The sequence below is a fragment of the Pseudomonas sp. 20-5 genome (assembly GCF_056782835.1).
In genome coordinates this window covers 2,870,345-2,985,687 of the sequence record NZ_CM165584.1, presented here as the reverse complement: position 1 = coordinate 2,985,687, position 115,343 = coordinate 2,870,345, and the positions used below count along the sequence as shown (strand labels likewise).

The 115,343-nt window shown below is 68.1% G+C and carries 76 protein-coding genes (1 of these 76 cut by a window edge); 41 read left to right on the top strand and 35 right to left on the bottom strand.

Annotated features, from left to right (window positions below):
• Positions 1 to 254: 254 nt before the first annotated feature.
• The 5 genes from AC1RB9_RS13745 to AC1RB9_RS13725 are packed head-to-tail and all read right to left on the bottom strand — an operon-like array spanning position 255 to position 4,691.
• On the bottom strand, positions 255 to 1,019 hold the full coding sequence (locus tag AC1RB9_RS13745; RefSeq protein WP_003107734.1) for an ABC transporter permease: 765 nt from the start codon (positions 1,017 to 1,019) through the stop codon (positions 255 to 257).
• The gene (locus AC1RB9_RS13740; protein WP_003107732.1) at positions 1,016 to 2,215 is read right to left on the bottom strand and encodes an ABC transporter substrate-binding protein; all 1,200 of its coding nucleotides are present in this window, start codon (positions 2,213 to 2,215) and stop codon (positions 1,016 to 1,018) included. The genes AC1RB9_RS13745 and AC1RB9_RS13740 overlap by 4 nt, the downstream gene beginning before the upstream one ends.
• The gene (locus tag AC1RB9_RS13735; protein WP_003450907.1) at positions 2,181 to 3,017 is read right to left on the bottom strand and encodes an ABC transporter ATP-binding protein; all 837 of its coding nucleotides are present in this window, start codon (positions 3,015 to 3,017) and stop codon (positions 2,181 to 2,183) included. The genes AC1RB9_RS13740 and AC1RB9_RS13735 overlap by 35 nt, the downstream gene beginning before the upstream one ends.
• On the bottom strand, positions 3,014 to 4,081 hold the full coding sequence (locus AC1RB9_RS13730) for an acyl-CoA dehydrogenase family protein (RefSeq protein WP_003117847.1): 1,068 nt from the start codon (positions 4,079 to 4,081) through the stop codon (positions 3,014 to 3,016). The genes AC1RB9_RS13735 and AC1RB9_RS13730 overlap by 4 nt, the downstream gene beginning before the upstream one ends.
• Before the next feature lie 49 nt (positions 4,082 to 4,130).
• Complete coding sequence (locus AC1RB9_RS13725) at positions 4,131 to 4,691, bottom strand: carboxymuconolactone decarboxylase family protein (protein ID WP_003089433.1); 561 nt, start codon at positions 4,689 to 4,691, stop codon at positions 4,131 to 4,133.
• Between the two features lie 104 nt (positions 4,692 to 4,795).
• On the opposite strand from AC1RB9_RS13725, the gene AC1RB9_RS13720 reads away from it, so the two are divergent.
• The gene (locus AC1RB9_RS13720) at positions 4,796 to 5,701 is read left to right on the top strand and encodes an AraC family transcriptional regulator (protein ID WP_003089436.1); all 906 of its coding nucleotides are present in this window, start codon (positions 4,796 to 4,798) and stop codon (positions 5,699 to 5,701) included.
• Here AC1RB9_RS13720 and AC1RB9_RS13715 read toward each other — a convergent pair whose 3' ends face one another.
• Together AC1RB9_RS13715 and AC1RB9_RS13710 are read right to left on the bottom strand one after the other, a co-directional pair.
• Complete coding sequence (locus AC1RB9_RS13715; RefSeq protein ID WP_003105354.1) at positions 5,702 to 7,318, bottom strand: alkaline phosphatase family protein; 1,617 nt, start codon at positions 7,316 to 7,318, stop codon at positions 5,702 to 5,704.
• A gap of 96 nt (positions 7,319 to 7,414) precedes the next feature.
• Complete coding sequence (locus AC1RB9_RS13710; protein WP_003105356.1) at positions 7,415 to 8,326, bottom strand: LysR family transcriptional regulator; 912 nt, start codon at positions 8,324 to 8,326, stop codon at positions 7,415 to 7,417.
• Positions 8,327 to 8,475: 149 nt separating this feature from the next.
• Between AC1RB9_RS13710 and AC1RB9_RS13705 the strand changes: the two genes are divergently transcribed.
• The 10 genes from AC1RB9_RS13705 to AC1RB9_RS13660 all read left to right on the top strand — a co-directional run bounded on the left by AC1RB9_RS13705 (position 8,476) and on the right by AC1RB9_RS13660 (position 21,713).
• The gene (locus AC1RB9_RS13705) at positions 8,476 to 10,845 is read left to right on the top strand and encodes a TonB-dependent receptor (protein ID WP_003117849.1); all 2,370 of its coding nucleotides are present in this window, start codon (positions 8,476 to 8,478) and stop codon (positions 10,843 to 10,845) included.
• 22 nt (positions 10,846 to 10,867) lie between these two features.
• Positions 10,868 to 12,208 (top strand): aryl-sulfate sulfotransferase, encoded by a 1,341-nt coding sequence (locus tag AC1RB9_RS13700; protein WP_003124602.1) that lies wholly within the window; start codon positions 10,868 to 10,870, stop codon positions 12,206 to 12,208.
• Between the two features lie 151 nt (positions 12,209 to 12,359).
• Positions 12,360 to 13,265, top strand: coding sequence for an AraC family transcriptional regulator (locus AC1RB9_RS13695; protein WP_003089438.1), 906 nt, complete (start codon positions 12,360 to 12,362; stop codon positions 13,263 to 13,265).
• 157 nt (positions 13,266 to 13,422) lie between these two features.
• Positions 13,423 to 14,733, top strand: a complete 1,311-nt coding sequence (locus tag AC1RB9_RS13690) for an ABC transporter substrate-binding protein (RefSeq protein ID WP_003450914.1) — start codon at positions 13,423 to 13,425, stop codon at positions 14,731 to 14,733.
• 75 nt (positions 14,734 to 14,808) lie between these two features.
• A complete protein-coding gene (locus AC1RB9_RS13685) occupies positions 14,809 to 15,741 on the top strand; it encodes a carbohydrate ABC transporter permease (RefSeq protein WP_003105364.1) in 933 nt (310 codons plus the stop codon).
• 10 nt (positions 15,742 to 15,751) lie between these two features.
• Positions 15,752 to 16,585 (top strand): carbohydrate ABC transporter permease, encoded by an 834-nt coding sequence (locus AC1RB9_RS13680; RefSeq protein ID WP_003105365.1) that lies wholly within the window; start codon positions 15,752 to 15,754, stop codon positions 16,583 to 16,585.
• A gap of 39 nt (positions 16,586 to 16,624) precedes the next feature.
• The gene (locus AC1RB9_RS13675) at positions 16,625 to 17,737 is read left to right on the top strand and encodes an ABC transporter ATP-binding protein (protein ID WP_003450918.1); all 1,113 of its coding nucleotides are present in this window, start codon (positions 16,625 to 16,627) and stop codon (positions 17,735 to 17,737) included.
• Between the two features lie 22 nt (positions 17,738 to 17,759).
• Positions 17,760 to 19,235: a mannitol dehydrogenase family protein gene (locus AC1RB9_RS13670; protein ID WP_003105368.1), complete on the top strand. Its 1,476-nt coding sequence runs from the start codon at positions 17,760 to 17,762 to the stop codon at positions 19,233 to 19,235.
• Positions 19,232 to 20,740, top strand: coding sequence for a xylulokinase (xylB, locus tag AC1RB9_RS13665; protein ID WP_073651883.1), 1,509 nt, complete (start codon positions 19,232 to 19,234; stop codon positions 20,738 to 20,740). Before AC1RB9_RS13670 ends, xylB begins: the two co-directional genes overlap by 4 nt.
• A gap of 40 nt (positions 20,741 to 20,780) precedes the next feature.
• Positions 20,781 to 21,713: a carbohydrate kinase family protein gene (locus AC1RB9_RS13660; RefSeq protein WP_003106865.1), complete on the top strand. Its 933-nt coding sequence runs from the start codon at positions 20,781 to 20,783 to the stop codon at positions 21,711 to 21,713.
• Positions 21,714 to 21,755: 42 nt separating this feature from the next.
• On the opposite strand, the gene AC1RB9_RS13655 is transcribed toward AC1RB9_RS13660, so the two are convergent.
• A complete protein-coding gene (locus tag AC1RB9_RS13655) occupies positions 21,756 to 22,991 on the bottom strand; it encodes an NAD(P)/FAD-dependent oxidoreductase (RefSeq protein WP_003106867.1) in 1,236 nt (411 codons plus the stop codon).
• 418 nt (positions 22,992 to 23,409) lie between these two features.
• Between AC1RB9_RS13655 and AC1RB9_RS13650 the strand changes: the two genes are divergently transcribed.
• The 7 genes from AC1RB9_RS13650 to AC1RB9_RS13620 all read left to right on the top strand — a co-directional run bounded on the left by AC1RB9_RS13650 (position 23,410) and on the right by AC1RB9_RS13620 (position 31,153).
• Entirely contained in the window at positions 23,410 to 24,645 is a 1,236-nt protein-coding gene (locus AC1RB9_RS13650) for an SfnB family sulfur acquisition oxidoreductase (RefSeq protein WP_003106870.1), read from the top strand.
• Between the two features lie 10 nt (positions 24,646 to 24,655).
• Positions 24,656 to 25,873, top strand: coding sequence for an SfnB family sulfur acquisition oxidoreductase (locus AC1RB9_RS13645; RefSeq protein ID WP_003117854.1), 1,218 nt, complete (start codon positions 24,656 to 24,658; stop codon positions 25,871 to 25,873).
• 17 nt (positions 25,874 to 25,890) lie between these two features.
• On the top strand, positions 25,891 to 27,279 hold the full coding sequence (locus AC1RB9_RS13640) for an LLM class flavin-dependent oxidoreductase (protein ID WP_003450926.1): 1,389 nt from the start codon (positions 25,891 to 25,893) through the stop codon (positions 27,277 to 27,279).
• A gap of 31 nt (positions 27,280 to 27,310) precedes the next feature.
• Positions 27,311 to 28,105 carry a MetQ/NlpA family ABC transporter substrate-binding protein gene (locus tag AC1RB9_RS13635; RefSeq protein WP_003450929.1) on the top strand — a complete coding sequence of 265 codons (795 nt, stop codon included), beginning with the start codon at positions 27,311 to 27,313 and terminating at the stop codon, positions 28,103 to 28,105.
• Complete coding sequence (locus AC1RB9_RS13630) at positions 28,102 to 29,211, top strand: methionine ABC transporter ATP-binding protein (RefSeq protein ID WP_010895607.1); 1,110 nt, start codon at positions 28,102 to 28,104, stop codon at positions 29,209 to 29,211. Before AC1RB9_RS13635 ends, AC1RB9_RS13630 begins: the two co-directional genes overlap by 4 nt.
• Positions 29,195 to 29,848, top strand: a complete 654-nt coding sequence (locus AC1RB9_RS13625; RefSeq protein ID WP_003111646.1) for a methionine ABC transporter permease — start codon at positions 29,195 to 29,197, stop codon at positions 29,846 to 29,848. The genes AC1RB9_RS13630 and AC1RB9_RS13625 overlap by 17 nt, the downstream gene beginning before the upstream one ends.
• Positions 29,849 to 30,025: 177 nt before the next feature.
• Positions 30,026 to 31,153: a glycerophosphodiester phosphodiesterase gene (locus tag AC1RB9_RS13620; protein WP_003122702.1), complete on the top strand. Its 1,128-nt coding sequence runs from the start codon at positions 30,026 to 30,028 to the stop codon at positions 31,151 to 31,153.
• A 65-nt stretch (positions 31,154 to 31,218) separates the two neighbouring features.
• Here the strand turns inward: AC1RB9_RS13620 and zapE are convergent, their stop codons facing one another.
• The 12 genes from zapE to AC1RB9_RS13560 form a co-directional block, all read right to left on the bottom strand.
• Entirely contained in the window at positions 31,219 to 32,373 is a 1,155-nt protein-coding gene (zapE, locus tag AC1RB9_RS13615; protein WP_003450933.1) for a cell division protein ZapE, read from the bottom strand.
• 171 nt (positions 32,374 to 32,544) lie between these two features.
• Positions 32,545 to 33,675 (bottom strand): sigma-54 interaction domain-containing protein, encoded by a 1,131-nt coding sequence (locus tag AC1RB9_RS13610; protein WP_003111445.1) that lies wholly within the window; start codon positions 33,673 to 33,675, stop codon positions 32,545 to 32,547.
• Entirely contained in the window at positions 33,672 to 34,856 is a 1,185-nt protein-coding gene (locus tag AC1RB9_RS13605) for an acyl-CoA dehydrogenase family protein (RefSeq protein ID WP_003104714.1), read from the bottom strand. The genes AC1RB9_RS13610 and AC1RB9_RS13605 overlap by 4 nt, the downstream gene beginning before the upstream one ends.
• Positions 34,857 to 34,885: 29 nt before the next feature.
• Complete coding sequence (ssuD, locus tag AC1RB9_RS13600; protein ID WP_003450936.1) at positions 34,886 to 36,031, bottom strand: FMNH2-dependent alkanesulfonate monooxygenase; 1,146 nt, start codon at positions 36,029 to 36,031, stop codon at positions 34,886 to 34,888.
• Positions 36,032 to 36,040: 9 nt separating this feature from the next.
• Positions 36,041 to 36,601, bottom strand: a complete 561-nt coding sequence (gene msuE, locus AC1RB9_RS13595; protein WP_003089470.1) for an FMN reductase — start codon at positions 36,599 to 36,601, stop codon at positions 36,041 to 36,043.
• 159 nt (positions 36,602 to 36,760) lie between these two features.
• Positions 36,761 to 37,027 carry a hypothetical protein gene (locus AC1RB9_RS13590; protein ID WP_003104712.1) on the bottom strand — a complete coding sequence of 89 codons (267 nt, stop codon included), beginning with the start codon at positions 37,025 to 37,027 and terminating at the stop codon, positions 36,761 to 36,763.
• A gap of 235 nt (positions 37,028 to 37,262) precedes the next feature.
• Positions 37,263 to 38,348, bottom strand: a complete 1,086-nt coding sequence (locus tag AC1RB9_RS13585; protein WP_003115339.1) for a sigma-54 interaction domain-containing protein — start codon at positions 38,346 to 38,348, stop codon at positions 37,263 to 37,265.
• Positions 38,349 to 38,457: 109 nt separating this feature from the next.
• Positions 38,458 to 39,558 carry a type VI secretion system protein TssA gene (gene tssA, locus AC1RB9_RS13580; protein WP_003117861.1) on the bottom strand — a complete coding sequence of 367 codons (1,101 nt, stop codon included), beginning with the start codon at positions 39,556 to 39,558 and terminating at the stop codon, positions 38,458 to 38,460.
• On the bottom strand, positions 39,555 to 43,370 hold the full coding sequence (locus AC1RB9_RS13575; protein WP_003450941.1) for a type VI secretion protein IcmF/TssM N-terminal domain-containing protein: 3,816 nt from the start codon (positions 43,368 to 43,370) through the stop codon (positions 39,555 to 39,557). Before AC1RB9_RS13575 ends, tssA begins: the two co-directional genes overlap by 4 nt.
• A complete protein-coding gene (locus tag AC1RB9_RS13570) occupies positions 43,367 to 44,125 on the bottom strand; it encodes a DotU family type IV/VI secretion system protein (protein WP_003104706.1) in 759 nt (252 codons plus the stop codon). The genes AC1RB9_RS13575 and AC1RB9_RS13570 overlap by 4 nt, the downstream gene beginning before the upstream one ends.
• A gap of 17 nt (positions 44,126 to 44,142) precedes the next feature.
• Complete coding sequence (tssK, locus tag AC1RB9_RS13565; RefSeq protein ID WP_020750612.1) at positions 44,143 to 45,474, bottom strand: type VI secretion system baseplate subunit TssK; 1,332 nt, start codon at positions 45,472 to 45,474, stop codon at positions 44,143 to 44,145.
• A 59-nt stretch (positions 45,475 to 45,533) separates the two neighbouring features.
• The gene (locus AC1RB9_RS13560; RefSeq protein ID WP_003450945.1) at positions 45,534 to 46,010 is read right to left on the bottom strand and encodes a hypothetical protein; all 477 of its coding nucleotides are present in this window, start codon (positions 46,008 to 46,010) and stop codon (positions 45,534 to 45,536) included.
• A 207-nt stretch (positions 46,011 to 46,217) separates the two neighbouring features.
• Here AC1RB9_RS13560 and tssB point away from each other — a divergent pair, with 207 nt between their 5' ends.
• The 11 genes from tssB to AC1RB9_RS13505 all read left to right on the top strand — a co-directional run bounded on the left by tssB (position 46,218) and on the right by AC1RB9_RS13505 (position 58,890).
• The gene (gene tssB / locus AC1RB9_RS13555; protein WP_003089493.1) at positions 46,218 to 46,763 is read left to right on the top strand and encodes a type VI secretion system contractile sheath small subunit; all 546 of its coding nucleotides are present in this window, start codon (positions 46,218 to 46,220) and stop codon (positions 46,761 to 46,763) included.
• A 22-nt stretch (positions 46,764 to 46,785) separates the two neighbouring features.
• Positions 46,786 to 48,270 (top strand): type VI secretion system contractile sheath large subunit, encoded by a 1,485-nt coding sequence (tssC, locus tag AC1RB9_RS13550; RefSeq protein WP_003089494.1) that lies wholly within the window; start codon positions 46,786 to 46,788, stop codon positions 48,268 to 48,270.
• Positions 48,271 to 48,343: 73 nt separating this feature from the next.
• Positions 48,344 to 48,841 (top strand): Hcp family type VI secretion system effector, encoded by a 498-nt coding sequence (locus AC1RB9_RS13545; RefSeq protein WP_003089495.1) that lies wholly within the window; start codon positions 48,344 to 48,346, stop codon positions 48,839 to 48,841.
• A 12-nt stretch (positions 48,842 to 48,853) separates the two neighbouring features.
• Positions 48,854 to 49,279: a type VI secretion system baseplate subunit TssE gene (gene tssE / locus AC1RB9_RS13540; RefSeq protein ID WP_003450950.1), complete on the top strand. Its 426-nt coding sequence runs from the start codon at positions 48,854 to 48,856 to the stop codon at positions 49,277 to 49,279.
• Complete coding sequence (gene tssF, locus AC1RB9_RS13535; protein WP_003160312.1) at positions 49,263 to 51,056, top strand: type VI secretion system baseplate subunit TssF; 1,794 nt, start codon at positions 49,263 to 49,265, stop codon at positions 51,054 to 51,056. The genes tssE and tssF overlap by 17 nt, the downstream gene beginning before the upstream one ends.
• Positions 51,020 to 52,036, top strand: coding sequence for a type VI secretion system baseplate subunit TssG (tssG, locus tag AC1RB9_RS13530; RefSeq protein WP_003104928.1), 1,017 nt, complete (start codon positions 51,020 to 51,022; stop codon positions 52,034 to 52,036). The genes tssF and tssG overlap by 37 nt, the downstream gene beginning before the upstream one ends.
• Position 52,037: 1 nt before the next feature.
• Positions 52,038 to 54,587: a type VI secretion system ATPase TssH gene (tssH, locus tag AC1RB9_RS13525; RefSeq protein WP_003114516.1), complete on the top strand. Its 2,550-nt coding sequence runs from the start codon at positions 52,038 to 52,040 to the stop codon at positions 54,585 to 54,587.
• A gap of 73 nt (positions 54,588 to 54,660) precedes the next feature.
• Entirely contained in the window at positions 54,661 to 55,194 is a 534-nt protein-coding gene (locus AC1RB9_RS13520) for a hypothetical protein (protein WP_003124578.1), read from the top strand.
• A 38-nt stretch (positions 55,195 to 55,232) separates the two neighbouring features.
• Positions 55,233 to 56,300 (top strand): type III secretion system effector protein, encoded by a 1,068-nt coding sequence (locus tag AC1RB9_RS13515; protein WP_003124577.1) that lies wholly within the window; start codon positions 55,233 to 55,235, stop codon positions 56,298 to 56,300.
• A gap of 36 nt (positions 56,301 to 56,336) precedes the next feature.
• Positions 56,337 to 58,343 (top strand): type VI secretion system Vgr family protein, encoded by a 2,007-nt coding sequence (locus tag AC1RB9_RS13510; RefSeq protein ID WP_003450956.1) that lies wholly within the window; start codon positions 56,337 to 56,339, stop codon positions 58,341 to 58,343.
• A gap of 10 nt (positions 58,344 to 58,353) precedes the next feature.
• Entirely contained in the window at positions 58,354 to 58,890 is a 537-nt protein-coding gene (locus tag AC1RB9_RS13505; protein WP_003122691.1) for a toxin-antitoxin system YwqK family antitoxin, read from the top strand.
• A 22-nt stretch (positions 58,891 to 58,912) separates the two neighbouring features.
• On the opposite strand, the gene AC1RB9_RS13500 is transcribed toward AC1RB9_RS13505, so the two are convergent.
• Positions 58,913 to 59,308: a DUF4280 domain-containing protein gene (locus AC1RB9_RS13500; protein ID WP_003089513.1), complete on the bottom strand. Its 396-nt coding sequence runs from the start codon at positions 59,306 to 59,308 to the stop codon at positions 58,913 to 58,915.
• A gap of 276 nt (positions 59,309 to 59,584) precedes the next feature.
• On the opposite strand from AC1RB9_RS13500, the gene AC1RB9_RS13495 reads away from it, so the two are divergent.
• Entirely contained in the window at positions 59,585 to 60,226 is a 642-nt protein-coding gene (locus AC1RB9_RS13495) for a LuxR C-terminal-related transcriptional regulator (RefSeq protein WP_003450958.1), read from the top strand.
• 200 nt (positions 60,227 to 60,426) lie between these two features.
• Positions 60,427 to 61,632: an ABC transporter substrate-binding protein gene (locus AC1RB9_RS13490; RefSeq protein ID WP_003115787.1), complete on the top strand. Its 1,206-nt coding sequence runs from the start codon at positions 60,427 to 60,429 to the stop codon at positions 61,630 to 61,632.
• A gap of 416 nt (positions 61,633 to 62,048) precedes the next feature.
• On the opposite strand, the gene AC1RB9_RS13485 is transcribed toward AC1RB9_RS13490, so the two are convergent.
• From AC1RB9_RS13485 to AC1RB9_RS13475, 3 genes are all read right to left on the bottom strand, one after another.
• On the bottom strand, positions 62,049 to 64,364 hold the full coding sequence (locus AC1RB9_RS13485; RefSeq protein ID WP_003114512.1) for a xanthine dehydrogenase family protein molybdopterin-binding subunit: 2,316 nt from the start codon (positions 64,362 to 64,364) through the stop codon (positions 62,049 to 62,051).
• Positions 64,361 to 64,831 carry a (2Fe-2S)-binding protein gene (locus tag AC1RB9_RS13480; protein WP_003089521.1) on the bottom strand — a complete coding sequence of 157 codons (471 nt, stop codon included), beginning with the start codon at positions 64,829 to 64,831 and terminating at the stop codon, positions 64,361 to 64,363. Before AC1RB9_RS13480 ends, AC1RB9_RS13485 begins: the two co-directional genes overlap by 4 nt.
• A gap of 264 nt (positions 64,832 to 65,095) precedes the next feature.
• Positions 65,096 to 65,332, bottom strand: coding sequence for a hypothetical protein (locus AC1RB9_RS13475; RefSeq protein ID WP_003104944.1), 237 nt, complete (start codon positions 65,330 to 65,332; stop codon positions 65,096 to 65,098).
• Positions 65,333 to 65,626: 294 nt separating this feature from the next.
• Between AC1RB9_RS13475 and AC1RB9_RS13470 the strand changes: the two genes are divergently transcribed.
• A complete protein-coding gene (locus AC1RB9_RS13470; RefSeq protein ID WP_003089526.1) occupies positions 65,627 to 65,869 on the top strand; it encodes a DUF1654 domain-containing protein in 243 nt (80 codons plus the stop codon).
• A gap of 66 nt (positions 65,870 to 65,935) precedes the next feature.
• Here AC1RB9_RS13470 and lldA read toward each other — a convergent pair whose 3' ends face one another.
• The 6 genes from lldA to AC1RB9_RS13440 form a co-directional block, all read right to left on the bottom strand.
• The gene (gene lldA, locus AC1RB9_RS13465) at positions 65,936 to 67,087 is read right to left on the bottom strand and encodes an L-lactate dehydrogenase LldA (protein WP_003104946.1); all 1,152 of its coding nucleotides are present in this window, start codon (positions 67,085 to 67,087) and stop codon (positions 65,936 to 65,938) included.
• Between the two features lie 96 nt (positions 67,088 to 67,183).
• Positions 67,184 to 68,104, bottom strand: a complete 921-nt coding sequence (locus AC1RB9_RS13460) for a LysR substrate-binding domain-containing protein (RefSeq protein WP_003114511.1) — start codon at positions 68,102 to 68,104, stop codon at positions 67,184 to 67,186.
• Positions 68,105 to 68,145: 41 nt separating this feature from the next.
• Positions 68,146 to 68,469 (bottom strand): transcriptional repressor, encoded by a 324-nt coding sequence (locus AC1RB9_RS13455; RefSeq protein ID WP_003089535.1) that lies wholly within the window; start codon positions 68,467 to 68,469, stop codon positions 68,146 to 68,148.
• Between the two features lie 180 nt (positions 68,470 to 68,649).
• On the bottom strand, positions 68,650 to 70,938 hold the full coding sequence (pvdQ, locus tag AC1RB9_RS13450; protein WP_003139299.1) for a bifunctional acylase PvdQ: 2,289 nt from the start codon (positions 70,936 to 70,938) through the stop codon (positions 68,650 to 68,652).
• Positions 70,939 to 71,060: 122 nt separating this feature from the next.
• Complete coding sequence (locus AC1RB9_RS13445; RefSeq protein ID WP_003144017.1) at positions 71,061 to 72,392, bottom strand: lysine N(6)-hydroxylase/L-ornithine N(5)-oxygenase family protein; 1,332 nt, start codon at positions 72,390 to 72,392, stop codon at positions 71,061 to 71,063.
• Positions 72,393 to 72,508: 116 nt separating this feature from the next.
• The gene (locus AC1RB9_RS13440; protein ID WP_003122684.1) at positions 72,509 to 72,988 is read right to left on the bottom strand and encodes a sigma-70 family RNA polymerase sigma factor; all 480 of its coding nucleotides are present in this window, start codon (positions 72,986 to 72,988) and stop codon (positions 72,509 to 72,511) included.
• A 160-nt stretch (positions 72,989 to 73,148) separates the two neighbouring features.
• Here AC1RB9_RS13440 and AC1RB9_RS13435 point away from each other — a divergent pair, with 160 nt between their 5' ends.
• From AC1RB9_RS13435 to ompQ, 4 genes are all read left to right on the top strand, one after another.
• Entirely contained in the window at positions 73,149 to 74,144 is a 996-nt protein-coding gene (locus AC1RB9_RS13435) for a FecR family protein (protein ID WP_003144014.1), read from the top strand.
• 100 nt (positions 74,145 to 74,244) lie between these two features.
• Positions 74,245 to 75,420, top strand: a complete 1,176-nt coding sequence (pvdR, locus tag AC1RB9_RS13430) for a pyoverdine export/recycling transporter periplasmic adaptor subunit PvdR (RefSeq protein WP_003089547.1) — start codon at positions 74,245 to 74,247, stop codon at positions 75,418 to 75,420.
• Entirely contained in the window at positions 75,420 to 77,411 is a 1,992-nt protein-coding gene (gene pvdT, locus AC1RB9_RS13425; RefSeq protein WP_003089549.1) for a pyoverdine export/recycling transporter ATP-binding/permease subunit PvdT, read from the top strand. The genes pvdR and pvdT overlap by 1 nt, the downstream gene beginning before the upstream one ends.
• Before the next feature lie 5 nt (positions 77,412 to 77,416).
• A complete protein-coding gene (ompQ, locus tag AC1RB9_RS13420; RefSeq protein WP_020989355.1) occupies positions 77,417 to 78,841 on the top strand; it encodes a pyoverdine export/recycling transporter outer membrane subunit OmpQ in 1,425 nt (474 codons plus the stop codon).
• Positions 78,842 to 78,889: 48 nt separating this feature from the next.
• Here ompQ and pvdP read toward each other — a convergent pair whose 3' ends face one another.
• Positions 78,890 to 80,536 carry a pyoverdine maturation tyrosinase PvdP gene (gene pvdP / locus AC1RB9_RS13415; RefSeq protein ID WP_003163333.1) on the bottom strand — a complete coding sequence of 549 codons (1,647 nt, stop codon included), beginning with the start codon at positions 80,534 to 80,536 and terminating at the stop codon, positions 78,890 to 78,892.
• A 213-nt stretch (positions 80,537 to 80,749) separates the two neighbouring features.
• On the opposite strand from pvdP, the gene pvdM reads away from it, so the two are divergent.
• Genes pvdM through pvdO form a run of 3 tightly spaced genes read left to right on the top strand, consistent with a single transcriptional unit; the run spans position 80,750 to position 84,285 of the window.
• Entirely contained in the window at positions 80,750 to 82,096 is a 1,347-nt protein-coding gene (gene pvdM, locus AC1RB9_RS13410; RefSeq protein WP_003450962.1) for a pyoverdine-tailoring dipeptidase-like protein PvdM, read from the top strand.
• 22 nt (positions 82,097 to 82,118) lie between these two features.
• Positions 82,119 to 83,402 carry a pyoverdine-tailoring periplasmic protein PvdN gene (gene pvdN / locus AC1RB9_RS13405; protein ID WP_003450963.1) on the top strand — a complete coding sequence of 428 codons (1,284 nt, stop codon included), beginning with the start codon at positions 82,119 to 82,121 and terminating at the stop codon, positions 83,400 to 83,402.
• 28 nt (positions 83,403 to 83,430) lie between these two features.
• A complete protein-coding gene (gene pvdO / locus AC1RB9_RS13400) occupies positions 83,431 to 84,285 on the top strand; it encodes a dihydropyoverdine dehydrogenase (RefSeq protein ID WP_003110606.1) in 855 nt (284 codons plus the stop codon).
• 67 nt (positions 84,286 to 84,352) lie between these two features.
• On the opposite strand, the gene AC1RB9_RS13395 is transcribed toward pvdO, so the two are convergent.
• Entirely contained in the window at positions 84,353 to 85,180 is an 828-nt protein-coding gene (locus tag AC1RB9_RS13395) for a formyl transferase (protein ID WP_003144003.1), read from the bottom strand.
• A 290-nt stretch (positions 85,181 to 85,470) separates the two neighbouring features.
• Here AC1RB9_RS13395 and AC1RB9_RS13390 point away from each other — a divergent pair, with 290 nt between their 5' ends.
• Together AC1RB9_RS13390 and AC1RB9_RS13385 are read left to right on the top strand one after the other, a co-directional pair.
• Positions 85,471 to 87,123 (top strand): cyclic peptide export ABC transporter, encoded by a 1,653-nt coding sequence (locus tag AC1RB9_RS13390; RefSeq protein ID WP_003116932.1) that lies wholly within the window; start codon positions 85,471 to 85,473, stop codon positions 87,121 to 87,123.
• 171 nt (positions 87,124 to 87,294) lie between these two features.
• A complete protein-coding gene (locus tag AC1RB9_RS13385) occupies positions 87,295 to 89,721 on the top strand; it encodes a TonB-dependent siderophore receptor (protein WP_003144001.1) in 2,427 nt (808 codons plus the stop codon).
• 99 nt (positions 89,722 to 89,820) lie between these two features.
• On the opposite strand, the gene AC1RB9_RS13380 is transcribed toward AC1RB9_RS13385, so the two are convergent.
• The 3 genes in view from AC1RB9_RS13380 to AC1RB9_RS13370 are tightly spaced (at most 48 nt apart) and all read right to left on the bottom strand, a layout consistent with a single transcriptional unit that may run on beyond the window.
• Positions 89,821 to 90,786, bottom strand: a complete 966-nt coding sequence (locus tag AC1RB9_RS13380; protein ID WP_003122673.1) for an alpha/beta hydrolase — start codon at positions 90,784 to 90,786, stop codon at positions 89,821 to 89,823.
• Positions 90,787 to 90,834: 48 nt separating this feature from the next.
• Entirely contained in the window at positions 90,835 to 105,810 is a 14,976-nt protein-coding gene (locus tag AC1RB9_RS13375; protein ID WP_128666675.1) for a non-ribosomal peptide synthase/polyketide synthase, read from the bottom strand.
• Positions 105,811 to 115,343 carry the 3' portion of a non-ribosomal peptide synthase/polyketide synthase gene (locus tag AC1RB9_RS13370; protein ID WP_270922101.1) on the bottom strand. 2,878 nt of this gene lie beyond the right edge of the window, so the window shows 9,533 of its 12,411 coding nt (coding positions 2,879-12,411); the start codon falls outside the window, past its right edge; the stop codon is at positions 105,811 to 105,813. It abuts the gene before it with no gap.

The following is a 115,343-nucleotide window of genomic DNA, read 5'->3' as shown; positions in this document are numbered from 1 at the left end:
CGCACCGGTACCCCGTCCGGCGGATAGCCGCAAGCGGCTATTCGCCCTACCCGAGCATCCCCATTGACCCGTAGGGCGAATAGCGCCCCAGCGCTATCCGCCAGCGCACCGGTACCCCGTCCGGCGGATAGCCGCGAGCGGCTATTCGCCCTACCCGAGCATCCCCATTGACCCGTAGGGCGAATAGCGCCCCAGCGCTATCCGCCAGCGCACCGGTACCCCGTCCGGCGGATAGCCGCGAGCGGCTATTCGCCCTACCCGAGCGCCCCGTGCGCCCAGCGCCGGTAGAGTCCGCGCGCCGCCGCGTCGAGCAGGTAGCCGAGCAGGCCGATCAGCAGCACCATCGCCATCAGCTCGGAGTACGCCAGGCGGTCGCGGGTGTCGAGGATGTAGTAGCCGAGCCCGGCGCTGACGCCAAGCATCTCGCAGGGCACCAGGACGATCCAGAGGATGCCGATGGCCAGGCGCACGCCGGTCAGCACATGGCCGAGGATGCCCGGCAGGATCACCCGGCGCAGGGTTTCCCAGGGCGTGGCGGCGAGGCTGCGGCTCAGTTGCAGCCAGCGCGGGTCGAGCTGGCGCACGCCGGCGGCGGTATTCAGCAGGATCGGCCAGAGCGCGGCGAAGGCCAGCAGGAAATAGATCGGCTGGTCGCCCACGCCCATCAGCATCACCGCGATGGGCATCCACGACAGCGGCGAGATCATCCGCAGGAACTGGAACGCCGGAGTGGTCGCCGCTTCCAGGTTGCGCGAGGCGCCCACCAGCAGCCCCAGCGGCACTCCCACCAGCAGCGCCAGGAACAAGCCCAGCAGGACCCGTTTCAGGCTCACCAGCACGTGCTCGTAGAGTTCGCGGCGTTCCAGCAGTTCACCCAGGCTGAGCAACGTCGCCTGCGGCGAGAAGCGTGCCGAAAGGCCGTCGGCGGCGCCGAACAGGGCCACGCCGAGCCACCACAGGGCGAACAGCGTCAACAGCCCGGCGACGCCTAGCGCGCCCTGGCGCAGCGTCTGCCTCACGGGCTGATCTCCTCGCTGCGCTGGAAGCCCTCGGCGAGGCCGAACGCCTGCAACCCGCCGACCTCTGCCAGGGCCTGGCGGACGAAGCGGTCGTCCACCAGGTCACTGGCCACCTGGCGCGGATCGAGGCTGGCGAGGAAGGCATTATTGCCTTCGATCAGGGTGTCCTTCAGCCGCCGCACCAGTTCCTCGGTATAGCTCGGATAGGGATAGGGCTGGAAGTCGATGCGCCGCTCCTGCCAGTCGGCGTGGCGGATCGCGCCGCTGGCGAGATAGGCCTGCTGCTCCTCGGCGCCCGGCGCCAGCACCCGGCCGAGGACCTCCGGTGCGTGCGGCGTGTAGCGGTTGGCTCCGGCCTTGGACAGCAACTGTGCGGCCTCGGCGCGGTGCTCGCGAGTCCATAGCTGGGCCTTGACGATGGCGTTGACCACCTTTTGCGACCACTGCGGCCGCCGCTCCAGGTCGTGTTCGTGCATGAACACCACGCAGCAGGCGTGGTTGCGCCAGACATCGCCGGTGAAGCGCTGTACCCGGCCGACCTTGAGGTTCTCCGCCAGGGCGTTGAACGGCTCGGCGACGATGTAGCCGTGGATGCGCTTGCTGGCCAGCGCCGGTGGCATGTCCGAAGGCGGCAGCACCACCAGGTTGACCTCGTCGGCGGCCAGCGCCGCGCCCACCGCACGGCTCACCGCGCGCAGGCCGTTGTCGCGCAGCAGTTGCTGCAACACCACGTTGTGGATCGAGTACCAGAACGGGATCGCCACGCTCTTGCCGCCGAGCTGGCGCACGTCGGCGATCTCCGGAGCCACCGTGAGCCCCGAGCCGCCGACGTGGTTCCAGGCCACCACCTTGGCCGGCACCTTGCTGCCGTAGCGGGCCCAGACGGTCATCGGCGACAGCAAGTGGATGACGTTGACCTGGCCGGAGATGAACGCCTCGATCACCTGCGCCCAGCTACGCAACAGCACCGGCCGTTCGGCCTGGATGCCCTCGGCCTCGAACAGGCCGTTGGCATGGGCCACCAGCAAGGGCGTGGCGTCGGTGATCGGCAGGTAGCCGATGCGCACCGGCGCGTCGGGTTCGGCGGCGGCACGCGCCTGCAGGCTGCTCAGCAGCGGCAACGCGCCGGCAGCGCTGAGCAGCGCGGCGAGCTTGAGGATGTCACGTCGGGAATGGGTCGGGTCGTCCAGGCACATGGGAGGTCTCCGGCTGAGCGATGGGATGGGCATGGGTGCGGCTCGCCCGCCGTAGGGTTTTCAGGATCTCGATGCGCAACGCGCCCAGTTCCTCGACCAGCTCCGCGCGTGGCTGCGGCAGGTCGATGCGCCACTCGCCGAGGGTCCGCGCCGGGCTGTCACCCAGTAGCAGGATGCGTTCGGAGAGCAGCAGGGCCTCGTCGATATCGTGGGTGATCAGGACCACGGCGGTGCCGCGCTCGTGGATCGCCCGCAGCAGCAGCTGCTGCATGTCGGCGCGGGTCACTTCGTCCAGCGCGCCGAAAGGTTCGTCGAGCAGCAGCACTTTCGGCTGCCGCGCCAGGCAGCGGGCCAGCGCGGTGCGCTGGGCCATGCCGCCGGAGAGTTGCGCCGGGTAGCGGGCACGGGCGTGCTCCAGGCCGACCGCGGCGATCGCCTGGTCGACGCGGGCCTGGCGGGTGGCCGCGTCGAGGTGCGGCTGGCGGGCGAAATCGAGGCCGAAGGCGACGTTCTTCTCCAGGTTCAGCCAGGGCAGCAGGCTGGGGTCCTGGAACGCCACCGCGACGCCCGGATGCGGTCCGCGCAGGGGCTCGCCGAGTACCCGCACGCTGCCGGCGGCCGGCTCCTGCAGGCCGGCCAGCACGCGCAGCAGGCTGGACTTGCCGACGCCGCTGGGACCGAGGATCGAGACCACCTCGCCGGCGCCCAGGCGCAATTCGAAATCGCCGAGCACCGCCTGCCAGCCGGCACCGCGCGGATAGCCGAGGGCGATCCCGCGAGCGTCGAGGAGCGCCTCGCTCATGCCTTGGCCTCGGCCTGGCGTTGCAGTTCGGCGCGCAGTTGCACCAGGCTCGGCGTAACGATCGGGACGAACGCCGACTCGCGCCAGCGGCGGGCGAAACCGGCGCCGTGCTCGCTCAGGTAGGCCTTGCCGCCGCTGGCCTGCAACTCCAGTTGCACGGCATTGGCGGCGGCTTCGGCGAGCCCGATGCGGATGCGGAACAGGCGTGCCGGCTGGCTGGCGAACTCGCCGCTGGCCAGTCCGGCGTGCAGCGCCGCCACGTGTCCGTCGAGGGTTTCGCGCTGTGCCGCCAGCTCGCCATCCAGCAGCGAACGACTGCCGCCCAGGTGCCGCTGCACTTCGTCCAGTGCGCGGCGCGCCAGGCCGATGGCCATGCCGCATTGCAGGCCGAGGAAGGCCGGGCGCACCCGTGGCAGGAACTGCCGGGCGTCGTCGTGCAACAGCCAGTCGCGCCCGACCGCCACCGCGCGCAGATCGAGGGCGGCGGTGTTGCTGCATTGCAGGCCGAGCAGGCGCAGGTCCGCCGAGCGCTGTAAGCCGGCGAGTCCTTCGGGAATCGCCAGGACGAAGGGCTTGCCGCCCTCCCCGTGTTCGATCGCCGCCGCCACCACGAAATCGCCGCTGCGCAGGTTGGTCACCCACGGCAGGCGACCGTCCAGGCGCCAGCCGGCCTCCTCCGCGTGCGCCACCACCTGCAGCGCCTCGATCCCGGAAAGGAACTTCATCGCGTTGGACAGCCCGGTGGCGCCGGCCAGGCGGCCGGCCAGCAGGTCGCCGAGCAGGCGTTGGCGCAGTTCCTGGTTGGGACTCTGCAACAGGTACTCGATGAAGGCGCGCTGGCCCCAGAAGACGAACGCCGCGGTCAGCGAGCGCGCCGCCACCGCGGCCACCCGCTCCACCGCGTCGGCGAGCGTGCCGCCGGCGCCGCCGAGGCGTTCCTCCACCGCCACGCCGAGCACGCCGGCTGCGGCCAGGCGCGGCAGCAGCGCGGCGGGATCGGCGTCGCCGCGGTCGAGGGCGTCGGCCTGGCGGTCGAGCCAGTCGCTCAGGGTCGGGTCAAGCATGGTCGTCACTCCTTGCGCCGGCGCGGCATGCCGCCCGGCAAGCGCAGGCTCAGGCCTGCGGGTTGGTCCAGCGATATTGCTCCAGCTCGGCATTGAGCGGCGTGCGGGCGAACACGTTGGCGAAGTTGCAGAGCGTCGCCAGGCTCACCCCGAGGATCACTTCCAGGGCCTGGGCCTGGTCGAAACCGGCGGCGCGGAAGGCTTCGAACTGCTCGTCGGTGACCGCACCGCGGCTGGCGATCACCGCGCGGGTGAAGTCGGCCAGGGCTTCGTAGCGGGCATCGGGCAGTTCGCCGCGGGCGCGCAGGGCCTCGATCACCGGCTCCGGCAGGCGCGCCTTGTTGCGCGCCACCGCGGTGTGCCCGGCAACGCAGAAGTCGCAGCCATGGGTGGTGGCCGCCACCAGTTGCACCACTTCCCGCTCGGGCAGGCCGAGGCTGGCCTTGGCGTTCAGCCCGGACACGGTGAGGTAGGTTTCCAGGGCGGCCGGCGCATTGGCCAGCACGCCGAGCAGATTCGGGATATAACCCGAGTTGTTCAGCGCGGTCTGGAGGAACGGACGCGCCGCCTCGGGGGCGTTTTCCAGGGTGAGCACGGGAACGCGTGACATGCTTTCGACTCCGGTGGTTGAGGTGTCGAAGAAGTCTCTTGGTAATAAGAAATCCATTCAATATTCTAAAGTCGCTATCACTTGCTCTTGAGTCTTTCCCTTAGATGAATTCGTCCAACCCCCTTGTCGATTGGTTATTAGACAGCCTCGAAGTCGACACCAGCCTGTTCCATGTCGGTCGCTACTGCGGCGGCTGGCATGCCTCCACCCACGGTCTGGCGCGTGCCAGCTTCCACCTGGTGGTGCAGGGACACTGCTGGGCGCACGTCGCCGGAAGCGCCCGGGGCTGGCGACTGGACAGCGGCGACGCGCTGTTCTTCCTGCGCGACGTCGAGTTCCGCCTGTCCAGCGAGGCCACCGCCGAGGCAGCGCGCTGCCAGCCGCGTGGCGAAATGCAGGCGCTGGAGTGGAACGCGGCGGACGGTGCCGGCCTGGTCTGCGGGTTCTTCCACTTCCATTCGGGATTGTCCGGGCTGATCGTCGACGCCCTGCCCGACTGGCTGATCCTGCGCGCCGGCGATCCGGCGCTGGACGCGGCGCGACGCCTGTTCGCCCTGATCGTCGACGAGTGCCGCCGCCAGCCGGCGCCGTCGCCGGTTCTGCTGGAGCGCCTCAGCCACCTGCTGTTCCTCTACGTGTTGCGCCAGCAGGTGCTCGACAACCCGACCCTCGGCGGCCTGGTGGCACTGGCACGCCAGCCGCAGTTCGCCGGCCTGCTGGAAGCGCTGATCGAGGCACCCGAACAGCCCTGGAGCCTGGAACAGATGGCCGAACGCACCGGACTCTCGCGCTCGGCCTTCTTCAAGCGCTTCAACGAACTCAGCGGTCAGTCGCCGGGGCAGGTCCTGCTGGCCCTGCGCATGCACCGCGCCTGCGCCCTGCTGCGCGCCGACGCCAGCGTCGCCGAGGTCGCGGCGGCGGTCGGCTACCAGTCCACCGCCGCCTTCACCCGTGCCTTCCACAAGGCCACCGGACAGCAGCCGGGGGCCTATCGCAAGGCCAGCCGCTGATCACCAGAGACCGATCGGTACCAGGCGCCCGCCTTCCGGCTCGCCGTAGCGGAACGCCTGGCCGCGCAGGTCGATCTCCGCGTTGCTGATGGTAGTCCGCCGCTTCAGCCCGCGCAGCCAGTCGAACAGCATCCCGGCATGGGCCTCGCGCACCGCCGCATGCGCCGGGTCGGCGCCGAGGTCGCGCAATTCGCCGGGGTCGCTGGCAAGGTCGAACAGTTGGGCGCGGAAGCCGTCGTAGGCGATGTACTTCCAGCGCTCGCTGCGCACCATGTACATGCGGCAGGCATCGATGGGTCGGCCCAGGCGCTCCCGCGCCGGCGCCTGGAAGGCGTAGTCGTACTCGGCGATGGCGTAGCGGCGCCAGTCCGCCGGCGGCGCGCCATGGACGAAGGGCAGCAGCGAACGGCCCTCGATGCGATGGCTGGCGGGCTCGACGGCGAAGGCTTCGAGGATGCTCGGCAGTACGTCGATGGACTGCACCAGCGCCTCCTCCACCCGGCCGCGGGTGGCGTCCGCCTCGGGGCGCGGATCGCGGATCAGCAACGGCACGCCCACCGCCGACTCGAGGAGGAACTCCTTCTCGCCCAGGCCGTGGTCGCCGAGGAAATCGCCATGGTCACTGGTGAAGACGATCAGGGTATCGTCCCAGCGCCCGCTGGCGCGCATGTGCTGGAAGAGCCGGCCGAGCTGGTCGTCGACCTGGCGGATCAGCCCCATGTAGGTAGGTATCACCTGCCGGCGCACGTCTTCGCGGGAGAAATTGAGGCTCTCGCGATGTTCGCGGAAGGCGCGGTACACCGGGTGGTCGCTTTCTTCGCCGGGCGCCGCGCGTAGCGCCGGGAGCACCTGGTCGGCGCGGTACAGCGCGTGGTACGGCGCCGGCGCGATGTAGGGCCAGTGCGGCTTGATGTAGGACAGGTGCAGGCACCAGGGACGCTCGCCCTGCTCGTCGATGAAATCCATGGCGCGACGGGTGGTATAGGCGGTCTCGCTGTGCGCCTCCGGCAAGCGTGTCGGCAATCCGGCATGGCGCATCCGCCAGCCGCTGAGGATTTCCCCGTCGGCGCCGGCGGCGGAGTTGGCCCAGTCGTGCCAGGGGTTGTCGCCGGTGAAGCCGAGGCGCCGCAGGTAGTGGGTGTAGGGCGCGCTTTCGCGCTTGTCGGCGAAGGCCGGGTCATCCGGGTAGACCCCGTCATTGCGGTCGTAGGGCTCGAAGCCGGCTTCGGCGAGGGCCGCGCCGCGCGCGCTAGCCGGATCGATGCCGAGCCGCCGCATGCCTTCCAGGTTGGCCGTGGCGTGGGTCTTGCCGACCAGCGCGGTGCGGACTCCCGCGGCGCGCAGGTAGTCGCCCAGGGTCAGCTCCTCCAGCGGCAGCGGCACCGCGTTCCAGGCCACCTGGTGGCTGCTGACGTAGCGCCCGGTGTACGAGGACATCCGCGACGGCCCGCAGATGGTGCCCTGGGTATAGGCACGGGCGAAGCGCACGCCCTCCGCGGCCAGGCGGTCGATGTTCGGCGTGTGCAGATAGGGATGGCCGTAGCAGGACAGGTAATCGCGACGCAGTTGGTCGCACATGATGTAGAGGACGTTGCGGATCGGCTTGGGCTGGCTCATGACGGCTCGCGAAAAGGAAACGACGCTTCATTTCGCGGTCCGCCGCGTCCGGCGGCAAGCGCATTCGGAACATAGTTGGCATGCGTGCGACGCAATTCAGGTGGCGTCGTCGACCCGCTTCAGCTCGTCGATCATCGCCTCCGCCAGCGGCGACAGGCTGTAGCCGGCGCGGCTGACGATGCCGTAGCGGGTATGCAGTTCGTCGAGGTCGTCGGGCAGCTCGCGCACCCGCAGCGGACGCAGGCCTCCCTGTCCCGGCGGCGCCAGGTCGCCGAGGCCGCTGCTGATGCCGATGGCATCCGAGGCGAGAACCACGCCGAGCAGGCTATGGCCGTTCTCGCACTCGATGGCCGGGCGGAAGTCGGGACGCCCGCTGAGGTCCACCAGCACCTTGCGGATGTTCGGCGGGCTGATGTTGGTCGCCAGCGGGAAGCTCAGCAACTCCTCGGCGGAAACGCTCTCGCGCGCGGCCAGTGGATGCCCCTCGCGGCAGCAGAAATGCCAGCGCCGGGGACGCAGGCGCGAGGTCCGGTATTGCGGGTCGGCCTCGAAATGCCGGGTGTCGGCGACGAAGAACTCGAACTCCTCGGCCTGCAGGCGGCGGTTCAGCGCCTGCCAGTGTTCGACCTGGAAACTCACCCGCGCCTTCGGATAACGCACGTTGAAGCGCCCCACCGCACGCGGCACCAGCCAGGTGGCGGGAGCCGGCCCGGCGCCGAAGCGCAGTTCGCCGGCCTCCAGGCCGTTGAACAGGGCGATCTCGTTGGCCAGGTTGTGCGCGCCGCTGACCAGCCGGCGCGCATGTTCGAGGACGATCAGGCCCTGCTTGGTCGGACGCAGGTCCTTGGCCGCGCGGTCCACCAGGCGGCAGCCAGCGCTGTGTTCGAGCGCCTGGATGCTGCGGCTGAAGGCCGATTGCGAAAGGTTAACCGCCAGCGCCGCGGCGACGAAGCTGCGGTGCTCGTGAAGGGCGATGAAGTGGCGGAGCTGGCGGAGATCGATATGCATTTTCTACATGGAAAATATCGGGCGAATGCAATTGCCGGGGACGGCGTGGGCTTTTTATAAAGGCAATCTCTTATTCCGTAAAAGCAATATAAAACATAAATAAATAACCATACGGAATTAGCAGTCACCCCTTCATCCAGGACCCACACATGAATCGCCGACCCGCGTACCGCTCCATCCCGTCGTCCCGCAGCGCACCGTTCCGCCGTCGCCTGCTGCCCCTGTCGATCTGCCTGGCCTGCGCCGGAGGGGCGCAACTGGCCGGCGCCGACGACACCCCCGCGGGCACCGAAGAGGCGCGCCAGGCGCAGCCGGCCACCACCCTGCAGACCGTCACGGTGACCTCGCGGCGACGGGTGGAAAACTCCCAGGATGTGCCCACCGCGATGAGCGTGCTCGGCGGCGAAACCCTGGAGAGCCAGCGCATCTACCGGGTGCAGGACCTGCAGCAACTGGTGCCGAGCACCAACGTCGCCTACGTCCACGCGCGCCAGTCCAGCGTGTCGATCCGCGGCCTCGGCAACAACCCGGCCAGCGACGGCCTGGAAGGCAGCGTCGGGCTGTACCTCGACAACGTCTACCTCGGCCGCCCCGGCATGGCCTCGTTCGACCTTCTCGACATCGAGCAGCTGGAGGTCTTGCGCGGCCCGCAGGGCACCCTGTTCGGCAAGAACACCACGGCCGGGGTGATCAACATCGGCACCCGTGCGCCGAGCTTCACTCCGGAGCGCAGCGTTGAGATATCCGGCGGCGAGGACGGCTACTTCCAGGCCAGGGGCACGATTTCCGGACCGCTCGGCGAGACCCTCGCCGGGCGCCTGTCGGCCTACCGCACCCGCGACGACGGCTACGTGAAGAACCTCCACGACGGCAACACCCTCAACGGCGGCGCACGCCAGGGCTTCCGCGGGCAGTTGCTGTTCAAGCCGAACGACGACTTCAGCCTGCGCTGGATCGGCGACTACAACGAGGAAGACTCCGACAATGGTGTCCTTACCCTGTTCAGCAGCGGCCCCACGGTGAACGGCGTGAACCGCTACGAACAGCGCGCCGCCGCGGCCGGCGCGACGCTGGTGGATGGCCATCGGCGCAAGGTCAACTTCGACTCGGACCAGCAGGTCACGGTGTTCCAGGGCGGAACCTCGGTGGAAGCCAACTGGAAGCTGGCCAACGACTTCACCCTCACTTCCATCAGCGCCTACCGCTGGTGGGATTTCACGCCGCGCAACGACGACGGCCTGGACGTACCGGCGGCCTATAACGCCGGAGTCTCGGTGCGCGACAAGCAGTGGTCGCAGGAAATCCGCCTGGCTTCGCCCAGCGGCGGCTTCTTCGACTACGTGCTCGGCGCCTACTATTTCGGCCAGGACCTCGACAACAAGTCCTTCACCGACTACGGGCCCAGGGCAGACATCTGGAACGGAACCCCCGCCGGCGCCCTGAGCGACGTCAGCACCCGCGGTCGCGGGCACATCGACACCGACAGCTACGCGCTGTTCGCCCAGGGCACCTGGCACCTAACCGAGCGCCTGGACCTCACCGCCGGCGTGCGCGGCACCTACGAGGAAAAGTCCGCCTGGGTCGAACGCTACGCCCCGCTCGGCGGCGCCGCGGTGAGCGGCGCGGCGGCGGCCGCGCGCAACGGCAGGGTCGGCGCCTACGACAGCGGCGACATCGGCCTGCACAGCGTCAGTCCGTCCGCTCTGCTCAGCCTCAGCTACCGCTTCAGCGACCAGGTTCTGGGCTACGCCTCGCTGTCCCACGGCGAGAAATCCGGCGGCGTCAACCTGACCGTGGCCAGCGCTCCCAGCGCCGGTGCCGACTCGCTGCTGATTGGCACCGAGCGCGCCAACGATGCCGAGCTGGGGTTGAAGACCACCCTCCTCGACAACCGCCTGATCCTCAACGGCAACCTGTTCTGGACCGTGGTCCACGGCTACCAGGCCAATGCCTACGACGAGGCCAACCGCACCCAGTACCTGACCAATGCCGGCGATGTGCGCTCGCGCGGCCTGGAGTTCGAAGCGACGGCCCTGCCGATCCGCGGCCTGACCCTGAATTTCAATGCGTCCTACAACGACGTTCGCTACCTGTCCTACAAGAACGCCCCGTGCGCCCCCGAGGTGGCCTTCCAGACCGGCGCCCCGGCGTCCTGCGACCTCAGCGGGCACCAGGTGGTCGGTGCCTCGAAGTACATCGCCAACCTCAATGGCGAGTATCGCTGGAAGCTCGACGATGGCCTGGAGCCCTACCTCACCGCCAGCTACGCGTTCCGCTCCAGGGCGGTGGGCACCATCGACGACTCCGCATACGGACAGATCCCCAGCTACGCCCTGGTCAACGCCTCCGCCGGCCTGCGCGGCGACTACGGGGACGGCCAGTGGGACCTGTCCCTGTGGCTGAAGAACGCTTTCGACAAGACCTACTTCACCAGCCTCTGGAATTCCGCCAACGGCGGCTACGCCGGCGTGCTCGGCACGCCGCGCACCCTGGGCGTGACCGCCCGCTACGACTTCTGAACCGATCGCCGAGGAACCCGCCATGCCCAGATTCCCGATGCTCCTGCTCAGCGCCGCGCTGCTCGCCGCCGGCGCCCATGCCGCGCCCAGCGTCTACCCCACCGGAGTGACCCGCTACGACCCGCAGAAGGCCTTCAACCAGTACGTGATCTTCAGCGGCGCAGACCGTAAGACCCACCTGATCGACATGAACGGCAACGAGGTGAAGCGCTGGGACTACCCCGGCTTCCCCGCCGCCGTGATCGACCCGGCCCTGAACGGCGGCAAGCGCGGCCATGTGCTGCTGCAACTGGCCGACCTGGCCGCTCCGGACAAGCTGGCCTCGCCCGGCAACGGCCTGGCCAACCAGGCCCTCGGCGAGCTGGACTGGGATGGCAAGGAGGTCTGGCGCTGGGGTGACCAGGCGCCGGGCGGCGCCGCCCATCAGCACCACGACCAGCGCCGGCTGGCCAACGGCAACACCCTGCTGCTGGCGAACAAGGTCCACGCGGTGAAGGGCTTCGCCGTGCCCCGGGTAATCGATGACGTGATCTACGAGGTCACGCCGCAGGGCAAGCTGGCCTGGAGCTGGACCGCTTCGGAGCATCTCGACGAATTCGGATTCACCGCCGACCAGTTGAAGCGGGTACGGGCCAGCGAGAACCCCGACTACCTGCACATCAACAACCTCGCCCCGCTCGGCGAGAACCGCTGGCACGCTGCCGGCGACCGGCGCTTCGCCCCGGACAACCTGCTGCTCGACTCACGCAACGCCAACTTCATAGCGATCGTCGACAAGGCCAGCGGCAAGGTGGTCTGGCGCCTCGGCCCGAACCTTCCGCCGATCGACCCGAAGAGCGCCCGTAAGCTGCCGCGCCCGGTGGACCAGATCAGTGGCCAGCACGACGCCCACCTCATTCCCGAGGGCCTGCCGGGCGCCGGCAACCTGCTGGTGTTCGACAACCAGGGTGACGCCGGTTACCCCTCGGTACAGCGCGGGCTGGTCTCCGGCTCGCGGGTACTGGAAATCGACCCGCTGAAGAAGCAGATCGTCTGGCAATACACTGCCGAGGACTCGCAGCAGCCCGGCTGGGCCTTCTACAGCGCCTTCATCAGCAGCGCGCGGCGCCTGCCCAACGGCAATACGCTGATCGACGAAGGGCAGAACGGACGCTTCTTCCAGGTAACGCCCGGCGGCGAGATCGTCTGGGAGTACGTCAGCCCCTACTTCGGCAAGGCGCCGCGCGGCGACGCCCGGAGCAACTGGGTCTACCGCGCGCTGCCGGTGGCCTACGACTGGGTGCCCGAAGGTACGCCGCGCGAGGAGAAGGCGGTGAACCTGGCGGTTCCCGGCGCCACGCCGCAGGTCACGGCGCGGCGTTGAAGCGGATGGCGGCGGATAGAGCCACGGCCCGCTACCCGCCCCTGCGGCCACCCGGCGCCACGCATGGGAGCGAGGCTCGCGGGTGGTCCCCTGCACAGCCCCGCCGCTTCGGGCTAGGATGTGCCTTCGTTCCCCCGGTCGGCCCGCGCCCATGCCCAGAGCCAGCAAAGTCACCGATCCGTCCTACGAGCTGATGGACGATCACGAAGGCCATTCGCTGATCTACCGCCAGCACGGCTTCCCCAGCCCGCTGGTGCGCTGGCACTTCCACAAGGAATACGAGCTGCACCTGATCGTCGCCAGCTCCGGCAAGGTATTCATCGGCGACTACATCGGCAACTTCGCCCCCGACACCCTGTTCCTCACCGGTCCCAACCTGCCGCACAACTGGATCAGCCAGGTTGAGCCCGACGAGGTGGTGGCCCGGCGCGACATGCTGGTGAACTTCACCGACGAGGTGCTGGAGGACGGCAGCGGCGTATTCTCCGAGCTGAACCGCCTGGCCCCGCTGCTGGCGCGGGCGCGCTACGGCATCGAGTTCCGCGACCCGGCGCTGATCGGCGAAAGCCGGCGACTGTTGCAACGCATCGCCGACAGCGGCGGCATGACCCGCCTGGGATACTTTTTTATCCTCATGGAACAGCTCGCCGAATGCGAGGACTACCAGTTGCTCTCTACCGTCACTTCCTCGCAACTGGCCGACGAGCACAACGTCGAACGGATCAACCGGGCGGTGGACTACATCTTCCAGCACTACGCCCAGGACCTCACCCAGGAGCAGGTCGCCGCCCACCTGGGCATGACCCCCACCTACTTCTCGCGCTTCTTCAAGCAGGCCGCCGGGCGCGGCTTCGTCGAGTTCGTCAACCGCCTGCGCATCAGCAAGTCCTGCGAGCTGCTGGCCCGCAGCGAGCTGCCGGTGACCGAGGTGTGCTTCGAGTCGGGCTTCAGCAACCTGTCCAATTTCAACCGGCGCTTCCAGCAGCTCAAGGGCATGACGCCCACCGGCTACCGGCGCCTGGTGACCCAGCGGCTGACCGAGCAGAACCTGCTCTGAGCCTCCAGCGCCCCACCCCGGCGGTGCAAAAAAGTATCGGTCGAAGTGCAGTCGAGGCTTTGTCGGTTGCGTGACGCGCCTGTGTAATCGGCAGCGAGCGACACAAAAACAATAATGTCTTCCGCGCCGCCCGCCGGCCCGGAAGAGGAGTTCACCGATGAACGACTCGATCAAGGCCTGCCTGGCCGCCGCCTGCCTCGCCCTGCCCCTGCTGGCCCAGGGCGCCGAGACCCTGACCATCGCCACGGTCAACAACAACGACATGATCCGCATGCAACGCCTGTCCAAGGTGTTCGAGGAAAGCCACCCGGACATCGCGCTGAAATGGGTGGTGCTCGAAGAGAACGTCCTGCGCCAGCGCCTGACCACCGACATCGCCACCCAGGGCGGACAGTTCGACCTGCTCACCATCGGCATGTACGAAGCCGCGCTGTGGGGCGCCAAGGGCTGGCTGGAGCCGATGAGCGGGCTGCCCGCCGACTACGCCCTGGACGACCTGTTGCCCTCGGTGCGCGACGGTCTCTCCGTCAAGGGCACGCTGTACGCCCTGCCGTTCTACGCCGAAGCCTCGATCACCTACTACCGCAAGGACCTGTTCCAGCAGGCCGGGCTGCGGATGCCCGAGCAACCGACCTGGACCCAGCTCGGCGAATTCGCCGCCAGGCTCAACCGCCCGGACCAGGGCCAGTACGGCATCTGCCTGCGCGGCAAGGCCGGCTGGGGCGAGAACATGGCGTTGATCGGCACCCTGGCCAACGCCTTCGGCGCACGCTGGTTCGACGAGCGATGGCAGCCCGAATTCAGCGGCGGCGAATGGAAGAAGGCTCTCGACTTCTATGTCTCCACCCTCAAGCGGTACGGCCCGCCCGGCGCCTCCAGCAACGGATTCAACGAGAACCTGGCGCTGTTCAACAGCGGCAAGTGCGCGATCTGGGTGGACGCCAGCGTCGCCGGTTCGTTCGTCACCGACAAGAGCCAGAGCAAGGTCGCCGACGCCACCGGCTTCGCCTTCGCCCCCCGGGAAGTCACCGACAAGGGCGCCTCCTGGCTGTATTCCTGGGCCCTGGCGATTCCCGCCAGCTCGCGCGCCAAGGACGTGGCGAAGGCCTTCGCCACCTGGGCCACCTCGCAGGCGTACGGCAAGCTGGTGGCGGACAGGGAAGGCGTGGCCAACGTGCCGCCCGGCACCCGCGCCTCGACCTACAGCGAGGCCTACCTGGCCGCCGCGCCGTTCGCGCGGGTCACCCTGGAATCGCTGAAGCGCGTCGATCCCAACCATCCGACGCTGAAGCCGGTGCCCTATGTCGGCATCCAGTTGGTCACCATCCCCGAGTTCCAGGCCATCGGCACCCAGGTCGGCAAGCTGTTCTCCGCCGCCCTCACCGGGCAGATGAGCAGCGACCAGGCGCTCGCCGCCGCGCAGCAGAGCACCGCCCGCGAGATGAAGCGCGCCGGCTATCCGAAGTAGTCCGCCGCCGGGCGCAGCCGCGCCCGGCGCGGCGCTGCTCGAGCGCTTGTCCTTGAAGATCCAGACGGAGTCGCCATGAACACCTCGGCCCTCGATACCCCGCTCCCGGCCCGTCCCGCCCGCCGCCGTCTCCAGCGCCGCCGGCGCGGCCCTGGCTGGCTCCTGGTCAGCCCCTCGGTGGCGCTGCTGCTGTTGTGGATGATCGTGCCCCTGGGCATGACCCTGTATTTCTCGCTGATCCGCTACAACCTGCTGTATCCCGGCGAGAATGCCTTCGTCGGCCTGGAGAACTTCACCTTCTTCGTCACCGACGCCGGCTTCCTGCCCGGCGCGCTGAACACCCTGCTGCTGGTGGGCAGCGTGCTGGCGATCAGCGTGGCGTTCGGCGTGCTCATCGCCGCGCTGCTGGAGGCCGGCGAATTCTTCGGCCGCGGCGCGGTGCGGGTGTTGCTGATCTCGCCGTTCTTCATCATGCCGACGGTGAGCGCGCTGCTCTGGAAGAACCTGATCTTCCACCCGGTCTCGGGCATCCTCGCCGCCGTCTGGCGCCTGTTCGGCGCCGAGCCGGTGGATTGGCTGGCGCACTATCCGCTGCTGTCGATCATCCTCATCGTCTCCTGGCAATGGCTGCCCTTCGCCATCCTGATCCTGATGACCGCCATGCAGTCCCTCGACCAGGAGCAGAAGGAGGCTGCCCGCCTCGACGGCGCCGGTCCGCTGGCGATCTTCTGGCACCTGACCCTGCCGCACCTGGCGCGGCCCATCGCGGTGGTGCTGATGATCGAGACGATCTTCCTGCTCTCGGTGTTCGCCGAGATCTTCACCACCACCAGCGGCGGCCCCGGCTACGAATCGACCAACCTCGCCTACCTGATCTACAACCAGGCGCTGCTGCAGTTCGATGTCGGCATGGCCTCGGCCGGGGGCCTGATCGCGGTGCTGATCGCCAATATCGCCGCCATCGTGCTGGTGCGGATGATCGGCAAGAACCTTACCGAGCGCAGCTGAGGAACCCGCCATGCTGACACTCAAGCAATCCCGCCGCCTGCGCAATGCCCTGCTCGGCCTGCTCTGCTGGGGCATCGCCCTGCTGCTGTTCTTCCCGATCTTCTGGATGCTGCTGACCAGCTTCAAGAGCGAGATCGACGCCTTCGCCACGCCGCCGCAGTTCATCTTCCAGCCGACCCTGGAGAACTACCTGCACATCAACGAGCGCAGCGACTACTTCGCCTACGCCTGGAACTCGTTGCTGATCTCCTCCTCGGCGACTCTCCTGTGCATGCTCGTCGCGGTGCCGGCGGCCTACTCCATGGCCTTCTTCGAGACCCGCCACACCAAGCGCACGCTGCTCTGGATGCTGTCGACCAAGATGCTTCCGCCGGTCGGCGTACTGATGCCGATCTACCTGCTGGCCAAGCAGTTCGGCCTGCTCGATTCGCGGCTGGCGCTGATCATCGTCTACACCCTGATCAACCTGCCGATCGTGGTCTGGATGGTGTACACCTACTTCAAGGACATCCCCGTGGACATCCTCGAAGCAGCGCGCCTGGACGGCGCCGGCACCTGGCAGGAGATCGTCCGCGTACTGCTGCCGATCGCCCGCGGCGGGCTCGCCTCGACCCTGCTGCTGTCGCTGATCCTGTGTTGGAACGAGGCCTTCTGGTCGCTCAACCTGACCTCCTCGGCCGCCGCCCCGCTGACCGCCCTGGTCGCCTCCTATTCCAGCCCCGAAGGACTGTTCTGGGCCAAGCTCTCGGCCGTCTCCACCCTCGCCTGCGCGCCGATCCTGGTCTTCGGCTGGATCAGCCAGAAGCAGCTGGTACGCGGCCTTTCCTTCGGCGCCGTGAAATGAAGCGCATCCCCATCCTTTCGTCCACGGAGGTATTCCGCCATGGCTGATCTCAAGATCCGCAACCTGCAGAAAGGCTTCGACGGCCAGGCCATCATCAAGGGCATCGACCTCGACGTCCGCGACCGCGAGTTCGTAGTCTTCGTCGGCCCCTCCGGCTGCGGCAAGTCGACCCTGCTGCGCCTGATCGCCGGCCTCGAAGAGGCCAGCGGCGGCAGCATCACCCTCGACGGCACGGACATCACCGACACCCCGCCGGCGAAACGCGACCTGGCGATGGTCTTCCAGACCTACGCGCTGTACCCGCACATGACGGTGCGCAGGAACCTCTCCTTCGCCCTCGACCTGGCCGGCGTCGACAAGCGCGAGGTCGCCGCCAAGGTCGACGCCGCCGCACGCATCCTCGAACTGCAAGCGCTGCTGGAGCGCAAGCCGCGCCAGCTCTCCGGCGGCCAACGGCAGCGGGTGGCGATCGGCCGGGCGATCGTGCGCAACCCGAAGATATTCCTCTTCGACGAACCGCTGTCCAACCTCGACGCCGCCCTGCGCGTGCAGATGCGCCTGGAACTGGCGCGGCTGCACCAGGAACTGGCGGCGACCATGATCTACGTGACCCATGACCAGGTCGAGGCGATGACCCTGGCGGACAAGGTCGTGGTGCTCAACGGCGGGCGCGTCGAGCAGGTCGGCTCGCCGCTGGAGCTTTACCACCATCCGGCCAACCTGTTCGTCGCCGGCTTCCTCGGCACGCCGAAGATGGGCTTCCTGCGCGGCCATCTCAGCCGCAACCAGGGCGAGCGCTGCGAGGTCGCCCTCGAATGCGGCGCGCGCGTCGGCCTGCCGCTATGCGCCGGCGAGCTGGCCACCGGCAGCCCGGTGACCCTCGGCATCCGCCCGGAACACCTGAACATCGCCCGCCCGGGCCATGCCTTCCAGGGCCTGCTGCGGGTCGCCGCCGACGTCAGCGAGCGCCTGGGCAGCGACAGCTTCTGCCATGTCCGCGCCGACTCGGGGGAAATGCTCACCCTGCGCGTGCGCGGCGATTTCGCACCGGACTACGGCGCCCCCCTGGAGCTGGGCTTCGATCCGGAGCACTGCCACCTGTTCGACAGCAACGGCCAGGCCCTCGACAAACGACTGCAACAGGCGGCCTGAAGCCGCCAGCGGGAACCCACCGATGAAACTCAACCGGCAGCACCTCCCCCTGCTGGCGACCGCTGTCGCCCGCCCGTCCTACGACCCCGCGCAACTGCGCCAGGGCATCGTCCACATCGGCGTCGGCGGCTTCCACCGCGCGCACCAGGCGGCCTACACCGACGCCCTGATGAACCGCGGCGAAGCCCTCGACTGGGCGATCTGCGGCGCCGGCCTGCGCAGCGACGACCGCGCCATGCACGACGCCCTGGCCGCCCAGGACTACCTCTACACCCTCTACGAGCTGGGCGACCAACCGGACACCGAGGTCCGCGTGATCGGCGCCATCAGCGGCATGCTGCTCGCCGAGGACGGCGCCGAGGCGTTGCTGGAAAAACTTGCCGAGCCGGCCATCCGCATCGTCTCGCTGACCATCACCGAAGGCGGCTACTGCATCGACGATGGCAGCGGCGAGTTCCTCGCCGAGTTGCCGCTGGTGCGCCACGACCTGGCCAACCCGCGGACCCCGCGCGGGGTCTTCGGCTTTCTCTGCGAGGCTCTGCGGCGGCGCCGCGACACAGGCGTGCCGGCGTTCACCGTGATGTCCTGCGACAACCTCCCGCATAACGGCGAGGTGGCGCGCAAGGCGCTGCTGGCCTTCGCCGAACGGCTCGACCCGGGGCTGGCGCGCTGGATCGCGACGCACGTCAGCTTTCCCAACGCCATGGTCGACCGCATCACCCCGATGACCAGCCCCGCCCACCGCCGCCAACTGGCCCAACGGCACGACGTGGAAGACGCCTGGCCGGTGGTCTGCGAACCCTTCGTGCAATGGGTGCTGGAAGATCGTTTCAGCGCTGGGCGCCCGGCCTGGGAAAAGGTCGGCGTGCAGTTCACCGACGACGTCACGCCCTACGAGGAGATGAAGATCGGCCTGCTCAACGGCAGCCACCTGGCGCTCACCTACCTAGGCTTCCTGCGCGGCTACCGCTTCGTCCACGAGACCCTCGGCGACCCGCTGCTGCGCCGCTACGTGCGGGCCTTCATGGACCGCGACGTGGCCCCGCTGCTGGCACCGGTACCGGGGATCGACCTGGAACGCTACAAGGACAGCCTGGTCGAGCGCTTCGCCAACCGCGCCATCGCCGACCAACTGGAACGGGTCTGCTCGGACGGCTCGTCGAAGTTTCCCAAGTTCATCGTCCCCACCGCCAATCGGCTGATCGCCGCCGGCCGGCCGCTGGAACGGGTGGCCCTGGTGGTGGCGGCCTGGGCGCTGTACCTGGGCGGGGTCGACGAGCATGGCGAACGCTACCCGATTCCCGATCCGCGCGCCGCCGAATGCCAGGCGCTGGTTGCCGAACGCCACGGCCTGGGCCGGCGCCTGCTCGGCGTGGAGACCGTGTTCGGCCCGGCGATCCCGGCCTCGGCGGCCTTCGTCGAGGCCTTCGAGCGGCTCTACGACAGCCTGCGCCGACACGGCGTCAGCGAAACCCTGCGCCAGGTACTCGGCGAATGACTCCGGAGGGCCGCATGCACGGATTGTTCCTCGGCATCGATTGCGGCACCCAGGGTAGCAAGGCGCTGCTGCTCGACGCCGGCAGCGGCCGCACGCTGGGCCTGGGCAGCGCCGCGCAGCGCCCGCCGGAAGGCCGCGACGGACGCCGCGAGCAGGACCCGGCGGACTGGCTGGAAGCCATGGCCAGCGCGGTACGCATGGCCCTGGAAGAAGCCGCGGTGGACGGCCGCGAGGTCCGCGCCCTGGCGGTTTCCGCCCAGCAGCATGGGCTGCTCCTGCTCGACGCCGAGGGCCGGGCGCTGCGCCCGGCCAAGCTCTGGTGCGACACCGAGAGCGCGGCGGAGAACCGCGAGCTGCTGGAAGCCCTCGGCGGCCCGGCCGGCTCGCTGGAACGCCTGGGACTGGTGCTCGCGCCGGGCTACACGCTGTCCAAGCTGCTCTGGAGCAGGCGCCGCTTTCCCGAGCTGTTCGCCCGCGTCGCGCACATCCTCCTGCCCCACGACTACCTCAACCACTGGCTCACCGGCCGCGTCTGCAGCGAAGCGGGCGACGCCTCCGGCAGCGGCTACTTCGACGTGCGCCGGCGCACCTGGGCCAGCGACGTGCTGGAGCTGGTCGAGCCGGGCGGACGCCTGGCGGCGGCGCTGCCGGAGCTGATCGAGCCCGGCGCCTGCATCGGCAACCTGCGCCCCGAAGCGGCCGCCGCCCTCGGCCTGGCTCCCCACACGCGGGTCGCCTGCGGCGGCGGCGACAACATGCTCGCCGCCATCGGCACCGGCAACATCCGCCACGGCCTGCTCACCGCCAGCCTGGGCACCTCCGGCACCCTGAGCGCCTATGCCGAGCGGCCGCTGGTCAGTCCGCACGGCGAGCTGGCGACCTTCTGCGCCTCGTCCGGCGGCTGGCTGCCGCTGGCCTGCACGATGAACCTCACCGGCGCCTGCGGCCTGGTACAGGACCTGCTGCACCTCGACCTCGACGAATTCTCCCGGCTGGCCGCCCAGGCGCCGGTCGGCGCCGAGGGTCTGCTGATGCTGCCGTTCTTCGACGGCGAGCGGGTTCCGGCGCTACCGCATGCCAGCGCCAGCCTGCATGGCATGACCGCGGCCAACCTGAGCCGCGCCAATCTTTGCCGGGCGGTGCTCGAAGGCACCGCCTTCGGCCTGCGCTACGGCCTCGACCTGCTGCGCGCCAGCGGCCTGCCGGGCGAGGAAATCCGCCTGGTCGGCGGCGCGGCGAAGAACCCGCTGTGGCGGCGGACGCTCGCCGACCTGCTCGGCCTGCCGCTGGTCTGTCCGCGGCAGACCGAGGCCGCCGCCCTTGGCGCGGCGCTCCAGGCGGCCTGGAGCCTGGGCCGCGAAAGCGGCGCCGGTGAAAGCCTGGAAGCCCTGTGCCGGCGCTGCGTGGCGCTCGACGAGTCGACCCGCACCCAGCCCCAGGCGCGACAACAGGCGGCCTACGAACAGGCCTACCGGCGTTACCTGGAGCACCTGCCTCCGCGATAATGGTCGCTTTCCTTCCTCTTCTGGCGTTTTGGAGATCTGCATGTACCTGGTGTGTGGCGAGGCCCTTTTCGATGTCTTCAGCCTGGAAAGCGCTGCGCGCAGCAACGAGCTGGGCTTCACCGCGATCGCCGGCGGCTCGCCGTTCAACGTCGCCGTCGGCCTGCGCCGGCTGGGCGTGGAGGCGGCGCTGTTCGGCGGGCTGTCCAGCGACTACCTGGGCACGCGGCTGCGCCGGGTGCTCGAAGAAGAAGGCGTGGACTGCGGCTTCCTGGTGCCCAGCGACGCCCCGACCACCCTGGCGATGGTCGGCCTCGACGCCAGCGGCTCGGCGCAATACCAGTTCCGCGGCGACGGCTGCGCCGACCGCCAGGTGCGCCTGGAACACCTGCCGACGCTGGATGGGCGGATACGCGGTTTGCACGTCGGCTCCTATACCCTGGTGGTGACACCGGTGGCCGACACCCTGCTGGCGCTGGTCCGGCGCGAGAGCGGCCGGCGCCTGGTCAGCCTGGATCCCAACGTGCGCCTCGACCCGCAGCCGGACATCGACCTCTGGCGGCGCCGGGTCGAGGCCTTCGCCAGTCATGCGCACCTGATCAAGGCCAGCGAGGAAGACCTGGCCCTGCTCTACCCCGGGCGCGACCCCGGCGAGGTGGCCCGCGGCTGGCTGAACCCGCGCTGCCGGCTGGTCTTCGTCACCCACGGCGGGGCCGGCGCCAGCGTGCACTGCACCCACGGCAGCTGGAGTCGCCCGGCGGATACCGCCCTGCCACTGCGCGATACGGTCGGCGCCGGCGATACCTTCCAGGCGGCGACCCTCGCCTACCTCCGCCGCCTCGACGCCGACAGCCCGGCCGGGCTAGCCGCGCTGTCGCGGGAAGCGATCGACGCGATGCTCGCCTTCGCCATCCGCGCGGCGGCGGTCACCTGCTCGCGGGTGGGGCCGGACCTGCCGTTCGCCCACGAGCTTTGAGGCCGGCCGTGCGGAGGGTCAGGCCGAGGGCTGCCGCCCGGTCTAGCGCCCCGGCCGCGCCAGCCACTCCCGGCCCTTGAGCATGGCGTTCCAGTACACCCAGGGCAGTACGTGGCGCTTGAGCAGCCAGGCGAAGCGGCTGGCCGCGGTGGGCTCCAGCGGGAAGGTCGGCAGCAGCTTGCCGGCATAGCCGAACTCCGCCAGCACCACCCGGCCGCGCTCGACGGTCAGCGGACAACCGCCGTAGCCGTCGTAGCGCAGCGGCAGGCCACGGCCGCTGCGCAGGCCGAGAAGGTTCTCGGCCACCACCACGATCTGCTTGCGCGCCGCCGCCGCGGTCTTCGCGTTGGCGGTGCCGCAGACATCGCCGAGGGCGAAAATCTCGCCATGACGGACATGTTGCAGGGTCGCCGGGTCGACTTCGCACCAGCCGGCCGCGTCGCCCAGGCCGCTGGCGGCGACGAAGGTCGGCGGCAGCTGCGGCGGCACCACGTGCAGCAGGTCGAAGTCCTTTTCCGCCAGATTGGTGTTGCCGTCGGCGTCCTTCACCTCGAACCAGGCCTTGCGCGCCGCGCCGTCGACCTTCACCAGGTTGGAATTGAACGCCAGCTCGGCCGAATACTTGCGCACGTACTCCATCAGCGGCGGAACGAAATCGGCGACACCGAACAACGCCGCGCCGGCCAGGTCGAACTCGACCTCGATGTCCTGCAGCACGCCCTCCCGCAGCCAGTGGTCGCAGGACAGGTACATGGCCTTCTGCGGCGCCCCGGCGCACTTGATCGGCATCGCCGGCTGGGTGAACAGCGCCTTGCCGCCGCGCAGGCCGCGCACCAGCTCCCAGGTGTAGGGCGCCAGGTCGTAGCGGTAGTTGGAGGTGACGCCGTTGCGCCCCAGGGTCTCCTCCAGGCCCTCGATGCGCTCCCAGGCCAGGCGCAGGCCGGGGCAGACGATCAGGTTGCGGTATTCCAGGCTGTCGCCGCCCTCCAGCAACAGTCGGCGCGCCTCGGGGTCGACCCGCTCGACGCGGGTGCGCAACCACTCCACGCCGGGCGGGACCAGCCCGGCCATCGGCCGCGCGGTGTCGCCCTGTGCGTAGGCGCCGCCACCGACCAGGGTCCAGCCCGGTTGGTAGTAGTGGGTGTCCGCCGGCTCGATCAGGCTGATACGCAACCCCGGCGAACGTTTCAGCAGGCTGGCGATCACGCCGATGCCGGCCGCGCCGCCGCCGATCACGGCGATGTCGGTGGTGAGTTCTGAAGCGTTAGCGCTCTGCATGGGAGTTCCTTCGACGATCCGAGTGGGTGGACGCGCGCCAGGCCGCCGCGCGCGAAACCCTATCACCCTAGCAGCACGGCGCTGGCGCGCGGCATCCGGCTGTAATCCGCCGGTAACTGTTGCCCTGGCAACAGCGGAGCAACAGGCAGCGCCCGCGGACCAGCAGAAACTGTTGGAGAAAACCTCCAACTCTTTGATTTTTCTATGGATTAGCAAACGGCACGGCTTGTGCAAACAGACCCGGCAGAGGCTTGGCGATCGCGCCAGCCACCTATCCGAACTGCCAGAGGTGCCCAGCGAGCATGTCGTTACCGCCTGTTTCCCCTCCCTCCTCCAGGCGTTCCACCCGCACCACCGAACCCGCGAGCCGCGCCACACCGATGCCGCTGGCGGAACCACCACGCTGCAAGGCTGAACCATGACCGACGAAACCGCACCCAAGGATCTTCGTGACCAGGCGCCCCGGCTACTCCCGGCACGCCTCATCGAGAACGACGCCCAGGCGTTGCAGGCCGCCCACGAGGTAGCCGGACTGGCCCGTCGCGAAGCGGCGCTACGCGACCGCGAACGACGCCTGCCCTGGCAGGAACTGGAACTCTTCACCCGCCTCGGCCTGGGCGGCATCGGCATTCCCCGCGCCCATGGCGGCGCGCAGGTTTCCCACGTGACCCTGGCCGAGGTGTTCCGCGTCATCTGTGCCGCCGACCCGGCCCTCGGACAGATTCCGCAGAACCAGTTCGGCCTGCTCAGCGTGATCGACAACGTCGCCAGCCCGGCGCAGAAACGCAAGCTGTTCCGTGGCATCCTCGACGGCCGCCGGCTGGCCAACGCCGGCCCGGAGCGCAATACCCGCCACACCCTGGAGCTGAAGGCGCGGGTCCGTCGCGACGGCGACGGCTACCGGGTCAGCGGCGAGAAGTTCTACTCCACCGGCGCCTTGTTCGCCCACTGGGTGGCGGTCAAGGCCATCGACGAGGAAGAACGCGCGGTGATGCTCTTCGTCGAGCGCGGCGCTCCCGGCCTGCGCATCGTCGACGACTGGTCCGGCTTCGGCCAGCGCACCACCGCCAGCGGCACGGTACTGCTGGACGAGGTTCCGGTAGCCGGCGACATGCTGATCCACAACGGCCTGCTGGCCGAGATCCCGAGCCTCCAGGGCGCCGTCTCGCAACTGATCCAGGCCGCCATCGACGCCGGCATCGCCCAGGCGGCGCTGGACGACGCCCAGGCTTTCGTCCGCGAACGCAGCCGGCCCTGGATCGACGCCCAGGTCGAACGCGCCAGCGATGAGCTCTACAGCATCGCCGAGGTCGGCCGCCTGCAAATCGAGCTGCACGCCGCCAACGCCCTGCTGGAGAAGGCCGGCCAGGTCCTCGACGAAGTGGCCGCGCGGCCGGTGGACGCCGAGTCGGCGGCACGCGCCTCGATCGCCGTGGCCGAGGCCAAGGTGCTGAGCACCGAGATCAGCCTGGCCGCCAGCGAGAAGCTCTTCGAGCTGGCCGGCAGCCGTGCCACGCTCGCCGAGTTCAACCTCGACCGGCACTGGCGCAACGCCCGCACCCATACCCTGCACGACCCGGTGCGCTGGAAAGTCCACGCGGTCGGCGACTACTACCTGAACGGCGCCCGTCCGGCGCGTCACTCATGGATCTGAGGAGCGCCCGATGAGCCTCGCACACGCTACGCGCGACAATCCCACGGCCGCTGCCCATCGCATCGGCAGCGACGACGAAGCCCTGGAAACGGCCCGCGAGCTGGCCGCCCTGTTCGCCCGCGAAAGCATCCAGCGCGACCGCGAGCGGCGCCTGCCGCTGGAAGAACTGGAACTGTTCTCCCGCTCCGGCCTGTGGGGCATCGCGGTGCCCCGCGAATACGGCGGGGCCGGCGTCTCGCGGGTGACCCTGGCGAAGGTGGTGGCGATCGTCAGCGCCGCCGACAGTTCCCTGGGGCAGATTCCGCAGAACCATTTCTACGCCCTCGAAGTGCTGCGGGTGAACGGCTCGCCGGCGCAGAAAGGTCGCCTGTTCGGCGCCGCCCTGGCCGGCGAGCGTTTCGGCAACGCCCTGGCCGAGATCGGCACGCGTACCGCCAGCGAGCGCCGTACCCGCCTGCGCGCCGACGGCGACGGCTACCGCCTGGACGGGCGCAAGTTCTACTGCACCGGCGCACTCTACGCGCAGCGGGTGCCGACCCTGGCGGTGGACGACGAGGGCCGCCAGCAACTGGCCTTCGTCCCGCGCGACAGCGCCGGGCTGGAAATCGTCGACGACTGGTCCGGCTTCGGTCAACGCACCACCGGCAGCGGTTCGGCGCTGTTCGACCGGGTAGCGGTGGCCGCCGAGGACGTGGTCTCGTTCCAGGACGCCTTCGAGCGCCCGACCACCGTCGGCCCGCTGGCACAGATCCTCCACGCGGCGATCGACGCCGGGATCGCCCGCGGCGCCTTCGAGGACACCCTGCGTTTCGTCCGCGAGCGCGCCCGGCCCTGGGTCGACTCCGGCGTCGACAAGGCCAGCGACGACCCACTGACCATCCATGAGATCGGCCGCCTGGCGATCCGCCTGCACGCCGCCGAAGCGCTGCTGGAGCGTGCCGGGCGGGTGCTCGACCGGGCCACCGCCGAGCCGGACGCGGAAAGCGTGGCGGCCGCCTCGATCGCCGTCGCCGAAGCCCGCGTGCTGACCACCGAGGTCGCCCTGCTGGCCGGCAGCAAGCTGATCGAGCTTGGCGGCAGCCGCGCCTGTCTCGCCGAACTCGGTCTCGACCGCCACTGGCGCAACGCCCGCGTACACACCCTGCACGACCCGGTGCGCTGGAAGTACCACGCGGTCGGCGACTACTACCTCAACGGCCGCCTGCCGCCACGCCGCGGCACGCTCTGAACGCCGAAGGAACCGCCATGAGCAAGAAGCAGATTCTCCTAAACGCCTTCAGCATGAATTGCGTCGGCCATATCAACCACGGCCTCTGGACCCACCCGCGCGACCGCTCCAGCGACTACCGCAAACTGCGCCACTGGACCGAGCTGGCCCGGCTGCTGGAGCGCGGCCTGTTCGACGGCCTGTTCATCGCCGATATCCTCGGCGTCTACGACGTCTACCAGGGCGGCATCGAGGTGACCGCCCGCGAAGCCGTCCAGTTGCCGGTGAACGACCCGCTGATGCTGGTCTCGGCCATGGCCGGGGTCACCGAGCACCTGGGTTTCGGCGTCACCGCCAACCTCACCTACGAGGCGCCCTACCCGTTCGCCCGGCGGCTCTCGACCCTCGACCATTTGAGCGACGGGCGGATCGGCTGGAACATCGTCACCGGCTACCTGGAAAGCGCGGCCCAGGCCATGGGCCAGTCCGCGCAGATCGAGCACGACCGCCGCTACGACCGCGCCGACGAGTACCTGGAGGTCCTCTACAAGCTCTGGGAGGGCAGCTGGGAAGACGACGCGGTGCTCGCCGACCGCCAGCGACGGGTCTACGCGCGGCCGGAGAAGATCCACAAGATCCGCCACCATGGCGAGTTCTACCAGGTCGAGGGCTACCACCTCGCCGAGCCCTCGCCACAGCGCACCCCGGTGCTGTTCCAGGCCGGCTCCTCGGAGCGTGGCCTGGCCTTCGCCGCGCGCCACGCCGAATGCGTGTTCGTCTCCGGACAGACCCGCGAGGCCACCCGCCAACTGGTGCAGCGCATCCGCGCGGCGGTGGTCGGCGCCGGCCGTCGCGCCGAGGACATCAGGATCTTCATGGGCATCAACGTGATCGTCGCAGCCACCGCGGCCGAGGCCCGCGACAAGCATGCCGAGTACCGCCGCTACGCCAGCCCCGAGGCCGGCCTGGCGCACTTCGCCAGCTCCAGCGGCATCGACCTGTCGCGCTACGGACTCGACGAGCCGATCCGCTACGAGAAGAACAACGCCATCGAGTCGGTGGTGAAGAACCTCACCGTGGCGCGCACCGACTCCACCGTGCGCAAGCTCCTCGACCAGTTGGCCCTGGGCGGCCGCTACGTGACCCTGGTAGGCGACCCGCGCCAGGTCGCCGACGACCTCGAAGGCTGGATCGCCGATACCGGCCTGGACGGCTTCAACCTGACCCGCACCGTGGAGCCGGAGAGCTACGCCGACTTCATCGACCTGGTGGTGCCCGAGTTGCAGGCACGCGGTAGCTACAAGACCGCCTACGCACCCGGCACCCTGCGGGAGAAGCTCTTCGGCGGCGGCCGCGCGCGCCTGCAGGCGGAACACGCCGGCGCCGCCTTCCGCCAGCCCCCGGCCGCGCGCCAGCGCCAGGCCTGACCCCACTTTCCCTTTCGTTCAGGAGCCCACCATGCTGAACACCCTGAAAACCCTGAGCCTGGCCGTCCTCCTCGGCAGCGGCCCGGCCCAGGCCGCCGACGCCCCGCTGAAGATCGGCACCACCGCCGCCTTCGCCCCGCCGCTGGAAGTCGCCGTGAGCGAAGCCGGCAAGCAGGGACTGAAGGTCGAACTGGTCGAGTTCAGCGACTGGAACGCCCCCAACATCACCCTCGCCCAGGGCGACATCGACGCCAACTACTTCCAGCACGTGCCCTTCCTGGAAAACGCCAACCGCGAAGGCGGCTTCCAGTTGAAGCCGTTCGCGCCGGGGATCATCAACAACGTCGGGCTCTATTCGAAGCGCTACGCCAGCCTCGCAGAGTTGCCGGAAGGCGCCAGCGTGGCCATCGCCAACGACCCGATCAATGGCGGCCGCGGCCTGCAACTGCTACAGAAGGCCGGCCTGCTGAAGCTCAGGGACGGCGTCGGCTACAAGGCGACCCTCGACGATATCGTCGACAACCCGAAGGACATCCGCATCACCGAGCTGGAGGCGGTGCAACTGGCGCGCGCCCTCGACGATTTCGACCTGGCCCAGGGTTACCCGCACTACCTGCGCCTGGCCGGGACCATCGACCCGACCCGGGCACTGCTGTTCGACGGGATCGACAACCGGGAATACGTGATCCAGTTCGTCACCCGCGGCGACTACCAGGACCGCGATGGCCGCCTGGCGCACTTCGTCGACATCTACCAGCATTCACCGGTGGTCCGCGCCGCGCTGGACAAGGCCCATGGCACGCTGTACCAGCCGGGCTGGGAGTGACGGCCATGACCGTTCCCCCGAGCCTGCTGCCCCTCGAACCGTTCCCGACGGCGCCCGACACGCGCGCCTCCACGCCGCACATCCGTCTCCACGGCCTGGGCAAGCGCTACCCCGGTGGAGTCCAGGCCCTGCGGGAGATCGACCTGGAAATCCGCCGCGGCGAAGTGTTCGGCATCATCGGCCGCAGCGGCGCCGGAAAGTCCTCGCTGATCCGCACCCTCAATCGCCTGGAGCGTCCCAGCGAGGGGCAGGTGCTGATCGACGACGAAGACATCGGCGGCTACGACGGCCAGCGCCTGGTCGCCCTGCGCCGACGCATCGGCATGATCTTCCAGCACTTCAACCTGATGTCGGCCAAGACCGTGCGGCAGAACATCGCCCTGCCGCTGCGGGTGGCCGGGGTGCCCCGGGCACGGATCGAGGAGCGGGTCGCCGGGCTGCTGCAACTGGTCGGCCTGGAGGAAAAACGCGACGCCTATCCGGCACAGCTCTCCGGCGGGCAGAAACAGCGCGTCGGCATCGCCCGCGCGCTGGTGCACCAGCCGCAGATACTGCTCTGCGACGAAGCCACCTCGGCGCTGGACCCGGAGAGCACCCAGGCGATCCTCGCGCTGCTGCGCGACATCAACCGCCGGCTGGGCCTGACCATCGTCCTGATCACCCACGAGATGGCGGTCATCCGCGAGATCTGCGACCGCGTGGTGGTCCTCGAATGCGGCCGCATCGTCGAACAGGGCGAAGTCTGGGAAGTCTTCGGCGATCCGCGCCATGCCGTCACCCGAAGCCTGCTCGGCAGCCTGCGCGCCGCCCTCCCGGCCGACCTCCAGGCGCGCCTGCGCCAGGCTCCCGGCGCCGGCGACCCGGTGCTGCTCGATCTCCAGTACACCGGCGCCAGCCGACGGGTGCCGGACCTGCTGGCCATCGCCAGGGCCATCGGCCAGCGCGTCGACCTGCTCCACGGCGGCATAGAGCGTATCCAGGGCCGCGCCCTGGGGCGCCTGCTGCTACAGGTCGGCGCGCCGCCCGGCGAGCTTCCCGGCGTGCTGGCCAAGGCCGCGCTGGTGGCGGACAAGGTGGAGGTGCTCGGCCATGTCGCCCATGCTTGAACGGCTCTGGCAAGGTTTCCTCGATACGCTGCTGATGATCGGCGCGTCCTCCGCCATCGTCCTGCTGGTGGGTATCCCGCTGGCCCTGGTGCTGGTCACCACCGGGCCGGGCGGGATCTTCGAGGCGCGCCTGCTCAATCGCATCCTGGGCGGTCTGGTCAACGTGCTGCGCTCGGTACCCTTCCTGATCCTGATGGTGGCGCTGATTCCCTTTACCCGGATGATCGTCGGCACCAGCTATGGAGTCTGGGCCGCGGTGGTGCCGCTGACCATCGCCGCCACGCCGTTCTTCGCGCGGATCGCCGAGGTCAGCCTGCGCGAAGTCGACCACGGCCTGGTGGAGGCGGCCCAGGCGATGGGCTGCGAACGCCGCCACATCATCTGCAACGTACTGTTGCCGGAGGCGCGACCGGGCATCGTCGGCGGCTTCACCATCACCCTGGTGACCATGATCAATTCCTCGGCCATGGCCGGTGCGATCGGTGCCGGCGGCCTGGGCGACCTGGCCTACCGCTACGGCTACCAGCGCTTCGACACCCAGGTGATGCTCACCGTGATCATCGTCCTTGTGCTGCTGGTCACGTTGATCCAGTTCGGCGGCGACCGCCTGGCCCGCCTGCTGAACAAACGCCTGTAGAATCCGCCCTCCCGGCCTGGGAGGGCTGGCGCTTTGCCGAGGGCGACAGGAACCAGCGTCGCCGCGACAGCGCATCTTTCCCCGCGCCGGACAGACCTGTATCTGTCGTCCTCCGGTCATCCGGCGACGCCAGACTGGTCGGCAATCCCGTGAAAAAGAAAGAAGGAAAGGCGCCTCATGCGGCAAAGATTCTGGCAAGGAACATTCAAGACCCTGGGCCTCCTCGGCCTGACGGCGGGGCTCGCCGCCCAGGCCGCGGAGCCGTCCGGCAAGGCCCTCAGCGCCGCCGCCGGCGTGCCCTGGCCGGCGGTCATCGCCCACCGCGGCGCCTCGTACGACGCCCCCGAGGAAACCGCCGCGGCCTACCTGCTGGCCCGCGACCTCGGCGCCGACTACCTGGAAGCCGACGTGCAGCGCAGCCGCGACGGCGTGCTGGTCGCCCTCCACGACGACACCCTGGAGCGCACCACCGACGTCGCCGAGGTCTTCCCGGAGCGCGCCAAGGACCCGGTGAGCAGCTTCACTCTCGCCGAACTCAAGCGCCTGGACGCCGGCTCCTGGTTCAATCGCGCCTTCCCCGAGCGCGCCCGGCCCGGCTTCGTCGGCCTGCGCATCCTCACCCTCGACGAGATGCTCGACATCGCCGAGGGCGGTGCCAACAAGCCGGGCCTGTACCTGGAGACCAAGGTACCGGCGCAATTCCCCGGCATCGAAGACGACCTGCGCAAGCTGCTGGAACGCCGCGGCTGGCTGCAACCCCGCGAGCGCGCCGCCGCCGGGCATGTCGACGTGGCCCACGGCAATGGCCGGGTGATCCTGCAGACCTTCGAGAAGAGCAGCCTGGAACTGCTGCAAGAAAGCATGCCGCAAGTGCCGAAGATTCTCCTGCTGTGGCTCGGTGACGGCTACCTGGAAGCCCGCTCGCCAGTGACCTTCAAGGAATCCGGGGAAACCGACAAGGCGGCCTTCTACGCCAGGCAGGAAGTGAAGTCCGAAGCCGAGTTCGGCGCCTGGCTGGACTGGGCCAAGGCCCACGGCGCGCTGGGCACCGGGCCCTCGGCGACCCTCAGCGAACGCGGCGAACAGAGCTACGCCGACCTGGTGAAACCCTGGATGAACCGCATGACCCACGCGCGCGGGTTGTTCATCCATGCCTACTCGGTGGACTCGGCGGAAGACTTCAAGGCCCTAGGCGCGGCCGGCGTCGACGGTTTCTTCACCAACCGCACCTCGGAACTGCTGAAGTTCCAGGGCCGCCCGGCGGCGCAAGACATGGACGCGCTGCTGCGCCGGCACGGCTACTGAGCCTCGGCCTGGCCGGCGGATGAGCGCGGGCGGCCATCCGCAGTTCCCGCTTCGGCGGCGCGGCGCTAGCCGGCGCTGTCGCTGCCGAAGCGTGCCAGCTGCATCTCGCGCAGCCGGCTGAGGGTGCGACGGAAGGCGAAGGCCAGGTAGCCCTCGGTATAAAGTGCCTCCAACGGCACCCTGGCCTCCAGGTAGAGCGGCACCTTGCGGTCGTAGCATTCGTCCACCAGGGCGATGAAGCGCCGCACGCCGTCGTCGTGCACCGACAACTGCGGCAATTCGCGATCACCCGCCTCCACCAGTTGCGCGCCGTCCTCGGTGCCACGGGCTATGCGGCCTTCGCGCTGGCCGGCGCTCAGGCACGGCAGGTCGTCCATCAGGATCGCCCGGTAGCGGTCGCAAAGGCCGATGAAGTCCAGCGCCGACAGCGGCGCCTCGCAGAGCTGCGCATAGCTGCACCAGAGCACCGATTCGCTGTGCCGGTGCACCGCCAGCGGGCGGTGCCCCAGTTCGATGGGCTGCGTGGATGCCGCTTCGCCGGCACTCAGGCGCGCGAAGAGTTCGGCGAAACCGCTCGCCTGCCCCGCCTCCACCACCCAGTAGCGTTGCTCGGCCCGGCCGGGATGCAGGCGGTGGTCCTGGCCGCCATCCACCGCGACCACCGCCATGTGCCGCTGGATCGCCTCGATCGCCGGGAGGAAGCGTTCGCGGTTGAAACCGTCGGCGTACAACTGCTCCGGTGGCTGGTTGGAAGTGGCCACCAGCACCACGCCCTCCTCGAACATGATGCGCAGCAGGCTGCCGAGCAGGATGGCGTCGCCGATATCGCTGACGAACAGCTCGTCGAAGCACAGCACCCGCACGTCCCGCGCCAACTCGCGGGCCAGGGCGCGCAACGGGTCGGCTGTACCGGTCAGTTCGAACTGGCGCTGGTGCACCCATTGCATGAAGTGGTGGAAGTGCTGGCGCCGCGCGGGCACGCGCAGGCACTGGTAGAAGTGATCCATCAGCCAGGTCTTGCCGCGTCCTACCGGTCCCCACAGGTAGACGCCCTGGATCGCGCCGTGGCGGTGAGCTTCGTGCAGGGCCTGGAAACAACGCTCCAGCGCCTCGGCGGCGCGCCGCTGCGCCTCGTCGGGAGCGAAACCGCGCTGTTCCACGGCCTGGCGATAGACGGCGAGCGGCGACATGGCCGGCAGATCGGGAGAGGTATCGGGCATCGGGCAGTTCCACCTGGCGCAGAGCGCGGAGCCAGACGCTCCGCAAAGCGCCGAGTCTACTGCGCCCGGCTGGGTTTGGGCGAATGCCGCAGCGCCGGCACGGCGGATAGTCGCGGGAGGTTGGCCGAATAACCGCTTGCGCTTACCCGCCGCGATCCCGAGCGCCTGAACTCAGATCGACAACCGCACCGCCCGCTCGCCATCGATCCGCTGGCCACCGCGCTTGTTCACCACCAGTTCGCCGATGGCGATCAGCCGCGTGCGCGTGACGTTGCGGCTGAGTCCCAGCAGGTTGGCGGTATGCACCTGGTTGCCGTGGCAGAAACGGTACGCCGCGCGCAGCAGGGCATCTTCGACCCGCCCATGGAGGTTCTCGCCCTGCTCTTCGAACAGACGCTGGAAAGCCTGCTGCAACAAGTGCTCGGCGGCGCCGCTCGCCGGGCCCCCGCGCGCCAGCTCCTCGCCACGCTCCAGGCGCAGGTTGGACAGGTGCAGGTCATCCGCGCGGATCAGCCCGTCGCGGCAGATCAGCAAGGTATGGTGGATGACGTTCTCCAGCTCGCGGATGTTCCCCGGCCAGGAATAGGCACGCAACTTCTGCGCCGCCTCCGGGCTCAACTGGCTCTGGCCGTAGCCCAGGCGACGGCTGTATTCGGCGATGAAGTGGCGGGTCAGCGGCAGGATGTCGCCGGGTCGCTCGCGCAACGGCGACAGTTCGAGACTGACGACATTGAGCCGGTAGTACAGGTCCTCGCGGAAGTGCCCGGCATTGATCGCCCGCTCCAGTTGCACGTTGGTCGCCGCCAGCACGCGCACGTCGATGGGGATGCTCTTGCGCGACCCCAGGCGCACCACCTCGCGCTCCTGCAACACGCGCAGCAACTTGACCTGGATCGGCATCGGCAGGTCGCCGATCTCGTCGAGGAACAGGGTGCCGCCGTTGGCCTCCTCGAACCAGCCGGCCTTGGCCGCCAGGGCGCCGGTGAAGGCGCCCTTCTCGTGGCCGAACAGCTCGGCTTCCACCAGTGACTCGGAGAAGGCCCCGCAGTTGACCGCCACGAACGGGCCGTTGCGCCGCGCGCTGAGGTTGTGGATATGCCGCGCCACCAGTTCCTTGCCGGTGCCGGTCTCGCCGATCACCAGCACGCTGGCCTCGCTCGGCGCCACCTGGCGCAGGTGTTCGAGCAGGGCCTGGGACTTCGGATCCTCGAAGACCTGGGCGGTGGCGCGGATCGAGGTCGCCAGGTTCGGCGAACGTGGCAGCGTCAGCAGCCGGTCGGGAGTACGGGTAGAAGCGTTCATGAGTAGAAGGTCGGTTGCGGCGGTGACTGGTTCAGCGCCCAGTCGCCCAGCTCGCGGATCTTGTAGTCCAGCGGGTCGTGCAGGGTCTGGGTGCGCAGGTTGCGCCAGTAGCGGTCCAGGCGCAGGGCGGCGTGAGTGGAGCGGGCGCCGGTGACTTCGAACATGCGGTTGCACAGGTCGAGGCCGTTGCGCGTCGCGGCGACCTTGGCGGCGGCGATGGCCAGGGCCAACTGGCCGCGCTCGCTGGCGTCCAGCGCCGGGCCCTTGGACCAGGCGGCGTCGAGGCGCTGCGCGGCGCGCTCGACCAGCGCCCGGGTGCTTTCCAGGCCGACCCAGAATTCGCCGTAGCGCGCCAGCACATAGGGGTCGGCATTGGCCTCGGCGACCTCGGAGCGGAACCACGGTCGCGCTTCGCGCAGGGTGTACTGGCGAGCCTCCTCGAAGGCGCCTTCGGCGATGCCGAGGAACACCTCGGTGAAGATCAACTGGGCGATCAGCGGCCGCAGGCAGGCGAACGGCGTGCTCAGCGGCCCGGGATCGAGCAGCAACTCGCTCTCCTCCACCCGCACCCGCTCGAAGATCGCGCTGCCGCTGTCGGTCTGCCGCTGGCCCATGTTGTCCCAATCCTGGCCCAGGCTGATACCGCTGCGCGCGGTGGGGATGGCGGCAATCAGCAGCGCCCCGCCCTCGCCGTCCAGTGCCGAGGCGATGAGCATCTCCGAATCGCGGGCGCCGGAGCAGAAGCTCTTCTTCCCGGAGAACTCGCGCCAGCCGTCGAAGCGCCGGGCCACGGTACGGTTGTCCAGCGGGTTCAGCGCGTTGCCCCAGAACCAGCGGTTGCGCGCGGTCAGCTCGAACCACGGCTGCCATTGCTCGGGCCGCGAGAACAGGCGCACGGTGGCCAGCATCAGGTGCTGGAAGCCATAGACGTGGGCGATCGAGCTGTCGACCCGGGCCAGTTCGCGCACGGTTTGCAGGGTTTCGCTCCAGCTCGCCCCCAGGCCGCCGTATTCGCGCGGGATGATCAGCGACAACAGGCCGCTGCGGCGCAACGCGTCGCGCTCGGCCTTCGGGGTACCGCCGGCGACGTCGCGCTCGGCGGCGTTCTCGGCGAAATCGGCGGCCAGGCGCCGGGCGATCTGCAACGGCGTTTGCGCCTCGGGGCGGGTCTTCGCATTCACAGGGGGTTTCTCCTCGGGGGCCCGGCTGCTCAAGCGCCGGCGCGAGCCGGCAGCACGTCGTTGGCGATCATTTCGCCGAACGGCCCGGTCAGGTTGGTCAGCCCACGGCCGGCCAGGCTGGCGTAGGGTTCGGGCAGCAGCGGGAAGACCAGTTCGGCGAAGCGGTAAGCCTCTTCCAGGTGCGGATAGCCGGAGAAGATGAAGCTGTCGATGCCGAGCTCGGCGTATTCCCCGATGCGCTCCGCCACCTGCCGCGGATCGCCGACCAGCGCGGTGCCGGCGCCGCCGCGCACCAGGCCGATCCCGGCCCAGAGGTTCGGCTGGATCTCCAGGCGATCGCGGCGGCCGCCGTGCAGCGCGGCCATGCGTCGCTGGCCTTCGGAGTCGAAACGGGCGAAGGACTGCTGCGCGGCGGCGATGGTCTCGTCGGAGATGTGTTCGATCAGCCTGTCCGCGGCGCGCCAGGCTTCTTCGGCGGTTTCGCGGACGATCACATGCAGGCGGATGCCGAACTTCACCGTACGCCCATGGCGAGCCGCTCGCTGGCGCACGTCGGCGATTTTCGCCGCCACCGCCGGCAACGGCTCGCCCCAGGTCAGGTAGACGTCCACCTGTTCGCCGGCCAGTTCGTGGGCGGCCTCCGAGGAACCGCCGAAGTACAGCGGCGGATACGGCCGTTGCAGCGGCGGATAGAGCGCCTTGGCGTTCTCCACGTGGATGTGCTTGCCGTGGAAGTCCACCGCCTCGCCCTGCAGGACGCGCCGCCAGACCCGAAGGAACTCGTCGGTGACCTCGTAGCGCTCGGCGTGGCCGAGATGGATGCCGTCGCCGCGGTTCTCGTCGGGATCGCCGCCGGTGACCACGTTGATCAGCAGGCGCCCGCCGGACAGGCGGTCGAGGGTCGCCGCCATCCGCGCCGAGACGGTCGGCGAAACGATTCCCGGACGGATCGCCACCAGGAAGCGCAGGCGCTCGGTCAGCGGCGCCAGCGCCGAGGCCACCACCCAGGAGTCCTCGCAGGAGCGTCCGGTGGGGATCAGCACGCCGTGATAGCCAAGGCTGTCGGCCGCCTGTGCCACCTGCTTCAGGTAAGGCAGCGAGACCGGCCGCGCGCCCTGGCTGGTGCCGAGGAAGTGGCCATCGCCGTGGGTCGGGAGGAACCAGAACACGTTCATCGGCGCACCTCAGGCGATCTTCAACAGTTCGGAGCGTCCGCCGAACAGCGGCGCGGCGCGCTCGGCGGCGAGGCGGATGCGCGCCTTCAGCGGCTCGCTGACGATCCGGTAGTTGTCGAAGTCGGCCTCGCTGGCGTAGACCCCGATGGGCAGGGTGATCGCCTGGAAGAAGCTGAACAGCGGGCGCAACTGGTGGTCGAGGACCAGCGCGTGGCGCTCGGTGCCGCCAGTGGCGGCGAGCAGCACCGGGGTGTCGATCAAGGCGTTGAGGTCGATCAGGTCGAACAGGTGCTTGAGCAGGCCCGGATAGGAGCCACGGTAGACCGGCGAGGCGACCAGCAGCAGGTCGGCGCTTTCGATCTCGTCGAGCACCGCCTGCAGTTCCGCCGGCGCCTGGTTGCGCGCCAGGGTAGCGCCCAGCGGCGCGGCGATGTCGGTCAGCTCGATGACCCGGCTGTCGATCGGCAACGACTGGCCAAGCTCGGCGATCAGGGCCTGGGTGAGTACCAGGGTGCGGGACGGGCGATAGGTGCCGCCGGAGACGGCGACGACTTTGAAGGGGCTGGTCATGGGATTTCCCTGTGGACTGTTGCGCTAGGTGCAGTGCCCTGGAGCAAGGGCCGTACCAACGGGGAAATGTGCATTTTCCGGGCAGTTGCGGCGGGTTTCCGGCCTCGGCCTGTCAGCCACGCAACAGCGCTGCTGTCCGACTGTTGCCCGGGCAACAGTTCAGTTCAGCTTGTAGGCCTGGAGCAGGAATATCTGGAATGCCCGCGCCGAATGCTGGTCGCCCGGCGGCAGAACGAACGGCGGCAGGCGCCCCTTGCGGCGCTTGACGTCGGCCCAGCGCTGGCCATTGCGCGAATGGAACTGGCAGAACGGCTGGTCGCCCAGGTAGAACACCCCCGGCCGCGGCTCGCGGATGCGCGGCCAGCGGCGCAGGCAATCCAGCAGCGGGCCTAGGTCGGCGAGTTGTTCCGGCGAACAGTACGGCATGCAGCGATCCTCTTCGCCGGGTCGGGAAACCAAGGTTGCTGTGACTGGAGGACCAGGCGGACTCGGCGCCGCCGGGAAAGCGGCTACCGGGAGCGAGCGACACAGGCGAGCGGAGCGAGGCATGGCGACGTCCCTGGTCCGGCCAACGAGATTCACCGCTCCGTTGTAGAACAGCCGCCGTCCGGGTTCTTGCCGGTTTTGTGGGGGAATTGTGAAAGACTGTAAAGCGCCACGCTCACTTGCCCACCAGCGAGACCACGTTGTGCCGTGGCGAGGTTTCCAGCTCGCCGATCTTCTCCAGGCGGGCGCGCACGATGTTGCGGCTGATCCCCAGCAGGCGTCCGGTCTGCAACTGGTTGCCGTGGCAGAAGCGATAGGCGGCACGGAACACGGTTTCCTCGATGTGCTCGTAGAGATCCTCGCGGTTTTCCTCGAACAGCGCCTGCAGCGCCGCCTCCAACGCCGAGCCGGCGGCGCTTTCGGGAGCGCGGCGCAAGCCGTTCGGCTCCTGGCGCGCACGCATGTCGATGAGGTGCAGGTCGGCCGGCTGGATCAGACGGTTGCGGCAGACCAGCAGCGCGTGGTGGATGGCGTTCTCCAGCTCGCGGATATTGCCCGCCCAGGAATGCCCGAGCAGCTTGCGCTCGGCTTCCGGGCTCAGGCTCGCGCTGGTGTAGCCGAGGCGCCGGCAGTGCTCGACGATGAAGTACTCGGCCAGCGGCAGGATATCGCCGCGGCGCTCGCGCAACGGCGGCAGTTGGATGGTCGCCACGTGCAGGCGGTAGAACAGGTCCTCGCGGAAGTGTCCGGCGACCACCGCGTCGGCCAGGTCGACGTTGGTCGCCGCCACCAGCCGCACGTCGATGGGGATCGGCCGGCGCGAACCGAGCCGCACCACCTCGCGTTCCTGCAGCACGCGCAGCAGCTTGACCTGGATGCTCGGCGGCAGGTCGCCGATCTCGTCGAGGAACAGGGTGCCGCCGTTGGCTGCCTCGAACCAGCCGGCCTTGCTCTGCAACGCACCGGTAAAGGCGCCCTTCTCGTGACCGAACAGCTCGCTCTCCACCAGGCTCTCGGCGAAAGCACCGCAGTTGACCGCGACGAACGGGCCGCCGTTGCGTCCGCTGAGGGCGTGGATATGGCGCGCCACCAGCTCCTTGCCGGTGCCGGTCTCGCCGATGACCAGCGCGTTGGCCTCGCTGGGCGCCAGGCGCTCGATGCGCTCCAGCAGCTCGCGGGAACGGGGGTCGTTGAACACCAGCACGGTGGCGCGCACCGATTTGGTCAGCTCGCGGGCGTGGGGATGGGTGATGACGGACATGCTGGGTTCCGAGCCGGGGAATGTGCGCCCATCTTGCCCCAGGAACCCATAGATTAAAAAATTCTGAATTCGTATTTATATATTCGAATAAAAAATATAACCCCGCTCATTAGGGCAGTACGCCAAGCAGCGACCAGACTCGGCGCGCCTCCGAGTCCGCATTGATCAGCTCCGCCAGCAACTCGCTCAGCGGCTTGTTGCCCCACTCCACCGCGCGCTTGATCAGGTAGGGAACCGGGCTGTGCGGCTCGGTGCGCGCCAGGTAGTCAGCGATCAGCAGCAATTGCCGGTAGGCGTCCTCGCGACTGGTCGGCGCGCCAGCCGGCCCGCTCGGCGCGCTCGCCGGGACGCTTTCCTCGCCGTCCGCGTCGCCTTCGCTGGCATCCGCCTCCGCGACCGGGGGCTGTTCTTCGGACAGCGGCGCTTGCGGGTGCATGGCGATGAACTCCTTGAGCAAGGCCAGCCATTGCGCGATGACCTCGCGCAATGGCTGGCAACTGGGGGCGAGTTCGCCCAGGCAGCGGTCGCACCACTGTTCCAGGCGCTGTAGTTGCTGCTGGCAGGCGAGCAGGCTGGCCTGCTTGCGCTGCCATTGCACCAGGGGCTCCGCGCGCAACGCTTCGTCTAGCTTCTTCTGCTGAAGTTGCGCCGCTTCCAGCGCCGCCTTGGCGCTCTTGCTGTCGCCGCTGGCGACCTGCTGGCGCTGCAACCTCTGCCAGGCATAGAGGGTGATCTCGGCGAACGCGCCCTGCCCCATCAGCGGCAGGCGCGTGTGCAGCAGCTCGGCATAGCGGCGCAACAGCCAGTCGATGGGCGGCACCCGCCACGACTGGTCGCCGTCCTGGGCTTGCGGATGCACCTCCTCGGGGTAGCGCTCGCAGAGTTCCGCCAGCAGCACCAGCGCGCGCTGCAATCCGCCCAGCCCGCCGCGTTGCAGCCAGGCCTCGCCGAGCCAGGCGGCGAGCATCAGGTCCTTGCTGCGCCGCTGCAACAGTTCGCTGGCCAACTGCTCCACCGCGGCCCAGTCGGCGCGCTTGGCCTCCGCTTGCCAGACGCCGGTCGGCAGGCTGCTGTCGTCCTCCCGGCGCAACTCGCGCAGGCGGTCGTAGTCCGGGTCGTAGCGCAGGCTGGGGCCGCACGGCTGTCCGGGGTCGATCGGTTCGAGCAGCACTTCCAGGGACAGGGCGTTGCCGGAAAGAGGCAGGGTCATGGGGTACCTCCGGTGCTGGCGACGGTGGCCGGCAACAGCGTCGCGAACGGCGATTGCGGCGCGCGCACCGGCAGCGGCTGGATGGACAGCGGGGTCTTGCCGCCCAGGCTCATCAACGACAGGCGGAGGAACATCCGCGCCTCGTTTTCCGGGCTGTAAGGCGCATACACCGGCAGTTGCAGGACCAGCGGAAACTCCGTGTAGTCGACGTTCGGCGGGCGCTGCCGGGAGAAGTGCGCGCGCATCATGCGCAACAGCGCCCAGGAGCCCTGGTAGCTCCAGCCGGCCTCGAGGTCGGCCACCGCCAGGCTGGCCTGGCGCGGGTCGTCTGCCGGACGCTGCGAGCCGTTCTTCGCCCAGCGCAGCATGATTTTCAGCGGATCGCCGACATTCCAGGTCAGGCCCTTGTCCTGCGCGCCGGGGAAACGGCTTTCCTGGTCGCCCGAGTACAGGCTCCAGGCGATCACCTGGTCGGCGCCGCGTTCCAGGCTGCGGTCGCTGCGCCAGTCGATGTCCAGGGCGACGCCGAGCAGGCCCGACTTGTCGCGCTCGAACAGCGGGCCGAGCCAGCGCTGCGCCTGCTCCAGGCGGCGGACGAAGTCCTCGGCGGCCGGCAGGTCCGGCGAGCGAACCTGGGCCAGCCCTTCGCGCACCTGCGGCAAGCGCGTCTCCATCAGTTTCAGCAGGTGCCGCACCCGCCCCGGCTCGGCATCGGCCGCTTCCAGGCTGTAGGCGAACGGGAAGCGTCCGGCGAGGTACTGGTTGAAGTAGTCGGCGAGGTCCTTCCAGGCCTGCGCCGCCTGCTGCTGTTGCAACGACTGGCAGCGCCCGAGCGCGCCCTGGCGCAGGTCCACCAGGCGCGTCGCCAGGTCGCTGCGGCTGGACGGCAGGAGCACGCCGTTGAGAATGTCGGCGCAACTGCCGATGTCCATCTGGTTGAAATCGTTACCCACCAGCTTCGCCAACTGCGCCGCGGTGCTCGCCGGGTTGTCGGCCTTGAATTTCTGCAGTTCGGCGTTGAGCGCGCTGAAGCGCACGAACGCGTTGTAGTCGGCGGTGGCCAGGCTGGATTGCTGCGCCTGCAACCACTCCAGCGCCGGGGCGTGGCGTTCGGCGACGGCCGCCATGGCATTGAACTGGCTGTTCAGGCTTTGCTTCAGCTCGGCACTGTCCTGGGCGCGGAACATCTGCAGGCCGAAATTCGGCGCGCCCGACCAGCGGCTGAAATCGACCGGCTCGCGCAGCACCGCCTGCTCGTCGATGTCGCGCAGGGCCTGGCCGATATCGGCCACGGCCAGCGCGTTGAGGCTGAGCAGCAGGCGCGCGCCGGCCTGCAGGTCCTGCAACTCCAGCAGCGCCGCCTGCAACACCTGGACCTGCTTGACCTGCACGTCGAAACGCGAGGCATTGCGACTGGCCAGGCTACGACTGCGCGGCCCGAGGCTTTGCCACATGGCCTCGGTCGCCGCGCTGGCGGCGGCGTGCAGGACCGAATAGCGATAGCGCGGGTTGAGCGATGGCAGGGTGCTCTCGTAGTAGCCGGTGAAGTCGTTGAAGAAGCTCAACGCCTGAGTCACGCCGATATCGTCGATGCTCAGCAAGGAGTGGTCCGCCAGTGTCTTGTCCGCCAGGGCCACGGAGACGAAGTCCTTGGTCTTCAGGTCATCGATGGCGCGTTTCAGACCGAGCAGGTCATCGGCCAGCTTGAGCGTCGCCCCCTGTTTCACCAGCAGGCCGTCGCCGGCAGCCTCCGGAGGCGCGATCCATTCGCTGCGAAACTGCTGCTGCAACTGCACGGTGAGGTTCTGCAGTTCCTCCACGCGGTTTCCCAGCAAGCTGCTTTGCTGGGCGCTCTTGAGCAGGTTCTGGTAGCCAGGGACGAGATCCTGGCCGACGCCATTGCCCCAGATCAGGTTGATGCGGTTGACCTGTTGCTGCAGGTGGTTGATCAATTCGCCGATCCCCAGCAACTGGGCCGCCGTGGCGTCTCGTTCCTGGCCGAGCTGCGCGAGTTCCTGGGTCAGGGCATTGCCGGTGCGTTCCAGGCTGTCGGTGAGGAAGTAGGCGTTCAGCCAGCGTGCCATCAGGTCATGGAAGTTATCCGCCGCCGTGGCGGCGACCCGGCCCAGGTCGAGGGCGGCGAGATCGGCCGGACGCTCGGCGAACAGCGTGCGGTTGTAATAGGCCAGGCGCGCCAGGCTGCCGGCGTTGTAGCTGCTGCCCAAGGCATCGTTACTCAGTTGCAGAAGGTCGTCGAGCGGCGTCCTGCGGTTGTCGATGGCCTGGGCGAACAAGCGATTGTGGCGCTCCAGCGTAGTGGCGCGGGCGACCAGGTCCTTCGCCGCCAGGTAGTCCTTCCACTGGCTGGGGTCGTCGCCCTCCTTCAGGCCGGGTTGGCCATCGCTGCGGATCGCCCGCAGGTCGCGCGCCTCGCCTTCCAGCAGGCTGCGCAGCGGTCGCACCAGCAGGCGCTCGGAAACGCGGCGATACGCGTTGTCGATACGTGCATCCAGGGAGGAAAACCAGGAACTGGGAAACGCCAGCGAAGTGAAGCGCCAGCGCGGCGCCTGTGACACCAGTTGCCACCAGGCCTGGACGTTCTGCCGGACCTGGGCGGCGCGCCGAGTGTCGTCGTCGAGCGGCTGGTAGCGCTCACTGGCGCCATGCAGCAGTTGCGACAGTTCACCGGCGTCGCGCAGCGCGTCGCGCCAGACCCAGGTCATCAGGCCGCCCCAGAGCAGGCACAGGCACAACGCGGCGAGGCCGATCCCGCGCTGCCAGCGCTGGCGCAGCTGGAGGATGCGCGGCACCGCCTGGGCCAGGCCTTCCTCGGCAAGGATCCGCCGTGCCCACAGTTGGCTGGCGAAGCTGCTGCGCCGACGCGGCGCGTCGACCGCCGGCAGGACATCGTCGGCTGCCGCGCCCGCCGCCTCGCTGCCGCTCAGGTAGAGACCGCGAAAGCGCGGCGCCTCGCCCCTGGCGTTGCCCTGGAAGACCGGTTCGAGCAGCGCCTGCAACGAACCGCGGAGGCTTTCCAGGCGTGGCGGCAGGCAATACAGCTCATTGTCCACCTGGCCGCGCAAGGTACCGAGTTCGACGATCGACTCGGTCAGGGTGGCGGTGATTTCCTCCAGCGCCTGCTCGCACCAGCGCGACTGCCAGGCCGCTTCGGCGGCGAACGGCGAGGACCAGCCGAGGGCGCGCTCGCGCGCCTCCTCGGGCAGCGCCGCGAGAAGTTCCTGGAAACCCGGCAGGTCTTCCAGGCCAGTGATCACCACGTAAACCGGCAGGCTCAGGCCAAGGCGCTGGGTCAGTTCCACGTAGCGACGGCGCGCGGCGAGGCCGAGGTTGGCCGCCTGCTCGCCATCCTGCAGCCGCGCCAGCGGAATGTTCCAGACCACCCCGTCCAGCGCGCGCCTGCCGCGCAGGCGCAGGAAAAGACGCAACAGGCGCAGCCAGGCGCCGCTTTGCCGGCGCAGGCCCTCGTCGGGCAGGAACACCGACTCGGGCACCAGCAGGATCGCCCCCTCGCCGTCCGACCACCAGCGGCCGAACCAGGCCGGACGCGCCACCGGCAGCAGGCGCCAGGTGGCGCACAACTGCTCGCCCTCGGTCTCGTTGCCGAGCATCAGCAGCCAGGGCGCTTCGTAGCGGCCCTGCCAGCCCTGCTCGCGCTCCATCTGCCGGACCGCCGCGTAGAAGCTGCGGATCTCCGTACCACCGCGGGTTCGCCACCACCAGCCCAGCGCCCCCAGCAGCAGCGCCAGCAGCACCAGGAGGAGAACCAGCATGAACAGGGTCGCGCCGCTCATGGCGCCTGCTCCGCATCGGCCAGGTGGGTCACCGCCGCCATTTCGTGCTGGATGTCGCGCCAGAACAGGTGTCCGATACCGCTCATCAACAGCACCAGCCCGAGCACCGCCAGGCCCAGGCGGAAGCCGTCCGGCAGCGCTGCGCGCACCGGCAGACGCCGTGGCGGCGCAGCGGCGGGCTGCTCAAGGCGACGGCCGAGGTCGGCGGCGTCCGCCTCGCGCTGCCAGGCGAAGGCGAACAACGCCTGCCGCCACTTCTCGTGCAGCGCCTCGCCGCGCGGCCCGCGCAGGCGACCGCGGAAGCCGAGGATCAGGCATTGCAGGTAGACGTTGGCCAGGTCGCGACTGGCCGGGGCGCGTTCGTCGAGCAGGCGCTTGATCGCCAGCGGCAGGTATTCGCCCGCCTGGCGACTGCCGTAGAGATGCGACTCCAGCGGTTTGTCCTGCCAGGCGCCCTGCCCCGGCCAGGCGCTGAAGACCAGGGTCTCGTCGACCAGGGCGACGAAGGCATAGACCATCGCCTTGACCTGCACGCCCGCCGCGTCGCCGACGCTGGCGAAGGCGCTGCGCCACAGACGCCGGGTGATGCGGGTGGACAGTTCGAGGGCGCGCTCGACCATCCGTGGCACATCCTGGGCGTCCCGGTCGAGGGCGCCCCAGGCCTCCAGCCATTCCTGCCAGGCCTGGCGGAATGCCGTGCTGAGCGGCTGCTCCTGGTACGCCTGGGAAAAAGGCCCTGCACTCCCTTCGGGCATTGGCGGCTCCTTCCTGTCTAGGTGTTGTCGCTGCCGTCGGCGACGAACAGCACGATCTGCCAGGGACTGCTGGCGACCCCGCTGACCGGCGCGACGATGCGCAGCGGCTGGCCGGCATCGAACCAGTCGCCGGCACCCTGCACGACGAACAAACGGGTGTCGTCGCCAACGCTGTAGGCCACCTGTTCCTGGCGATTCATCGGCTGCCGCGCCAGTCCGCTCATGCGTTGCCGGGCGAGCAACGGCAGGTGCGGGTCGGAGGCGACGATGGCGCGCTCCAGCCAGTCAGCCGCCGCCTGTTCGCCGGCGCCGGCGGGCATCCGCAGGCCGACCACCAGGCGCTGACGCGGCGCCGGATCGGGCAGGCGCACGGAAAATACCTGTTCCTCCTGCTCGAACGGCAGGCAGCGGTAGCCCGCGCGGATCGACTCGATGGCGCGCTCCAACCAGTCCAGCAGCGGCTCGTAGCCACGCCGCAGGTCGAGGAAGTCGAGCGCTTCGAAGGCCGGCACGCCGGCCAGCGGATCGAGCGCCGCCCAGGCACCGGCCAGGCCCAGCAGGCTGCCGTGCAGGGCCAGCGGCGAGGCCGCACGGCTTGCCAGCAGGCCTTCGACCTCCGGCAGGCGGGTCCAGAGCGCGGCAAGCTGGCGACGGATTTCCACCGCGTCGTCCTGGTTGCCCGCCTGCTGCGCCAGGCGCAGGCGCCCGCCGAGGAACAGCGCCTTCTCCCGGGCCCGCGCGCAGAGTGACTGCACGCGTCTGCCCAGGGGCGACTCCGGCAGGATCAGTGGCGTCGGCGGGACGTAGGGCAGGCTGACGTAGGCGCCGCCCTCCTTCGCCACGCGCAGCAACGGCAGGCACACGGAGTCGGCCTTGCCGTCGTCGCCGACCAGCCGCAGCGACGCTCGCCAGACGGTGATCGGCTCGGGGTGCTCGCCGCTGGCCAGGTCCGGCAGCGGCGCGCCGACCCGCGATTGCAGACGGCCCTTCAGCGGCAGCAACTGACCCGCCCGCCACAGCGGACTGACCGCCAGGTGGACGTTCAGCAGCGGCCCTTCGGCGGCCGCCAGCGCTGTCTCCAGATCGAACTCCAGCGGCGCGTCGACACCAGCCTGCACGCTCACCGGCAGGCCGTCGGGCAGGATCGCTTCGAGGTGCAGGACCCGCACTTGGCCGGCGCACAACGCCGAGGGGTCCAGTTCCAGGGCGGTCACTCCCCAGAACCAAGGGTTGCAGGCCTGTCCGATGCGCGCCGCCAGCGCCTCGGCACGCAATCCCTGCAACTGGAAATGCTGGGGAAGCAGTTGCATCCCTTCGTGCCAGCACACCGCGTCAGGCAGAACACTCATACGACTCCCCTTCGACGTCCTACGTTGTCGTGCACGACGGTCGCTCGCCTGCCCCTCCGCTAACGCGTGGCGGGATCGTTGACCAGTCGCATTTCCCGGGTATCCAGACGCAGCCAGACGCGCTGCTGCTGGTCGAGGCGCAAGCGGTGCGCGCCGGGTGTGTTATAGCCGGCGAAGACCAAAAGTCCAGTTGCGCGGTCGCCGCGCAAGGGGAAGGACTCCGACTCGATGAACTGCCCCGGGACCAGCTCCAGGCTCCATACCGCGAACTGCTGCCGGTAGTCGCGGCGGTACTGCTCGCGATTGGCGAACCACTGGCTGGCCGGCAGTCCGGCCAGTTCCTTGAACAGCTCCGCATCCTTCACCGCGACGAAATCCACGGCGATCGGCGAGTCGTCGTTGGCGCGCGCGGCGACATCCAGGGTCAGCCGCTGCAACTCGACCCGCGGCGCGAAGAAATACGAGCAGCCGGCCAGCGCCAGGATCGCCAGCGGCAGGGAGAATTTCCGACATATGGTGAAACATCCGTGCTTCATGGGAGTCCAACGAAAATTTTATTTTGCAAATCCATAGACCTGTTCTAGCGTCTTTTGTAGTTCGTCGCCAGTGACGGACCAGAGGGATCGCCAAGGACAGGTTCTGCGCCGTTTTCCCTGTCATGCCTGTGATCCAGCAAGGGACTGCGATGATCAGGGCATCCCCCGATGCATTGCGCCCCCACCATTGCATCGGAGTCAGCCGCCATGGCCGAGAGTACGCAGCACAAGCTGGACCGGGTGCGCCCGCCGCGCGTGCAGATCACCTACGACGTCGAGATCGGCAACGCCATCGAGAAGAAGGAGCTGCCCCTGGTGGTCGGCATCCTCGCCGACCTCTCCGGCAAGCCGGATACCCCGCCGGCGAAGCTGGTCGAACGGCGTTTCGTCGACATCGACCGCGACAACTTCAACGAGATCCTCTCCTCCATCTCTCCCCGCGCCACCCTGCAGGTCGACAACACCATCAGCGGCGACGACAGCAAGCTGAACGTCGAGCTGCGCTTCAACCACATCGAGGACTTCGACCCGGTCAACCTGGTGAAGCAGGTGGTCCCGTTGCGTCGCCTGTTCGAAGCGCGCCAGCGCCTGCGCGACCTGCTGACCAAGCTCGACGGCAACGACGACCTCGACCAGTTGCTGCAGGACGTGGTGGCCAACACCGAAGGCCTGCAGGAAATCAAAGCGGCCCGCCCGGAAGCCGAAGCGGCCCCGGCCGGCGACAGCGAACCCCCGGCCGACCAGCCGGCCTGACCCTCTTCCCGGAGAAGCCGCCATGCCCAAGTCATCCGCCGCCGAACAATCCGGCGAGAGTTCGACCCAGACCCTGTCCCTGCTCGACGAGATCATCGCCAAGGGCCGCATGGCCCACGACGACAGCCAGCAGGACTATGCCCGCGACATGCTCGCGGAATTCGCCACCCAGGTCCTCGACGAGGGCATGGCCGTCGACAAGGACACCGTGGCGATGATCAACGACCGCATCAGCCAGATCGATGCGCTGATCAGCGACCAGCTCAACCAGATCATCCACCACCCCGAGTTGCAGAAGCTGGAAGCCTCCTGGCGCGGCCTGCACCAACTGGTGAGCAACACCGAGACCAGCGCGCGGCTCAAGCTGCGCCTGCTGAACGTCGGCAAGAACGAACTGCAGAACGACCTGGAGAAGGCGGTCGAGTTCGACCAGAGCGCACTGTTCAAGAAGATCTACGAAGAGGAATACGGCACCTTCGGCGGACACCCCTTCAGCCTGCTGATCGGCGACTTCACCTTCGGTCGCCATCCGCAGGACATCGGCCTGCTGGAGAAGCTGTCGAACGTCGCCGCGGCTGCCCACGCGCCGTTCATCGCCGCCGCCAGCCCACGCCTGTTCGACATGAACAGCTTCACCGAACTGGCCGTGCCGCGCGACCTGACCAAGATCTTCGAGAGCCTGGAGCTGATCAAGTGGCGCGCCTTCCGCGAGAGCGAGGACTCGCGCTACGTGTCGCTGGTGCTGCCGAACTTCCTCTTGCGCCTGCCCTACGGCCCGGAGACGCGACCGGTGGAAGGCATGAACTATGTCGAGGACGTCAACGGCACCGACCACTCCAAGTACCTCTGGGGCAACGCCGCCTGGGTCCTGGCGCAGCGCATCACCGAGGCCTTCGCCAAGTACGGCTGGTGCGCGGCGATCCGCGGCGCGGAAGGCGGCGGCGCGGTCGAGGGCCTGCCGGCGCACACGTTCCGCACCAGCTCCGGCGACCTGTCGCTGAAGTGCCCGACCGAGGTGGCGATCACCGACCGCCGCGAGAAGGAACTCAACGATCTCGGCTTCATTTCCCTGTGCCACAAGAAGAACAGCGACGTGGCGGTGTTCTTCGGCGGCCAGACCACCAACAAGGCCAGGCTCTACAACACCAACGAGGCCAACGCCAACGCGCGCCTGTCGGCGATGCTGCCGTACGTGCTGGCGGCATCGCGCTTCGCCCACTACCTGAAGGTGATCATGCGCGACAAGGTCGGCAGCTTCATGACCCGCGACAACGTGCAGACCTACCTGAACAACTGGATCGCCGACTACGTGCTGATCAACGACAACGCACCGCAGGAAATCAAGGCGCAGTACCCGCTGCGCGAGGCGCGGGTGGATGTCAGCGAGGTGGCCGGCAAACCGGGAGCCTACCGCGCCACGGTGTTCCTCCGGCCGCACTTCCAGCTCGAGGAACTCAGCGCGTCGATCCGCCTGGTCGCCAACCTGCCGCCGCCGGTAGCGGCGTGAGTCCGCCCCCGCCGGCAGCGCCGGCGGGGCGCCCTTCCCGTTCCAGACAGCCCCTCTCCAGGAGTCAGATGCGATGGATGCGATCATTCTCGATTTCGGCAGCGACATCAAAGGCGACAGCCTGCTCGTCGGCTACGAAAACAAGATCGAAATCATGTCCTACAGCCACAACGTGGCGATGCAGGTCACCAACGACGTCAGCAACTCGGAGCGCACCTCCGGCAAACCCCACGTCGGCGAATTCACCCTCACCAAGTTCATCGACACCTCGACCCCGACCCTCAACGAGTATTGCTGCGCCGGCAAGCCGATCGCCGAGGCGACCATCACCATCGGCCGCAACGCCGCCGAGGGCAACGGGCAGATCATGCCCTTCATCGTCTACACCCTGAACAACGTGGTGCTCTCCAACGTCAGCGTCAGCGGCGGCGCCGGCGGCAAGCCGGTGGAGACCCTGTCGCTGAACTTCACCAAGATCAAGTGGGAGCTGACCGCGCAGAAGGACGACGGCACCAAGGAAGGCACGGCCGCCTCGACCTGGGACCTGGCCGCCAACCAGCTGGTCAAGTGACCGGGCGCCGACATGTCCGGAGCCCTGCCGCCGCTGTTCGAGCGCCTCAGCGCCGAGGCCGACGAACGTCCCGCGTTCGACGACCGGGCGCTGGCCGAGTCGGTCCGCGGCGAGCTGCTGCGCCTGCTCAACACACGGCGCCCGGCGAATGCGCGCAGCGGCATCCTCGCCTACGGGCTCGCCGACTGGACCGCCGTGCAACGCCTGCGCGCCGAGGACCGGCGCCAGCTGGCGCGCGAGGTGCGGGCGGCGGTCGAGCATTTCGAGCCGCGCCTGCAACTGGCCGAGGTCGAGGTCGAACCTGACCCGGGCAATCCGCAGCGCCTGCGTATCCAGCTCGGCGGCCGCCTGCGCAGCGGGTCGCGCCTGACGCCTGCGCTATTCGTCATCGAACAGGGCAGCGATGGCCTTGAGGTGCGCCATGAGCGATTCGATTGATGCCGACCTGCTCGACTACTACCAGCGCGAGCTGACCTGGCTACGGCACGCCGGCGGCGCCTTCGCCGAGCGCTATCCGAAGGTCGCCCGGCGCCTGCAACTGGCCCCCGGCGAATGCCCCGACCCGCACGTCGAGCGTCTGCTGGAAGGCTTCTCGCTGCTCACCGCGCGCCTGCAACGGCGCCTCGACGACGACTACGCAGAGTTCAGCGACGCCCTCCTCGAACAGCTCTACCCCCTGGCGCTGCGCCCGCTGCCGTCCTGCGCGATCGTCCAGTTCGAACCGGACCCGACCCAGGGCAGCCTCGCCGAGGGCTACCGGCTGCCGCGCGACACCGCGCTGTTCGTCACCACCCGTGGCGGCGACAGCGTGCATTTCCGCAGCAGCGCCGAGGCGACCCTGTGGCCGCTGGCGATCGACGAGGCGAACCTGCTCGGCGGCGAGGAGGCGCAAGCCCTGACCGGAGTCGGCGCCGCCCGCTCGGCGTTGCGCCTGAGCCTGCGCTGCCTGGGCGAGTACCGCTGGGACGAACTGTCGATCGAGCGCCTGCGCATCCACCTGGCGGCTTCGCCGATGGGCTGCGCGATCCTCTACGACCTGCTCGCCGCGCATACCGTGCAGGTCATGGCGGGGGCGCCCGGCACGCCGCCGGCGGCGCTCCGCGGACTGCCGGAGATCGTCGGCTTCGCCGCCGACGAGGCGCTGCTGCCGGAGGAAGACGGCGGACATCCGGGCCTGCGCCTGCTCGCCGAGTACTTCGCCTTCCCCGACAAGTTCCACTTCTTCGACCTGCCACTGTCCGGCGCGCTCGCCGACGGACAGACGCTCTACCTGTACCTGGTCTTCGATCGCGCACCGACGGCACGCCTGCATTTGCAGGCGGAAGACTTCCAGCTCGGCTGCGCGCCGGCGATCAACCTCTTTCCGCGGACCTCGGAGCCGCTGCGCCCGGACGGCACCCGCAGCGAGTACCGCCTGGTCGCCGACAGTCACCGCGAGAACAGCGTGGAAATCCATAGCATCCGCGCCGTGCGCTCGGTGGCCGGGAGCACCGTGCAGCCAGTCCCGGCCTACTATGGCTGCCGCCACGACAGCCACCTCGGCACGCTCTACTGGCACGCCCGGCGCATCGCCGGGCTGACCCCGAACCGGCTGGGCAGCGACCTGCTGCTGAGCCTGGTGGATACCGGCTTCGACCCGTTACGCGAAGCCCCGGCCTTCAGCCTGACCGCCGAGCTGCTATGCACCAATCGCTATCTGGCCGAGCGCCTGGGTGCCGGCACCGCGCTGGGCTTCGAACGGCCCGGGCCGGTCGCCGCCGCACGCCTGCGCAACGCGCCCAGCGCGCAGAGCCAGCCGCGCCTGGACGGCCAGTCGCGCTGGAGACTGGTCTCGCAGCTGACCCTCAACCACCTCTCGCTGGTGGAAGGCCCGCGCGCCCTCGAAGCCCTGCGGGAAATCCTCGCCCTGCACAACCTGCGCGACGATGCCAGCGCCCGCCGGCAGATAGAAGGGCTGAGGCAACTCGACTGCCAGCGGGTGGTGGCGCACGTCGGCGAGGATGCCTGGCGCGGCTGGCGCAATGGCCTGGAAATCCGCCTGCGACTCGATCCGCAACACTTCGTCGGCGCCAGCGGCGTGCTGTTCTCCGCCGTGCTGGCGCAGTTCTTCTCGCTGTATGCCACCGCCAACCGCTTCGTGCGCACGGTCCTGGTGGAAGCCGACAAGGAGGTGAAGACATGGCAACCCCAGGCCGGCTCGCCGCTCTCCCTCTGAGTCAGCGGCTGCGCCGCACGCCGCAGCGCTTCGAACTGTTGCAGGCGCTGCTGCTGCTCGAACGCGAGCGTCCCCAGGCGTTGCCGCTGGGCACCGGCAACGCGCCGCGGGCGGAGGCCCTGCGCCTGCGCGGGCCGCTGTTGCCGCTGTTCGCCTCGAGCGAGGTGGAAAGCCTGCTCGACGACCCGCAGCAACCGGTGCTGTCCACCCCGGTGTTCGGCCTCGGCGGACCCGACGGCCCGTTGCCCTATGCCTACCAGGAATGGCTGCAACAACGCGCCCGGCAGAAGGACCATGCCCCCGCCGAGTTCCTCGACCTGTTCCAGCACCGCCTGCTCAGCCTGCTCTACCGGGTGCTGCGCAAGCATCGCGTGGCGCTCGGTTTCGCGGTGCCGGCGGCGACCCCGGTGCAGGCGCAGCTACGCGCCCTCAGCGGCCTGTTGCCGAAAGCCCTGCAAGAGCGCCTGGCGCTGCCGGACAGCGCGGTACTGGCACGCACCGCGCTGTTCGCCGGCGGGCGTCGCTCCCTGGCCGGCTTCGCCGGCCTGGTGCGCCAGCATTTCGGCGTGGAGGCACGGCTGGACGCCTACCAGGGCGCCTGGAAGGAAATCCCCGCGGCCAGCCGCAGCCGGCTGCAACGCGGCGGACGCAACCTGCGCCTGGGTCGCGACGCCATAGCCGGCACGCGCACCTGGGACGAGCACGCCGGCATCGCCCTCAGTCTCGGTCCGCTGGATGCCCGCGAAGCCGCCCGCTTCTTCCCCGACGGCGACGCCCATGGCCAGTTGGCCAGCCTCGCCGCGCTGTACTTCGGCCCCGACCTGGATTGTCGCCTGAGCCTACTGGTGAGCGGCGGCGCGCCGCTGCGCCTGGAGCGCGGTGCACCGCCCAGGCTGAGCTGGAACACCGGCCTGCGGCGCGTCGAAGACAGCCAGCGGCAGCGCATCGATCTCGACCTGCGGCAGCCGGAGGTAGCCTGAAATGGAACTCGCCGCCCTGATCGGCCGCCTCAACCCGGACTGTCGCCGCGCCCTGGAGCGCGCCGCGCAACGCTGCCTGCAACGCACCCATCATTACGTAGAGATCGAGCACCTGCTGCTGGAGCTGCTGGACATCGACGGCGGCGACTTCGCCTGCCTGCTGCCGCGCTTCGGCCTGGAGCGCGACGCCCTGGTCGCCGAGATCAACCTGTCGCTGGAGCTGTTCAAGGCCGGCAATACCCGCACTCCGGCGCTGTCCGCGCACACCATCGGCCTGCTCGAAGACGCCGTGGTCCACGCCAGCGTGCTCGGCCAGGCGCAGATCCGTTCCGGCCTGCTGCTGCTCGCCCTGCTCGACCGCGAGGAGCGCCGCGCCCTGCTGCTGAACAGCGCGTCGTCGCTACTGCGGATTCCCCACGAGGCCTTGCAGGCCAACCTGCTGGAGTGGATCCAGGCCTCCCGCGAACAGCCGCCCGCGCCGAACCGCCCGGCGGCAGGCGGCGACAAGCCGGAAAGCGCCCCGGACCCGCTGCTCGACCAGTACACCCAGGACCTCACCGCCGAAGCCCGCGCCGGGCGCATCGACCCCATAGTCGGGCGCGACGGGGAGATCCGCCAGTGCGTCGACATCCTCCTGCGCCGGCGGCAGAACAACCCGATCCTGGTCGGCGCGCCGGGCGTCGGCAAGACCGCGGTGGTCGAGGGCCTGGCCCTGCGCATCGCCGCCGGCGAGGTGCCGCCGTCGTTGCAGGAGGTGATCCTGCGGGTGCTCGACCTCGGCCTGTTGCAGGCCGGCGCCAGCATGAAGGGCGAGTTCGAGCAGCGCCTCAAGGGCGTGATCGACGCCGTGCGCAACAGCGCGCAGCCGATCATCCTGTTCATCGACGAGGCGCACACGCTGATCGGCGCCGGCGGCGCGGAAGGCGGCAGCGACGCCGCCAACCTGCTCAAGCCGGCCCTGGCGCGCGGCGAGTTGCGCACCCTGGCGGCCACCACCTGGCTGGAATACAAGAAATACTTCGAGAAGGACCCGGCGCTGACCCGGCGCTTCCAGCTGGTCCAGGTCGAGGAGCCGGACGAGGCCACCGCCGTGGAGATGCTGCGCGGCGTCGCCGGCAAGCTGGAACTGCATCACGGCGTGCAGATCATGGACGCGGCCATCGTCGATGCGGTGAAGCTGTCGCATCGCTACATCTCCGGCCGCCAGTTGCCGGACAAGGCGATCAGCGTGCTCGACACCGCCTGCGCGCGGGTCGCCCTCGGCCAGCACGACGTGCCGCCGCCGCTGGAAAGCCTGCGCCATCGCGAGCAGGCGCTGGAAGAGGAATTGCAGCGGCTGCGCCGGGAACAGGCCACCGGCCTCGACCACAGCGCGCGTATCACCGCCCTGGAAAGCGAGTCGGGCGATAACCGCCGGACCATCCGCGAGCTGGAGACCCGCTGGGACGAGGAACGCGAAGCGGTGCGCGAACTGCTCGACATCCGCCGCGAACTGCTGGCCCTCAGCGAAAGCGCCGACGCGGCCAAGCCCGACGAGGAACTGGACGGTCGCATCGACCACCTGGCCGCCGAACTGGCGCGCCTGGCGGCCGGCCTCGAAGCCATCCGCCAGGACGACCCGCTGGTTCCCGAGCAGGTGGACTCGCGTACCGTGGCCGCGGTGATCGCCGGCTGGACCGGCATCCCGGTGGGCAAGATGCTCGCCGACGAAGCCCACGCCATCCGTTCCCTGGCGCAACGAATGGGCCAGCGGGTGATGGGCCAGGAGGCCGCCCTGGGCGCCATCGCCCAGCGCATCCAGGCCTATCGCGCCGGACTCAGCGACCCGGCCAAGCCGGTCGGCGTATTCCTCCTGCCCGGCCCCACCGGCGTGGGCAAGACCGAGACCGCCTACGCCCTGGCCGACGCCCTTTACGGCGGCGAACGCAACCTGATCAGCATCAACCTCTCCGAGTACCAGGAGGCCCACACCGTCAGCCAGCTCAAGGGCGCCCCGCCCGGCTACGTCGGCTACGGCAGCGGTGGCGTGCTCACCGAAGCGGTGCGCCGCAAGCCCTATTCGGTGGTGCTGCTGGACGAGATCGAGAAAGCCCATCCGGACGTGCTGGAAGCCTTCTACAACGTGTTCGACAAGGGCGTGATGGAAGACGGCACCGGCCTGGTGGTGGACTTCAGGAACACCGTGATCCTCGCCACCAGCAACGTCGGCGCCGAACTGCTGCTGGACAGCCCGGCCGAACAGGTCGCCACCCCGGCCTTCGACGAGCGCCTGCGCAAAGTCCTGCTGCAAACCTTCCGCCCGGCGTTCCTCGCGCGCATGACCGTGGTGCCTTACCGGCCGCTGGAGGAAGCCACCCTGGAAGGCATCGTCGTGGCCAAGCTGGAAAAACTGCGGGAACGCTACAAGGCCGCTACCGGCAAACAGTTCGACTTCGACCCGGCCATCGTCAAGGCCGTGCTCGCCAAGTGCAGCGCGGCGGGCGCGCGGGATATCGAGAACGTGCTGATGGCGCAGGTGACGGGGAAGTTGGCGGAGTGGGTACTCGAATGAGCGTCCCGAGGCATCGCGGCATCCGCCCGTTTCCGATGGAGAACGTATCGGCTAGAGAACAGCGGACGAATTCATGAACTGGAACGATCTTTGCGGAATAAACACGGTAGCCGGAAAAGCCATAGACATCCCGACCCTGGTCGGTCCCGGCGTCGATCACGACCGACGTGGAAGGACCGGAATGCCCAACGGCGCGACGCTGACCGCCATGATGAACGCTGCCGACGCCCTACGTCTGACCGAGGCCCCGAGGACCAGGCGCGGTGGTGTGTCCGACGGTATTTCCTTCCACATCGCCCAATACGTGCCCGGTGGCGCGTCTCTGACCATCACCAGCCAGTTCGTCGGTCAGAAAGCCGGCTCCGCCGTTTGCTACGAGAACACACTGTTCAACGATGCCCTGGTCGGTCGCATCAACGCCATCGTTGGCAACATCATCGTGCGCCAGAGCGTCGCACCCTGTACGCGCTGCCGCGCCGGCTACCGCCAGCTCGCCCAGAACGGACCACGTACTATCGTCGTCTCCAGCGATGACGGCTACGACGGCGCCCCCGACAACACCATCTTCCTCTTCGCACCCACCGGGCTGGTGTTCTACCGACGCTGAACGCCCGCCGAACTGCCCCACCTTCGAGGACTGCCGTCATGCCCCGAACCATCGAATACTGGCGCCCCACGAACGGCCTGTATCATGCGACCCCACCCGGAATCGCCGTGCTGACCCAGGACAGCGATTGGGAGGTGCTCAACGAAGCCACCGGCTTCTACGAGGAAAGCCCGTATCCCTCCGCCTTCAAGGGACAGGTGTATCGCGCGCTGAACTACATAAACGCTACGCCGACGGGCGCATCGCTGCTCTGGAACCTCTACACGACGAACAATTTCGTCGACATCACCCCCTCGTCGCTGGGCAACAATGTCCAGTCCACCAATCAGCCCATGGCGCTCAATCAGGTCGCCAGAGAAATCATCGTAGGAACCGGTCCCGGCCCCCAGACCCAGATCGCGCTCAATCAGACAGGCATCGCTCCGCAGGCGCAGACCCAGTGGCTGACCTATGTCATCAACAGTTCGCCGCATTGGGCCCTGGACGGCGTGCCGGGCAACGGTGGTGGCCTTTACGGCTATCTAGAGCGCGCCCGCCAGTATGCCAACCGCTGGATGCTGCTGTTCGACCACCGCTACTTCCGCTGGAGCGACAGCAATGAAGGCTATTTCAATGAGCAGAGCTACAGCGGTCATTTCGGTATCTCCGCCCACAACATCGCCATCACCAACCACGAAGTAGCGGCCTGGCTTGCCGGACAGCCGCTACCCCACCGCCTCAGCGATGCCCAGCAGAACCATGCGCGGCTTGCGACCATAGTTGCCCTTAAGGACGTTTCGCCGCCTTCGGCTGGCTGTTCCGCCCATGTGAGATGGAATCCCACAGCGACCAACCCGCTGAACCGGATACGTCCTCCGGCAATCGGCCTGGCTCATGAGCTGCTGCATGCCTACTACAGTTGCCGAGGCGCACAACCCGGCTACGACGACAACCACTACTCCACGGTACTGTTCGAATACCGCTGCGTCGGCCTCGGCCCCTGGGACGAAGCACCATTGTCGGAAAATGCCCTACGCAAGGAATGGTGGAGCTATGCCTGCCAGCAGGTGCCCGGAAGCGACCCAGAGAACAGGAAGGCCATCGGCAAACGCATCAGTTACATGTAGTCGTCGCCGCTGTCCCGACAGAAACGAGGGACCCAGATGCCCCGTCCCACCGATAGCACTACCAGCCTCTCCCTGACCGCCTCGGCGCTGGCAGCCCTGTTCCCGGAGCGTCTGGCCGGGGAAGAACGCCTGAACGCACTGCCCGGTTGGGAACTGCTGGGCTACAGCGCCAGCCCCTTAGCCCTGGACGGCGCAATCGCCACCCATCTCACCGCCACCCTGCACAACGACGCCGACCAGCGTCCGCTCGACGGCCTGGTCGCGGAGATCCGCCAACTCCCCGGCGATGCCAGCGCCGAGCGCTACCAGGTGCTGTTGCGCCCCTGGCTCTGGTGGCTGACGCTGGCCAGCAACAACCGGGTGTTCCAGAACCTGGCCACCAGCGACATCGTCACCCAGGTCTTCGACCAGCACGGCTTCAGCGACTACCAGTTGCAGCTCAGCGGCAGCTACCAGCCCCGCGAATACTGCGTGCAGTACGGAGAGAGCGATCTCGCCTTCGTTTCGCGGCTGCTGGAGGAAGACGGCATCTTCTGGTTCTTCACCCATGCCGCCGGCAAGCACACCCTGGTGCTGGCCGACAGCAACGACGCCTTCCCGCCGATTCCCAACGGCCCGCAAGTGGCCTACCTGGGCCAAGGAATCGGCGTGCGCGAGTTGCAGGGCGTGCGTTCGGCGCAGTACAGCCTCCAGGCGGTATCCGGGACCTACAGCGCCACCGACTACGAGTTCACCACCCCGGGCACCTCGCTGTACTCCCAGGCCGAGGCGGTTTCCGGCGCCGCCGGCGTCTACCAGCACCCCGGCGGCTACACCGCCAAGGCCCAGGGCGACAGCCTGACCAAGCAACGCATCGACGGCCTGCGCAGCCAGGAGACGCGCCTGATCGGCGAGAGCGACTGCCGCTGGCTGGTGCCCGGCCACTGGTTCACCCTCAGCGGGCATGACGACGATTCGCTGAATATCGACTGGGTGCTGACCTCGGTCACCCATGACGCCAGTCACGCGCACTACCGCAACCGCTTCGAGGCGATCCCCAAGGCCACCGCCTACCGCCCCGCGCGGGTCACGCCCAAGCCGCGCATGCACACCCAGACCGCCCTGGTGGTGGGCAAGGCCGGCGAGGAGATCTGGACCGACCAGTACGGCCGGATCAAGATCCAGTTCCCCTGGGACCGCGACGGCAAGAACGACGAGACCTCCTCCTGCTGGGTGCGCGTGGTGCTGCCCTGGAGCGGCAAGGGCTTCGGCATGCAGTTCGTGCCGCGCATCGGCCAGGAAGTGATCGTCACCTTCATCGACGGCGACCCGGACCGCCCGCTGGTCACCGGCTGCGTCTACAACGGCGACAACGCCCTGCCCTACCCGCTGCCGGACAACCAGACGCAGTCCGGGATCAAGACCAACTCGTCGAAGGGCGGCGGCGGTTTCAACGAGCTGCGCTTCGAGGACAAGAAGGACGCCGAGGAAGTCTTCCTCCAGGCGCAGAAGGACCTCAACGTCAACGTGCTCAACGACAGCACCGCCAGCATCGGCCACGACGAGACCCTGACGGTGCAGAACGCCCGCACCCGCACGGTGAAGGAAGGCGACGAGACCGTCACCCTGGAGAAAGGCAAGCGCACGGTGACCATCCAGACCGGCAGCGACAGTCTGGATGTGAAGGACACGCGCACGGTGACGGTGGGCGCCGACCAGACCCACAGCACCGGCGGCAACTACAGCCACAAGGTCAGCGGCAACTTCGAGCTGACGGTGGACGGCAACCTGACCATCAAGGTCAGCGGCACCCTCGCCCTGCAGAGCGGCGGCAGCCTGACCCTGAAGAGCGACGCCGACCTCGCCGCCCAGGCTGGCACCTCGCTGACCAGCAAGGCCGGGACGTCGCTGACCAACCAGGCCGGCACCTCCCTCACCAACAAGGCCGGCACCAGCCTGACCAACGATGCCGGCGTCAGCCTGACCAACAAGGCCGGCGCCGAACAGACGGTGGACGGCGGCGGCATGCTGACCATCAAGGGCGGCCTGGTAAAGGTCAACTGAGGAGAAGCGCATGGCGGCATCCGGCAAGCTCGACCTGGTTCGTGGCGACAGCCATCTCGCCGGCAACCTGCTCGACGGCAGCCTGGAAGGCCCGTTGCGCATCGACGAGCACGACAGGCCGCAGGCCAGCCTCGGCTACCGGCAGGGCCAGTTGCACGGCGCCAGCACCCTGTTCCATCCCAACGGCAAGGTCTCCGCGCAACTCGCCTTCGTCGACGGCAAGCTGCACGGGCCGGCGAGTTTCCATGCCGCGGAAGGCTGGTTGCAGCGCAAGGCGCACTACCGCAACGGGCTGCTCCACGGCGAAGCGCTCAACTATTTCGCCAACGGCCAGGTGGCCGAGCGCGAGCATTACCGCGACGGCGTACGCGACGGGGTCTACCAACGCTTCCATGGCAATGGCCAACTGGCCTTCGACGGACGCTACCTGAACGGCCAGCTACTGGACGGCGCCCAGCCGTTCGCCGACGACGGCCGGCCGCTGGACAGCGAGGGCAAGCCCATGGCGCGCTGGCGCTGGTGGTGGACCAGGCTGGCGGAGCCCTAGGCGCGCATCGGCCAGGCGGCGCTCAGGGAATCAGCATCTGCACCTGTCCCGGCACGCTGATCTTGATCACTCCGCCCCAGGTGCAGATCAGCGTGCCATTGGCGTCCAGCGCGGGCATCCCGCCCAGCAGCAGGGTCGGCGGGCCGCCGGGGATCCACGGGCTGGCGGTGGCGGGAATGCACGGCATCGGCGTCAGTACGCCGAGGGCGGCGGCGGTGGCGGCGGCCACCACGGGGTTGGCCGGACTCTGGCAGAGACCGAAGGTGGGAATGTTCAGCAGCGGGATGTGGTCCATGATGTTCGCCGCCGGCATCCCGCTGGTCAGGGTGCGGTTCTGCGGCAACACGTTGAGCACCGTCGGCGCCGCCCCGAAGCTGCATTGCAGGGTGGCGCCGGCGCAGACCTGCGGGCAGCCCATGCCGTCCTCCCGAGCGCGATGGCGTTGTAGCAGGATAGACCAGCCCATCGCGCTCGCCGTGGGGCTGGCTTGCTGTTTTTCTGACGAATGCCCGACATGCGTGTCGCCAGCGGCGCTAGAATTCCGCTGTGATGCGGGGCGGAGCTCCGCGACAGGGATCGACGAAAAAGGATTTTCGGCGGATCGAACGGTGCCCGCAGCGCCCTCGCCGGCCGGCCCGCGGCCGGTCGATGCAGGGGTTGCCGTACCCTGGCCGCCCCCAAGGACGGGACGACAATGCCTAGCACAAGAAGCCTCCCCGCACGGGTCATCGTCGCCGATGACTATCCCCTGTTCCGCGATGGCCTGAGACGGGTCGTCCGCCGCTACCTCCCGCAAGCCGCCGTAAGCGAAGCGGGCAGCTTCGACGAGGTGCTGCGCCTGGCCTCGAGCGTCTCGCCGGAACCTCCCGCCCTCTTCGTCCTCGACCTGCTGCTTCCCGGCTTCGCCGCCTCCCAGTCCATCGAGCGCTTGCGCCGCGCCTATCGGCACAGTGCAATCGTCATCGTCTCGATGCTCGACGACCCGCGCCTGGTGGACGAGGTGCTGGCCGCCGGCGCCGACGGCTACCTCGGCAAATCCCTGGAGGCCGGGGAGATCGGCACGGCGTTGCAGACGCTCGGCAGCGGCGAACCGGTGGTGCGCCTGCGCGGCGGGTCGAGCGCCGGCATTCGGCAACGCGCCCTCCTGGACGCCCTGACCCCACGGCAGCAAGCGGTACTGCGGCTGATCGCCGATGGCCTGTCGAACAAGGAAATCGGCCGCGCGCTGTCGATCTCTCCGTTCACCGTGCGCGTGCACGTTTCCTCGCTACTGCGCGCCCTGGAAGTGAACACGCGGACGGCCGCCGCGGCGCTGGCGGTGAAGGCCGGCTTCTAGGCAGGTTCCACGCGGCCGTACCCGGAGTTCCCGCGCAAGCATCCGAGAATGCCGAAACGAGAAGTCTGCCGCGATTTTCCGCGAAGTCTCCTCGCGGCGCTGAAGCCCGTCGCGGCGGACCAGTCCCATCCATGAGGGGCGCGCCTGCGCGCCGGCCTCACCGGGAGCGGCGACGCTCGTTTTCAGCAGAGGAACGGCACATGATCGACAGGGTGAAGCCGCTGATGGCGGCATGGGTTCTGGTCTTCGCATCTTCTTCGTTCGCCAGCGAAACGGCGGGAAAATTGCCACGAAAGCCAGCTCTAGGGCCGGAAACCGCGGGGGCGACCCTGGTCATTCCCGGCGAGACCGACAGGCTCGCTTCGCTCTACGCCCGCGCACGGGGCGAAGGCGGCAAGGTGGTGCTCTGGGCCGGCGGCGACGCGCCGAACCAGATGGACTGGTTGAAGACGGCCTTCGAGAGCCGCTTTCCCGGCGTGACCCTGGACGTCACGGTGGACCTCTCCAAGTTCCACGACCTGCGCATCGACCAGGAACTCGCCGCCGGCACCCTGACGCCGGACGTGGCGATGCTGCAAACCACCTTCGATTTCGACAGATGGAAGGCCCGCGACGTGCTGCTGCGCTACAAGCCGGTCGGCTTCGCCCGGCAGAAGAAAGGCTACGCCGATCCCGACGGCGCCTATGTCACGGCCTACAACAACGCCTTCGTGCCGACCTACGCTTCCGTCCGGCTGCCAGCGGAGCGCTATCCGACGCGCTTCGCCGATTACCTGAAGCCGGCCTTCAAGGGCAAGCTGGTGCTGACCTATCCCCATGACGACGATGCGGTGCTGTACGTCTACGACAAGCTGGAACGGCGCTACGGCAGCGGTTTCCTGCGCGCCCTGGCGGCGCAGAAGCCGAACTTCCTGCGCGGCACGGCGGCGCCGGCGGCCTCGGTGGGCACCGACTCCATCGGTTCGCTGGGCAACCTGACCGGCTATGCGACCGACAGCGATACGCCGGCCGGCTACTTCATCCCGACCGACGAGCCGTTCATCGTCTGGAACCAGCGCGCGGCGATCTTCAAGGCCGCCCGTCATCCGGCCACGGCCAAGCTGCTGCTGTCCTACCTGGGCTCGGCCGAGTTCCAGTCCAGCTACGGCGGCTGGCGCGCCCGCGCCGACGTCGGCGAAGCGCCTGGGCTGCCGCCACTGGAGTCGCTGAAGAACGTCGACGTGCACGATTTCACCCGCTGGATGGCCGATCGCCAACGGGTGGCCAGCCTGCGCAGGCACATGGCGCAAATCTTCGGCCCGGTACGCGGCGAGTCGCCGTTGCGCGACCCGGCGCTGATGAGCCTGCTGGGGCTGACGGCGAACGACATCGTCGCCCTGCCCGAACCGGACCTGCCGATCTACTGAACCGCCATGACGGCCTCGCGCACGGACGACGCGGGGTCGTCGATCCTGGAGAATTGCCTATCAGGTTTCGACGGTAAGCAGGCGGCCTGGAGCGGCTGGGAAGACTCCCACTTCTTATAAAATACTTTTAATAAACTATTTATCTTATTGATTAATAAGATAAATAAAATACTAGAATTCACTTTAAGTTGAGACGACAAGGCGGCGCATAACGCTACCCGTTGTCCGCCCTGGCGTCCGCTTGCCGCCTTCGCTGCGCAGGGCGAACGAGGCCACCCGCGTTATCCGCCGACAGGCCTCTGCCAGGGAAGGACGACGGCACGGAAAACTCTTCTTCGACAACGACTTCCGCGTAGAACCTGATCCATCGCCTGCGCTCGCGCGAACTCACGCAGACGACGACCAGGACGAAGGACCTAGGCCTTCCGCCACCCCTGCAACTGATTGCGGATCGGCAACTCGCGGATGCGCTTGCCGGTGGCGGCGAAGATCGCGTTGCACAGCGCCGGCGCTATCGGCGGCACGCCGGGCTCGCCGACCCCGCCCAACGGCAGGTCGCCATCCGGCTTGAGCAGATGCACCGACACCGCCTTGGGCGCCAGCGGCATGCGCGCCAGCTCGTACTGGTGGAAGTTGTCCTGCTGGACCTTGCCATCCTTGAAGCTGATCTCGCCCAGCGCCGCCAGGCCCAGGCCCATCACGCAGGCGCCTTCGAGCTGCGAGCGGATGCGCTCGGGGTTGATCTGCGGACCGCAGTCGGCGGCGATGGTGGCCTTGTGCACCAGCAGCGCGCCGTCGTCCTTCACCTCCACCTCGATCACCACCGCCACGTAGGTGACGAAGCTGTAGTGCGCGGCGATTCCCCGCGCCCTGCCCCTGGGCAGCTCGCCGCCCCAGCCGGACTGGCGCGCCGCCTCCTCGATCACCCCGCGCAGGCGGCCGACATCGAGCGGGTAGCGCTCCGGCGACTCGCCGTAGTTCCAGCTGTCGCCGAGTTCGGCGGTGTCGATTCGCCGCGCCGGGCCGAGCAGCTTGAGCAGGTAGTCCTTCGGGTCCTGGCCGGCCTTCGCCGCCAGTTCGCCGACGAAGCTCTGGATGGCGAAGGCGTGGGGAATGTTGGAGACCGAGCGGAACCAGCCGACCCGGGTGTGCGCCGGGGCCTCGGGGTTCTCCAGGCGCACGTTGGGGATGGCGAACGGCAGGTTGGTCAGGCCCATGCCCAGTTCGAAGGCGCCCTGGTGCTTGCTGTCCGGGCCGAACAGTGCGGTGATGCTCGGCGCCACCGAGCGATGCAGCCAAGCCTGCGGCAGCCCGTCGGCGCCGAGCACGGCCTGCAGGCGCTCCACCGAGACCGTGTGGAAATAGGAGAAATGCAGGTCGTCCTCGCGGGTCCACTGCACGCGCAGGTGGCGACCGGGGAACGCCTTGGCCAGGATCGCCGCTTCCAGCACGAAGTCGGGCTTGGACTTGCGGCCGAAACCGCCGCCGAGCAGGGTCACGTTGACCGTGACCTTGTCGAACGGCAGTTTCAGGCGCTCGGCGATGCGCTCGCGGGTCACTTGCGGCGCCTGGGTCGGGGCCCAGACCTCGCAGGCGCCGTCTTTGTACCAGGCGGTGGAGACCGGCGGTTCCATCGGCGCCTGGGCCAGGTGCGGCAGGTAGTACTCGGCCTCGACGATATCCCCACCCTTGGCGAACAGCGCCGCGGCATCGCCGCTGTCGCGCACCACCTTGCCCGGTTTGCGCGCGGCCTCTTCCAGTTGCTTGCGGTAGGCCACCGAGTCGTAGCCGCCGTTGACCCCGGCGTCCCACTCGACCACCAGCGCCTCGCGCCCCTTGATCGCCGCCCAGGTGTTCTGCGCCACCACGGCGACCCCGCCCAGCGGCTGGAACTCGGACGGGATCGGCCGGCCCTCGATCTCGATCACCTTGACCACCCCCGGCACCTTCAGCGCCGCGGCGGCGTCGTAGCGCTTGAGCTTGCCGCCGTAGACCGGCGGCCGGGCGACCACGGCGTAGAGCATGTCGTCGAAGCGCGCGTCGAAGCCGAAGCCGGCGCGGCCATTGACGATATCGGCGCCGTCGATGGCGCGCGCCACGTCCTTGCCGATGTAGCGGAACTGCTCGGGCTTCTTCAGCAGCAGCTTGTCGCGCGCCGGCACTTCGAGACCCGCGGCGGCCTCGGCCAGTTCGCCGAAGGACAGCGAACGGCCGCTGGGCGCATGCAGCACCTTGTTCTGTTCGGCGCGGCACTCGCCCAGCGGGACCTTCCACTGGTTGGCCGCGGCCTGTTCGAGCATCTGTCGCGCCGCCGCACCGCAGCGGCGCATGGGTTCGAACCAATGGCGCATGCTGCGCGAGCCATCGGTGTCCTGGTTGCCGTAGCGCGCTTCGTCGCCGGGCGCCTGGATCACCTTGACCCGGCTCCAGTCGGCCTCCAGCTCGTCGGCCACCACCATCGCCAGGCTGGTGCGCACGCCCTGGCCCATTTCCGAGCGGTTGCAGACGATGCCGACCGTGCCGTCCCGGTCGATGCTCACGTAGATCTTCGGGTTGTCCACCCAGCCGTGGGGCATGGCGTCGGCGCCAAAGGCCTTCTTCTCGGCGGCCAGGGCGTCGCGCCAGCCCCAGTTGGCAGCCACCAGCAGCACGCCGGTGGCGCCGACGCCCTTGAGGAAACCGCGGCGGCTGAGATTGCCGATGACCAGATCGTCGGGGTACGAGCGCTTCATGCCTTGGCCTCCTGCAACTTGGCGGAGGCGTTGTGGATCGCCGTCTTGATCCGGTTGTAGGTGCCGCAGCGGCAGATGTTGCCGGCCATGGCCGCCTCGATCTGCTCGTCGCTGGGCGCGGGGTTGCTCTTCAGCAACGCCGTGGCCGACATGATCTGCCCGCCCTGGCAGTAGCCGCACTGCGCCACGCCGATGTCCAGCCAGGCCTGCTGGACGACTTCGCCGACCTTGTCGGTGTGCAGGTGGTCGATGGTGGTGACCTTCCTGCCCTGCGCCAGGCTCACCGGCGTGATGCAGGAACGGGTGGCCTGGCCGTCGATATGGATGGTGCAGGAGCCGCACAGGCCCATGCCGCAGCCGAACTTGGTCCCGGTATAGCCGACGACGTCGCGAATAGCCCAGAGCAAGGGCATATCCTCGGTGACATCGAGCTGATGATCCTTGCCATTGAGGTTCAGGGTAATCATCGGTGCACGCCTTTTCTGGTTTCTGGTTATGGAGTCGCACGGCGACTGCGCCGCCCCCATGGGCGCGGCGAGTCTCTCATCGGACTGAAGGGAGATTATTGGCGAGAGGACTGCGGCGCATAACCTGGCAGAACTGAACGTATCGTTGAATGGAATTCAACGATACCCAAGCCGGGCGGGAATCGCCCGGGCGAGGCAGCCTTCCCGGTGGCCCGCTCCTCGCCGCTCGCCGGAAAGCGAGCGGCTCGGCCAGGGGAAACGGCGTTAGCCGCGCCGCACGCGCAGGCGCTCGGCGTGGTAGATCAACGGCCCATGCTGGTCCTCGGCACCGCTGGGGTCGTCCAGCAGCACGCCGGTGATGCGGCCCTGGCGGAACAGCAGGCGGATCGCCAGCAGGTTGGCCCTGGGGTCGCCCTTGAGATCATGGAGGGAACGCGGGGTGTCGGCATCCAGCTGACAAAACACCGATTCGAGCAAAACATCGGAAGGTTCTAACGCCATGCAGTCGTATCCGTCGAGAAGTACCGGTCACCTTGCCTTGCACTGGGTGCCGGTCAAAGCCCATCCCTGGAAAAACGCCTTTCCGCGCATTGAAACAATGCGCAACGATTTTCCTCGCGACGCAGTGTCGCCTACCGCCAGAGCCGTTGCCAAGAGCCGTACATCCCTGCGGCGTGCCCCTGCGACAACGTTGCAATACTTTCTTCACACGAGTTCCGCTACAAAGGTATCTCGCCGGAACCGAGGGTTCCTTTATCCACCCACCCATAACCGAGAAAGCAAGCGGAGGCACCCATGAACCACACTGCATCGATCCCCGCCCTGCCCACGGCCTATGACCTGCTGAACACCCGCATCCAGCGCATCATCCACGCCCCGGCCGCGCAACAGGCCTGCCAGGCCTGCATTTCCCGATTGCCCGGCGAAGACGAGGGCGACTGGGCCCACCTGCTGGAAAGCTTCGACCGTTCCAACCAGTGGCTGCTCGACCCGCAGCGCGACGGCAGCATCGTCCTGCGCTGGAGTTCCGCCGCCTGATCCTGTTTGCCGCGCGGCCGTCGAGCCGCGCGGCTTGCGCTCTTCCCTTCCATTCGCCGTTCGCAGCTATCGCGGATAGCTTCCCGGCAACAGGATGTCCCGGCCGACCTCGCGGATGTCGGTATGGCCGCAGAAGGCCATGGTCAGGTCCAGCTCGCGGGCTATGATCTCCAGCGCCCGCGTCACTCCGGCCTGCCCCAGCGCGCCCAGCCCGTAGAGATAGGGACGGCCGATCATGGTCCCGCGCGCACCGAGGGCGATGGCCTTGAGCACGTCCTGCCCGGAACGGATGCCGCTGTCGAGCCAGACCTCGATGCGCTCGCCCACCGCCTCGACGATCGCCGGCAGCGCGCTGATGGTCGAGGGCGCGCCGTCCAGTTGGCGTCCGCCATGGTTGCTGACGACCAGCGCATCGGCGCCGGAGTCGGCGGCCAACCGCGCATCCTCGGCATCGAGAATGCCCTTGAGTACCAGCTTGCCGCCCCAGCGCCGCTTGATCCATTCGACGTCGCCCCAGTTCAGCCGCGGGTCGAACTGGCGGGCGGTCCACTCGGACAGTGAGCCCATGTCGTCGACGCCCTTGACGTGCCCGACGATGTTGCCGAAACCGCGACGCCGGGTGCCGAGCATGCCCAGCGCCCAGCGCGGCTTGGTGGCGATGTTCAGCAGGTTGGCCAGGGTCGGCCGCGGCGGCGCCGAGAGACCGTTCTTCAGGTCCTTGTGGCGCTGGCCGATGATCTGCAGGTCGAGGGTCAGCACCAGCGCGTCGCAGCCGGCGGCCTTGGCACGGTCGATCAGGCGTTCGATGAAATCGCGGTCGCGCATCACGTAGAGCTGGAACCAGAACGGCTGGCCGACTTCCGTGGCGATGTCCTCCAGGGAACAGATGCTCATGGTCGAGAGGGTGTAGCGCACGCCGAACTCGGCGGCGGCGCGGGCGGCGAGGATCTCGCCGTCGGCATGCTGCATGCCGGCCAGCCCGGTGGGCGCGATGGCCACCGGCATGGCCATCTCCTGGCCGAGCATGCGGGTGCGCAGCGAGCGGTTCTCGATATTCCGCGCGACCCGCTGGCGCAGCTTGATCGCGGCGAAGTCGTCCTGGTTGGCGCGGTAGGTGCCTTCGCTCCAGGAACCGGAGTCGGCGTAGTCGTAGAACATCCGCGGCACGCGCTTGCGCGCCAGGCGGCGCAGGTCTTCGATATCGGTGATGACGCTCATGCAGTCCACTCCTTCGGGGGTGGCTGGATGGTAGAGCGCGACGTACCGCCGCAGGCGGAATAATTGTCGGCATCGGCGGAAGGAAATTCCGCCGTTTCAGTCGTCCGCCGCCGGAAGGAATTCCCTGCCCTGGACCACCGCCTCGCGGCAGATCGCCGCCAGCCAGGCGGCGAAACGCTGGCTGGCCGGCGAGGCCTGGTGGCTGCGCAGGTGGTAATGGTGGGTGGGCGCCGAACGCAGCGGGAACAGCACCACCAGCCGCCCCTCGGCAAGCCAGGCGCGCGCCAGCGAGGGTCGCGCGAGGGCCACGCCCTGGCCGTTGGCGGCGGCTTCCAGGGTCATGCCCAAATCGAGCAGGCGCGGCCCGGCGCAGGGCTCCGGCCAGTCCAGCCCGGCCACGCGGAACCACGGCTGCCAGGGCTCCAGCGGCGAGCGCAGCAACGGCAGGCCGGCGAGCATGGCTGGCGTCCAGGGCCGCGGCAGGCCGAGCAGCAGCCCCGGCGCGGCCATCGGTAGCACGCGCTCCTCCAGCAGCCGCTCGCCGGCCGCCACGCCATGGCTGTCGCCGCGCACCTCGACGTCGGCCAGCGGCAGGTCCTGGCCGTCCGAAGGACTCGACAGGAGAATCTCCAGCTCGATTTCCGGACAGGCCTCGGCGAAGGACGCCAGGCGCGGAATCAGGATCTGCCGGGCGAAGGTCGGCGGCGTGCGCAGGGTCAGCCGCTGCTGGCGCTGGACCTGGCGACGATGCAGCGGAACCGCCGCGAGCTGGGCGAGGATCGGCGCGATCTGTTCGAGGTACTCGCGGCCGTGGGAGGTCAGCGCCAGCGAGCGGCCGTCGCGCTGCAACAGGCTCACCCCGAGCATCCCCTCGAGACCGGAAACCCGCTTGCTGGCGGCGCTGCCGGTGATCGACAGGAGTTCGGCGGCGCGCTCGAAGGTACCCAGCCGGGCAGCCGCTTCGAACGCCTGCAACGCTTCGATGGAAGGAAAACGGAAATCGTCGGGATTGAGCATGGGGCAGACTTTACCCGCTGCCCGAGATCAGGGATACCGCGTCAGAGCCGCTGCTCGTTGGCCGCGGCGCGGCGCTCGGGCGCCGCGGAACCGGCGGCACCGCCCCAGGAAGCCTTGCCGGGGCTGTAGACATCCTGTTCGTCGAGGGTCACCAGGCCGCTTTCCACCAGGCGCCCGAGGACCTGGCGGATGCTCACCAGGGACAGCGGCGTACCGGTTTCGGAGAGACGCCGGTGCAGGGTGCGGATCGGCACCCGGCCCTGCTCCCCCGAGGCTTCCCAGAGCGCATCGATCACTTTCAGCCGGGCCAGGCTCATCTTCAGGCCGGCCTCCTTCAACATCTGTTTGACGGGCGAATGGGTCATCGTGACGCTCCTTTCGTGGACGAGTGGGTAGCGGGTCCCCGCCGAAGCCGAGCATCCCTGCTCGCTGCCTGCACGTGTTCCCTGGAACCGGGCGGCTGTGGGCCGCCTCTATGGTTAAAGACGAACGAGCGCGGAAAAACCGTCAGTTTTTTTCCCATCAGATCTGATAGGCATTGCTTATCATTCGCGAATGCTTAGCCGTTGCAGTTGCGGGTCGGCGTCGATCTGCCTGTCGCTGAACGGCAAGGTCTGCCATTGCTGGCGGGAAAACAGCTCGGTCTGGTCGCGGTAGTGCGGCGAGCGCGGATCGCTGGACTGGGAGAAAGCCAGCAACCCGCGAGCCTTGGGCCCTTCCTCGGGGAAGGTCACCAGCTGGATGTAGCTGGTGCCGCCGACCACCTCCAGGTGGTCGCCCTTGCGGACGCTCTGGATCGCGTTGTAGACCCCGAAATGGCCATCGCCGCCGGGAATCGCAATGCGTTCCTGGCCACGGGTGCTCACTTGCAGGTCGCCCCAGCGCGCGCCGTCGGGAATCCCGCTCTTCTCCACCTCCGCCGCCGCGTCCGCCAGCGCCTGGCGCACCTGGGTCGCCACCTGCGGCCGGTCGAGGGCGATGCCTTGCGGCGTATCCAGGGGACGTTGCGCATCGAACGGTTCCTTCCACGCGCCGTCGAGTTCGGCGAAGCGTTGCATGAAGCGCTGGAAGTAGACGAAGCCGCTGCCGCTGTCGAGGTTGGCGCCACGGTCCCACTGCGCCAGGGCCGCGCAGGCGCGGGCAAGGGACTTCTCGCCCTGGTTGTCGCGGCACAGGCGGAGCAGGTCCGGCAGCACCTGGTCGGCGCTGAAGACATGGTTGGCGGTGACCATTTCCTCGAGCGTCTTCGCCTCCAGCGGCTGCTTGCCCTGTAGCCGGCTCAGGGCGTAGCGCGCCCGCGGACCGATGGGTTTCTCCTGGCTGACCAGGGGCGAGAAGCCCTGCAGCGGGCTCGCCGGGTTGGTCAGCCAGGCGCTGTCGTTGGAGTTCTGCACGAAGTCCCTGCGCAACAGCACCGGCAGTTGCGCCGCCGGGGTGATGCCAGCCTGGGCCGCGGCCGGGTCGCGACTCCAGGCACAGCGGCTGTCCTGCCCCTGGAGGGCCGGCAGGCCTTCGGCGACCAGTTGCGGAATGGCGCAGGCGGGAATCAGTTCCGGCTTCAGGTAGGGCACCACCGACTGGTTCATGTACAGGGCGTTGCCCTGCTCGTCCGCGGCCAGGGTGTTGACCCAGGGGATGCCCTGTAGCGCCTCGACGCGCCGGCGCAGGTCGGCGACGTCGCTGGCCTGGTTGATCGAGTACCACTGTTGCAGTACCCGGGTGTTCTCCAGGTTGGCGTCACGCAGCGCATAGGCCTCGCTGCGGTTCCAGTCCAGCTTGCCGGGCCAGACCACCAGCGGGCCGTAGATCGACTGGTAGACCTTGTGCTCGACGCGCGACAGCTTGCCGTCGGCGCCGCGCACCTCAATCGCGACGGACTTCTCCTCCAGCGGCAGCGAACGACCGTCGACCAGGTAGCGCCGCGGGTCCTTCGGGTCCAGCGCCAGGCGATACAGGGTGAAGTGGCTGGAGGTATCCACCGTGTGGGTCCAGGCCAGGTGGCGGCTGAAGCCGATGTTGACCACCGGCAGACCGGGCAGCGAGGCCCCCATCACGTCGAGCCGGCCGGGAATGGTCAGGTGCATCTGGTAGAAACGCATCGCGCCGTTCCAGGGGAAGTGCGGGTTGGCCAGGAGCATGCCCTTGCCGTCCGCCGAACGTTCGCTGCCAACGGCAATGGCGTTGCTGCCGCGCTCCAGGCGGAAGCGCTGGCGCCGCTGCTCGGCGACCTGGAACGCCTGCTCGCCGCTCAGGGCGACCTTCTCCGTGCCGGGCGGCGCGGCGGCCACCAGCGCGTCGGCGAATTGGCCGACCCCGCCTTCGACCAGCAGGCGCCGGGTCAGGCGCAGCAGGTCATCGGTCGCGATGGCCCGCAGCCAGGGCTGGCCAAGGCAACTGGTGGTCTTGCCGTCGGCCTCGCGGAGGAAGCGGTTGAAACCGGCGGCGTAGCCTTCGAGCAACTGGCGTACCGCGGGCGTCTGCGCCTGCCAGAAGGCTTGCAGCGCCTCGGGTTGGTTGAGCCAGGCGTAGAAGATGTCGGACGGCAGGTTGTCCAGCTCGGCCGACGACTTGCCCTCGCTGCCGAAATAGCGCGCCCGCTCGCCGCGCGCGGTGACGATCTCCTCGGCCAGCAGGCAGGCGTTGTCGCGCGCGTAGGCGTAGCCGATGCCATAGCCCAGGCCGCGCTCATCCTTGGCCCGGATGTGCGGCACGCCATAGGCGGTCCAGCGGATGTCCGCGGCCAGCCCGGTCGGCCGCGGCATATCGGCCTGGACCGGCATCATCGAACCCAACAGCATGCCGGCCAGGCCGGTCAGTACGGTACGCATCCCCATCGATGTCGTTTCTCTGCAAAGTGGTGGCCGGAACGGCCGGGACATGCAACGAAAACGCCCTGCGTGCCGGGCATCCCCTGGCGGGGAAACGGGCAACACAGGGCGTGGCGGCGTAGCGCCGATCAGCTGGCCAGGGCGTGCTCGTGCAGGGCGCGGGCCGGAGCGCCGGGCTTCAGGTGCTGGTACAGGGAGCCGGAGATTTCCTCGGCACGTACCGGCAGCACCGACAGCAGGGTGTCGCTGAGGCCATGGCTGGCCTGGCAGAAGCCCTGCATGTAGATCGACGCCTGGCAACGCTGGTCGGTGATCAGACGATAGTTGCGGTCGACCTCGAAGTCCCCGAGGTAGTCGGCCATCGGCTCCAGCAGTTGACGATGCAACTGCCGCTCATAACCGGTGGCGAGGATTACCAGGTCGTAGCGCTGCACGCTCAGTTCGCCATTGGCGGTATTACGCAGCGCCAGCTCGATACCCTCGGCGCCTGCCGTGGCCTTCTCAACCGAGCGCAGGCTACGGAAGGCGTGGCGCGGGACTCCGGAAACCTTCTGGCGATAGAAGATGCCGTAAATACGCTCGATCAGGTCGATATCCACCACTGAATAGTTGGTGTTGTGGTACTCGCGCACCAGGCGCTCACGCTCCGCGCCTTCCTGGTTGTAGATCAGGTCGGTGAACTCGGGCGCGAATACTTCGTTGACGAACGGACTGTCGTCCGCCGGCTTCAGCGCCGAACCGCGCAGGATCAGGTCGACCTGTACCGATGGATAGCTGTCGTTGAGATCGATGAAGGCTTCGGCGGCACTCTGTCCGCCGCCGATGATCGCGACTTTCATCGGCTGGCCGTTGACACAGGGCTGCTTGAGCATGCGTTCCAGATACTGCGAATGGTGGAAGACCCTGCCATCGTCCTTCAGGTGGCGGAACGCCAGGGGAATTCGCGGCGTACCGCCGGCGCTGACCACCACCGAGCGAGTGGTCCGCACAAGCTCCTCGCCTTCGGCGTTGCGCGAAGTCACCCGCAGCGCCTCGACCTTGCGCTCGACCAGCATCGGCTCGACCGACAGCACTTCCTCGCCGTAACGGCTCTGCTCGGCGAAGTGGCCGGCGACCCAGCGCAGATAGTCGTTGAACTCCATGCGGCAGGGGTAGAAGGTGCCCAGGTTGATGAAGTCCACCAGGCGCCCATGTTTGTGCAGGTAGTTGACGAAGGAATAGGGACTGGTTGGATTGCGCAGGGATACCAGGTCCTTGAGGAAGGAAATCTGCAACTCGCTCTGGCTGACCAGGGTATTGCCGTGCCAGCGATAGTCGGCCTGTTTGTCGAGGAACAGGACTTGCAGTTCCCCCTGGGTCCTCGCGCGTTCCTCAAGGGCGATCGCCAGGGCGATGTTCGAGGGGCCGAAGCCGATACCGATAAGGTCGTGAACGACGGCGGTTGCTGTAGCCTGGGTCATTTCCAGTGTCCTCTGGATAGGCTCCCGAAACCGGGGAGCGATAGGTCAAGAGCGGCCCGTAAGGGCGTCTGTTGACTAGGAACGAGGACCGGGAAACGAAATTTAACCGCGCTGGATCAACTGGACTCCCAGGCTTGCATGCGCAGGCGGCAGTGCCTCATCGCATTGACGATGTGCTTTTCCACGAGACTGCGGGAGATATTCAGGTGCGCCGCTATCTCGTTGTGGGAAAGACCTTCCAGCTTGCGCAGGAGGAAGGACTCGCGGCACAGCGGCGGCAGTTCGTTCAGCGCCAGGGTCAAGAGGTCGAGGCGCTGGCGCTGGTCCTCGAGTACCTGGGGGGAAGGCTCGGACATACCCTCCTCCTCGTCGAGGACGTGCAAGGGCTCGGCCTTGCGCACCCGGCTGCGGCGATGCTCGTCGACCGCGAGATTGAGCGCCGTCCGGTACAGGAACGCCCGCGGATGCTCGATTCGCGCTTGACTGGAGCGTTCCAGCACGCGCAAATACGCGTCGTGAGCAACGTCGGCCGCCGCCTGTCGGTCTCCGAGCCTGGCGCTGAGAAAGCGCAACAGCTCCCGATAATGGTTTTCCAAGACAACTCCTGCTCGCTACCGCGTGAGCGCTATCCTTGACAGAATGGGAAACCCCACAGGCGATGTTGGCAGCCTGAAATCATTAAATTTATAATAATTCTCATCCAGCTTTAAAGCCTTGCCATCGAACAGAGACGACAGGGCGCAAACGGAACCCTCGATGAAGACACCCCTCCCCGCCGACAGCGACACCTTGGTCCAGGACGCCGCACACTGGTGCATGCGCCTGCATGCCGAGGACTGTAGCGAGGAAGAGCGTGCCGAGTTCCGTCGCTGGCTGGCGAGCGATCCGAGGCACGCCGACGAATACGCAGCAATGGAAGAAATCTGGCAACTCAGCGAATTGCTGCCCCGCCGCTCCGACACCCCGGCGGCCGCCCCGGCCTGGCCGCGCCCGCGTACTACCCGCAGGCGCCACTGGAGAAACCAGGCGCGAGCTGCCGCGCTCGCTCTGTTCCTGCTCCCCGCCTCGGCCTACCTGGGCTGGTTGCAGGGCTGGATTCCCTCCAGCTATCAACGCTACACGGCGCAGGACAATATCCGCCACGTCACCCTCCCCGACGGCAGCGAGGTAGAACTGGATCTCAAGACCCACCTCAGCTTCGCCAACTTCAGGGACATCCGCCGCGTCGTACTGGACAACGGCGAGGCCTATTTCCATGTCACCCACGATACGGCCCACCCCTTCGTGGTCAGGGCCGGCAAGGGTTCGATCACCGTCACCGGGACCCGCTTCAACGTCTGGAAGTACCAAGACAACGTCGTCGTCACCGTGACCGAAGGCTCGGTGAAGGTCCGCAGCGAAGGCTCGGGCAACGACAGCAGCCTGACCCCGGGCATGCAGGCCAGCTACTACCCCGGGCTGCTGCAACCGCTGGTCGAGGCGGTCGATACCCGTCAGGCACTGGCCTGGCGCGAAGGCCGCCTGATTCTCGACGACCTGCCGCTGGCTCAGGCCCTACCGCTGATCAACCGCTACCTGGAGCATCCGCTGGTCCTCACCGACAAGACCAGCGCCGAACTGCGCATCGGCGGCATCTACAGCACCCGTGAGATACGCAACCTGGTGGAGGCCCTGCCGAAGGTCCTGCCGGTGGATCTCGAGCACCGCGACGACGGCAGCATCCGCATCAGCAGCCGTTACGCCCAGCTCTGAACCCAGGTTAAATTTAGCCGCCCTGGCCTCGTATATCTGGCAGTGCCCAGCCTGCCGATCCAGCGGCGGCGGTCTCTCCACGCACCGGCCGGATTCCCGAATGAGACGAACCCGTAGTACTCGTCGCGCACTGCTCGTCGCAGTCTGCCTCAGCCCCCTGATCGCCCTGGCCGCCTGGCAGGCCTATCCGTTCCGCAGCAACAGCTTCGATACCGTGAGCGTCAGCCGCGGCAGCATCGAGAGCAGCGTCTCGGCGCTCGGCACCCTGCAACCGCGGCGCTACGTCGACGTCGGCGCCCAGGCCTCCGGGCAGATCCGCAAGTTGCACGTCGAGGCCGGGGACGATGTGACGGAAGGCCAGTTGCTGGTCGAGATCGACCCCTCCACCCAGCAGGCCAAGGTCGATGCCGGCCGCTATTCGATCGAGATGCTCAAGGCCCAGCTGGCCGAGCAACGTGCCCAGTACACCCTCGCCCGCCAGCAGTACCAGCGCCAGCAGCGGCTGGCCGCCGGCGGCGCGACGCGTACCGAGGACGTGCAGAGCGCCCAGGCGCAGATGCTCGCCACCCAGGCACGGATCGAGATGTACCAGGCGCAGATCCGCCAGGCCCAGGCCTCGTTGCGCAGCGACGAAGCCGAACTCGGCTATACCCGCATCTACGCGCCGATGTCCGGCACGGTGGTGGCGGTCGATGCGCGCGAAGGCCAGACCCTCAATGCCCAGCAGCAGACCCCGTTGATCCTGCGGATCGCCAAATTGTCGCCGATGACCGTCTGGGCCCAGGTTTCAGAAGCCGACATCGGCCGGGTCAAGCCCGGCATGCCGGCCTACTTCACGACCCTCAGCGGCGAAGGCCGGCGCTGGACCGGCAAGGTCCGGCAGATCCTCCCGGTGCCGCCCAAGCCGCTGGACCAGAGCAACCAGGGCGGCGGCAGCCCCACCAGCGGCAGCGGCGGGCAGAGCGGCAGCGGCCGGGTGGTGCTGTATACCGTGCTGGTCGACGTGGACAACGGCGACCACCAACTGATGGCGGAAATGACCGCCCAGGTGTTCTTCGTCGCCGCCACCGCGGAAAACATCCTCACCGCGCCGGTCGCCGCCATCCACGACGACGGCAAGGGCGGCCAGGTCGCCTGGGTGGTCGGCAGCAATGGCAAGCCGCAGAGCCGCCAGATCAGGACCGGCATCAGCGACCGCCTGCGGGTACAGGTGCTTGCCGGCCTGGAGGAAGGCGACCGCCTGTTGATGGCCGCTCCCGACGGCAGCGACAGCTGATGGAAAACGCCACGCAACCCGTCCCCCTGATCGAACTGCGCGACATCCGCAAGCGCTACGGCGGCAATGGCACTCCGGAAGTCGAGGTACTCAAGGGCGTATCGCTGTCGATCCACGCCGGCGAGTTCGTCGCCATCGTCGGCGCCTCCGGCTCCGGCAAGTCGACCCTGATGAACATCCTCGGCTGCCTCGACCGGCCCAGCTCCGGCAGCTACCACTTCGCCGGCCACGACGTCGCCGAACTGGACAGCGACGAGCAGGCCTGGCTGCGCCGCGAGGCATTCGGCTTCGTGTTCCAGGGCTATCACCTGATCCCCTCCGCCTCGGCCCAGGAAAACGTCGAGATGCCGGCGATCTACGCCGGCACCCCGGCGAGCGAGCGGCACACCCGCGCGCGGGCCCTGCTCGAGCGCCTGGGCCTGGCAGAGCGCACTGCCAACCGTCCGCACCAGTTGTCCGGCGGCCAGCAGCAGCGGGTATCGATCGCCCGCGCGCTGATGAACGGCGGCCATATCATTCTCGCCGACGAACCCACCGGCGCCCTCGACAGCCACAGCGGCGCGGAAGTCATGGCGCTGCTCGACGAGCTGGCCAGCCAGGGCCACGTGGTGATCCTGATCACCCACGACCGCGACGTCGCCGCCCGCGCCAAGCGCATCATCGAGGTGCGCGACGGCGAGATCGTCAGCGACAGCGCCAACGACGAGCGCCCGGCGCAACCGAGCGCCGGCGTCGAGCGCCACCTGCAGGCCGACGATCTCAGCCAGCGCCTCGCCGAGGGCAGCAGCGAACCCTCGGGGGCCTGGCGCGCCGAACTGCTGGAGGCGGTGCGCGCCGCCTGGCGGGTGATGTGGATCAATCGGTTCCGCACCGCGCTGACCCTGCTCGGGATCATCATCGGCGTCGCCTCGGTGGTGGTCATGCTCGCCGTCGGCGAGGGCAGCAAGCGCCAGGTGATGGCGCAGATGGGCGCGTTCGGCTCGAACATCATCTATCTCAGCGGCTACTCGCCGAACCCGCGCGCGCCGATGGGCATCGTCAGCAGCGACGACGTCGCCGCCATCGCCACCCTGCCCCAGGTGAAGAAGGTCATGCCGGTGAACGGCGGCGAGCTGGTGGTACGCTACGGCAACATCGACTACCACGCCTACGTCGGCGGCAACAACACCGACTTCCCGGAAATCCTCAACTGGCCGGTGGCCGAGGGCAGCTACTTCACCGAGCGCGACGAAGACGCCGCCACCACGGTCGCGGTGATCGGCTACAAGGTGCGCAAGAAGCTGTTCGGCAGCGCCAACCCGATCGGCCGCTACATCCTCATCGAGAACGTGCCGTTCCAGGTCATCGGCGTGCTCGCCGAGAAAGGCTCCAGCTCCGGCGACAAGGATGCCGACAACCGCATCGCCATCCCCTACTCCGCTGCCAGCATCCGCCTGTTCGGCACGCGCAACCCCGAGTACGTGATCATCGCCGCCGCCGACGCCCAGCGCGTGCACCAGGCCGAACGCGCCATCGACCAGTTGATGCTGCGCCTGCACCGCGGCCAGCGCGACTACGAGCTGACCAACAACGCGGCGATGATCCAGGCCGAGGCGAAGACCCAGAACACCCTGTCGCTGATGCTCGGCTCGATCGCCGCGATCTCCCTGCTGGTAGGCGGGATCGGCGTGATGAACATCATGCTCATGACCGTGCGCGAACGCACCCGCGAGATCGGCATCCGCATGGCCACCGGCGCCCGCCAGGGCGATATCCTCCGCCAGTTCCTCACCGAGGCGGCGATGCTCTCGGTGGTCGGCGGCCTGGCCGGGATCGCCCTGGCCCTGTGCATCGGCGGCGTGCTGCTGCTCGGCCAGGTCGCGGTGGCCTTTTCCCTGTCGGCCATCGTCGGCGCTTTCAGTTGCGCGCTGGTCACCGGCCTGGTGTTCGGCTTCATGCCGGCGCGCAAGGCCGCCCAGCTGGACCCGGTGGCCGCCCTGGCCAGCCAATGACGGATATGTCCATGAAGAATCTTTCCCTGATTTCCGCCTGCCTGCTGCTCGGCGCCTGCGGCAGTACGCCGGCGCCCCTCGACAGCGGCCTGGCCGCGCCCAGCCAGTGGCGCTACCTGGCGGCCGGGCGCAGCGATGCCAGCGACATCCGCCAGTGGTGGAAGGCCTTCGGCGCGCCGGAACTGGACAGCCTGCTGCAACGCGCCCTGCTGAACAGCCAGGACCTCGGCGCGGCGGTGGCCCGCGTACGCCAGGCCCAGGCCTCGGCGGTGATCGCCGGCGCGCCGTTGCTGCCGGAGCTGAATGCGACGCTCGGCGCCAGCCGGCAGAAACTCCTGCGCGACTCGGGCTACAGCGGTACCGACGCGACCTCCGACAACGATGCCGTCGACTCCTTCTCCGCCGGCCTCAGCGCCAGCTACGAAGTGGACTTCTGGGGCGGTCGCCGGGCTGCCTACCGCAGTGCCCTGGAAAGCCTCAAGGCCAGCGAGTACGACCGCGCAACGGTAGAGCTGACCCTGCTCTCCGGCGTCGCCAACAGCTACCTGCAGGTATTGGCGCTGCGCGAACAGCAGCGCATCGCCAGGCTCAACCTGGACAACGCCGAGCACGTCCTGCGCCTGGTGGAGACCCGCCATGCCGCGGGCTCGGCCACCGCCCTGGAGGTCGCCCAGCAGAGCAGCCTGGTCGCCAGCCAGCGCAAGCAGCTGCCGCTGCTCGAGCAGCAGGCCCATGAGGCGCTGATTACCCTGGCCACCCTGATCGGCGAGCCGGTGCAGGCGCTACAGGTGGCCGAGCGGCCTTTCGACAGCCTGCGCTGGCCGGAGACCGGAGCGGGCCTGCCGAGCGAACTGCTCGGCCGCCGTCCCGATATCGCCAACGCCGAAGCGCAACTGGCCGCGGCCCAGGCCGACGTGCAGGTGGCGCGCGCGGCGCTGTTCCCCAAGCTGACCCTGAGCGCCTCGCTGTCGTCCGGCGCCAACCGCGCCGCCGACACTTTCCGCAACCCCTATTACAACCTGGGCGCCAACCTGCTCGCCCCGATCTTCAACCACGGCCGCCTGCGCGCCGAGCGCGACCGCAGCCTGGCGCGCCAGGAAGAACTGCTGGAAACCTACCGCAAGGCGATCCTCACCGCCTTTGCCGACACCGAACGCTCGCTGAACAGCATCGACGGCCTCGACCGCCAGCTGCACTGGCAGCAGCAGGAGCTGGAGCAGGCGCAGCGCGCCTTCGATCTCTCCGACAGCCGCTACCAGGCCGGCGCGGAAACCCTGCTGACGGTCCTCGAAACGCAACGCACGCTGTACGCGGCGCAGGATGCCGCCGTGCAACTGCGACTGGCCCGCCTGCAGGCCTCGGTCGGCCTGTACAAGGCCCTCGGCGGCGGCTGGCAGAGCGACCGCCAGGGTCTCGCGCGGAAAGACTGAGGCCCGCGTTGCGCGGGCCTCCTCCATCCTTACTCGCTCTTTCGCCGTTCAGCGCCTGAGCTGGTCGCGCGCCAGCTTCAGGTTGCGCGCGTACCAGGGCCGCCGCGGCGCACGCTTGAGCCAGCCGCTCAACTGGTCTTCTTCGCTGAAGATGATGCGCAAAGCCAGCTTCATGGTTTCCACGTCCAGCTCCACCGAGTTGCTGCTCGCCTGGACATCCGAAAGCCCGCATCCATGGGTCGCCGGGCCCAGCCAGGGATCGCCGACCTCGACCCATCGACCAGGCGCGAACCATTGGATGCCCTCCACTTCGCGACGCTGCACTTCGCCAGGATGGAAACGCTCGTGGGCGCGATACCAGTCCTCGATGCGGTCGTCGATCCAGCCGTGGAACGACCAGAACACCGGATTCACATGGGAGGAAAACGGGTCGCCGAGGAAGTCGTTCTCCGGGCGGAACCAGCGCGGGGAAAAATCCGATGGTACCCGGTCGCTCATCACCGGCGCGCCGTTGGAAGGATCGCGAGTCACCGAAGCCCAGCGCATATGCAGCCAGTCGTGCATGCCCAGCTCCATCTCCGAGCCGAACTGACCGAGCGTCAGTTTCGCCAGGTATTCCGGGTCCTGGTATTGCGACTCCCAGACCAGGAAATTGGCGTGATAGCCCTCGGCGCTTTTCAGCCCACGCAGCCACTCGGTGTATTCGTCGTCGTCCACCGCGACCCAGGCCGGCGGGACGGAACAGCCGTCAGGGTTGTCGAAGTAGCGCAGGAAGCCGACCCGGTCGTGGGCCAGCGGTACGCCCGGCAGCGGCAGGCGCCGCCAGGACGGCAGGTCCTGCATCGAGCGCGCGGTATGCAGCATGTGCCGGTGCATGAAGAAGAAGTCGATACCGGAAGCATTGCGGTCCTTGTGACGACCACGGGCGTCACGCTCGCGGTCCAGTGGGCCAGGCTGCCAGCCGACGCCGCGCAGGGCGTTGCGCTGCTTCTCGGAAAGTCGATGCCACTTGTCCCGCGAGGCATGCCAGAGCTGGTGGAAGAGGCGATGCTGCGGCGAGATCAGCCAGGCGAGCAAGCGTTCGTTGAGGCCGATGCGCTCGCGAGCCAGCGGAAACGGGCGCTTGACCGCCACGAAGCGGAAATCCTCCTGCGCTTGCAGTGGCGAGCGCACGAGGCGCTCGATGCGACCGCTGAGGGTGCCATCGCCGGCATTGGCCAGATTGTCCCAGACCTCGTCGAAGACCGCCGAGCAATCGTAGCTCGGGGTCATCGAGGCGGTGTTGCCGTCCACCAGGCGCCAGCGGATGCGCGCGGAGCGCGCACCGACCAGGTCGCCAAGCAGGCGGAAGCGCGGTTCCTGCGGCCCTCTCAGGCGCTCCGGAGTATCCAGGTATCCGATCAGGCCCAGCCCCCTGGGCGCCACGTCGAGCACCAGCTCCAACCCCTCCAGCGGTAACCCCGGCAGGCCGGCGTCGGCGCCGAGCAGGCGCAGGTCCCAGATACCGCGCAGGCGGTCGCCCAGGCGCATGGCCTCGGTGGCGGCCAGGTCCAGCGTCGCTTCGCCGGGCGTGGCCGGGTGCTCCTCGTCTTCGCGCAGGCGGGCCAGATGACGATGTGTGTAGTAAGCCACCGGCAGGGCAGCCGCTCCGGTGAGCGCCAAACCCGCCATGAATCCGCGTCGAGAAACCGTCATCGTCCTACCTGTTCAGCCATGAAGCTCGCTTTATCCAGCTAGAACGTTCCGTCCATCGGCAAATTTACCGGAGCCGGCGTCGCTGGCGGCACCCGGCGAATTCGTCGGCCCGCTAAATTTTCCGTCCCTGCCCTCGTCCCACCCTGACAGGTGCCCCGCTCTGCAATGCGGAACGACCGGCGTCCACCGATTTCGAACCTGACTGGGACGGCAATGACTAGAACTCGCAAAAGAACGGCGCTTTACCTCGGCCTGCCACTGTTCATCGTCCTGCTGGCCGCCGGCGGCTGGCTGGCCTGGACCCAGTGGCTGGGCAGCGCCGGCTACCCGCGCAAGGTCATGCAACACGCAGAGGAGTTGCACGAGCGCATCCTCTCCTTCGACAGCCGGATCACTGTGCCGCTGGACTTCGGCACCACCGGCAACGAGGTGGACAAGGACGGACCGGGCCAGTTGGATCTGGTCAAGGCCGGCCGCGGACGCCTGTCCGGCGCTGCCCTGGCGATCTTCGGCTGGCCGGAGATGTGGAACGGCCCGAACGCGCCGCACAAGCCGACCCCCGGTTTCGTCGACGAAGCCCGCCACCAGCAGGAAATTCGTTACAAGATTCTCACCGGCATGGTCCGCGACTTTCCCAACCAGGTCGGCATCGCCTACTCCCCCGAGGACTTCCGCCGCCTGGCCATGGAAGGCAAGTTCGCCATCGTCATGAGCATGCTCAACGCCTACCCGCTGGGCGACGACCTGTCCCAACTGGACAAATGGGCCGCCCGCGGCGTGCGCATGTTCGGCTTCAGCTACGTCGGCAACAACGACTGGGCCGACTCCTCGCGCCCGCTGCCCTTCTTCAATGACTCGCCCGACGCCCTAGGCGGCCTCTCCCCGCTAGGCAAGCAGGCGGTCGAACGGCTCAACGATCTCGGGGTGATCATCGACGTCTCGCAGATGTCGACCAAGGCCCTGGAACAGGTTGCCGCCCTCAGCCGCGCGCCCATCGTCGCCTCGCACTCCGCGCCGCGTGCCCTGGTGGACATCAAGCGCAACCTCAGCGACCACGAGATGCAACTGATCAAGGACAGTGGCGGCGTGATCCAGGTGGTCGGCTTCCCCGCCTACCTGCGTCCGCTGAGCAAACCGACCCTGGACAAGCTCGACGCCCTGCGCGCGCGCTTCGACCTGCCGCCCCTGGAAGGCCTGGACTATGCCCTGATGCCGGGCGATCCGATCATCACCATCTGGCCGGAACAACGCTTCGGTGAATACGCCAGCGCCCTCTACGGCATCCTGGAGGAGGAGCCCAAGGCCGGCCTCAAGGAACTGGTGGACGCCATCGACTACACGGTGAAGAAGGTCGGCATCGACCACGTGGGCATCAGCTCGGACTTCAACGACGGTGGCGGCGTGGACGGCTGGAAGGATGTCAGCGAAATCCGCAACGTCACTGCCGAACTGATCACCCGCGGTTATTCCGATGCCGACATCGCCAAGCTCTGGGGAGGCAACTTCCTGCGCGCCTGGGGCGAAGTGCAAAAACGCGCCAAGCCGACAGCCACCCCCTGACCACGCCGCAACGGACCTCCCGATGAACGACCGTCGTACCTTTCTCAAGCAGGCCGGCATTCTCGCCGCCGGCCTGCCGCTGCTTTCCGCTGCCCAGTCGCTCCGCGCCGAAGGCGTACCGAGCGACGCCGGCAATAAATGGAAAGCGCTGCGCCAGCAATTCGATCTCGACCCGCAGTATCTGCACTTCGCCAACTTCCTCCTCACCTCCCACCCTCGGCCGGTGCGGGAGGCCATCGAGCGCCTGCGGGTCCGCTTCGACCGCAACCCGGGCGAAGCGGTGGACTGGCATCGCGAGGAAATCTGGAAATACGAGGACGAGGCTCGCGCCTGGGCAGGTCGCTACTTCGCCGTGCAACCTGGCCAGGTGGCGCTCACCGGCAGCACCACCGACGGCCTGGCGGCGATCTACGGCGGCCTGCTGGTGCAGCCGGGCAAGGAGATCCTGACCTCCTCCCACGAGCACTACTCCACCTACACCACCCTGGAATACCGGCACAAGCGCATGGGTACCCAGGTCCGCGAGTTCCCGCTGTTCAAGGACCCGCATCGGGTTTCCGCCGACGAGATCCTGTCCAGCATCGCCGCTCAGATCCGCCCGCAGACCCGGGTGCTGGGCATGACCTGGGTGCAGTCGGGCAGCGGCGTGAAGCTGCCGATCCGCGAGATCGGCAAGCTGGTGCGCGAACTCAACCAGAAGCGCGACGAACAGGACCGGATCATCTACGTGGTCGACGGCGTGCATGGTTTCGGCGTGGAAGACGTCAGCTTCGCCGACTTCGACTGCGACTACTTCATCGCCGGCACCCACAAGTGGCTGTTCGGCCCGCGTGGCACCGGGGTCATCATCGCCCGCTCGGAACAGCTCCAGGAGCACCTGGTGCCGAGCATCCCGACCTTCTCCCGCGCCGACAACTTCGGCACCCTGATGACCCCTGGCGGCTACCACGCCTTCGAACATCGCCTGGCCCTGGGCACGGCCTTCGAGCTGCACCTGCAGTTGGGCAAGGCCGAGGTCCAGGCGCGTATCCACCAGCTCAACGCCTACCTCAAGCAGCGCCTGGGCGAGCATCCCAAGGTCCGCCTGGTCACGCCGACCAGCCCCGAGCTGTCTTCGGGCTTCACCTTCTTCCGCGTCGAAGGCCGCGATTGCGAGGCGGTCGCCAAACACCTGATGGCGCACCGGGTAATCAGCGACGCCGTGGATCGCGATGTCGGCCCGGTGGTGCGCCTGGCGCCGAGCCTGCTGAACGACGAGGCGGAGCTCGACCGGGTGCTGGAAATCCTCGCCCCGCAACTCGCCTGACCCCTTTCGCCACTCAACGAGAACCGCCATGCACGCATTATCGCCCCTGGCCCTGGCCGCACTGATCGTCGCCACCGCCCCCGCCTTCGCCGACGAAGCGAAGAAACCCGGCACGGTGTTCAAGGATTGCAAGGACTGCCCGGAGATGGTCGTACTGCCCGCCGGCAGCTTCACCATGGGCACCCCGGACGACGAGGTCGGCCGCCAGCCCGACGAGGGCCCGCTGCACGACGTGACCTTCGCCAAGCCGTTCGCCATCAGCCGCTACCAGGTCACCGCCGGCGAACTGGACGCCTACCTGAAAGCCACCGGCGTCAAGCTGGCCGACGGCGATACCCGCCCCGGCCGCGAATGCATCGCCGGCAAGCCGCGCTACCAGCAAGGCCCTCGCCAGCCGGCGGTGTGCGTCGACTACAACGACGTGAAGAACTACGCCGCCTGGCTGTCGAAGAAGACCGGCAAGCACTACCGCATGCTCAGCGAGGCCGAGCGCGAGTACGGCGCCCGCGCCGGCAGCGCCGGCCCCTTCCCCTTCCCGTTCGACGAAGGCAAGGAATACAGCATCGCCAAGCACGCCAACACCTACGGCGCCAGCGATGGCTACAACTTCACCTCGCCGGTGGGCAGCTTCCCGCCCAACGCCTTCGGCGTCTACGACATGCACGGCAACGTCTACGAGTGGGTCGCCGACTGCTGGCACGACCACTACAACGGCGCGCCGAGCGACGGCAGCGCGTGGATGGAGGACAAGTGCGAGCTGGTGCAGATCCGCGGCAACGACTGGGGCGAGCCGCCGATCTTCTCGCGCTCGGGCAACCGCAACAATGCCTACCCCGACGCCCGTGGCGACTGGATAGGTTTCCGCGTGGCCCGCGAACTCTGAGGCGGACGAAGAAAGGCCGGAGCGACGCGGGTCGCTCCGGCCTTTGCGCATCCGCGACCAGGCGTTTTCAGTCCTTCTCGGCCAGCAGCGCCAGGCCTTCGTGCAAGGCCGGGAACAGACTGTCGTTGAAGTTGTTCCAACGCAGCTCAAGGATGGTGTCGTCGGGAGATATCTTCGTTTTCAGCACGTCGTGGAAGACCTCGCCGGAATCGATGCCGTTGTCCACGTAGTGGAACGAGGCGCCGGTCAGGTACAAGGGTTCGACCGGTACGCTTTCCATCGTCGCCCAGTCGACGATCTTCTCACCCCGCGCACCATGCAATGCATCCAGGGTCGCCCAGGCGCCGCGCCGTTGGTAGGGCGAGTCGGCGCGCGTGACCCCGGGATGGATATTCATGATCCGTCGGGCGAATGGCGCCCCGGGCCGCACCAGCTCATCGAGGATGACCAGCAGGCCGTCGAGGACGACGACCTCGGCGCGCAGCTCGACCAGCGTCTCGTACAGGCGTCGTTCGAAGTCGCGCTTGCCGGCCACATGCTCCGCGCTCCCGCGCGGGTGGCGACGGTAGGTGGAAGGCACGTTCAGCAGCAGATCGTTCATGCGCCGCCCCTGTACCTCCAGTTCCGCCGGGTAGAACCACTGCTGTCCAGGCCGGTAGGCGAATCCGTAGTCCTCGATCTTCCGCTGGTCGCGGGGCAGTTCCGGGTCGTCGTCGTAGATCACCCCGACCAATTCGTAGGCGTCCCCCAGCGCCGTCCGGTTCAGCGATTCGGCGAGAAACTCCAGCGGGGACTTCATGTAGCGCAGCTCGCCCTTGTAGGCCACCTGTTGTCCGGCCTTGTCGGCGGCGGCGTTTCTCAGGGACCAGATATAGGCTAATTTCCTTTTCGTCATCTCGTCTTTCTCAGGGAATGGGTCGGACTTGAGCGCGTGCTCCGGCACAGTGTTGGACTCGACAAGGGCTTCCCGGGGAACCCGCTCGAGCGTCGCTCTCACTTAAACGCAACGAACGGCCGGCCGCCGAATTTATCGTCCCCTGCGCTTTTGCCGGACGCCTCGGCGAAGCAGCGCCACAGGCTAAATTTCCCCTCCCCGGCCTCGTCTTCAGGGCAGGCGCGAGCGTGCGCCACTCCGCCATTCGCCTCTCTGCCCTTGCGTCCAGTCGGCCGCGCCGAGGAAACCCCATGTCCGCAACACCCCGTAGCGCCACTCGCGAACTCCTGAGCATTCTCAAACCCTTCTGGCCAGCGCTCAGCCTGTCGATCGGACTGGGTATCGTCGGCGGCCTGGCCATCACCGCGCTGCTCACCTCGATCAACCGCGTACTGAACGCCGAGGGCGGCATGACCAGCGGCATGATGCTGGCTTTCAGCGCGATCTGCGCGCTGGCCCTGCTCAGTTCGATCCTGTCCAACATCGGCACCAACTACGTCGGCCAGAAGGTCATCGCCCGGCTGCGCAAGACCCTCGGTGGCCGGGTGTTGTCCGCCCCGATCGAACAACTCGAACGCTATCGCACGCACCGCCTGATCCCGGTGCTCACCCACGACATCGATACGGTCAGCGATCTTGCCTTCGGCCTGCCGCAACTGGTGATCTCCCTGACCGTGACCCTTGGCTGCCTGGGCTACCTGGCCACCCTGTCGCTGCCGATGTTCCTGGTCGCCGCCAGCGCCGTGGTGCTCGGCACCATCGCCCAGTACATCGCCCGCGGCTATGGAATGGCCGGTTTCGAAGCGGCGCGCGAAGAGGAAGACCTGCTGCAGAAGCACTACCGCGGCATGGCCGAGGGAGCCAAGGAGCTGCGCATCAACCGCCCGCGCCGGCAGCGCCTGCACGGGCGTCTGCTGGACGAGACCGTGGAGCGCATCTGCCGCCTGCAGGTGCGTTCGGTGAATATATTCCTCACTGCCAGCACCTTCGGTTCGCTGCTGTTCTTCGTGGTCATCGGCACCGCCCTGGCGGTCCAGACCTGGTGGCCGACCTCCGACCGCAGCGTGCTCAGCGGCTTCGTCATGACCCTGCTATTCATGAAGGGGCCGCTGGAAAGCGTACTCAGCCTGTTGCCGCTGATCAGTCGCAACCGTATCGCCCTGCGCCGGATCGCCGAACTCAACGAGCAGTTCTCCAATCCCGAACCCTACCTGCTGCTCGAGAACGATGCCTCCAGACCGGCTCAAGAGGTGCGCAGCATCGAGTTGCGCGATGTCGGCTACAGCTATCCGGGCGTGCCGGGCTCGACGCCCTTCCGCTTCGGCCCGGTCAACCTGACGATCCGCCCGGGAGAGATCCTCTTCATCGTCGGCGAGAACGGCTGCGGCAAGACCACCCTGATCAAGCTGTTGCTCGGGCTGTACACGCCCCACGAGGGCTCGCTGCTGCTCAACGGAGAGGAAGTGACGGCACAGGCGCGCGACGACTATCGTCAGCTGTTCACCACCGTGTTCGCCGACTACTACCTGTTCGACGACCTCGTCGACGGCGAGCAACAGTTGCCGGAAGAAGCCGGGCGCTACCTGAAGCGCCTGGAAATCGCCCACAAGGTCAGCGTCAGCGACGGCAGCTTCACCACCACCGACCTCTCCACCGGCCAGCGCAAGCGCCTGGCGCTGGTCAATGCCTGGATCGAGAAGCGCCCGGTGCTGGTCTTCGACGAATGGGCCGCCGACCAGGATCCCACCTTCCGCCGGATCTTCTATACCGAGCTGCTTCCCGAGCTGAAGCGAATGGGCAAGACCATCATCGTGATCTCCCATGACGACCGCTACTTCGACAGCGCCGACCAACTGCTGCGTCTGGCCGGCGGTCGAGTGGTCGAGGAGCTGCAACCGGCCTGAAGTGCTCTGCCTGCGAACACGGAAAAAACGATTTTTGTTTTCCGGTTTCGCGCCGACCAAACGTCTCAATGGGAAACCAAATAACAATTATTCCCAATCATGACATCCATAAGAGTACTAGAGAGCATGCCAGCACTCCGCACACTCCCCCGTTTCACCAAGGCTCTAGTGATGCGCAACACCCTGACGCTGCATCCGCGCCTGAGCACCGCCGCCCTGGCCATGGCCCTGTTGGCGCCGATCGCCAGCCAGGCCGAAGCGCAGAAGATCCAGTTCGACATCGGCGCCCAGTCCCTGCCCAGCGCCCTGCGCCAGTTCGGCCAGCAGAGCCAGTTGCAGGTGCTTTACAGCGCCGATGAAGTGCAAGGCCTGCGCAGCAACCCGGTCCGCGGCCAACTGAGCGTCGAGGCGGCTCTCGCCGAACTTCTCCGCGGTACCGGCGCCAGCTACAGCCTGCAAGGCTCCAGCGTTACCATCAGCGCCCAGCGCTCGGCGGACTCGGTGGACCTCGGCGACATTACCGTCACCAGCCAGGAGTCGGCCTGGGGCCACGTCAACGGCTACGTGGCCAAGCGCAGCGGTACCGGCACCAAGACCGACACCCCGCTCAAGGAAATCCCCCAGACCATCAACGTGGTCACCCAGGACGAGATCAAGGCGCGCGGTTCGCAGACCGTCACCGAGGCCCTGCGCTACACTCCGGGGATCACCGGCGGCGGCTTCGCCGACCGGGTGAAGATCTTCGACGAGCCGACCTCGCGCGGCTTCAGCCCGGCGCCGATGTACCTCGACGGCCTGCACATGCCCTACGGCGGCGGCAGTACCGGCGGTGCCCTGCAGATCGACCCCTATACCCTGGAACGCATCGAAGTGCTGAAGGGGCCGGCATCGGTGCTCTACGGCCAGAACGAACCGGGCGGCATCGTCAACATGGTGTCCAAGCGTCCCACCGCCACCCCGATCCGCGAAGTGGTGCTCGGCGGCGGCAGCCAGGACCGCCGCTACGGCGCCTTCGACGTCGGCGGCGCGCTCGATGAACAGGGCACCTACCTGTACCGGCTGACCGGTGTGGGCCGGGACATCAACTCGGAGATCGACTATGCCGAGCAGAAACGCTTCATGCTGGCGCCGAGCTTTACCTGGAACCCCAACGAGCAGACCAGCCTGACCTTCTACGGCCAGTACCAGAAGGACAACGACGTGCCCGAGGCCCAAGGCCTGCCGGCCTACGGCACGGTGTTCAGTACGCCCAACGGGCGGATCAAGCGCAGCACCTTCATCGGCGAGCCGGGGCTGAACTCCTACGACCGCGACCAGTTCGTGTTCGGCTATGAGTTCAGCCACGAACTCAACGATGTCTGGACCTTCAAGCAGAACACCCGCTACGCCTATCTCGACGACCAATACGTGGCGCCACTGCACGGTTACAGATTCGTACCCAACCCGAACACCGGTGCCGATGACCGACGCTATGCCACGCGCTATGGCGTGGACTGGTCGCAGACCAACAAGGCCTTCGGCATGGACAACATGGCCCAGGCCAAATTCAAGACCGGCGCGATCGATCACACCGCGCTGATCGGTATTGACTACTACCACTTCAAATCCAAGTTCTTCGGTCTCTACTCGAACCAGGAACCCACCACGATCATCGATCTGTACAAGCCGGTGTACGGCAGCAAGTTCACCTTCACCAATCCCTATCGCTGGAACCGCACCACCGACCAAACCGGAATCTACTTGCAGGACCAGATGAAATGGAACCAGTGGTTCCTGACCTTCGGCGGACGCTATGACTGGGCCAAGACCGACACCAAGGAAACCGGCGGCAAGGTCGACGCGAAGGACGAGAAGTTCAGCGGCCGCGCCGGCTTCGGCTACGAGTTCAGCAACGGCATCGTGCCCTATGTCAGCTACTCCGAGTCGTTCCAGCCGGTCGGCGGGTTGAACATGGACGAAGGCAACAAGGCCTTCAAGCCGACCACCGGCAAGCAGTACGAGGCCGGAATCAAGTACCAGCCGCCGGGGCAGAACAGTTTCATCCAAATGTCGGTCTACCAGATCGACAAGAAGAACGTGCTCACCACCGATCTGCTGAACCCCAACTTCAGCAAGCAGTCCGGCGCCATGCGCTCCAAGGGCTTCGAGCTGGAAGGCAAGGCCAGCCTGACCAACAATCTCGATGTCATCGCCTCGTTCTCGCGCAACGACATCAAATACACCAAGGACAACGACGGGCGCAAAGGCCGCCATCCGGCCGGCACGCCGCCGATGACCGCCGCGGTCTGGCTGGACTACACCCTCGGCGCGGATACCGCGTTCGCCGGCCTCGGCGCGGGGATCGGCGCGCGCTACACCCGCGGCAGCGACGGCACCGAAACCGCCGACGGCCACTTCACCATCCCGTCCTACACGCTGTACGACGGCAAGCTGTCCTACGACTTCGAGAAATCCCCGCTGCAGGTGAAAGGCCTGAAGGTGCAGGTCAACCTGGAGAACCTCGAGGACAAGAAGTATGTCAGCCGTTGCTCCTCTGATCTCGACTGCTACTACGGCCAGGGCCGTACCATCACCACCGACCTGACCTACAACTGGTAAGGCGTCTCGGGAGGCCGCTGGCCTCCCCTCGCCCCAGCCTTCATGAAAAAAACCCGCCAGGAGAACCTGGCGGGTTTTTTCATGGCGAATGCCGAAGTCTCAGGGTGCCAGGGCCGCCACCAGCGCGTCGGCGATCATGTCCTTGGCTTCGTCCGCCTCGTCGACGATCGCACCCATGCGCAGGAAGTCATGGGTCATCCCCGGATAGACGCACAACTCCACCCGGGCGCCGCCCTGGCGCAGGTGCTCGGCATAGGCGATGCCCTCGTCATGCAACGGGTCGCACTCCGCGACCAGCAGCAACGTCGGCGCCAGGTCAGCCGGCACCACGCCGAGCAGCGGCGAGAAACGCGGGTCCTGACGGTCCTCGGGGCTACGCTGGTAGTGCTGGTAGAACCACTCCAGGCTGTCCTTCTCCAACAGGTGGCCAACGGCGTAACGCTCGATCGATTGGCGCGTGCGGCTGGCATCGGTGACCGGGTAGATCAGTACCTGCAGACGCGGTTGCGAGGCGTCTCCCCGCAGCGCCAAGCGATGCGACAACACCGCGCACAGACTGCCGCCGACGCTGTCGCCGGCAACCGCCAGGCGTTGCGGATCGATGCCTAGCCGCGCGGCTTCGGCAGCCAACCAGCACCAGGCATCCTCGGCGTCCTCGGCGGCGGTCGGAAAACGCCACTCCGGGGCCAACCGGTAGGCCAGAGAAAGCACCACGCAACCGGCGCGCTCGGCCAGGCTGGCGCACAGCGCGTCGTGGGAGTCCAGGCTGCCGACGACGTAGCCGCCGCCATGCAGGTAGAGCACGCCCGGCAACGGCGGCGACGCGGACAGCCCCTGGGGACTGTAGAGGCGCGCCGGCAACGGCGTACCGTCCCGCGCCGGGACGAACAGCGTCTCGACGCGCGGCAGCGGCTCGTCGAGGCCTGGGTCCATCAACGCCGACGACTGGTCGAACTGCTCGCGTGCCTGTTGCACCGTCAACTGGTGCATGGGCAGGCTCTTGCCACTGCTGCGGCCGTTGCCGACCAGTTCCAGGTATGCCGCGATATCGGGGTTCAAGGCCATTTCATAGTCTCCAACGGGCCGGCCCCGGCGGGGCCGGCCAAAGCTTCGTCATGAATAGACGAGGCTGCCGTGGATTTCTTCAAGCGCCTCCACCAGGGAGTCGAGCACCTCCTGCGCATGGGGTATCTGGAAATGCCCGCACGCGGCGACCCGACCGGCCAGAGGCTGACCACCCAATTGCCGCGACAGCGCCCGCACCTCTTCACCACGCCCGCGCGTCCACCAGCACAGCGGCCGGACCTGGATCGGCGAGCAACTATCCAGTTGCCCGGAGAGTTGCTTGAGCTGCCGGGCGACCAGGAATACCTGGGCCAGTTCGTCGCAGCCCAGCCCTCCCTTCCCGGTCTGGCCGACGCCAAGGCACTCGGCGATGGCGGCGCTGACGTTGTCGCGCTGCTCCAACCCGGCGGCCAGTGGCGGACGGGTTTCCAGGCCGGCGCTGACGCTGAGGAAGTCCAGCAGATCCTCGCGCCAGTCATCGGCGGCGGGCGCCTCGGTTCCCGGCACATAGCTGTCCAGCAGACCGAGGAAGGCCACCTGCTGTCCCTGCCGCTCGAGCTCGGCGGCCATCAGCATGCCCAGGGTCCCTCCCAGCGACCAGCCGAGCAGGTGATAGGGACCCTCGGCCTGGCGCTGGCGGATCAGCGCGACGTAATCCTCGGCCATCCGTTGCAGGGAAGCGTCCCGCCAGTTCGGATCCAGCAGCGAGCGGGCCTGGATCGCCAGTACGCTACGGCGGCCATTCAGGCGCCGGGCCAGCGGTTCATAGTCGAACACCGTGCCGAAGCCGGCATGCACGCAGAACAGCGGCGGGCATCCGTCCACCGCCGCGTTCAGCGCCAGGATCGGCGACGGCGGCGCAGCGCTGTCGTCGTACCCGGACAAGGCGGCGATGCTCGGCTTCTGGATCAGGTCGCGCAGCTTCAGGCTGAAGCCCAGCTTCTTCAGGGCACGGGCCTTGGCCACCACCTGCATGCTGAGGATAGAGTCGCCACCCAGTTCGAAGAAGTTGTCGTGCACACCGATCCTTGCGATACCGAGCACTTCCTGCCAGATACCAGCCAGGGCCAGCTCCAGCTCATTGCGCGGCGCCACGTAGGCCTCGCTGGCGGTGACGTCGATGTCCGGCAGCGCCTTGCGGTCGATCTTGCCGTTCGGCGTCAGCGGCATCGCCGGCAGCAGGGCCAGGTGCGCCGGCACCATGTACTCCGGCAGATCGCGCTTGAGGCGCTCGCGCAAGCGCTCGAGCAGGCCCGAGGCGTCCGCGCCATCTTCCGCGACCACATAGCCGAGCAGTTGCTTGCCACTCGCCGCGTCGCGGGCAACCACCACCGCTTCGCGGACCTCGCCGGCATCCTGCAGGCGCGCCTCGATCTCGCCCAGTTCGATGCGGAAGCCCCGCACCTTGACCTGGTTGTCGATGCGCCCGAGGTAGTCGAAGGTGCCATCCTCGCGCTGACGAACCAGGTCGCCGGTGCGATAGAGACGCTCGCCGGCACGGCTGAACGGGTTGGCGACGAAGCGCTCGGCGCTCAACCCCGGCCGCTGCAAATAGCCTCGCGCCAGGCCGACGCCACCGAGGTACAGCTCCCCGGCCACGCCCGCCGGCAACGGGTTCAGGTCAGCGTCCAGGACATAGCCGCAGCGCTCGCCGACGAAGCTGCCGATGGGCGCATAGGCAGCGCCGCATTCGGTGTCCATGGCAGCCTTCCAGATCAGCGGCGTGACCACGGTTTCCGTCGGGCCATAGCCGTTGATGATGTAGCGCGGTTTCAGCGCGCGCTTGGCCAGTTCGAAACCGGCCACCGGCACCGCGTCGCCGCCGAAGCAGTAGATACGTACCGGCGGCGGGTTGCCGTCACGCTCGGCATGCTCGGCCAGCTGTTGCAGATAGACCGGCGGGAACGCGGCAACCGTCACGCCGTGGCGTTGCATCGCCGCGTAGGTCTGCTCCGGCGTCCACAGCGCATCGTCGCGCAGCAGCAGGCTGCCGCCGTGGCCCAGGGCGGTCAGCCAGCGCTCATGGGCGCCGTCGAAAGCGAACGACATGAAGTGCAGCTCGCGATCGGCCGGGGACATCTCGTAGCGCTCGCCGACCGCGTCGATGTGCATCGCCAGAGGACCATGGCTCACCGCGACGCCCTTGGGCAGGCCGGTGGAGCCGGAGGTATAGATGACGTAGGCGAGGTTGGCGGGATGGACCTCGACCTGCGGCGCCTGCGCCGGATGCTCCAGCAGATCCAGGCGGTCCAGGGCCAGGGCGGGCACGCCGGCGGGCACCGGCAATTGCACCAGCGCCTGGCTTTCGCTCAGCAGCAGGGCGATGCCGGAGTCCTGCATCAGGTAAGCCAGTCGCTCACGCGGATACGCCAGGTCCAGCGGCACATAGGCGCCACCGGCCTTGAGCACGGCGAGCAGCGCAACGACCAGTTCGGTGCCGCGCGGCAGCGCCACACCGACCCGCACATCGGCCGCCACGCCGCGCTCGACCAGCGCATGCGCCAGGCGGTTGGCCCGCGCGTCCAGCTCGGCGAACGAGTGGCTGCGCTCGTCGAACACCAGCGCGGTGGCGTCCGGCGTGCGCCGGCTCCACTCGCCGATGCGCTGGTGTACCAGCGGATACCGATCCGGACACGCGCCATCCGCCAACGGCACCCGGGCACTCGGCAAGCCGATGTTGCCCAGGCGGCACTCGGCGTCGCCGCTCAAGGCTGCGAGCAGCCCTTCCATATCCGTGCGCAGGCGCTCGACCGAAGCCACGGCGAAGTGCTCGCGCAGGAACATGTATTCGATCGCCAGGCCGGAATCGTCGCTGGTCACCATCAGGTCCATGGGGAAGTTGGTCAGGCCTGCGCTGCGCATCTCGCCGAAGCGCAGCGAATCGTCGCGCCAGTCACGCAGCGTCCGGTCAACCGGATGGTTCTCGAACACGATGATGCTGTCGAACAGCGATTGACCGCTGCGCCCGGCCCAGCGCTGGATGTCGCTGAGCGGGGTGTACTCCTGCTCGCGCATCTCCAGGTTGTAGTCCTGCAAGGCTCTCAGCCAATCGCCGACGCACTGTTCCGGCGCCACTTCGCAGACCACCGGCAAGGTATTGATGAACAGCCCGAGGATCCGTTCCGACGCCTCCAGGCTGGCCGGCCGACCGGCAACGGTGGCGCCGAAGGACACGCAGCGCTGGCCGCTGTAGCGACTCAGCAGGAGCAGCCAGGCGCCCTGTACCAGGGTATTGAGCGTCACTCGCTGGGATTGGGCGAAACGTTTCAGGTGCTCGGTGGCATCGCTGTCCAGGCGCGTGTACAACGCCTGGTGCCCATATCCTTCGCGGGCAGCGTTGAAGGCGTCGGCCAGATAGGTCGGCTCGTCCATGCGTGCCAGTTGGCGGCGCCAGAAGGCCTCGCTGGCCTTGCCATCGCGCGCCCGCAGCCAGGCGATGTAGTGCCGGTAAGGGACGGCGGGCGGCAGGCTGCCGCCGGAATAGAGTTCGAGTATCTCGCCGAACAGCTGCGAAGTGCTCCAGCCATCGATGAGAATGTGGTGGTAGGTCCAGATCAACTGGTAGCGATCCTCGCCCAGGCGCAGCAGGCGTATCCGTTGCAGCGGCGGCTGGCCCAGGTCGAAGCCCTTGCGCCGCTCCTGTTGCGCGACCTGTTCCAACGCTTCGTCGCTTATCGCCCGCCCACGCCAGTCGAGGACCTCGAACGGAAGCCCGGGATCGGCCAGGACAAATTGCAGGGGCTCTTCCTGGTCCAGCCAGAGGAAGCCGCTGCGCAACACTTCATGGCGCTGCGCCACCGCCGACCAGGCGCGTTGCAGGCGCTGCGGATCGAGTCCGTCGACCGCGATGCTCAATTGGTTGATGTACAACTCGGCGTCCGGGCTGTTCAGCCCGAGGAACAGCATGCCCTGCTGCATCGGCGAAAGGCTGTAGAGGTGTTCCAGCCGTTCGTGGGGCAACGGCAGCGCCTGCACTTGCTGCGGCAGCAGATTGTGCAGGACGGCGCCGTCGGGCACGCTCGCCGGCTCTGCGACGGGCGCCGCCGCGCTGCAGCGCTCGGCCAGCTTGCGAATGTTCTGCAACTGGAACAGGTCGCGCGGGCTCAGTTGCAATCCGGCCTGGCGCGCTCGACTGACCACCTGGATCGAGACGATCGAGTCGCCGCCGAGGGCGAAGAAGTTGTCGGTCACGCCAACCCGCTCGCGTCCCAGGACATCCGCCCAGATCGCCGCCAGTTGCCGCTCCGGTTCGCTGGCCGGTGCCACGTATTCGCCGAGTCCGTCTTCCGCCTCGATCTTCGGCAACGCCTTGCGATCCAGCTTGCCGTTCGGACTCAGCGGCATCCGCTCCAGCGCTAGCCACTGCGCCGGCACCATGTATTCCGGCAGGCTTGTCGCCAGGTGCGCGGCCAGCGCTTCGCGCCAGTCGCCGCCCTCGCTCTCCAGCACCACGTAGCCGACCAACTGCTTGCCGTCCACCGCCAGCACCGCCGCCTCGCGCACCCACGGATGCTCCAGCAGGCGCGCCTCGATCTCGCCCAGCTCGATGCGCAGGCCGCGCAGCTTCACCTGGTGGTCGATCCGCCCGGCGTACTCGATCACCCCGTCGGCGCGGTAGCGCGCCAGGTCGCCGGTGCGGTACATCCGCTCCCCGGCCACGAACGGGCTGGCGACGAAACGCTCGGCAGTCAGCCCCGGACGCTGGTGGTAGCCACGGGCCAGGCCCCGACCGGCCAGGTACAGCTCGCCGAGCACGCCCACCGGTACCGGCTCCAGGTTGCCATCGAGGATGTAGCAGGCCAGGTTGGCGATCGGCCGGCCGATCGGCACCGCGTCCTTGCCCTCCTCCACGCAGCTCCAGTGGGTGACGTCGATGGCCGCCTCGGTCGGGCCATAGAGGTTATAGAGGCCGGCCTGCGGCAGCTTGGCGAACACCTGCTGCTGGGCGTCCGCCGGCAGCGCCTCGCCGCTGCAAACGATGCGTTTCAGGCTGGTGCAGGAGACGACGTCTTCGTCCTGCAGGAAGGCCTGCAGCATCGACGGCACGAAGTGCAGCGTGTCGACCCCTTCGCGGTTGATCAGCGCCACCAGCTTCGCCGGGTCGCGATGGTCGCCCGGCGCGGCCACCACCAAACGCGCCCCGCTCATCAGCGGCCAGAAGAACTCCCAGACCGACACGTCGAAGCTGAACGGGGTCTTCTGCAACACCGTGTCGCCGACGCCCAGCCCATAGGCCTGCTGCATCCAGCACAAGCGGTTGCTCAGCGCCGAATGGCGGTTGCCGGCGCCCTTGGGCTTACCGGTGGAACCGGAGGTGTAGATGACATAGGCGAGGTTCTCGCCATCGAGATGAATATCCGGGTTCGCCTCACTGTAATCCTCGAACCAGGGCGCACCGCGATCCAGGTCGATCCGCTGCACGCCTTGCGCCAGCGGCAGCTTCAGGTGCGACTGGCTGAGCAGCAGCTCCACGCCGCTGTCCTCCAGCATGTAGGCCTGGCGCTCCTCGGGATACTCCGGGTCCACCGGCACGTAGGCGCCGCCGGCCTTGAGGATCGCCATCAGGGCCACGACCATCTCGATGGAGCGCTCCATGGCCACGCCCACCAGGCGGTCCGCACCGACCCCGCGCTCGATCAGGGCATGCGCCAGGCGGTTGGCCCGGCGGTTCAGCTCGGCGTAGTCCAGGCGCTCCTCGCCGAAGGCCAGCGCCGGCGCCGTCGGTGTGCGCTCGACCTGCTCCTCGAACAATCGGTGCACGCCGCGTTGCAGCGGGTACTCGGCCGCAGTGGCGTTCCAGCCTTCCAGCAACTGGTAGCGCTCGGCGGCAGCCAGACTGTCCAGCTCGCCCAACGACGCCCCCGGGTTTTCGCACATCCCCAGCAACAAGCGTTCGAGGCGTTCCGCCAGGCACTCGATCGCCGCCTCGTCGAAAGCCTGGCGGGAATAGCTGTAGTGCAGTTCGAGGGTCTCTCCGGCGCTCACCAGCAGCGTCAGCGGATAGTGCGTCTGCTCCTGGTTGCTAAGCGCGTCGATCCGCATGTCCGTCGGTGTCTCTTCCGCCAGCGCTGCGGAAACCGGGTAGTTCTCGAATACCAGGATGTTGTCGAACAGGGCCTCGCCGACCTGCCCGGCCCAACGCTGGATGTCATACAACGGCGTGTGCTCGAACTCGCGCAGCGCCAGGTTTTCGCCCTGCACCGCCTGCAGCCAGTCGCCGAGCGGCTGCTCCGGACACGGGCTGGCGACCACCGGCAGCGTGTTGATGAACAGGCCGATCTGCTCCTCGATCCCGCGCAGCTCCGCCGGACGACCGGATACGGTGGCACCGAAGGCCACGGTGTCCTGCCCGGTGAAGCGTTGCAGCAATATCAGCCAGGCCGCCTGGACCAGGGTATTGAGCGTCACCTTCTGCTCACGGGCGAACTCTGCCAGGCGCTGGCTCGTGGTGACGTCCAGCTGACGATAGCGATCGGCATGGCCCTCGGCACCCCGCACCCCGTGGGCGAACGCCGGAACCAGCAGGGTCGGCTCGCCCAGCCGCTGAAGGCGCTGCTTCCAGAACGCCTCGGTGCGACCCGCATCCTGGCGTTGCAGCCAGGCGATGTAGTCGCGATAGCGCCCATCCGAGCGCGACGGCGTCTCGCCGCGGTAGCGCTGCAAGACTTCGCCGAGCAACTGCGAGTTGCTCCAGCCGTCCATCAGGATGTGGTGATTGGTGTAGATCAGGTGGTGCCGGCGTTCGCCGGTACGCACCAGCACCAGCCGCAGCAGCGGCGCCTCGGCGAGTTCGAAGCCGAGCCCGGCCTCGCCGGCGGCGAGGGCATCGAGCGCCTCGGCGAGGTCCGCGCGGTCGCGCCAGTCGTGCACGCTGAACGGCACCTCGACGCGCTTGCGCACCAGTTGCAGCGGCTTTTCCAGCGCGCCCTGCCAGAGGAACCCGCTGCGCAGGACTTCGTGGGCATCCAGCGCCGCCTGCCAGGCCTCGCGGAAGCGTTGGGGATCCAGGCCTTCCACGTCCAGACGCATCTGGTTGATGTAGTCGCCGCTGTTCTGCTGGTACAGGCTGTGGAACAGCATCCCCTGCTGCATCGGCGACAGCGGATAGAGATCCTCCACCTCGCTCGCCGCCAGGGGCAAAGCGTCCAGTTGCCGCTGGTCGAGCCCGGCCAGGGGGAAGTCCGAAGGGGTCACGCCTTCGACATCGGCGGCGCAACAATGCTCGATCAGCGCCAGCAGCTCGTCGCGATAGGCATCGGCGAGGCGAAGGATGCTCGCCTCGCTGAAACGCGCGGCGCTGAAGCTCCAGTCGATACCGAGCCGGCCGGCATAGACCTGGCCGTTGAGACTCAGCCAGTTGTCCAGCGGCGCGTCGCTATCGCGCTCGCTGCCGGCCGCATCGGCGCTGGGACGGAACAGCGCGGAGGAATCGGCGGAGAAGCTGCCGTCGAACTGTCCCAGGTAGTTGAAGGTGATGCGCGGACTCGGCAGGGCCGCCAGCGCCGCCCGATCCTCGGCGCTGCCGAGGTAACGCAGGGCGCCGAAACCCAGACCCTTGTGCGGAATCGCGCGCAGTTGCTCCTTGATCCGTTTGATCGAAGCGCCCAGCTCCGCCACCGGCGACAGGCGCAGCGGGAACAGACTGGTGAACCAGCCTACCGTGCGGGTCAGGTCGATGTCCTCGAACAGCTCCTCGCGCCCGTGTCCTTCGAGCTGGATAAGGGTATCCGCCTGGCCGGTCCAGCGACCGATGACCCGCGCCAGGGCGGTGAGCAGCAGATCGTTGACCTGGGTCCGGTAGGCCGCCGGCGCTTCCTGCAACAACCGGCGCGTGGCCTCTTCGGTCAGCTCGGTACGTGCCGAACGGACATGCCGGACCGATTGCGCACCCTCGCGATCGTCGCAGGGCAGTTCGGTGGATACGCCTTCGAGCTGCGCCAGCCAGTAGCCGCGCTCGCCCTCCAGGCCGCCGTCGCGGGCATGCGCCTGCAAGCGTTCGGCCCACGCCTTGAAGGCGCTGGTCTTGGCGGGTAGCGCAACGGCCTGGCCGGCCTGCAACTGGCGGTAGGCGGTCTGCAGGTCTTCGAGCAGGATCCGCCAGGAAACCCCGTCCACCGCCAGATGGTGGATCACCAGCAACAACCGCTGGCTGCCGTCTCCGAGCGTCGCCAGCAGCGCGCGCAACAGTGGCCCGCGGCCCAGGTCGAGACTGCGCTGGGCCTGCTCCGCCAAGGCTTCCAGCGCTTGGCCGTCGGCGACCGACTGCTGCCACAACAACGCCTCGCCGGCCTCGACCGCGCGGTGTTCGGCGCACCAGGTCCCGTCTTCGAGGCGGAAGCCCAGGCGCAACGCATCGTGGTGCGCCAGCAAGGCCTGCAGCGCCGTTTCCAGAAGCGTACCGTCGAGCGCCTGCCCCGGCTCTAGCAGGACCGACTGGTTCCAGTGCTGGCGCCGCGGGATATCCAGTTCGAAAAACATCTGCTGGATCGGCAGCAGCGGCGTGCTCCCGCTGATCGGCCCCTGTTCGGCGCTGGCCAAGCCGCGACCCTCGACGGCCACGCCGGCCAGGCCCCGGATCGTCTGGTGCAGGAACAGGTCCCTGGGCGCCAGCCGGATCCCGGCCTGGCGCGCGCGGCTGACCACCTGGATGGAAATGATCGAGTCGCCGCCAAGTTCGAAGAAGTTGTCGTCCAGGCCGACGCGGCCAAGCTTCAGCACATCCGCCCAGATTGCCGCCAGGCGCTGCTCCAGCTCGCTGCGCGGCGCGGCATAGTCCTGCTGCAGGCGGCTGGCGTCCGGGGCGGGCAAGGCGCGCCGGTCCAGCTTGCCGTTGGCCGTCAGCGGCAGGCGCTCGAGGAACAGCAAGTGGGCGGGCACCATGTGCTCCGGCAGGCTCGCCTTCAAGGCCTGGCGCAGCGTGTCGCGCAACGCGGCGGGGTCGCTTGGCGCCGCCTGCGTCACGACATAGCCGACCAGTTGCGTAGCGCCCGGCCCCTCGTGAGGCAGCACGACCGCCTCGGCCACGCCCGGCTGTGCGAGCAGGCGGGCCTCGATTTCGCCCAGTTCGATGCGGAAGCCGCGAATCTTGACCTGGTGGTCGATCCGACCGACGTACTCGACCACCCCGTCGCAACGATAGCGGGCCAGGTCGCCGGTCCGGTACAGACGTCCCCCAGTCGTGGAGAACGGATCGGCCACGAAGCGCGTGCAACTCAGCTCGGGGCGATTCAGATAGCCCCGCGCCAATCCCGCGCCCCCCACATACAGCTCGCCGATGCAGCCCCTGGGCACAGGGTTCAGCCCGGCGTCGAGCAGATACCAGGACAGGTCCGGGATCGGTTCGCCGATCGGACTGGCCGCCCCGCCGTCGAGATCCGCCAGCGACAGCGGACGATAGGTCACGTGGACCGTGGTCTCGGTGATCCCATACATGTTGACCAGGCGCGGCGCTCGATCGCCGAAACGCTCGAACCATGGGCGCAGGGCCTGCACTTCCAGCGCCTCGCCACCGAACACCACATGCCGCAGGGCCAGCGGCGGAACCTCCTGGCCGGCGCAGGCGACCTGCATCAGTTGCTTGAAGGCCGACGGCGTCTGATTCAGCACCGTCACCCGTTCCCGGCACAGCAGGCGCAGGAAGTCCTCTGGCGAACGACTGGTCTCGTGCGGGACGATGACCAACCTGCCGCCATGCAACAACGCGCCGAAGATCTCCCAGACGGAGAAATCGAACGCGTAGGAGTGGAACAGGCTCCAGGCGTCGTCCGCGGAGAAACCGAACCAGTGCCGGGTGGCATCGAACAGGCGTAGCACGTTGCCATGCGGCAGCAGAGTACCCTTCGGTTTTCCGGTAGAGCCGGAGGTATAGATCACATAGGCCAGGTTATCGACGCCGACGGCGCTCTGCGGATCGCTCTCCGGGTAGCCGGCCCACTCATGCTCCGCGTCCAGCAGAAGACAGGGCAGGCCCTCGCCGAGCGGCAAGCGCTCGCGCGCCGCGCGCTGGGTCAGTAGCAGGCGGATGCCGCTGTCCTCGATCATGTAGTCCAGCCGGTCGCTGGGGTAGCGCGGATCGAGCGGGACATAGGCGCCGCCGGCCTTGAGGATCGCCAGCAGACCGACGATCATCTCCAGGCTGCGCTCGGCCGCCAGGCCGACCAGCACGTCGGGGCCGACACCGAGTTCGATCAACCGGTGCGCCAGGCGATTGGCCCGCAGGTTCAATTCACCGTAGTCGAGCGCGCGCTCGCCGTAGACCACTGCCGTCGCCCGCGGCCGCTCGGCGGCCTGGCGCTCGATCAGGCGGTGCAGGCAGGAGGCCGGGGGGAAGTCCTGCGGATGGGGGTTCCATTGCAGCAGGTCGGCACGCGCTTCGGCCTCGTCCAGAAGTTTCAGCTCGGCGATGCGCGCCTCCGGCCGGGCCACGATCGACTGGAGCAGGTTCAGCCAGTGGCCGGCGATGCGTTCGGCGCTCGACGCGTCGAAGAGATCGGTGGCATAGGTCAGTTCGGCAAGCAGGCCATTGGAGGATTCGTAGGTATCCAGGGTCAGGTCGAACTGCGCGGTCTGCACGTCCCAGGCCAGGTCCTCGACCTCGAGTTCGCCCAGGGAAGCGAAACGCGAACCGCGATGATCGTCGCGCTGGTGGTTGTACATCACCTGGAACAACGGCGCATGGCTGAGGCTGCGTTCCGGCTGCAACGCATCCACCAGTTGCTCGAACGGCAGGTCCTGATGGCCCTGCGCTTCCACCACCACCTGCCGGACCTGCCGTAGCAGCTCGCGGAACGGCAGTTGTCCGTCGAGTTCGGCGCGCAACACCTGGGTGTTGACGAAGAAGCCGATGAGCCCCTCGGTCTCCTCGCGATTGCGGTTGGCGATGGGTACTCCGACACGAATGTCATTCTGCCCGCTGTAGCGATGCAGGAGTGCCTGGAACGAGGCCAGCAGCAGCATGAACAGCGTGCCCTGCTCGGCCTGGGCCAGCCGCCGCAGGGCTTCGGCGAGTTCCGCCGGCAACGGGATGCCGATGCGCCGGCCGCGATGGCTCTGCTGCTGCGGGCGCGGCCGGTCGCTGGGCAACTCCAGCAACGGCTGCTCGCCGCCCAGGCGGGAAACCCAGTAGTCCAATTGACGCTCACGCTCGCCGCCATCCATCCATTGGCGTTGCCAGGCCGCAAAGTCGGCGTACTGGATCGGCAACTCCGCCAATGCGGGGGGCTGGTCATGCCGAAGCGCGGCGTAGACGCGGATCAGTTCGTCCACCAGGACCTGCATCGACCAGCCATCGGCGATGATGTGGTGAAGAGTCAGCACCAGCACGCATTCGTCCGTCGCCAGCGGCAACAGCAGGACCCGCAGCAGCGGTCCGCGTTGCAGGTCGAACGGCCGATGGGCCTCGGTTTCCACCAGCCCCTTCAGGTCTTCGCCGGCCACCGGCGGTCGTCGCTCCTCGATGGCTATCGGCAGCGTCGGGTGGATGACCTGCCGCGGCGCACCATCGTGTTCGACGAAGGTGGTGCGTAGCGTTTCATGGCGCTGCACCAGCAGGTCCAGGGCACCCTGCAGGGCATCGCGCCGCAGCGGTCCCTTCAGACGCAACGCCACCGGGATGTTGTAGGCCGCGCTGTGCGCATCCAGGCGCCAGATGAACCACTGGCGTTCCTGGGCGAACGACAGCTGCGGCGATGCGCCCCTGGCGCATCGGACGATCCCGCCCTGGGCGGCCGGCGCCAACTGCGCCACGGCCTGCGCATAGGCGCGCAGGGTGCTGTGCTCGAACAGGGTACGCAGCGGCACCTGCAGGTCGAGGCGGCGGCGTACCCTGGAAACCACTTGGGTCACCAGCAGCGAGTGGCCGCCCAGCTCGAAGAAGTTGTCGTCCCGACCAATGTGGCCGAGCTTCAGGACCTCGCTCCAGATCGCCGCCATGGCCCGTTCCAGCTCGCCCTCAGGCGCGACATGGGCGTCCCGGACCGCGCTCGCGTCCGGCAGCGGCAGCGCCTTGCGGTTGATCTTGCCGTTCGGCGTCAGCGGCAGGTTCTCCAGCAACAGCATGTGCGCCGGCACCATGTAGTCCGGGAGAACCGCCAGCAGGCTGTTCTTCAATGCGCTGCGCAGTTCCTGCTGGCGCGCCGACTCGGCGCCGACCAGCGCGGCCTCGGTGGGCACCAGGTAGGCCACCAGGGTCGGCCCGGCCACCCCCGGCTGGGCGACGACCACCGCCTCGCGCACGCTGTCCTGCTCCAGCAGACGCGTCTCGATTTCGCCGAGTTCGATGCGGAATCCCCGGATCTTCACCTGATGGTCGATCCGTCCAAGGTATTCGATGACCCCATCGGCGCGGTAGCGAGCCAGGTCGCCGGTGCGGTACAGGCGCGAACCGTCGGCGGCGAACGGGTCGGGTAGGAAGCGTTCGGCGGTCAGGCCGGGGCGGCGATGGTAGCCACGCGCCAGGCCGTCGCCGCCGATCAGCAGTTCGCCGGCGACGCCGGGCGGACATGGGTTCATTTCGCTGTCGAGGATGTACAGAGCGGTGTTTTCCAGCGGCCCGCCGAGGAACGGGCGGGCCTCTTCGCCGAGGCGGAACCGCGCCGACCAGATCGTCGTCTCGGTCGGCCCGTAGAGATTCCAGGTCGATGCCGACAATCCGCGCATACGCGCCGCCAGGTCCTCCGCCAGCGCCTCGCCACCGCACAGCAGGGTGCAGCCACGCAGCAGGTCGACACGCTCGCTGTCGCACAGCATCCGCCAGGTCGCCGGGGTCGCCTGCAATACCGTGACGCCCTGCCGCTCGACCAGATCGAGCAGGGCCTCGGGATCCTGGGCCTGCTCGCGGCTGGCGAGCAGCACGCTGGCGCCACGCGCCAGCGGTACGTATAGCTCGAGGCCGAAGATATCGAAGGAGAAGGTGGTCACCGACAGCAGACGGTCCCGCGCCAGCATGCCCGGTTGCCGGGCGATGCTGCAGACGAAGTTGGTCAAGGCTCGATGGCGGACCATCACGCCTTTCGGCTGGCCGGTGGAACCGGAGGTGTAGATCGCGTAGCAGAGACTGTCGGGCGCCTCCGGCAGGTCCGGGTTTTCCGCCGGATAGCCGTGCACCAGTCGCTCCAGGTCATCGAGCAGCAGGCTTTGCAGCCCATCCGACTGCGGCAGGCGCGCCAGCACGCTTTGCTGGCTGAGCAACAGGCGCAGTCCGCTGTCGTCGATCATGTACTGCAAGCGGTCCGCGGGATACTGCGGATCCAGCGGCACATAGGCGCCACCGGCCTTGAGCACCGCCAGCAGGGCCACCACCATGGGTACGCCGCGCTCCAGCGCGATACCGACCAGTACATCGCTGCCGACACCCTCCTCGCGCAGACGCCAGGCGAGGCGGTTGGCCAACGCATTGAGTTCGGCGTAGCTCAGGCGTTCCTCGCCGAACAGCAAGGCCGGCGCGTCCGGGGTCAGCCCGGCCTGGGCCTCGAACAGGCGATGCACACCCTGCCCGGCGGGATATTCGCTCGCCGGCAGACGGCTGCGTTGCAGCAGCGTGGCGCGCTCCTCGGCGTCGAGCAGCGGTAGGTCGCCGAGGCGTCTCCGCGGCTCGGCGACGACGGCCTCTAGCAGGTTGCGCCAGTGACGTGCCAGGCGCTCCACGGTCGCAGCCTCGAACAGGTCGGTGGCATAGGTGAATTCGGCGTGAACGCCCTGTTCCGATTCGTAGGTGTCCAGGGTCAGGTCGAATTGCGCGCTGTGCGCGCCCCACGAGAGGTCCTCGACGCTCAGCCCCGGCAACTGCGCCGCCAGCGACTGGCGACCTGCGGAACCCAGGTTCTGGTGGTTGTACATGGCCTGGAACAGCGGGCTGTGGCTGAGACTGCGCTCCGGTTGCAAAGCCTCGACCAGTTGCTCGAACGGCAGGTCCTGATGTGACTGGGCGCCGAGCGCGGCGACACGGGTCTGCTGTAGAAGGTCAAGGAACGGCATCTGCGCATCGAGATCGGCGCGCAGCACCTGGGTATTGACGAAGAAGCCGATGAGCCGCTCGGTCTCGACCCGGTTGCGGTTGGCCACCGGCACGCCGACGCGGATCTCGTCCTGGCCGCTGTAGCGATGCAGGAGCGCCTGGAACGAGGCCAGCAGGAGCATGAACAACGTCGTCCCTTCGCGCTGCGCCAGCGCCTGCAACTGTCGGCCCAACGCCTGCGGCAACTGCAGTTCATGGCGCGCGCCACGGTAGCTCGGCAGCGCCGGGCGCTGGCGGTCAGTCGGCAGTTCGAGCACGCTCTGCCCTCCGCCCAGCCGCGCCATCCAGTACTCCAGTTGGCGCTCGCGTTCGCCGGCTTCCAGCCAGTGTCGTTGCCAGATCGCATAGTCCGCATACTGGATCGGCAAATCGGGCAGCGTCGCCTCGACGCCTTGCCGGCGCGCGCCGTACAGGGCAATGAGTTCCTCCACCAGTACCCGCATGGACCAGCCGTCGGCTGCCACATGGTGGATGGTCAGGGTCAGCACGTGATCGTCGGCCGCCAAGCGCAACAGGCGCGCGCGAAGCAGCGGACCGTTACGCAGATCGAAGGGCTGTTGCGTCTCGCTTTCAACGAAAGCGCGAATCTGCGCCTGCGCGTCGTCGTCGCCCGCCAGCGTAACCGGGACGGGTACGTCGACCGACGCCAGCACCTGCTGGCGGAAGCCATCCAGTTGTTCGTCCTCGACGAACACGGTGCGCAGGCTCTGGTGGCGTTCGACGATGGCGCCCAGGCTGGCGGACAGCGCCTCGACGTCCAGTTCGCCACGCAGGCGCAGCGCCGAGGGAATGTTGTAGGCGGCGCTCTGCGGGTCCATCTGCCAGAGGAACCACTGGCGCTCCTGGGCATAGGACAACGGGATACGCTCGAAGGCCGAGGCCACCTCGGGAATCGGCAGGTTGGCCGGCGTCACGCCCTCCTCCTGCATCTTCGCCAGGTACAGCTTGCGCTTGTCGAGAGGAAGCGTGATGAAGCGCCGGGCAACCCGCAAAGCTACGCTCATGTCCATTCAAACTTCCTCCATTTCATCAAGCAGGGCTTCCAGCTTGTTCAGTTTCGATGTGTCGACCTGCCCACCGGCCTTTTCCAGATTGCTGACGAAAAGCCCCAGGGTCGGGAATTGGAACAACAGTTGGGGGGTGAGCTTCATGCCCAGCTCCAGTTGAATGCGCGAAATCACGTTGATGGCCAGCAGCGAGTGCCCGCCGAGTTCGAAGAAATGGTCGTCGAGGCCAACCCGCTGGAGTTTCAGCACCTCCTGCCAGATCGCCGCGACCTGGCACTCCAGCTCGCTGCGCGGCGCCACGTAGGCCTCCTGGAGGAGACTGGCGTCGGGCGCCGGCAGAGCCTTGCGGTCGACCTTGCCGTTGGGGCTCAGCGGCAGGCGTTCGAGGAACAGCAGGTGCGCCGGCACCATGTATTCGGGGAGGCTGTCGCGCAGCAGGGCCTTCAGCTCGTTGCGCAGCGCGGCCTGTACCTCCAGCGAGGCGCTAGCCAGCGCTTCCGCTTGCGGCACCAGATAGGCCACCAGCTGCGCCCCGGCAGCACCCTCGACGGCAATGACCAGGGCCTCGCGCACCGCCGGGTGCTCGCCGAGGCAGGCCTCGATCTCGCCCAGTTCGATGCGGAAGCCACGGACCTTGACTTGATGGTCGACCCGGCCGACGTACTCGATCACCCCGTCGGCGCCGTAGCGTGCCAGATCGCCGGTGCGGTACAGGCGGCCGCCGCCCTGCTCGTCGAACGGATCGGGAATGAAGCGTGCGGCCGTCAGGTCGGGACGCTTGAAATAGCCACGTGCCAGCAGCTCGGCGCCGATCACCAGCTCGCCGACCGCCCCGACCGGCGCCGGTTGCCCGGCATCGTCCAGCAGATAGATGGCGCGGCCGGGCAGCACCTTGCCGATCGGCATGGTCGCCGGGATCGCCTTGCTGCCGTCGACGTAGGGCGCGCAATCCAGGGTGGTGACCGTGACGGTCGCCTCGGTGGGGCCGTAGGTGTTGAGCAGGCGCACATGCTCCAGCCCGGCGGCCTTCCATGCCACCAGGCTTTCCGGCGGCATCGCCTCGCCCCCGGCGTGGACCTGACGGAGCGCGCCGTAGTCGCGCACGCCCTGGTTGGCGAAGTCCTTGGCCAGCATGTTCCAGTAGGCGGTAGTCAGGTCCACCGTGGTGATGCGTCGCTCGACGATCTCCCGGTACAGCGTCTCGCTGTCCCAGATCTCGGTGCCGCGCAGCACCACCGAGGCGCCACAGGCGAGCGGTGGGTAGAGCTGCTCGACGAAGCCGTCGAAATTGAAGGTGGAGAATTGCAGCACCCGGTCGTCCGGCCCGATGCCGAAGAACGCCAGCGAAACGTGGGTATGCCGCGACAGGCTCTCTCGGCTGATGCCGACGCCCTTGGGACGGCCGGTGGAACCGGAGGTGAACATCACGTAGGCGAGGTTCTGCGGATGCGCCCGCAACTGCGGGTCGCTCGCCGGACGGTCCTGCCAGTCCCACGCCTGGTCGAGCGCCAGGCAGGCGATCCCGGAGGCCGCTGGCAGGCGTTGCAGCAGGTGGCTCTGGCTGAGCAACAGGGCGATGCCGCTGTCCTCGATCATGTAGCCGAGGCGCTCCTGCGGATATTCCGGGTCCAGCGGTACGTAGGCGCCGCCGGCCTTGAGCACCGCCAGCAGGCTGACGATCATTTCCAGCCCGCGCTCGACGGCGATCCCAACCAGCACGTCAGGCCCCACGCCCAGCTCGATCAGGCGATGGGCCAGGCGGTTGGCCTGGGCGTTGAGCTCGCCGTAGCTCAGCTGGCGCTCCTCGAAGAGCAATGCCACCCGCTCGGGCTCCATCGCCGCGCGGCTGGCGAACAGCTGCTCGACGCTGCGCTCGTCCGGATAGCGTCCCGGGTTGCGCCCCCAGTCGAAGATCGCCTGGCGCCGCTCCGCTGCTTCCAGCAGCTCGAACTCGGCCAGGCAGGTGCTGGCCGGACGCTCGACCATCTGCGCCAGCAGGTGCGTCAGGTGACGATCCAGGCGCGCCACGCTGGCGTCGTCGAAATGCTCGCGGTCATAGGCGAACTGCAGTTCCAGGCGCTGCCCCAGGCTTACGCTGAGGGTCAACGGGTAGTTGGTCTGCTCGTGGTTGCCCACGGCACCGAAAGCCAGGCCTTGCGAGGCCTGCTGCTGGAGCATCTGCGAAACGGGGTAGTTCTCGAACACCAGGATATTGTCGAACAGCGCCTCGCCGCCCTGCCCGGCCCAGCGCTGGATGTCGTACAGCGGCGTGTGTTCGAATTCGCGCAGGGCCAGGTTCTCGCCCTGCACCGCCTGCAGCCACGACGCCAGGCTCTGCTGCGGAAGCGGGGTAGCGATGACCGGCAGGGTATTGATGAACAGGCCGATCTGCTCCTCGATACCGTTCAGTTCCGCCGGGCGACCGGCGACAGTAGCGCCGAAGGCCACGCTGTCCTGTCCGGTATAGCGTTGCAGCAACATCAGCCAGGCGGCCTGGACCAGGGTATTGACGGTGATCTTCTGCTCGCGGGCCAGCTCGGCCAGGCGCCGGGTCTGCTCGCCATCGAGCTCGCGCAACCGTTCCGCGTAGCCCTTGCCGCGCTGCCTGGCCTGGGCGATCGACTGCCCCAGGCGGGTCGGCTCGTCCAGTTGGCGCAGGCGCGGCAGCCAGAAGGCCTCGGCGAGCGCGGCGTCCTGGCGCTGCAACCAGGCGATGTAGTCGCGATAGCGGCCGCCGGAGCGCGGCGGCGTTTCGCCACGGTAGCGCTGCAGTACCTCGCCGAGCAGCTGCGAGTTGCTCCAGCCGTCCATCAGGATATGGTGATTGGTGTAGATCAGGTGGTAGCGCTCTTCGTCCGTGCGCACCAGTACCAGGCGTAACAGCGGCGCCTCGCTCAGGTCGAAGCCCAGCCGGCCTTCGCCGGCAGCCAGCTCGTCGAGGGCCGCCGCCAGGTCCTCGCGACCGCGCCAGTCAAGTACGCTGAACGGCACTTCGACACGCTTGCGCACCACCTGCAGCGGCGTCTCGAAGGCGCCCTGCCAGAGGAACCCGCTGCGCAACACATCGTGCTCGTCCAGCGCCGCCTGCCAGGCCGCGCGGAAGCTCTCCGGATGCAGACCGTCGACGTCGACCCGCAGTTGATTGATGTAATCGCCGGCCTCCTGCTGGTACAGACTGTGGAACAGCATGCCCTGCTGCATCGGCGATAGCGGGTAGAGGTCCTCGACTTCGCAGGGCGCCAGCGGCAATTGGTCGAGACGCGCCTGGTCAAGGCGCGCCAGCGGGAAGTCCGAGGGCGTCAGACCCTGGCCCTCGGCCACGCGGCAGTGGGCGATCAGCGCCAGCAGTTCGTCGCGATAGGCGTCGGCCAGGCGCTGGATGCTGGCGATTTCGAAGCGCTCGCCGCTGAAGCTCCAGTCGATGCGTAGTTCGCCGCCATAGATACGTCCGTTCAGCGCCAGCCAATTGGCCAGCGGCGCGTCCGGGCTCTGGTCGTCGCCGGCACGCTCGCCGGCCGGAACGAACAATGCGCCCTCCTCCATGGCGAAACTGCCGTCGAACTGGCCGAGGTAGTTGAAGGTGATGCGCGGCACCGGCAACCCGGCCAGGGCTGCCTGGCTCGCCGCGCTGCCCAGGTAGCGCAGGGCGCCGAAGCCGATACCCTTGTTCGGCACCGCGCGCAGTTGCTCCTTGATGCCCTTGATCGATGCGGCGATGCCCTCGGCCGGCGTCAGGCGTAGCGGGAACAGGCTGGTGAACCAGCCCACCGTGCGCGTCAGGTCGATCTCGGCGAAGAGTTCTTCGCGACCATGTCCTTCCAACTGGATCAACGCATCGACCTGCCCGGTCCAGCGGCAGATCACCCGCGCCAGCGCGGTCAACAGCAGGTCGTTGACCTGGGTGCGGTAGGCGGCCGGCGCTTCCTGCAGCAATTGCCGGGTCGCCTCGGCGTCCAGTCCGCAACTGACCGAACGGGCATGGCGGTTGCTCTGGTCGCCCAGCGGGTCGAGGCACGGCAGGTCGCTGGAGGCGCCCTGCAATTGCCCTTGCCAGTACGCCAGTTCGCCATCCAGGCCGCCGTCACCGGCAAACGCCCGCAGGCGCTCGGCCCAATCCCTGAAGGCGCTGGTCTTGGCCGGTAGCTCGACGGCCTGACCCGCCAGCAACTGCCGGTAGGCGGTCTGCAGGTCTTCGAAGAGAATACGCCAGGACACGCCATCCACTACCAGATGGTGGATAACCAGCAGCAGGCGCTGGCTGCCGTCGTCGAAAGTCGCCAGCAGGGCGCGCAACAACGGCCCATCGGCCAGGTCGAGACTGCGCTGGACTTCGTCGGCAAGCGCCCGCAGCGCCGCCAGGTCGGCGACCCGAGCGACGCGGAGCAGCGCCGCAGCGCCCTCTTCCACACCCCGGTGGCGCGCCGTCCAGCCGGCCGCCTCGCGGGTGAAGGACAGGCGCAGCGCATCGTGGTGCGCCAGCACGCCCCGCAGGGCCTGCTCAAGGTGCCGGGCATCGAGCGGCTCGCGGGCTTCCAGGAGTACCGACTGGTTCCACCAGTGGCGCTCGGCGACCTCTTCGGCGAAGAAACCCTGCTGGATCGGCAGCAACGGCGTGACGCCGGTCACCGGTCCCTGGTCGATCGCCAGCACCTGCGTACCGCTCTCGGCCAGCGGAGCCAGGGCACCGATTGTCTGCGCCTCGAAGAGCATCTTCGGAGTGAAATGGATGCCGAGCTGGCGCGCACGGCTGACCACCTGCAGGGAAATGATGGAATCGCCGCCGATCTCGAAGAAGTTGTCGGCCAGGCCGACCTGCTCCAGCTTCAGCGCCTCCGCCCAGATCGTCGCCAGTTGTCTTTCCACTTCGCTGCGCGGTGCCTGGTAGTCGCGTTGCTGCTGGTCGGCACTGGGCTTGGGCAGGGCCTTTCGATCCAGCTTGCCGTTGGGGGTCAGCGGCATGCACGCCAGGAACAGCAGATGCGCCGGCAACATATACTCGGGCAAGCGTTCCTTCAGCGCCTTGCGCAAGGCGTCGCGGCAGGCCGCCTGGGCACCGGCATCCTCGACCAGCGCCGGATCCTGCGGGACCACGTAGCCGACCAGTTGCTGGCCGCTGGCACCCGCCTGGGCGACCACCACCGCCTCGCGCACCGCCGCCTGCTCGCGCAGGCGTGCCTCGATCTCGCCCAGCTCGATACGGAAACCGCGGATCTTCACCTGGTGGTCTACCCGTCCCAGGTAGTCCACCACGCCATCCGCCCGCCCACGGGTCAGGTCACCGCTGCGATACAGGCGGCTGCCGGGCGCGCCGAAGGGATCCGGCACGAAACGTTCGGCGGTCAGTGCCGGACGCTCCAGGTAACCGCGCGCCACGCCTTCTCCGCCAAGGTACAGCTCACCGGCCACACCGACCGGCAGCAGGTTCAACTGGGCATCGAGGATGTAGCCACTGCGATTGCCCAGCAGCGTACCTATCGGCATGTAGGCGGCGCCACAGGGGTCGTCCGGGCGGGCTTTCCAGAGCAGCGGGGTGACCACCGTTTCGGTCGGTCCGTAGCCGTTGAACAGGTATTGCGGGCGTAGCGCGCGCCAGGCCAGGTCGTAGCTGGCCTGCGCCACCGCGTCGCCGCCGAAGCAGTAGACCCGGGCCGCCGGCGGGTTGCCGTCGCGCTCGGCGTGCTCGGCCAGTTGCTGCAGATAGACCGGCGGGAACACCGCGACGGTGACGCCGTGGCGATGCATCTGCGCGTAGGTCTGCTCCGGCAGCCACAGGCTGTCGTCGCGGATCAGCACCCGCGCACCGTTGATCAACGGGTGCATCCAGCCTTCATGGGAGCCGTCGAAGGCGAACGACATGAAGTGCAGCTCGCAGTCCGCCGGGGTCATCTCGTAGCGCTCGCCGGTAGCCACGATGTGCGCCGCCAGCGGGCCGTGGGACACTGCCACGCCCTTGGGCATGCCGGTGGAGCCGGAGGTGTAGATCACATAGGCCAGGTTGTCGCCATGCAGCGCCACCTCTGGATCATGGGCGGGGAAACCGGCCCACTCCTGTTCGCGGTCCAGGCACAGGCAGGACAGCCCGTCGGGAATCGGCAGCCGGTCGAGCAGGTGGCTCTGGGTCAGCAGCAGGTGCGCGCGGCTGTCCTGCATCATGTACAGCAGGCGTTCGCGTGGGTACTCGATGTCCAGGGGCACGTAGGCGCCGCCGGACTTCAGCACGGCGAGGAAGGCAATCATGATTTCCACACTGCGCTGCATGGCGATCGCCACCCGCACCTCGGGACCGACGCCGCGGGCGATCAGCGCGTGAGCCAGGCGATTGGCCCGGCTGTCCAGCTCGGCGAAGCTCAGCACCTGGTCGTCGAACAGCACCGCCGGCGCGTCCGGGGCCAGGCGTGCGCGCTCCGCCACCCGCTGGTGGATCAGCGGCGAAGCGGGGAAGCCCGACTCGCTGCGGTTCCACAGCGAATCGATCAGCGCGCGCTCCTCGGCATCCAGCAGGCTCAGCTCGACCAGCGTCCGTTCGGCGTTGTCGACGAAGCCTTCGAGCAAGTTCAGCAGGTGCCGGTCCAACTGCTCGACCGCGGCATCGGAAAACGCCTGGCGGTCATAGCTGTATTGCAGCGACAGACTGTCGCCGACGCCCAGGGCGACGGTCAGCGGGTAGTTGGTCTGTTCATGATTGCTCACCGGGCCGAAGCGCACGCCGCCTGGCGACCCCTTTTCCAGGGCTTCGGCCACAGGGTAGTTCTCGAATACCAGCAGGCTGTCGAACAGCGCCTCGCCGAGCCCGGCCCAACGCTGGATCTCGAACAGCGGCGTGTGCTCCTGCTCGCGCAGCGCCAGGCTGCGCGCCTGCACCTCCTGCAACCAGTCGGTGAGGCGCATGCCCGGTTGCGGCGTGGCGACCACCGGCAGGGTATTGATGAACAGGCCGATCTGCCTTTCGATCCCGGCCAGTTCGGCGGGACGGCCGGCGACGGTGGCGCCGAAGACCACCGTATCCTGCCCGGTGTAGCGTTGCAGCAGTAGCGACCAGGCGGCCTGCACCAGGGTATTGAGGGTCACCGCGTGCCGCTGGGCGAACGTCTTCAGGCGCGCGGTGCGTGCCGGCGGCAGGCTGCGCTGGAACTGGCCGCTGCCGACCTGCTCGCGCTCGGCGGCGACCGCCTGGGCCAGGCGTGTCGGCTCCAGCAGTTCCGCCAGTTGTTCTTTCCAGAATGCTTCGCTGACGCGCTTGTCCTGTGCCTGCAGCCAGGTGATGTAGTCGCGGTAGCGCCCACCCGTGCGCTCGGCCTGTTCGCCGGTGTAGCGAGCGAGCACCTCGCCGAGCAGCTGCGCGCTGCTCCAGCCATCCAGCAGGATGTGGTGGTGGGTGTAGACCAGGTGGTAGCGCTCTTCGTCCATACGCACCAGGACCAGCCGCAGCAAGGGCGCCTGCTCCAGCTCGAAACCCCGCCGGCGTTCGCTCGCGGCCAGCTCGTCGAGAGCCTCGGCGAGCGCTTCGCGACCACGCCAGTCATGCTCGGCGAACGGCAGTTCGAGGTGTTTGTGGATCACCTGGAGCGGCTGCTCCAGATCGCCCTGCCAGAGGAAGCCGGCGCGCAGGATGTCATGACTGTCCAGCGCCGCCTGCCAGGCGGCGCGGAAGCGCGCGGGATCGAGTCCATGGACGTCGACTCGGAGCTGGTTCAGGTAATCGCCGGAAGCCTGCTCGTAGAGCGAGTGGAACAGCATGCCGTGCTGCATCGGCGACAGCGGGTAGATGTCCTCGATCCGCGCCAGAGGCAGGCGATCCAACTGCTCCTGGCGCAACGTCGCGAGGGGGAAGTCCGACGGCGTGGCGCCGACGTTGCCCTCCTGGCAGCAATGCTCGATCAGCGCGTGCAGCTCCCGCGCGTAGTCATCGACCAGGCGCTGGACGGTCGCCTCGGCGAACATTTCCCGGCTGAAGCTCCAGTGCAGGCTCAGCTCGCCGCCGTAGACCTGGCCTTCGATGCTCAACCAGTTGGCCAGCGGGGCGCACGGATCCTGGGCGGCGCCGGCGCTTTCCGTGGCCGGTACCAGCAGCGCCGCTCCATCGAACTGACGGTCGAACCGGCCCAGGTAATTGAAGGTGATCCGCGGCTGCGGCAGTGCGGCCAGGCGGGTCGCAGCCTCCTCTCCAGCCAGGTAGCGCAGCAGGCCGTAGCCGACGCCCTTGTCCGGCACGCCGCGTAGTTGCTCCTTGATCGCCTTCAGCGACTCGCCGAGGTCCGCGGCCGGGGTCAGGCGCAGCGGGAACAGGCTGGTGAACCAGCCCACCGTGCGGCTCAGGTCGATGGCCTCGCCAAGGTCCTCGCGGCCGTGCCCTTCGAGCTGCACCAGCACGCTGGCGTCGCCGCTCCAGCGGCAGGTCGCGCGGGCCAGGGCGGTCAGCAGCAGGTCGTTGACCTGGGTCCGGTAGGCCGCCGGGGCTTCCTGCAGCAACTGCCGGGTACGCTCGGCGTCCAGGGTCAGGACGAGCTTGCGCTCATGGCGGTTTTCCAGGGTGCCGTGCGGGTTTTCGCATGGCAGCGCATGCGGAGCGTCGTGCAGTTGCGCCTGCCAGTAGTCGAGTTCGTCCAGGCGCGCGCCGGCCTGTTCGTGCAGGTGCCGGCTCCAGGCCTGGTAGGAACTGCTACGCGGCCCGAGATCGGCGTCGAGGTCGGCATAGAGACGCTGCAGGTCTTCCAGCAGGATGCGCCAGGACACCCCGTCCACCGCCAGGTGGTGGATGACCAGCAGCAGGCGCTGGCTGCCGTCGGCCATGTCCACCAGCAGCGCACGCAGCAGCGGCCCCTGTTCGAGGTCGAGGCTGCGCTGGGCTTCTTCGCAAAGCGCCAGCAACACCTCCTCGGACCCCGCCTGCCGGCGCCACAGCGGCTCGCCGGCCTGCTCGGCGTAGGCCTGGTGCCAGGCGCCGCGCTCTTCGCGGAAACGCAGGCGCAGGGCATCGTGCTGCGCCTGCAGGCGTTCCAGGGCACGCCCCAGCCGGTCGCCGTCGAGCGGCTGGCGCGCCTGCAACAAGAGAGACTGGTTCCAGTGCTGGCGGTTGGGAATCGACTGCTCGAAGAACCAGCGCTGTACCGGCGCCAGCGCCACCTCGCCGCTTGCCGGACCCTGTTCCGCCGTCGCCGCACCCGCCTTGGCCGCCAGGGCCAGGCTGCGGATGTTCTGGTGCTGGAACAGGTCGCGCGGGCTCAGTTGCAATCCGGCCTGGCGCGCACGGCTGACTACCTGGATCGAGACGATCGAGTCGCCGCCGAGGCTGAAGAAGTTGTCGTCCAGGCCGACCCGCTCGACGCCCAGCAGGTCCTGCCAGATTTCCGCCAGGGTTCGCTCCACTGCGTTGCGCGGTGCGCTGTAGCCTGCCTGCGCCACGCTTACTTCAGGCGCCGGTAGCGCCTTGCGATCCAGCTTGCCGTTCGGACTCAGCGGCATCCGCTCCAGCGCCAGCCACTGCGCCGGCACCATGTATTCCGGCAGGCTTGTCGCCAGGTGCGCGGCCAGCGCTT

Coding starts and splice junctions, on each gene's coding strand:
- AC1RB9_RS13510 (WP_003450956.1), top strand. CDS start 56,337: ATGCCCCGTCCCACCGATAGCACTACCAGCCTCTCCCTGACCGCCTCG.
- tssF (WP_003160312.1), top strand. CDS start 49,263: ATGAGCGATTCGATTGATGCCGACCTGCTCGACTACTACCAGCGCGAG.
- AC1RB9_RS13645 (WP_003117854.1), top strand. CDS start 24,656: ATGAGCCTCGCACACGCTACGCGCGACAATCCCACGGCCGCTGCCCAT.
- AC1RB9_RS13470 (WP_003089526.1), top strand. CDS start 65,627: ATGAACCACACTGCATCGATCCCCGCCCTGCCCACGGCCTATGACCTG.
- ssuD (WP_003450936.1), bottom strand. CDS start 36,031: ATGAACGTGTTCTGGTTCCTCCCGACCCACGGCGATGGCCACTTCCTC.
- AC1RB9_RS13710 (WP_003105356.1), bottom strand. CDS start 8,326: ATGCATATCGATCTCCGCCAGCTCCGCCACTTCATCGCCCTTCACGAG.
- AC1RB9_RS13575 (WP_003450941.1), bottom strand. CDS start 43,370: ATGAGCGGCGCGACCCTGTTCATGCTGGTTCTCCTCCTGGTGCTGCTG.
- AC1RB9_RS13625 (WP_003111646.1), top strand. CDS start 29,195: ATGTCGCCCATGCTTGAACGGCTCTGGCAAGGTTTCCTCGATACGCTG.
- AC1RB9_RS13650 (WP_003106870.1), top strand. CDS start 23,410: ATGACCGACGAAACCGCACCCAAGGATCTTCGTGACCAGGCGCCCCGG.
- AC1RB9_RS13660 (WP_003106865.1), top strand. CDS start 20,781: ATGTACCTGGTGTGTGGCGAGGCCCTTTTCGATGTCTTCAGCCTGGAA.
- AC1RB9_RS13435 (WP_003144014.1), top strand. CDS start 73,149: ATGAAGACACCCCTCCCCGCCGACAGCGACACCTTGGTCCAGGACGCC.
- tssH (WP_003114516.1), top strand. CDS start 52,038: ATGGAACTCGCCGCCCTGATCGGCCGCCTCAACCCGGACTGTCGCCGC.
- AC1RB9_RS13480 (WP_003089521.1), bottom strand. CDS start 64,831: ATGATTACCCTGAACCTCAATGGCAAGGATCATCAGCTCGATGTCACC.
- AC1RB9_RS13380 (WP_003122673.1), bottom strand. CDS start 90,786: ATGGCCTTGAACCCCGATATCGCGGCATACCTGGAACTGGTCGGCAAC.
- AC1RB9_RS13570 (WP_003104706.1), bottom strand. CDS start 44,125: ATGCCCGAAGGGAGTGCAGGGCCTTTTTCCCAGGCGTACCAGGAGCAG.
- AC1RB9_RS13610 (WP_003111445.1), bottom strand. CDS start 33,675: ATGAACGCTTCTACCCGTACTCCCGACCGGCTGCTGACGCTGCCACGT.
- AC1RB9_RS13635 (WP_003450929.1), top strand. CDS start 27,311: ATGCTGAACACCCTGAAAACCCTGAGCCTGGCCGTCCTCCTCGGCAGC.
- pvdN (WP_003450963.1), top strand. CDS start 82,119: ATGAACGACCGTCGTACCTTTCTCAAGCAGGCCGGCATTCTCGCCGCC.
- AC1RB9_RS13505 (WP_003122691.1), top strand. CDS start 58,354: ATGGCGGCATCCGGCAAGCTCGACCTGGTTCGTGGCGACAGCCATCTC.
- AC1RB9_RS13690 (WP_003450914.1), top strand. CDS start 13,423: ATGAACGACTCGATCAAGGCCTGCCTGGCCGCCGCCTGCCTCGCCCTG.
- AC1RB9_RS13740 (WP_003107732.1), bottom strand. CDS start 2,215: ATGTGCCTGGACGACCCGACCCATTCCCGACGTGACATCCTCAAGCTC.
- AC1RB9_RS13590 (WP_003104712.1), bottom strand. CDS start 37,027: ATGCCGTACTGTTCGCCGGAACAACTCGCCGACCTAGGCCCGCTGCTG.
- AC1RB9_RS13485 (WP_003114512.1), bottom strand. CDS start 64,364: ATGAAGCGCTCGTACCCCGACGATCTGGTCATCGGCAATCTCAGCCGC.
- pvdP (WP_003163333.1), bottom strand. CDS start 80,536: ATGACGGTTTCTCGACGCGGATTCATGGCGGGTTTGGCGCTCACCGGA.
- AC1RB9_RS13735 (WP_003450907.1), bottom strand. CDS start 3,017: ATGAGCGAGGCGCTCCTCGACGCTCGCGGGATCGCCCTCGGCTATCCG.
- tssG (WP_003104928.1), top strand. CDS start 51,020: ATGGCAACCCCAGGCCGGCTCGCCGCTCTCCCTCTGAGTCAGCGGCTG.
- AC1RB9_RS13375 (WP_128666675.1), bottom strand. CDS start 105,810: ATGGACATGAGCGTAGCTTTGCGGGTTGCCCGGCGCTTCATCACGCTT.
- pvdR (WP_003089547.1), top strand. CDS start 74,245: ATGAGACGAACCCGTAGTACTCGTCGCGCACTGCTCGTCGCAGTCTGC.
- AC1RB9_RS13695 (WP_003089438.1), top strand. CDS start 12,360: ATGCCCAGAGCCAGCAAAGTCACCGATCCGTCCTACGAGCTGATGGAC.
- AC1RB9_RS13640 (WP_003450926.1), top strand. CDS start 25,891: ATGAGCAAGAAGCAGATTCTCCTAAACGCCTTCAGCATGAATTGCGTC.
- msuE (WP_003089470.1), bottom strand. CDS start 36,601: ATGACCAGCCCCTTCAAAGTCGTCGCCGTCTCCGGCGGCACCTATCGC.
- tssK (WP_020750612.1), bottom strand. CDS start 45,474: ATGAGTGTTCTGCCTGACGCGGTGTGCTGGCACGAAGGGATGCAACTG.
- AC1RB9_RS13515 (WP_003124577.1), top strand. CDS start 55,233: ATGCCCCGAACCATCGAATACTGGCGCCCCACGAACGGCCTGTATCAT.
- AC1RB9_RS13655 (WP_003106867.1), bottom strand. CDS start 22,991: ATGCAGAGCGCTAACGCTTCAGAACTCACCACCGACATCGCCGTGATC.
- AC1RB9_RS13685 (WP_003105364.1), top strand. CDS start 14,809: ATGAACACCTCGGCCCTCGATACCCCGCTCCCGGCCCGTCCCGCCCGC.
- AC1RB9_RS13475 (WP_003104944.1), bottom strand. CDS start 65,332: ATGGCGTTAGAACCTTCCGATGTTTTGCTCGAATCGGTGTTTTGTCAG.
- pvdM (WP_003450962.1), top strand. CDS start 80,750: ATGACTAGAACTCGCAAAAGAACGGCGCTTTACCTCGGCCTGCCACTG.
- lldA (WP_003104946.1), bottom strand. CDS start 67,087: ATGAGCGTCATCACCGATATCGAAGACCTGCGCCGCCTGGCGCGCAAG.
- AC1RB9_RS13560 (WP_003450945.1), bottom strand. CDS start 46,010: ATGAAGCACGGATGTTTCACCATATGTCGGAAATTCTCCCTGCCGCTG.
- AC1RB9_RS13620 (WP_003122702.1), top strand. CDS start 30,026: ATGCGGCAAAGATTCTGGCAAGGAACATTCAAGACCCTGGGCCTCCTC.
- AC1RB9_RS13500 (WP_003089513.1), bottom strand. CDS start 59,308: ATGGGCTGCCCGCAGGTCTGCGCCGGCGCCACCCTGCAATGCAGCTTC.
- AC1RB9_RS13675 (WP_003450918.1), top strand. CDS start 16,625: ATGGCTGATCTCAAGATCCGCAACCTGCAGAAAGGCTTCGACGGCCAG.
- pvdO (WP_003110606.1), top strand. CDS start 83,431: ATGCACGCATTATCGCCCCTGGCCCTGGCCGCACTGATCGTCGCCACC.
- AC1RB9_RS13700 (WP_003124602.1), top strand. CDS start 10,868: ATGCCCAGATTCCCGATGCTCCTGCTCAGCGCCGCGCTGCTCGCCGCC.
- AC1RB9_RS13720 (WP_003089436.1), top strand. CDS start 4,796: ATGAATTCGTCCAACCCCCTTGTCGATTGGTTATTAGACAGCCTCGAA.
- AC1RB9_RS13705 (WP_003117849.1), top strand. CDS start 8,476: ATGAATCGCCGACCCGCGTACCGCTCCATCCCGTCGTCCCGCAGCGCA.
- AC1RB9_RS13545 (WP_003089495.1), top strand. CDS start 48,344: ATGGATGCGATCATTCTCGATTTCGGCAGCGACATCAAAGGCGACAGC.
- AC1RB9_RS13385 (WP_003144001.1), top strand. CDS start 87,295: ATGCGCAACACCCTGACGCTGCATCCGCGCCTGAGCACCGCCGCCCTG.
- AC1RB9_RS13730 (WP_003117847.1), bottom strand. CDS start 4,081: ATGCTTGACCCGACCCTGAGCGACTGGCTCGACCGCCAGGCCGACGCC.
- AC1RB9_RS13395 (WP_003144003.1), bottom strand. CDS start 85,180: ATGACGAAAAGGAAATTAGCCTATATCTGGTCCCTGAGAAACGCCGCC.
- AC1RB9_RS13585 (WP_003115339.1), bottom strand. CDS start 38,348: ATGTCCGTCATCACCCATCCCCACGCCCGCGAGCTGACCAAATCGGTG.
- AC1RB9_RS13390 (WP_003116932.1), top strand. CDS start 85,471: ATGTCCGCAACACCCCGTAGCGCCACTCGCGAACTCCTGAGCATTCTC.
- AC1RB9_RS13670 (WP_003105368.1), top strand. CDS start 17,760: ATGAAACTCAACCGGCAGCACCTCCCCCTGCTGGCGACCGCTGTCGCC.
- tssC (WP_003089494.1), top strand. CDS start 46,786: ATGCCCAAGTCATCCGCCGCCGAACAATCCGGCGAGAGTTCGACCCAG.
- AC1RB9_RS13455 (WP_003089535.1), bottom strand. CDS start 68,469: ATGACCCATTCGCCCGTCAAACAGATGTTGAAGGAGGCCGGCCTGAAG.
- AC1RB9_RS13680 (WP_003105365.1), top strand. CDS start 15,752: ATGCTGACACTCAAGCAATCCCGCCGCCTGCGCAATGCCCTGCTCGGC.
- zapE (WP_003450933.1), bottom strand. CDS start 32,373: ATGCCCGATACCTCTCCCGATCTGCCGGCCATGTCGCCGCTCGCCGTC.
- AC1RB9_RS13715 (WP_003105354.1), bottom strand. CDS start 7,318: ATGAGCCAGCCCAAGCCGATCCGCAACGTCCTCTACATCATGTGCGAC.
- tssE (WP_003450950.1), top strand. CDS start 48,854: ATGTCCGGAGCCCTGCCGCCGCTGTTCGAGCGCCTCAGCGCCGAGGCC.
- AC1RB9_RS13495 (WP_003450958.1), top strand. CDS start 59,585: ATGCCTAGCACAAGAAGCCTCCCCGCACGGGTCATCGTCGCCGATGAC.
- pvdQ (WP_003139299.1), bottom strand. CDS start 70,938: ATGGGGATGCGTACCGTACTGACCGGCCTGGCCGGCATGCTGTTGGGT.
- AC1RB9_RS13520 (WP_003124578.1), top strand. CDS start 54,661: ATGAACTGGAACGATCTTTGCGGAATAAACACGGTAGCCGGAAAAGCC.
- AC1RB9_RS13445 (WP_003144017.1), bottom strand. CDS start 72,392: ATGACCCAGGCTACAGCAACCGCCGTCGTTCACGACCTTATCGGTATC.
- AC1RB9_RS13490 (WP_003115787.1), top strand. CDS start 60,427: ATGATCGACAGGGTGAAGCCGCTGATGGCGGCATGGGTTCTGGTCTTC.
- ompQ (WP_020989355.1), top strand. CDS start 77,417: ATGTCCATGAAGAATCTTTCCCTGATTTCCGCCTGCCTGCTGCTCGGC.
- AC1RB9_RS13725 (WP_003089433.1), bottom strand. CDS start 4,691: ATGTCACGCGTTCCCGTGCTCACCCTGGAAAACGCCCCCGAGGCGGCG.
- AC1RB9_RS13460 (WP_003114511.1), bottom strand. CDS start 68,104: ATGCTCAATCCCGACGATTTCCGTTTTCCTTCCATCGAAGCGTTGCAG.
- tssA (WP_003117861.1), bottom strand. CDS start 39,558: ATGACCCTGCCTCTTTCCGGCAACGCCCTGTCCCTGGAAGTGCTGCTC.
- pvdT (WP_003089549.1), top strand. CDS start 75,420: ATGGAAAACGCCACGCAACCCGTCCCCCTGATCGAACTGCGCGACATC.
- xylB (WP_073651883.1), top strand. CDS start 19,232: ATGACTCCGGAGGGCCGCATGCACGGATTGTTCCTCGGCATCGATTGC.
- tssB (WP_003089493.1), top strand. CDS start 46,218: ATGGCCGAGAGTACGCAGCACAAGCTGGACCGGGTGCGCCCGCCGCGC.